General features: G+C 55.3%; 100 protein-coding genes, 5 tRNA genes and 1 other RNA gene (1 of these 106 running past the window's edge). 34 read left to right on the forward strand and 72 right to left on the reverse strand.

All coding sequences use genetic code 11. The features are described 5' to 3' along the window. The 3 genes from HMPREF1631_RS01965 to HMPREF1631_RS01975 form a co-directional block, all read right to left on the reverse strand. The coding region (locus HMPREF1631_RS01965) for a leucine-rich repeat protein (protein ID WP_034231807.1) at positions 1-8,017 on the reverse strand (8,017 nt) is incomplete at its 3' end. Positions 8,018-8,164: 147 nt separating this feature from the next. Next, positions 8,165-8,899 carry a zinc ribbon domain-containing protein gene (locus HMPREF1631_RS01970; RefSeq protein WP_034231809.1) on the reverse strand — a complete coding sequence of 245 codons (735 nt, stop codon included), beginning with the start codon at positions 8,897-8,899 and terminating at the stop codon, positions 8,165-8,167. 41 nt (positions 8,900-8,940) lie between these two features. Then, positions 8,941-9,738, reverse strand: coding sequence for a Nif3-like dinuclear metal center hexameric protein (locus HMPREF1631_RS01975; protein ID WP_034231812.1), 798 nt, complete (start codon positions 9,736-9,738; stop codon positions 8,941-8,943). A gap of 45 nt (positions 9,739-9,783) precedes the next feature. Between HMPREF1631_RS01975 and HMPREF1631_RS01980 the strand changes: the two genes are divergently transcribed. Together HMPREF1631_RS01980 and HMPREF1631_RS01985 are read left to right on the forward strand one after the other, a co-directional pair. Next, positions 9,784-10,203, forward strand: a complete 420-nt coding sequence (locus HMPREF1631_RS01980; protein WP_052046954.1) for a CrcB family protein — start codon at positions 9,784-9,786, stop codon at positions 10,201-10,203. Continuing rightward, a complete protein-coding gene (locus HMPREF1631_RS01985; RefSeq protein ID WP_052046955.1) occupies positions 10,190-10,564 on the forward strand; it encodes a CrcB family protein in 375 nt (124 codons plus the stop codon). Before HMPREF1631_RS01980 ends, HMPREF1631_RS01985 begins: the two co-directional genes overlap by 14 nt. A gap of 67 nt (positions 10,565-10,631) precedes the next feature. On the opposite strand, the gene HMPREF1631_RS01990 is transcribed toward HMPREF1631_RS01985, so the two are convergent. Both HMPREF1631_RS01990 and HMPREF1631_RS02000 read right to left on the reverse strand, forming a co-directional pair. Then, positions 10,632-10,704 (reverse strand) — tRNA-Val (locus HMPREF1631_RS01990). Between the two features lie 163 nt (positions 10,705-10,867). Further along, positions 10,868-11,254 carry a DUF3052 family protein gene (locus HMPREF1631_RS02000; protein WP_034232009.1) on the reverse strand — a complete coding sequence of 129 codons (387 nt, stop codon included), beginning with the start codon at positions 11,252-11,254 and terminating at the stop codon, positions 10,868-10,870. A 309-nt stretch (positions 11,255-11,563) separates the two neighbouring features. Here HMPREF1631_RS02000 and aceE point away from each other — a divergent pair, with 309 nt between their 5' ends. Then, complete coding sequence (gene aceE, locus HMPREF1631_RS02005; protein WP_034231817.1) at positions 11,564-14,287, forward strand: pyruvate dehydrogenase (acetyl-transferring), homodimeric type; 2,724 nt, start codon at positions 11,564-11,566, stop codon at positions 14,285-14,287. 116 nt (positions 14,288-14,403) lie between these two features. Here aceE and HMPREF1631_RS02010 read toward each other — a convergent pair whose 3' ends face one another. Together HMPREF1631_RS02010 and HMPREF1631_RS02015 are read right to left on the reverse strand one after the other, a co-directional pair. Next, on the reverse strand, positions 14,404-15,120 hold the full coding sequence (locus HMPREF1631_RS02010) for an HAD hydrolase-like protein (RefSeq protein WP_034231820.1): 717 nt from the start codon (positions 15,118-15,120) through the stop codon (positions 14,404-14,406). 57 nt (positions 15,121-15,177) lie between these two features. After that, positions 15,178-15,798 carry an L-threonylcarbamoyladenylate synthase gene (locus HMPREF1631_RS02015; protein ID WP_034231822.1) on the reverse strand — a complete coding sequence of 207 codons (621 nt, stop codon included), beginning with the start codon at positions 15,796-15,798 and terminating at the stop codon, positions 15,178-15,180. Between the two features lie 102 nt (positions 15,799-15,900). On the opposite strand from HMPREF1631_RS02015, the gene HMPREF1631_RS02020 reads away from it, so the two are divergent. Further along, entirely contained in the window at positions 15,901-16,260 is a 360-nt protein-coding gene (locus HMPREF1631_RS02020) for a hypothetical protein (protein ID WP_034231825.1), read from the forward strand. A gap of 71 nt (positions 16,261-16,331) precedes the next feature. Here the strand turns inward: HMPREF1631_RS02020 and HMPREF1631_RS02025 are convergent, their stop codons facing one another. After that, positions 16,332-16,838: a DUF3145 domain-containing protein gene (locus HMPREF1631_RS02025; protein ID WP_034231827.1), complete on the reverse strand. Its 507-nt coding sequence runs from the start codon at positions 16,836-16,838 to the stop codon at positions 16,332-16,334. A 127-nt stretch (positions 16,839-16,965) separates the two neighbouring features. Then, the gene (def, locus tag HMPREF1631_RS02030) at positions 16,966-17,457 is read right to left on the reverse strand and encodes a peptide deformylase (protein WP_034231830.1); all 492 of its coding nucleotides are present in this window, start codon (positions 17,455-17,457) and stop codon (positions 16,966-16,968) included. A 220-nt stretch (positions 17,458-17,677) separates the two neighbouring features. On the opposite strand from def, the gene HMPREF1631_RS02035 reads away from it, so the two are divergent. Genes HMPREF1631_RS02035 through HMPREF1631_RS02050 form a run of 4 tightly spaced genes read left to right on the forward strand, consistent with a single transcriptional unit; the run spans position 17,678 to position 22,296 of the window. Beyond that, a complete protein-coding gene (locus HMPREF1631_RS02035) occupies positions 17,678-19,315 on the forward strand; it encodes an L-lactate permease (protein ID WP_034231833.1) in 1,638 nt (545 codons plus the stop codon). A gap of 52 nt (positions 19,316-19,367) precedes the next feature. Then, complete coding sequence (locus HMPREF1631_RS02040) at positions 19,368-20,156, forward strand: (Fe-S)-binding protein (RefSeq protein ID WP_034232011.1); 789 nt, start codon at positions 19,368-19,370, stop codon at positions 20,154-20,156. Then, complete coding sequence (locus HMPREF1631_RS02045; protein ID WP_034231836.1) at positions 20,153-21,652, forward strand: LutB/LldF family L-lactate oxidation iron-sulfur protein; 1,500 nt, start codon at positions 20,153-20,155, stop codon at positions 21,650-21,652. The genes HMPREF1631_RS02040 and HMPREF1631_RS02045 overlap by 4 nt, the downstream gene beginning before the upstream one ends. Next, a complete protein-coding gene (locus tag HMPREF1631_RS02050; protein WP_034231839.1) occupies positions 21,649-22,296 on the forward strand; it encodes a lactate utilization protein C in 648 nt (215 codons plus the stop codon). Before HMPREF1631_RS02045 ends, HMPREF1631_RS02050 begins: the two co-directional genes overlap by 4 nt. A 238-nt stretch (positions 22,297-22,534) precedes the next feature. On the opposite strand, the gene HMPREF1631_RS06740 is transcribed toward HMPREF1631_RS02050, so the two are convergent. From HMPREF1631_RS06740 to HMPREF1631_RS02070, 3 genes are all read right to left on the reverse strand, one after another. Next, positions 22,535-22,999: a DUF3021 domain-containing protein gene (locus HMPREF1631_RS06740; protein ID WP_052046956.1), complete on the reverse strand. Its 465-nt coding sequence runs from the start codon at positions 22,997-22,999 to the stop codon at positions 22,535-22,537. A 45-nt stretch (positions 23,000-23,044) separates the two neighbouring features. Next, positions 23,045-23,542, reverse strand: coding sequence for a LytTR family DNA-binding domain-containing protein (locus tag HMPREF1631_RS06745; protein ID WP_052046957.1), 498 nt, complete (start codon positions 23,540-23,542; stop codon positions 23,045-23,047). A gap of 170 nt (positions 23,543-23,712) precedes the next feature. Next, entirely contained in the window at positions 23,713-24,153 is a 441-nt protein-coding gene (locus HMPREF1631_RS02070) for a membrane protein (RefSeq protein WP_034231845.1), read from the reverse strand. Between the two features lie 115 nt (positions 24,154-24,268). Here HMPREF1631_RS02070 and HMPREF1631_RS02075 point away from each other — a divergent pair, with 115 nt between their 5' ends. Both HMPREF1631_RS02075 and HMPREF1631_RS02080 read left to right on the forward strand, forming a co-directional pair. Then, positions 24,269-24,877 (forward strand): cation transporter, encoded by a 609-nt coding sequence (locus tag HMPREF1631_RS02075; protein WP_034231848.1) that lies wholly within the window; start codon positions 24,269-24,271, stop codon positions 24,875-24,877. Positions 24,878-25,074: 197 nt separating this feature from the next. Next, positions 25,075-25,150 (forward strand) — tRNA-Ala (locus tag HMPREF1631_RS02080). Between the two features lie 189 nt (positions 25,151-25,339). On the opposite strand, the gene HMPREF1631_RS02085 is transcribed toward HMPREF1631_RS02080, so the two are convergent. From HMPREF1631_RS02085 to nadD, 4 genes are all read right to left on the reverse strand, one after another. Beyond that, positions 25,340-25,987 carry a histidine phosphatase family protein gene (locus HMPREF1631_RS02085; protein ID WP_034231851.1) on the reverse strand — a complete coding sequence of 216 codons (648 nt, stop codon included), beginning with the start codon at positions 25,985-25,987 and terminating at the stop codon, positions 25,340-25,342. 6 nt (positions 25,988-25,993) lie between these two features. Continuing rightward, entirely contained in the window at positions 25,994-26,425 is a 432-nt protein-coding gene (rsfS, locus tag HMPREF1631_RS02090) for a ribosome silencing factor (RefSeq protein WP_052046958.1), read from the reverse strand. Between the two features lie 76 nt (positions 26,426-26,501). Further along, positions 26,502-27,365 (reverse strand): hypothetical protein, encoded by an 864-nt coding sequence (locus tag HMPREF1631_RS02095; protein ID WP_034231853.1) that lies wholly within the window; start codon positions 27,363-27,365, stop codon positions 26,502-26,504. 61 nt (positions 27,366-27,426) lie between these two features. Continuing rightward, positions 27,427-28,059: a nicotinate-nucleotide adenylyltransferase gene (gene nadD / locus HMPREF1631_RS02100; protein ID WP_052046978.1), complete on the reverse strand. Its 633-nt coding sequence runs from the start codon at positions 28,057-28,059 to the stop codon at positions 27,427-27,429. 173 nt (positions 28,060-28,232) lie between these two features. Between nadD and trxA the strand changes: the two genes are divergently transcribed. Then, complete coding sequence (gene trxA / locus HMPREF1631_RS02105) at positions 28,233-28,604, forward strand: thioredoxin (protein WP_084707324.1); 372 nt, start codon at positions 28,233-28,235, stop codon at positions 28,602-28,604. 155 nt (positions 28,605-28,759) lie between these two features. On the opposite strand, the gene HMPREF1631_RS02110 is transcribed toward trxA, so the two are convergent. The 5 genes from HMPREF1631_RS02110 to HMPREF1631_RS02130 all read right to left on the reverse strand — a co-directional run bounded on the left by HMPREF1631_RS02110 (position 28,760) and on the right by HMPREF1631_RS02130 (position 34,710). Continuing rightward, positions 28,760-29,731 carry a hypothetical protein gene (locus HMPREF1631_RS02110; RefSeq protein ID WP_034231856.1) on the reverse strand — a complete coding sequence of 324 codons (972 nt, stop codon included), beginning with the start codon at positions 29,729-29,731 and terminating at the stop codon, positions 28,760-28,762. Between the two features lie 81 nt (positions 29,732-29,812). Further along, positions 29,813-31,348 carry a GTPase ObgE gene (gene obgE / locus HMPREF1631_RS02115; RefSeq protein WP_034231858.1) on the reverse strand — a complete coding sequence of 512 codons (1,536 nt, stop codon included), beginning with the start codon at positions 31,346-31,348 and terminating at the stop codon, positions 29,813-29,815. A 92-nt stretch (positions 31,349-31,440) separates the two neighbouring features. Continuing rightward, on the reverse strand, positions 31,441-31,698 hold the full coding sequence (gene rpmA, locus HMPREF1631_RS02120; RefSeq protein ID WP_034231860.1) for a 50S ribosomal protein L27: 258 nt from the start codon (positions 31,696-31,698) through the stop codon (positions 31,441-31,443). A 62-nt stretch (positions 31,699-31,760) separates the two neighbouring features. Beyond that, the gene (gene rplU / locus HMPREF1631_RS02125; protein ID WP_034232025.1) at positions 31,761-32,066 is read right to left on the reverse strand and encodes a 50S ribosomal protein L21; all 306 of its coding nucleotides are present in this window, start codon (positions 32,064-32,066) and stop codon (positions 31,761-31,763) included. Between the two features lie 142 nt (positions 32,067-32,208). Further along, on the reverse strand, positions 32,209-34,710 hold the full coding sequence (locus HMPREF1631_RS02130; RefSeq protein WP_052046960.1) for an Rne/Rng family ribonuclease: 2,502 nt from the start codon (positions 34,708-34,710) through the stop codon (positions 32,209-32,211). Positions 34,711-35,280: 570 nt separating this feature from the next. Between HMPREF1631_RS02130 and HMPREF1631_RS02140 the strand changes: the two genes are divergently transcribed. The 5 genes from HMPREF1631_RS02140 to HMPREF1631_RS02160 all read left to right on the forward strand — a co-directional run bounded on the left by HMPREF1631_RS02140 (position 35,281) and on the right by HMPREF1631_RS02160 (position 43,235). After that, a complete protein-coding gene (locus HMPREF1631_RS02140) occupies positions 35,281-36,789 on the forward strand; it encodes a cytochrome ubiquinol oxidase subunit I (RefSeq protein ID WP_034231862.1) in 1,509 nt (502 codons plus the stop codon). A gap of 21 nt (positions 36,790-36,810) precedes the next feature. Then, entirely contained in the window at positions 36,811-37,944 is a 1,134-nt protein-coding gene (gene cydB, locus HMPREF1631_RS02145; protein WP_034231863.1) for a cytochrome d ubiquinol oxidase subunit II, read from the forward strand. A 214-nt stretch (positions 37,945-38,158) separates the two neighbouring features. Next, positions 38,159-39,853 carry a thiol reductant ABC exporter subunit CydD gene (gene cydD / locus HMPREF1631_RS02150; RefSeq protein ID WP_052046961.1) on the forward strand — a complete coding sequence of 565 codons (1,695 nt, stop codon included), beginning with the start codon at positions 38,159-38,161 and terminating at the stop codon, positions 39,851-39,853. Beyond that, a complete protein-coding gene (gene cydC, locus HMPREF1631_RS02155) occupies positions 39,834-41,588 on the forward strand; it encodes a thiol reductant ABC exporter subunit CydC (RefSeq protein WP_034231864.1) in 1,755 nt (584 codons plus the stop codon). Before cydD ends, cydC begins: the two co-directional genes overlap by 20 nt. A gap of 3 nt (positions 41,589-41,591) precedes the next feature. Then, positions 41,592-43,235, forward strand: coding sequence for a GAF domain-containing sensor histidine kinase (locus HMPREF1631_RS02160; RefSeq protein ID WP_034231866.1), 1,644 nt, complete (start codon positions 41,592-41,594; stop codon positions 43,233-43,235). 76 nt (positions 43,236-43,311) lie between these two features. Here the strand turns inward: HMPREF1631_RS02160 and HMPREF1631_RS02165 are convergent, their stop codons facing one another. From HMPREF1631_RS02165 to HMPREF1631_RS02200, 8 genes are read right to left on the reverse strand one after another with little or no spacing between them, the layout of a single operon-like run. Further along, positions 43,312-43,932, reverse strand: coding sequence for a response regulator transcription factor (locus HMPREF1631_RS02165; RefSeq protein WP_052046979.1), 621 nt, complete (start codon positions 43,930-43,932; stop codon positions 43,312-43,314). Positions 43,933-43,965: 33 nt separating this feature from the next. After that, entirely contained in the window at positions 43,966-44,838 is an 873-nt protein-coding gene (gene mutM / locus HMPREF1631_RS02170; RefSeq protein WP_034231871.1) for a bifunctional DNA-formamidopyrimidine glycosylase/DNA-(apurinic or apyrimidinic site) lyase, read from the reverse strand. Position 44,839: 1 nt separating this feature from the next. After that, positions 44,840-45,562: a ribonuclease III gene (gene rnc / locus HMPREF1631_RS02175; RefSeq protein WP_052046962.1), complete on the reverse strand. Its 723-nt coding sequence runs from the start codon at positions 45,560-45,562 to the stop codon at positions 44,840-44,842. Next, on the reverse strand, positions 45,559-46,131 hold the full coding sequence (locus HMPREF1631_RS02180; protein WP_232215396.1) for a DUF177 domain-containing protein: 573 nt from the start codon (positions 46,129-46,131) through the stop codon (positions 45,559-45,561). The genes rnc and HMPREF1631_RS02180 overlap by 4 nt, the downstream gene beginning before the upstream one ends. Positions 46,132-46,180: 49 nt before the next feature. Beyond that, positions 46,181-46,846: a hypothetical protein gene (locus HMPREF1631_RS06750; RefSeq protein WP_052046963.1), complete on the reverse strand. Its 666-nt coding sequence runs from the start codon at positions 46,844-46,846 to the stop codon at positions 46,181-46,183. Further along, entirely contained in the window at positions 46,839-47,321 is a 483-nt protein-coding gene (gene coaD, locus HMPREF1631_RS02190; RefSeq protein ID WP_034231874.1) for a pantetheine-phosphate adenylyltransferase, read from the reverse strand. The genes HMPREF1631_RS06750 and coaD overlap by 8 nt, the downstream gene beginning before the upstream one ends. Then, positions 47,318-47,908 (reverse strand): 16S rRNA (guanine(966)-N(2))-methyltransferase RsmD, encoded by a 591-nt coding sequence (gene rsmD / locus HMPREF1631_RS02195; protein ID WP_232215397.1) that lies wholly within the window; start codon positions 47,906-47,908, stop codon positions 47,318-47,320. The genes coaD and rsmD overlap by 4 nt, the downstream gene beginning before the upstream one ends. Further along, complete coding sequence (locus tag HMPREF1631_RS02200; protein ID WP_034231877.1) at positions 47,905-50,142, reverse strand: ATP-dependent DNA helicase RecG; 2,238 nt, start codon at positions 50,140-50,142, stop codon at positions 47,905-47,907. The genes rsmD and HMPREF1631_RS02200 overlap by 4 nt, the downstream gene beginning before the upstream one ends. A 190-nt stretch (positions 50,143-50,332) precedes the next feature. Here HMPREF1631_RS02200 and rpmB point away from each other — a divergent pair, with 190 nt between their 5' ends. Both rpmB and HMPREF1631_RS02210 read left to right on the forward strand, forming a co-directional pair. Continuing rightward, positions 50,333-50,524: a 50S ribosomal protein L28 gene (rpmB, locus tag HMPREF1631_RS06930; protein WP_084707328.1), complete on the forward strand. Its 192-nt coding sequence runs from the start codon at positions 50,333-50,335 to the stop codon at positions 50,522-50,524. A 260-nt stretch (positions 50,525-50,784) separates the two neighbouring features. After that, positions 50,785-52,248: an amino acid permease gene (locus tag HMPREF1631_RS02210; RefSeq protein WP_052046964.1), complete on the forward strand. Its 1,464-nt coding sequence runs from the start codon at positions 50,785-50,787 to the stop codon at positions 52,246-52,248. Between the two features lie 112 nt (positions 52,249-52,360). On the opposite strand, the gene HMPREF1631_RS02215 is transcribed toward HMPREF1631_RS02210, so the two are convergent. Then, positions 52,361-53,491 (reverse strand): D-alanine--D-alanine ligase family protein, encoded by a 1,131-nt coding sequence (locus tag HMPREF1631_RS02215; protein WP_034231884.1) that lies wholly within the window; start codon positions 53,489-53,491, stop codon positions 52,361-52,363. 62 nt (positions 53,492-53,553) lie between these two features. Further along, the gene (murA, locus tag HMPREF1631_RS02220) at positions 53,554-54,879 is read right to left on the reverse strand and encodes a UDP-N-acetylglucosamine 1-carboxyvinyltransferase (protein WP_034231887.1); all 1,326 of its coding nucleotides are present in this window, start codon (positions 54,877-54,879) and stop codon (positions 53,554-53,556) included. A gap of 152 nt (positions 54,880-55,031) precedes the next feature. Between murA and HMPREF1631_RS02225 the strand changes: the two genes are divergently transcribed. Together HMPREF1631_RS02225 and HMPREF1631_RS02230 are read left to right on the forward strand one after the other, a co-directional pair. Further along, positions 55,032-55,763, forward strand: a complete 732-nt coding sequence (locus HMPREF1631_RS02225) for an IclR family transcriptional regulator (protein ID WP_034231890.1) — start codon at positions 55,032-55,034, stop codon at positions 55,761-55,763. Positions 55,764-55,777: 14 nt separating this feature from the next. Beyond that, complete coding sequence (locus HMPREF1631_RS02230; protein WP_034232054.1) at positions 55,778-56,917, forward strand: glycosyltransferase family 4 protein; 1,140 nt, start codon at positions 55,778-55,780, stop codon at positions 56,915-56,917. Here HMPREF1631_RS02230 and HMPREF1631_RS02235 read toward each other — a convergent pair. From HMPREF1631_RS02235 to HMPREF1631_RS02270, 8 genes are all read right to left on the reverse strand, one after another. After that, positions 56,901-57,353, reverse strand: coding sequence for a very short patch repair endonuclease (locus HMPREF1631_RS02235; RefSeq protein ID WP_052046965.1), 453 nt, complete (start codon positions 57,351-57,353; stop codon positions 56,901-56,903). The two genes, HMPREF1631_RS02230 and HMPREF1631_RS02235, sit on opposite strands and share 17 nt — an antisense overlap. 103 nt (positions 57,354-57,456) lie before the next feature. Continuing rightward, positions 57,457-57,529, reverse strand: a tRNA-Glu gene (locus HMPREF1631_RS02240). 18 nt (positions 57,530-57,547) lie between these two features. Continuing rightward, positions 57,548-57,619 (reverse strand) — tRNA-Gln (locus HMPREF1631_RS02245). Positions 57,620-57,826: 207 nt separating this feature from the next. Then, a complete protein-coding gene (gene gltX, locus HMPREF1631_RS02250; protein WP_034231893.1) occupies positions 57,827-59,335 on the reverse strand; it encodes a glutamate--tRNA ligase in 1,509 nt (502 codons plus the stop codon). Positions 59,336-59,404: 69 nt separating this feature from the next. Continuing rightward, a complete protein-coding gene (locus HMPREF1631_RS02255) occupies positions 59,405-60,148 on the reverse strand; it encodes a fumarylacetoacetate hydrolase family protein (protein ID WP_034231896.1) in 744 nt (247 codons plus the stop codon). Between the two features lie 198 nt (positions 60,149-60,346). Then, positions 60,347-60,428, reverse strand: a tRNA-Leu gene (locus HMPREF1631_RS02260). Positions 60,429-60,580: 152 nt separating this feature from the next. Further along, positions 60,581-61,057 (reverse strand): peroxiredoxin, encoded by a 477-nt coding sequence (locus HMPREF1631_RS02265; protein WP_034231899.1) that lies wholly within the window; start codon positions 61,055-61,057, stop codon positions 60,581-60,583. A 21-nt stretch (positions 61,058-61,078) separates the two neighbouring features. After that, complete coding sequence (locus tag HMPREF1631_RS02270; RefSeq protein ID WP_034231902.1) at positions 61,079-61,402, reverse strand: hypothetical protein; 324 nt, start codon at positions 61,400-61,402, stop codon at positions 61,079-61,081. Positions 61,403-61,528: 126 nt separating this feature from the next. Between HMPREF1631_RS02270 and HMPREF1631_RS02275 the strand changes: the two genes are divergently transcribed. Further along, positions 61,529-62,071, forward strand: coding sequence for a DUF4916 domain-containing protein (locus HMPREF1631_RS02275; RefSeq protein WP_034231905.1), 543 nt, complete (start codon positions 61,529-61,531; stop codon positions 62,069-62,071). Here HMPREF1631_RS02275 and rdgB read toward each other — a convergent pair. From rdgB to clpS, 6 genes are read right to left on the reverse strand one after another with little or no spacing between them, the layout of a single operon-like run. After that, positions 62,055-62,684, reverse strand: coding sequence for an RdgB/HAM1 family non-canonical purine NTP pyrophosphatase (gene rdgB / locus HMPREF1631_RS02280; protein WP_034231907.1), 630 nt, complete (start codon positions 62,682-62,684; stop codon positions 62,055-62,057). The genes HMPREF1631_RS02275 and rdgB overlap by 17 nt on opposite strands. Further along, positions 62,681-63,439: a ribonuclease PH gene (gene rph / locus HMPREF1631_RS02285; RefSeq protein WP_034231910.1), complete on the reverse strand. Its 759-nt coding sequence runs from the start codon at positions 63,437-63,439 to the stop codon at positions 62,681-62,683. Before rph ends, rdgB begins: the two co-directional genes overlap by 4 nt. Before the next feature lie 19 nt (positions 63,440-63,458). Then, positions 63,459-64,256: an MBL fold metallo-hydrolase gene (locus tag HMPREF1631_RS02290; protein ID WP_034231912.1), complete on the reverse strand. Its 798-nt coding sequence runs from the start codon at positions 64,254-64,256 to the stop codon at positions 63,459-63,461. A gap of 37 nt (positions 64,257-64,293) precedes the next feature. Next, positions 64,294-65,100: a glutamate racemase gene (gene murI / locus HMPREF1631_RS02295; RefSeq protein WP_052046966.1), complete on the reverse strand. Its 807-nt coding sequence runs from the start codon at positions 65,098-65,100 to the stop codon at positions 64,294-64,296. Positions 65,101-65,110: 10 nt separating this feature from the next. Further along, positions 65,111-65,830 (reverse strand): DUF2017 family protein, encoded by a 720-nt coding sequence (locus HMPREF1631_RS06755; RefSeq protein ID WP_052046967.1) that lies wholly within the window; start codon positions 65,828-65,830, stop codon positions 65,111-65,113. A gap of 12 nt (positions 65,831-65,842) precedes the next feature. Next, positions 65,843-66,178, reverse strand: a complete 336-nt coding sequence (gene clpS, locus HMPREF1631_RS02305) for an ATP-dependent Clp protease adapter ClpS (RefSeq protein WP_052046968.1) — start codon at positions 66,176-66,178, stop codon at positions 65,843-65,845. A gap of 122 nt (positions 66,179-66,300) precedes the next feature. Between clpS and HMPREF1631_RS02310 the strand changes: the two genes are divergently transcribed. Next, on the forward strand, positions 66,301-67,665 hold the full coding sequence (locus HMPREF1631_RS02310; RefSeq protein WP_084707330.1) for a nicotinate phosphoribosyltransferase: 1,365 nt from the start codon (positions 66,301-66,303) through the stop codon (positions 67,663-67,665). Between the two features lie 87 nt (positions 67,666-67,752). On the opposite strand, the gene HMPREF1631_RS02315 is transcribed toward HMPREF1631_RS02310, so the two are convergent. From HMPREF1631_RS02315 to brnQ, 6 genes are all read right to left on the reverse strand, one after another. Beyond that, positions 67,753-68,079: a DUF3039 domain-containing protein gene (locus HMPREF1631_RS02315; RefSeq protein ID WP_034231917.1), complete on the reverse strand. Its 327-nt coding sequence runs from the start codon at positions 68,077-68,079 to the stop codon at positions 67,753-67,755. Positions 68,080-68,218: 139 nt separating this feature from the next. Next, entirely contained in the window at positions 68,219-68,500 is a 282-nt protein-coding gene (locus HMPREF1631_RS02320; RefSeq protein WP_034231920.1) for an HU family DNA-binding protein, read from the reverse strand. 250 nt (positions 68,501-68,750) lie between these two features. Beyond that, a complete protein-coding gene (locus tag HMPREF1631_RS02325; protein ID WP_232215398.1) occupies positions 68,751-70,331 on the reverse strand; it encodes an aspartate:alanine exchanger family transporter in 1,581 nt (526 codons plus the stop codon). 260 nt (positions 70,332-70,591) lie between these two features. Further along, positions 70,592-72,022: a sodium:alanine symporter family protein gene (locus HMPREF1631_RS02335; protein WP_034231926.1), complete on the reverse strand. Its 1,431-nt coding sequence runs from the start codon at positions 72,020-72,022 to the stop codon at positions 70,592-70,594. A gap of 126 nt (positions 72,023-72,148) precedes the next feature. After that, entirely contained in the window at positions 72,149-73,537 is a 1,389-nt protein-coding gene (locus HMPREF1631_RS02340; RefSeq protein WP_084707346.1) for an amino acid permease, read from the reverse strand. Positions 73,538-73,925: 388 nt separating this feature from the next. Beyond that, a complete protein-coding gene (brnQ, locus tag HMPREF1631_RS02345; RefSeq protein ID WP_034231929.1) occupies positions 73,926-75,227 on the reverse strand; it encodes a branched-chain amino acid transport system II carrier protein in 1,302 nt (433 codons plus the stop codon). 309 nt (positions 75,228-75,536) lie between these two features. On the opposite strand from brnQ, the gene fumC reads away from it, so the two are divergent. The 3 genes from fumC (at position 75,537) to HMPREF1631_RS02360 (ending at position 79,094) form a co-directional block, all read left to right on the forward strand. Next, a complete protein-coding gene (gene fumC / locus HMPREF1631_RS02350; protein WP_034231932.1) occupies positions 75,537-76,946 on the forward strand; it encodes a class II fumarate hydratase in 1,410 nt (469 codons plus the stop codon). 85 nt (positions 76,947-77,031) lie between these two features. Next, a complete protein-coding gene (locus tag HMPREF1631_RS02355; protein ID WP_232215399.1) occupies positions 77,032-77,562 on the forward strand; it encodes a phosphoribosyltransferase in 531 nt (176 codons plus the stop codon). 116 nt (positions 77,563-77,678) lie between these two features. Continuing rightward, complete coding sequence (locus HMPREF1631_RS02360) at positions 77,679-79,094, forward strand: NAD(P)/FAD-dependent oxidoreductase (protein ID WP_052046969.1); 1,416 nt, start codon at positions 77,679-77,681, stop codon at positions 79,092-79,094. Positions 79,095-79,213: 119 nt separating this feature from the next. On the opposite strand, the gene HMPREF1631_RS02365 is transcribed toward HMPREF1631_RS02360, so the two are convergent. The 6 genes from HMPREF1631_RS02365 to HMPREF1631_RS02390 all read right to left on the reverse strand — a co-directional run bounded on the left by HMPREF1631_RS02365 (position 79,214) and on the right by HMPREF1631_RS02390 (position 87,139). Beyond that, positions 79,214-82,357: a type I restriction endonuclease subunit R gene (locus HMPREF1631_RS02365; protein ID WP_034231935.1), complete on the reverse strand. Its 3,144-nt coding sequence runs from the start codon at positions 82,355-82,357 to the stop codon at positions 79,214-79,216. 12 nt (positions 82,358-82,369) lie between these two features. Continuing rightward, positions 82,370-83,557: a restriction endonuclease subunit S gene (locus HMPREF1631_RS02370; RefSeq protein ID WP_052046970.1), complete on the reverse strand. Its 1,188-nt coding sequence runs from the start codon at positions 83,555-83,557 to the stop codon at positions 82,370-82,372. Continuing rightward, positions 83,554-85,374 carry an N-6 DNA methylase gene (locus HMPREF1631_RS02375; RefSeq protein WP_034231938.1) on the reverse strand — a complete coding sequence of 607 codons (1,821 nt, stop codon included), beginning with the start codon at positions 85,372-85,374 and terminating at the stop codon, positions 83,554-83,556. Before HMPREF1631_RS02375 ends, HMPREF1631_RS02370 begins: the two co-directional genes overlap by 4 nt. Then, the gene (locus HMPREF1631_RS02380) at positions 85,367-85,585 is read right to left on the reverse strand and encodes a helix-turn-helix transcriptional regulator (protein ID WP_034231940.1); all 219 of its coding nucleotides are present in this window, start codon (positions 85,583-85,585) and stop codon (positions 85,367-85,369) included. Before HMPREF1631_RS02380 ends, HMPREF1631_RS02375 begins: the two co-directional genes overlap by 8 nt. A gap of 341 nt (positions 85,586-85,926) precedes the next feature. Continuing rightward, positions 85,927-86,286 carry a cupin domain-containing protein gene (locus HMPREF1631_RS02385; RefSeq protein WP_034231943.1) on the reverse strand — a complete coding sequence of 120 codons (360 nt, stop codon included), beginning with the start codon at positions 86,284-86,286 and terminating at the stop codon, positions 85,927-85,929. A 49-nt stretch (positions 86,287-86,335) separates the two neighbouring features. Next, positions 86,336-87,139 carry a class I SAM-dependent methyltransferase gene (locus HMPREF1631_RS02390; protein WP_034231946.1) on the reverse strand — a complete coding sequence of 268 codons (804 nt, stop codon included), beginning with the start codon at positions 87,137-87,139 and terminating at the stop codon, positions 86,336-86,338. Positions 87,140-87,493: 354 nt separating this feature from the next. Between HMPREF1631_RS02390 and HMPREF1631_RS02395 the strand changes: the two genes are divergently transcribed. The 4 genes from HMPREF1631_RS02395 to HMPREF1631_RS06760 all read left to right on the forward strand — a co-directional run bounded on the left by HMPREF1631_RS02395 (position 87,494) and on the right by HMPREF1631_RS06760 (position 93,227). Next, positions 87,494-88,861, forward strand: a complete 1,368-nt coding sequence (locus tag HMPREF1631_RS02395; RefSeq protein ID WP_034232083.1) for an ABC transporter permease — start codon at positions 87,494-87,496, stop codon at positions 88,859-88,861. Next, on the forward strand, positions 88,858-90,078 hold the full coding sequence (locus HMPREF1631_RS02400) for an ABC transporter permease (RefSeq protein ID WP_052046971.1): 1,221 nt from the start codon (positions 88,858-88,860) through the stop codon (positions 90,076-90,078). Before HMPREF1631_RS02395 ends, HMPREF1631_RS02400 begins: the two co-directional genes overlap by 4 nt. Before the next feature lie 23 nt (positions 90,079-90,101). Next, complete coding sequence (locus HMPREF1631_RS02405) at positions 90,102-90,731, forward strand: ABC transporter ATP-binding protein (RefSeq protein ID WP_034231948.1); 630 nt, start codon at positions 90,102-90,104, stop codon at positions 90,729-90,731. Positions 90,732-90,908: 177 nt separating this feature from the next. Beyond that, positions 90,909-93,227 (forward strand): leucine-rich repeat domain-containing protein, encoded by a 2,319-nt coding sequence (locus HMPREF1631_RS06760; RefSeq protein WP_052046972.1) that lies wholly within the window; start codon positions 90,909-90,911, stop codon positions 93,225-93,227. Between the two features lie 108 nt (positions 93,228-93,335). On the opposite strand, the gene HMPREF1631_RS02415 is transcribed toward HMPREF1631_RS06760, so the two are convergent. The 5 genes from HMPREF1631_RS02415 to HMPREF1631_RS02435 form a co-directional block, all read right to left on the reverse strand. Next, positions 93,336-94,043: an MgtC/SapB family protein gene (locus HMPREF1631_RS02415; protein WP_034231952.1), complete on the reverse strand. Its 708-nt coding sequence runs from the start codon at positions 94,041-94,043 to the stop codon at positions 93,336-93,338. Continuing rightward, on the reverse strand, positions 94,043-94,681 hold the full coding sequence (locus tag HMPREF1631_RS02420; RefSeq protein WP_034231955.1) for a hypothetical protein: 639 nt from the start codon (positions 94,679-94,681) through the stop codon (positions 94,043-94,045). Before HMPREF1631_RS02420 ends, HMPREF1631_RS02415 begins: the two co-directional genes overlap by 1 nt. Then, positions 94,674-95,789 (reverse strand): LacI family DNA-binding transcriptional regulator, encoded by a 1,116-nt coding sequence (locus HMPREF1631_RS02425; RefSeq protein WP_052046973.1) that lies wholly within the window; start codon positions 95,787-95,789, stop codon positions 94,674-94,676. Before HMPREF1631_RS02425 ends, HMPREF1631_RS02420 begins: the two co-directional genes overlap by 8 nt. Positions 95,790-95,837: 48 nt before the next feature. Continuing rightward, the gene (locus tag HMPREF1631_RS02430; protein WP_052046974.1) at positions 95,838-97,217 is read right to left on the reverse strand and encodes an MFS transporter; all 1,380 of its coding nucleotides are present in this window, start codon (positions 97,215-97,217) and stop codon (positions 95,838-95,840) included. Between the two features lie 226 nt (positions 97,218-97,443). Then, positions 97,444-98,121, reverse strand: a complete 678-nt coding sequence (locus HMPREF1631_RS02435) for a GNAT family N-acetyltransferase (protein ID WP_052046975.1) — start codon at positions 98,119-98,121, stop codon at positions 97,444-97,446. 146 nt (positions 98,122-98,267) lie between these two features. Between HMPREF1631_RS02435 and HMPREF1631_RS07155 the strand changes: the two genes are divergently transcribed. Continuing rightward, entirely contained in the window at positions 98,268-99,365 is a 1,098-nt protein-coding gene (locus tag HMPREF1631_RS07155; protein WP_034231961.1) for a hypothetical protein, read from the forward strand. A gap of 30 nt (positions 99,366-99,395) precedes the next feature. Here the strand turns inward: HMPREF1631_RS07155 and HMPREF1631_RS02445 are convergent, their stop codons facing one another. The 4 genes from HMPREF1631_RS02445 to HMPREF1631_RS06945 form a co-directional block, all read right to left on the reverse strand. After that, a complete protein-coding gene (locus HMPREF1631_RS02445) occupies positions 99,396-100,499 on the reverse strand; it encodes a nucleoside hydrolase (RefSeq protein WP_034231963.1) in 1,104 nt (367 codons plus the stop codon). Further along, the gene (locus tag HMPREF1631_RS02450) at positions 100,490-101,551 is read right to left on the reverse strand and encodes a LacI family DNA-binding transcriptional regulator (RefSeq protein ID WP_052046976.1); all 1,062 of its coding nucleotides are present in this window, start codon (positions 101,549-101,551) and stop codon (positions 100,490-100,492) included. Before HMPREF1631_RS02450 ends, HMPREF1631_RS02445 begins: the two co-directional genes overlap by 10 nt. A gap of 74 nt (positions 101,552-101,625) precedes the next feature. Next, positions 101,626-102,990 (reverse strand): MFS transporter, encoded by a 1,365-nt coding sequence (locus HMPREF1631_RS02455; protein ID WP_034231965.1) that lies wholly within the window; start codon positions 102,988-102,990, stop codon positions 101,626-101,628. Positions 102,991-103,161: 171 nt separating this feature from the next. After that, complete coding sequence (locus tag HMPREF1631_RS06945; RefSeq protein ID WP_084707340.1) at positions 103,162-105,615, reverse strand: Rib/alpha-like domain-containing protein; 2,454 nt, start codon at positions 105,613-105,615, stop codon at positions 103,162-103,164. 319 nt (positions 105,616-105,934) lie between these two features. Here HMPREF1631_RS06945 and HMPREF1631_RS02470 point away from each other — a divergent pair, with 319 nt between their 5' ends. Then, positions 105,935-107,329, forward strand: coding sequence for an amino acid permease (locus HMPREF1631_RS02470; protein WP_034231969.1), 1,395 nt, complete (start codon positions 105,935-105,937; stop codon positions 107,327-107,329). A gap of 139 nt (positions 107,330-107,468) precedes the next feature. Next, positions 107,469-107,842: a transfer-messenger RNA gene (ssrA, locus tag HMPREF1631_RS06950) on the forward strand. A gap of 278 nt (positions 107,843-108,120) precedes the next feature. Here ssrA and HMPREF1631_RS02475 read toward each other — a convergent pair. From HMPREF1631_RS02475 to HMPREF1631_RS07080, 6 genes are all read right to left on the reverse strand, one after another. After that, a complete protein-coding gene (locus HMPREF1631_RS02475; RefSeq protein ID WP_232215400.1) occupies positions 108,121-108,852 on the reverse strand; it encodes an AAA family ATPase in 732 nt (243 codons plus the stop codon). A gap of 263 nt (positions 108,853-109,115) precedes the next feature. Continuing rightward, a complete protein-coding gene (locus HMPREF1631_RS02480) occupies positions 109,116-110,060 on the reverse strand; it encodes a D-alanyl-D-alanine carboxypeptidase family protein (protein ID WP_232215401.1) in 945 nt (314 codons plus the stop codon). Positions 110,061-110,063: 3 nt separating this feature from the next. Beyond that, the gene (locus HMPREF1631_RS02485; protein ID WP_232215402.1) at positions 110,064-112,229 is read right to left on the reverse strand and encodes an FtsX-like permease family protein; all 2,166 of its coding nucleotides are present in this window, start codon (positions 112,227-112,229) and stop codon (positions 110,064-110,066) included. Positions 112,230-112,285: 56 nt separating this feature from the next. Next, complete coding sequence (locus HMPREF1631_RS02490) at positions 112,286-112,960, reverse strand: ABC transporter ATP-binding protein (protein ID WP_034231979.1); 675 nt, start codon at positions 112,958-112,960, stop codon at positions 112,286-112,288. Next, entirely contained in the window at positions 112,957-113,481 is a 525-nt protein-coding gene (locus tag HMPREF1631_RS02495; protein WP_034231982.1) for a PadR family transcriptional regulator, read from the reverse strand. The genes HMPREF1631_RS02490 and HMPREF1631_RS02495 overlap by 4 nt, the downstream gene beginning before the upstream one ends. A gap of 629 nt (positions 113,482-114,110) precedes the next feature. After that, on the reverse strand, positions 114,111-114,533 hold the full coding sequence (locus HMPREF1631_RS07080; RefSeq protein WP_052046977.1) for a hypothetical protein: 423 nt from the start codon (positions 114,531-114,533) through the stop codon (positions 114,111-114,113). 74 nt (positions 114,534-114,607) lie between these two features. Here HMPREF1631_RS07080 and HMPREF1631_RS02505 point away from each other — a divergent pair, with 74 nt between their 5' ends. Continuing rightward, on the forward strand, positions 114,608-115,060 hold the full coding sequence (locus tag HMPREF1631_RS02505) for a hypothetical protein (protein ID WP_034231988.1): 453 nt from the start codon (positions 114,608-114,610) through the stop codon (positions 115,058-115,060). Positions 115,061-115,187: 127 nt separating this feature from the next. Next, positions 115,188-115,343: the 5' portion of a VRR-NUC domain-containing protein gene (locus HMPREF1631_RS02510; protein WP_034231991.1), read on the forward strand. Its footprint extends 123 nt past the window's final position; 156 of the gene's 279 nt are visible here — the first part of the coding sequence; its start codon is at positions 115,188-115,190; its stop codon lies off the right edge, out of view.

Consider the following 115,343-nt stretch of genomic DNA (forward strand, 5'->3'; position numbering starts at 1 on the left):
GCCGGCCCAACACCGCATTGCCGCTCTCATCGGTAGTCAGCTCCTCCTGCACCGCACCCGCGGCATTGCGGATTTCGAAATGCGCCCCGGCGAGAGGAATGCCCACATCGTAGCTTTCCCCAACCGTTCTCCACATCCTGTAATCGGAATTTTCCTCCACTGCCCCGGCGGCGAAATCCTTCGTCACTCCTTTATACACAGGCTCGAATTTCACCACGTGCACCCGTGCCCGGTAATTATCCAAAGTCCACGTAAGAGACTGCGCGTTATACTTATCAACCGCAAAATTATAGAATTTCAGCGACTTTCCGTAACCCGACGGCGCCTTTATTTCGCGCGCCTGATATTCGCCTGCGGTGAGGTTGTCAAAAACAGCCGTACCGCCTTTCGTTTCCGCCACAGCCACGCGCACATAGGTATCCCCCTCTTTCCTAAACAGAGCGAAACTTGCACCGTCCGGCTTCGCATCCGGATCATCCGGATCCTTCTTCGTCACCGTCAGCTTCGAGGGCGAGCCCTTTTGCTCATCCGGCACAAACAGCCCGTCCTGAATCAAAAACGGCTTACCCTGCCCATCGCACAGATCTCCGTCGGTATTAATCATGAACCGGTAACTGCTGCCGTTGATCTCGTAGTTGTCGGGCGCTTTCGTCTCCCGCAGTTCATAGACGACGTTTCGCTGCAGATTCAAAAAACGCGTGCCGTAAGTGTAAGACCCGTTTTCCTGCATATAACCGGTTATATTCCCGGCGATTTTGTTTCCCTCGCGGAACAGGGAAAATTCGGCGCCGGAAAGCAGTTCGCCGTCGGCACTCTGCCACTGTCCGAAAGGTTTACGCCCTATATCCCCGCGCACACCGAGTTTATAAACGGGCACGTAGTAGTTGTCGTTGGCAATTTTGCCGTTCTTGCCCAAAACCACATGGTGGCCGTTGTACTTCACGGAAAACTCAATCGGATCTATCCGCAGCACGTGCCGCAGCGGGGTGTCCGTCTCCTCAAGGCGGTAGCTTCCCACCGGCACCCTGTAGAATTTCACCAGACCGTCCTCGTTGGATTTCACCGTCTGCACGGGCACATCGGCCCGCTGATCGTAACCATGCAGATCCTTGGTATAAATCGGCGTCAGCCTAAACTGCACGCCTTTCAGCGGTTTGCCCGCTGCATCCACCTTGGTAAATTCCACCGATCCCACACTCGGAATAACCGGCACGAAGCGGGGGAAGTCCACCATATCCCGCAGCTTAATCCGATACACACCCAAAACCGGATCCATATCGGCAAAATCTTTCTCCTCCAACCGGTAAACCGTGTTCGAAAGACCAAAGCCGGCCGGGGCACGCAACTCGCGGATCGTCCAGCCCACCGTGGCGCCGGCTACGAATTCAACCGTGCCGTCCGCGGCGGCGGAAGCGGTTTTGCGCAGCTTTCCGCTGCCGTCATACAGCCCGAACAGACCTCCCGAAAGAGGTTTTGTGCCCGTTTTGCCCACGCCCCGGGCAGTGGTAATACCCAGTTTCCTAAATGTAATCCGCGCGAACGGGGCAATAATTTTATTGCTCACCAAATTGGATTCAATTTTGTTTCCGTATTCGGCATCGTGCGCACGGCGTTTGTCGTTGTAGATAAAGCTGTTTACCGCTTCTTTGTACCAGTAGGCCTTATCCTGCACGTCCACTGCGGCCGGACCGGCCAGCATGGGCAGCGTTATCTGCGCTTTTGTGCGCGGAGGTACACTCGCGCCCGTAAATTTCACTGCCGTTACGTCTGCGCACCGTGCGGCAGTCCAATTCTGCCGTTCCAGATTATCGTTGGAAACACCGGGGTCGCAGCTGTAAAACGCGCTCCATCCCGCGGGCAGCACCGGTGCGCGGTTGGGGTCAACCCGGTTGGAAAACTGCGAAGTGCGTTCGCCGGAATACAAAGCGGTATCGCCCACCCGCGGCAGAATATCATAAATCACAGGGGAGTTTACCTGCAGCTCCGTGCCGTTGACCACACGCAGAGAATAGTCGAAAGGAGCTCCCGCGGGCGTGGAAATCTTCTCCCGCCAGGGACCGTTTTCCGTGCGGACTTTCTTTTCCACATACAGTTCTTTCGTAGTGGAAATACCCGAAACCACAGCGGCTTTCGACCACTTCCCCGGACCCACCGGAGGATCGGTCACCTGATTTCCGTATCGCGTGTGCGCCCCCGTTGCGTGCAGATACACATTGTTGCTGATTTTCTTCGTCGTGTCGTCGACCAGCGTGGAGAAGAACATCGAAATATCGGCAATATGCCGCACCGGTTCCTCGGTTTCCACCTCATCGGCACTGAATTTCACGGCTGTCTGACCCGTGCCGCCGTAATTGGGCAGAATATCGTAGCGTGCGCCGGGCAGCAGGGCAAAGGCTTCGGTAAGCCGGACGTCTTTCACGTCCACACCCTTGGGAACCAGATCTATCAGTTCGAAAGCGGAGGACGGATCGCTGTAGTCGTTTTCCACTTCGCTGCCCACGCTGTAGACGCGCTCGTTGCCGGAGAGAATATCCCGGGCGTCGTCCACGCGCTTAATCGCGGTAAATTTTCTTCCCGCCGGGCGAATGCGCACCGTACCCTGCGCATGCAAATCGGGCTGGCCCGTCACTTTCAGAACCGATCCGTTGTGCAGCACCTGCTTTTCTTCCGCAGCCGTTTCGTCATACAGAGGCTGCGCCGGATCCCTGATTTCGGTCTTAACCGTAAACTCGCAGCTGTCGCCTTTGGCAATGGTACTGATATTTTTTATCTCCAGAGTCAAATTGGGCTGCTTCGTTATTTCTTCGGGGAGCAAAACCTCATCTTTGCCTTCAATCCGCGTTACGTATTTCACCCGGCCGGCAGAATCAGAGAGAATCACATCGGCACCGATCAGATGGGTATCGGGCACAATCGAGGTGTATTTCAGCCGCGGATCCGGCTCTCCGTCGGTAAAATCGGGATTCCCCATCTTTGCTTTTCCCGCTCCGAGGGAAATCTTCCAGGGAATAACCGACTTTTTGTCGTTGTCGGTATCGTAAATCACATATGAGCCAATCGGCGGATAATAATGCGGTCCGGCCGCTTTTTTGGCGAAATACTGTTCTCCCGTCGGTATGGGCACCCTGTGGAACTGAAAAGAATCGGAGGAGGAAACGGCCACGTCCTTCTCTTCCTCGGTTTTGCCTTCCGGCACCAGATGCGCATTGGCCGCATTGGATATCGAAGCATCCGTTTTTGCCCCCGGGAAATGCAGTTTCAGCGTCGCCAGGGCATTGTCTTCGGCAAGCAGCCGGCGTGCGGCAGTGTACGTAAGTTTATTGTCCGGCCCCTGCGTCCAGCCCGGATTTTCTTCCGCAACGAACACCGCACGCGCCTTCGTGCCGTCGTGTTTCTCATACTCCGGCAGCTCATCCGTGATCGTATACCGGTCCATATTGCGGTAGAGATATTTCACCCCGAAATGGTAGATGGCATAGTTCATGCCTGTTTCGGAAACGTATGTTCCGCCCGGATCGCTGTCGAAATCACCCACATAACCGTAGACGTCTTTGCGCACTTTCTTCTCGAATGTGGGCAGATTGTAATATCCGCGCAAATTGACTGTTTTCGTTTTCAGCAGCGGATTGTCTCCGTCCAGCAAAACAGCGGACACGGGGAAGTTCTTCCCCGAAGGCGTGATCCGCGGTGCAAGCTTCCAGCGCAGATAGAACACGATTTTCGTGCCGGTGTTTATCGGCTTTAGTTTAATATGCAGCACACCCGGGGCGATTACCTGCTCTTTTTCGATAAAAGACGAACCGGAGCCGCGGACATAGCTTACGTAGCGCGGATCAAAATTTACGTTTATCGAGCCGTCGCCGAGACTCTGAGCGGAGTCAAAAGCCAGTTCCGTTTCCAGCTCGCTGTTTACCAAAGCGTCGGTAACCGTGCCGTTCAGAGTCAGTCTGCCTTTGTTCAGCTCGGCCGCGGAAAGCGGCGTATACACAAAAGTAACCTCGTGGGCGGCACCGTCTACGCGCACACGCTGTTTTGCCGGCATTCGGTACCCGGGAATCGCTGCGGGAGACGGAGACACAATTTTATTGTTCGGATCCAGGCCGTTGTCTTCGTTGTATTTCATCAGTTTACGCAGATCGTAAACCAATGTTTCGTCGGGACGGAGTTTTTTGCCGGCCGAATCCGTGTATCTGACGGTTATTGTGGCGTTCACCGGCCCCTCGATAATCTTCATGTATTCCGTGTCTTCCACACCCGCGGGACGCACACCCGACTTGGGGTGGATATATGCCGGCCGGCCCAAATAGAAAGCGTATTGCCTCTCCAGCATTTTCGCCACTGCCTCAACGTCCTCGTCGTCCTCTTCAAAGGCCAGGGAGATATTTTTCCTTACCCCCGGGTCAACACCGCTGTCCGCACCGAAAATATAGTCGAAGCCACTGTGCGGCTTTAATTTTCCCCACGAGAGCGGAAGTTTTTTAACCGGGCATCCCTCCAGGAAATAGTCGGTGAACAAAGAAGTGATTTTGCCCCAGCTGTCCGGGATATTTGTGATTTTGCTGCCGGAAAAAGGCTGCTGGGCCACGGTGGTTATTTTTCCCCAGTCGGAGGGAATCTCGGTGATTCTGTTGCTTCCAAAAACGAAAAGCGGCAGTTCCGTGATTTCACCCCAGTTGGACGGAATCTTTTCGATTTTGTTGTCGTAAAACGCCTCTTCCCCGAATTTTGCGACTTTTCCCCAGCTCGCGGGCAGCGCGGGAATCAGATTGCTCTCAAAGGCCGATTTCCCGATCTCCGTCACGCTTCCCCAGTCGCGGGCGAAATCGGCAATTTTATTGTCTTTAAACGCCTCTTCCTCGATCTTCGTGACTTTTCCCCAGCTTTGCGGGACGGAGGGAATTTTATTCCCGTAGAAGGTCTGTTTGCCGATTTCGGTGATTTCACCCCAGGAATCGGGGAATGTGGAAATTCGGTTGCTCTTAAACGCATACCAGCCGATATAGTTCACTTTTCCCCAGCTCGCGGGCAGCGCGGCAATATTGTTCTCCTCAAAAGCCCTCCACCCGATTTCGGTGATTTCACCCCAGTCGGAGGGAATTTTGGTGAGTTTGTATCCCACGAAAGCCTCACTGTCGATCTTGGTCACTTTCCCCCAGGAAAGAGGAAGCGAGGAAAGCCCAACACCGAAAAGTCCTTTCTGTATTTCGGTGATTTCACCCCAGGAATCGGGAATAGAGGTAACATTCGTTTCCCCAAACGCCTCCGAACCCAGATAATTAATTTTTCCCCACGTCTGCGGCACGGTATCCAACGGATTGTTCTTGAACGCGCCGCCTCTGACTGCGGTGATTTCACCCCAGGAATCGGGAATTTTTCTGATTTTGTTGCCCTCAAAAGTATAGGAGTCAATCTCCGTGATTTTCCCCCAGGCAGGAGGAAGAACCGCGATCTTGTTGCTCCCAAAAGCACTTCCGCCTATTGTGCCTACGTTTTCCCAGCTGCCGGGCAGATTTTCTATCTGATTGCCGTAGAAGGCACTGCTTTTTATCTCGGTGATCTTCTTCCAGGTATCGGGCAGTACCGAAATTTTATTGCCGGAGAATGCGCTTTCCCCGATTTCGGTGATTTCGCCCCAGCTGCCGGGGATCTCCCGCACTCTGTTATTACTGAAAACGTAGGAGGGCAATTCATCTATTTTCCCCCAGGACGGTGGAATTCTGCCGATTTTATTCCCCGAGAAGGCGGAGAGTCCCAGCTCCTTTACTTTTTCCCAGGACGGGGGAATCTCCTCAATCTCATTGTCCTGAAACACACCGTAACTCGAATTGCGGCGGGTTTCTTCCCCGGCTGCGGTGATTTCGCCCCAGCTTGGCGGTATTTTCCTGATCCTGTTATGGGCAAAAGCACCGTTTTGCAGATAGGAGATACGGCCCCAGGAATCGGGAATCGATGAAATCTTATTGTTGGCGAACGCATCCTCCGACACGCTCCCGACCTTTCCCCACGAAAGCGGCAGAGACCCAATCTCATTATGTTCAAACGAACCGCTGTCTATGCTGCTGATCTCTCCCCAGCTCGGGGGAAGAGAGCGCAGTTTATTGTTCGAAAAAGCATACGAACTTACATCCACCACTTTTCCCCAGCTCGCAGGGAGCGCAACAAGTTTGTTGCCGCTAAAAGCGTAGTAATCGATGTATCTGATTTCACCCCAGTCGGAGGGGATTTTGGTCAGACCCTTCCCATTGAAAGCGAAGCGGCCGATTCCGCTGACCCGTCTGCCGTATGTGTCCACGCTTGGCCAACAGGGAATCTCGGTTGCATGCGCATGGTTTCCCTGAGGATTGAAACCGGTGATTTTCCCATCATTATCGTAAGTGAAATCTTTTACTTTCCACCCGGTGCAGATCGGCATCTGCGGCCAATCCATTCCCACGAGTATTTTTCCCGGCGTAACGGCGGTGTTTCCCCGCTCATCCGTTGCCCGGTACCACACATCGTAAACCGTGTTTTGTTTCGGATCTTTGATTTCGTCGGGAAATACGGTAACGCTTATACTTTGGCCCTTTGTATCGTAGGCATACATTCCCTTAAGCAGTGCCGCACGGTCGATCTTTTCCCCTACCGCGAAACGCTTATTAAATTCACCGCTGATATAGGGAAGGACATTTTCCCGCCGATACCGAATTTTCAGTGCATACTTATCCCTGTCCGGCGTGAAATACAGTTTGTCTCCCCTCAGAGTTGCACCTGTGGCACCCTGCGCCGTGAAACCCGCAAAACGCGGCACGTCCATCGTGTTTTCGCTGTCTTTGTAATACACTCCGTTGGGATCGAAGAACTCGCTGTCCATCACGCGCGGCGAAACAATATCGACTCCGTTTTCGTCCACATAGCTGATCTGCAGGGAAACGGAATTGCGCACGTTTCCGAAGCCTGTGGAATACTTCGCGTTTTTCACCGCGGCGGGAGAAGAAGGATCAATTTTTATCCAGCGTTTGTTGTTGGCAAATACGTCCCTGCCAAAATTCCGCAGAGTGTCGGGAAAAGCGGCCTGCGAAAAGTGGTTCCCGCTGAAAACGGCGTCGCCCACCGTCACCAGTCCGCGGCGGAAAGAAAAATCCCCCAGATCGTTGTTCGCAAAACACGCGTCGCCCAAAACCGTAACCGTATCGGGCAGCAATACGCCGGTGAGCCTGTTGTCGCGAAAAGCGTTGGCAGGCACCTCGGTAAGACGCGCAGCGGTATCCGTGATCTGCCGTTCTTCCTTTATCTCAAGGGACGTCAGCTCATTGTCGGCAAACGCGCTTTCCCCCAGAGATTCAATGTTTTTCAGCACAAGAGCGCCGCGGAGCTTATTTTTCTGAAATGCGGATTTTCCTATTTTGTGCAGAGACGACAGATCAGGTGCCGTCAGAGCGTTGTCGTAAAATGCCCTGTCGCCGACCGCAGCCACGCTTGGGGGCAGCACCGCTTCGGTCAGTCCCAGAGATTTAAACGCCTCGTCGCCGACAGCGGTTATTCCCGAAGGCACTTCCAGTCGGTGATGGTCGCGAAAATAGTTTTTTCCCTCTTCCGTCAGACCCGTGACTACGGAGCCGGAAACCGTGAAAAGGGAATTCCCGGAAGAACGCACTGCGGAAAATGCCGCAGACGCGGCGGAAAACAGCGATGCGACCGAACTGCCCGTTTTGATCATTTCGCGCGACAGACGCACCGAGCGCATAAACACATCCCGTTTTTGCCCTGCGGAAAGAGCCGACTCCGAAGCTGCGTTCCGCCCCGGAATACGGTTCTGAAGTTTTCCGTGGGCGAATGCGAAACCGGGATGAAGCATTTTCGCACCGGCCAAAGTCTTCGCCCCGGCGGACAGACGGGAGAAAGAGGCACTGTCTGCTTTCCGCCCGGGTGCCTGCGCAATCCGGCTGCTCTGCCCGAGCGGATCGGCCGCGGCAGGTCCGAGGGGAAAACACAGAAGGAGAGACAGACAGAAACCGGTAAAACGGACAAAACGTTTCATTGAAACGAATACCTCTGACAATCAAAAAATCATTAAAGCAAGAGACATTCTAGTTAAAAAATCCCCCCCCCCGCAAAGATATGTGATATATAGTACTGCATTCACATATACTGCGAGGGGCGGGGCACGGAGGCGGCCCGGGAGACCCTATGCGTCCAGGGGAACCACAATGCACCCGTATTCTTCGCACAGATAAATCTCATCCGGATCAAGTGCGCGGATCCGTGCCACTTCGGAGGAAGGAAGTTCCACACCCCCGGTAGACTGCCCGTTGCGGTATAGACCGATTATCGCCGGAGCGCCTGCGGCGCGGGCATTTTCATAAGCGTCCCTCAAATCTTCGTCCAGCTGCGCGTATATCTGTTCCCGCCTGAGTTTTATTTCCTCCGCCTGCTGCCGGTTTTCCTCCAAAGCAAGACTCAGGTCCTTTTCCAGGGCGGATTTTGTTTCTTCCGCACGGCGGCGGAGCAGAGCCAGTTCTTTTTGTGCGCTCCCGTTTTCTTCCGCAGCTTCCATCGCTTCGAGCTGTTTCTCCTCCAACTGCGCAATCTGCCCCCGCAGGGTGTCGATCTCGTTTTGCAGCGCAAGCAGTTCGCGCGAATCCATCCCCACGCCTGCGCGCAGCCGTTCCTCTTTTTTTGCCGCCAGAGCCGACTTGGTCTCTGCCTGCGCACCTATCCGATCCGCGCAGGCGTTGTATTGCGCCGCTTCTTCAGCCAGCCGGAGACGGCGTTTCTCCAGTTTTGCCAAAGTTTCGTTTTCTCCGGCGACGGCGGCCAGCAGAGGATGCGTCTTTGCTTCCTGCCGCAGCTGCAGCAGACGCGCATCCAATTGCGCGACCGTGAGTAACTGCAGCTGCTGAGAATGTGGGGCGCGGGGCATAAATGCTCACTTTCACTCGGTTCCGTTTTATTGTTTCATATTCAGACCCGCTGCGTCCACGGATCAGTCACAATTGCGGAAACATAGGTCTGCACCTGCAGCGCGTCTTTTACCGCCCGCTCCATATTTTTCAAAACAGGCCACTCCGAGGCAAAATGCGTCACGGAAATCAGGGCGCATCCCCCGTTCCACAGATGGTCCGTTGCGCGGTGGTGGCGCAAATCGGCGGTGATATACACATCCGCCCCGGAGAGGGAAACCGCGTCCAAAAACGAATCCCCCGCGCCGGGAGAAAGGGCAACCGTGCGCACAATACGCCCGGGATCACCGCCGATCAGGATTCCCGGCTGCGTTTCGGGAAGCAGCGCTTTGAGCCGCCGCGCCAATTCCTCCACGCTCATCGTCACGGGCAGCTCACCGATTTTCCCGATCCCCAGCTGCGGATAATCCGGATTCGGACTCAGGGGACGCCGGTTTTCCAGCCGCAGCAGATCCGCCAAAGCCGTTGCACTCCCCCGTGCGGCGGCATCGGCATTGGTATGCGCGGAAAACAGGGCACAGTCCGCCTTAATCAGCCGCTGTATCCATCTGCCTTTCCCGGTCACCGCAGCCACGGACGATGTGCCGCGCAGATACAGCGGATGATGGGTAACGAGCATCTGCGCTCCCCGGGAAACCGCCTCCTCCACGGTTGCCTCACAGGGATCAACCGCAAAACCCACGCGCGTCACGGGCTGCGCGGGATCACCTGCCGTCAGGCCGACCCGATCCCAGGTTTCGGCAAGCCGCGGGGGAAATTCCCCGTCCAAAATCCGCATAATATCCGCCACTGTGTTCATGCTTCCAAGATTAGCAGGAAGTTTTGCCTAAGCTAGAATAGAAAAGTGATTCGAAAACTTTTTTGCGTATTTTTCGGCAGCGCCGCGGGCGTGCTCTGCCGTTATGCACTGACGCTGCTCTGCACGGGAATATCCGTCATATTTGCGGTTAATACCGCGGGCAGCTTTCTTCTCGGGTTTGCCTGCGCCCGTCTTGATTCCGCCCTCTCTTCCGGCAGACACGCACTGCCTGTATCCCGGCTGCAAAACTTCCGCCTTTTCTGCTGCACCGGATTTCTCGGCGGTTTTACCACCTATTCCACTTTTGTGCTGGACGCATACCGGCTTCATCTGCAGGCGGAAAATGCCCGGGCGCTCCTTTACGCCGCATTTTCCCTTGCCGCCGGGGTATTGGCCGCACTGTGCGGAATAGCCGCCGGCAGACGCGCCGCACGCCGGGGAAAGGAGTGCCATGCGCTTCACTGATCTTTTCCTGCTCGCGGCATTCGGCGGTCTGGGCGGCACGTTTCGGTATCTCATTGACTCCCATATGCCCAAAGACCGTTTTCCGCGGGGCACATTTACCGTTAATCTGCTGGGTTCGCTGCTGCTGGGCGTGTTCTTTGCGCTGTGTCTCCACGGATATCCGGCCCGGATTTTTCTGCTGTGCGGCACGGGATTCTGCGGCGCACTGACTACTTTTGGCACCGCGTCCCACGAAACGGTGTCGCTGTGGCAAAAAGGAAAAGAAAAAACCGCCCTGTTTTTTGCCTGCGGAATGTTTTGCGTCTGTTTTTTCGCTATGGTCTGCGCCGTTGCCGCTGTAAAAATGCTGTTGGGAAGCTGACGGTCGAAATACTCTCTGCCGCGCCGGGCGCGCACGCGCGCAGATACGGCAAAGCCGGCTTTCTCGGTGGACCCTACCGGACTCGAACCGATGACAACCTGGGTGTAAACCAGGTGCTCTACCAACTGAGCTAAGAGTCCGCTGTTCATCTTAGCGGTAATTTTGCCGATCTTCAAAACCGGCGAAAAAAACGTGATCCGAAACGCACTTCCCCCGCACCTGTATTTTATCGGATCGGATGCTCCGTGCCTTTGCGTATATGCGCGGACGCGCAATATCCGGCAGGCCCGGGCGGCAAACAGATCAGCGCCCGCGGGAAATGATATGGAAAGCGGTCCAGCCGTTTTTCAGACCCGCAGATGTGGTTACGGACTGCCCGGCAGTCTTTGCCGCTTCATCAACATCGCTGGCCGAAACGTGAAACTGCGACCCGGCGGCGGGTACCGACAGCCAGATATCCCCCGCACCGGAATCCAGGGCGGCGGCACAGTCCACAAGATAGTCGGTCAGATCGTCCACATCCCCGTCGTCGCTTCTCCACCAGGCGATCACCGCGTCGGCAACGCCGCGAAACTCCTCGTCCTCCAGCTCTTCCCCGATTAATGCTTCAACCCGATCCCGGAAATCGAAATCCACATCATCGTCGTAGCCAAACTCCTGGACCACGTCGCCCTTATTAAATCTGAACATTTCACCGGAGCGGGTACCGGACACAGTAAACCAACCGTCCTTTCAAGACGTACAATCGCCACATGGGTAGCAGTAATAAATTAATCATAAAATAATTATCTGCGTCAATCATCCGTTAACGGAAAATACGGAAAAAGTCTGCCCCGCCGGCGGCGATGTCCGGCCAAAGAAAAGGTGACGCCCGTCCCACGGAGAAACCCTGTTTCGGGTGGGACTTTTTTCCTAATTCATGTAAATTTGAAAGAGTAAGGATTTTCCGTTTCATGTTTTTGCCCGCGGGTAAAAACGCTTCAACGATGAGGAGTCGTCATGAATCAGGTTCCAATCAGACCGCTCATTAACGGTCTGTTAAGCCAAGTTCCGGACATCGACCGGGAGGAAACAGACGAATGGCTTGAATCCATCGACGGTCTGATCGATGCCCGGGGCGGGGAACGCGCCCGATATCTCCTGACCGCCATGGAGAGACACGCCCGCGAACACGGCGTGCGGCTGCCCGGGAACTTTGTCACTCCCTACGTCAACACAATCGGGATCGACGACGAACCGTACTATCCCGGCGACGAACATCTCGAACGCCAATTTCGGCGCTGGGTGCGCTGGAACGCTGCCGTGCAGGTCACGCGGGCACAGCGTCCGGGAGTGGCAGTCGGCGGACACATCTCTTCCTTTGCCGCGCAGGCGACTCTCTACGAAGTCGGTTACAACTGGTTCTTCCGCGGAAAAAACGCACCCGGCGGCGGAGACCAGATTTTTTTCCAGGGACATTCCTCCCCGGGCAACTATGCCCGCGCCTTCCTTGAAGGCCGGCTCACCGAAGCGGACATGGATTCATTCCGGCAGCAGGCCTCCAGGCGTTCCGGGGGACGCGGTCTGCCGTCCTATCCGCATCCCCGCCAGCTTCGGGACTTCTGGGAATTCCCGTCCGTCTCCCTCGGCCTGGGACCGATTTCCGCGATCTACCAGGCCTGGTTCAACCGCTATCTGCACGAGCGCGGTCTGAAAGACACAGGCGGGCAGCACGTATGGGCGTTTATGGGCGACGGGGAAATGGACGAAGTCGAATCGCGCGGGGCACTGCATATTGCGGCTGCGCAGAATCTGGACAATCTCACTTTCGTCGTAAACTGCAACCTGCAGCGTCTGGACGGCCCGGTACGCGGCAACGGACAGATAATCCAGGAGCTGGAGGCTTCCTTCAAAGGCGCCGGATGGAATGTAATAAAGGTAATCTGGGGACGCGAATGGGACGAGCTTCTGCTCGCCGACAAAGACCGTGCCCTGGTAAACATCATGGACAACACGCTCGACGGCGATTATCAGACGTTTAGGGCAAACGACGGAGCCTTTATCCGCGAGCACTTCTTCGGCCGCGATCCGCGGACAAAAGCAATGGTCGAAAACTGGTCCGACGAAAAAATTCTGTCTTTGAAACGCGGCGGGCACGACTACCGGAAAGTGTATGCCGCATACAAAGCGGCGACAGAGCACAAAGACCGCCCCACGGTGATTTTGGCGCATACCATCAAAGGCTACGTGCTGGGATCGAACTTCGCGGGCCGCAACTCCACACACCAGATGAAGAAACTCAACTCCGCGGATCTGAAACTTCTGCGCGACACACTGCACCTGGATATCGACGACTCGCAGCTCGAAGATCCCTACAGCGCGCCGTATTACAAACCCGATCCGCAGCACCCCGCAATGCAGTATGTGCTGCAGCGGCGCAGAGAACTCGGCGGATACCTGCCCGAACGCCGTGTACTCGAACAGGGAATTTCCCTCCCCGAGGAGAAACACTGGGAAGTGCTGAAAAAAGGATCGGGAAAACAGCAGGTGGCAACGACCATGGCCTTTGTCCGCCTGATAAAAGACCTGATCAGAGACAAAAATTTCGGGCACAGAATTGTGCCGATTATTCCCGACGAGGCACGTACATTCGGTTTGGACGCCCTCTTCCCCACCGCGAAAATCTTCAACGTCCACGGCCAGCACTACACCGCCGTCGACCGGGATCTGCTCCTTTCCTACAAGGAATCGGAAAAAGGACAGATTCTGCACACCGGTATCACCGAGGCCGGTTCGACAGCCGCTTTCACCGCGGTCGGGACTTCCTATGCCACACACGGCGTACCGATGGTTCCGATCTATATTTTCTACTCGATGTTCGGTTTCCAACGCACGGGCGATCAGTTCTGGGCAGCCGCCGACCAGCTCACACGGGGATTCATTATCGGGGCAACGGCAGGCAGAACGACGCTCACGGGCGAAGGGCTGCAGCATTTGGACGGGCAGTCACAGGTGATTGCATCCACCAATTCCGCCATGGTGCAGTATGATCCGGCATACGCCTACGAAATCAGGCATATTGTGCGTGACGGCATTCACCGGATGTACGGCGACGGCAGCGACGGCAGGGACAGGGACGTAATGTACTATCTCACCGTCTACAATGAGCCGATACACCAGCCCGCCGAGCCGGAAAATGTGGACACGGAGGGAATTCTCAAAGGAATATACCTCGTTGATCCGGCAGAGGGAGACGGACCGCGCGTACAGCTTCTCGCCTCGGGCGTGGGCGTTCCGTGGGCAAGACAGGCACGCGAAATGCTCCGCAGGGACTGGGGAGTTGCGGCGGGCGTCTGGTCCGTAACTTCCTGGTACGAACTGCGCAGAGACGGACTGGCCGCAGACGAACACAATTTCCTGCACCCGGAGGAAGAACCGCGGGAAGCGTATCTGACGGGCAAACTGCGCAACGCCGAAGGGCCGTTCATTGCCTCCTCCGACTGGGAAAAACAGGTGCCGGACGCGATCCGTCCCTGGATTCCGGGAGATTACTACGTACTGGGAGCAAACGGGTTCGGTTTCTCCGATACCCGCGCCGCGGCAAGACGCACCTTCAAAATCGATGCCGCTTCTATTGCCGTCCGCGCGCTGCAGGCACTGGCCGACAGATCCCAGATTGACCGTTCGGCAGTGAAACAGGCAATAGACAAATACGATCTGTTTAATCCCAACGCGGCAGAGTAGACACGCGGAAAACTTCGGATATACGGCATTATTCCCCTTTTTTCGCAGATTTTCGGATCTGCGAAAAAAGGGGAATGCCCTCTGTGCGCGGCAGAGGAAACGGCTCTTGTGTATGCTTACAGATCCGAACCGCCCAGCAGCAGCGCGGTCAGCTCCGCGGGGGAAGAAACCGTTTTCCACGCCTGCGCTTCCTCATGCGGATAGGTTCCTCCCCACGTAACCAAAATCGTGGGAATACCGTGGACTCCCGCGCCTTCGATATCGTGAATCCGGTCTCCGACCATCACCACATCGGTGCGCGTACGGTCTTTCCAGGTACGTTTCGGATCGCCGGCCGGGCAATCCGCGCCGCGGCTCAGATATCCCAATTCCGCCAGTTTATTCAGATCTTCTCCCACAACCAGGGATTTTTTCGATTTCCAGTCGTTGCCGCCGGCCCCGCCGAGCACGGCAAAAAGATGCGAAATTCCGTATGTGTCGCAGATCTGCCGCGCGAGATCCTGCCGTTTTGAGGTTGCCAAAGCAGCGGGAACCGAATGCTTGGAAAGTTCTTCCAATACGCCTTTTACTCCCGGGAAAATCGGAGCCTGCGTCATCACCTGCAGATAATCTTCCCGATATTCCCCAATAACCCGGGGAATATCCTTTTGCGCAACCCCCATCTGCGCAAAACTCCACGTCAGCGGGGGACCGATAAACGGCTTGAAATACTCAAGCGGTTCCTCGCGCCCCAGTACCCTGCGCGCGAGTTTCTGCATAATTTTTCTGATCAGGAGAGACGAATCCGAAACGGTTCCGTCCAGATCAAACAAAACAGCCTTATACTTACCCATTTTTCTCTTTTCCTGCTTTTTGCCGGCGCAATTTCACCTTACCCGGAAATACCGGCGCTATTCAAATAAATCATATCTGCCGGCTCCTCTGCGCAGCAGTTTCGGTTCGCCCTGCGACAGATCGACCACGGTTGTCGCCCCTGTTTCGCCCACGGGCCCTTCAACCACAATATCCACGGCATGCGAAAGTTTTTCGCAGACCTGCCACCCTTCGGTCTGCGGTTCTTCTTCGCCCGGAAGAATCAGCGACGAAGAAATCAGAGGCTCGCCCATTGCCTCCACCAGTGCCAGGGTAATGATATGATCCGGAATTCTCACCCCCACGGTCGCTTTTTTGGGGTTAAGCGTCATTCGGGGAACTTCTTTCGTGCCCCGGAGAATAAAAGTGTAGGGACCGGGGGTAAGGGATTTGATCAGCCTGAAATTGGCATTGTCGACGATTACGAGCTGTCCCAGCTGCGCAAAATTGCGGCAAAGCAGCGTAAAGTGGTGCCTGTCGCCCACCCGGCGTATTGTTCTGATCCGTTCCAGGCCCGATTTATTCGCCATCGCGCACACAAGCGCATATCCCGAGTCTGTGGGAATTGCGGCCACCGCACCCGACCTAAGCAGGCCGGTAACTTTTTCCACCAGACGCGGCTGCGGATTGCGCGGATGTATTTCCATGTATTTCGCCATTGTGCTCACCTCAGTTCCAGTGTAGTGCGCTCCCGCACGCGTTGTCTTGGACGGAGGACACTTTGCCGAAATGCGTGCGGCGGTTTCGGGTAGAATGAAGGTATGGAAGAGTTTTCCCGCACACAGTTTCCGCCGTCCGCCCTGGATTGTTTCCGCAGGGCGCTGCGCGAATATGCCCCCGAGATACCGGAGGGGGAAATTACCGCCGGGGCACGGTTTTCCGATCTCCGGCTTGATACCGTTACCCTGTGGGCTGCAGCCGCCGAATTTGAGCGCCTGGCAAAAACGGAAATTCCCGACAGCGCAATCTGCTCGGCGCATACCGTGGCGGATCTGCTGCGTTTCTTTCCGGGCGCACCGCGTGCCGATTCCTGCGGTGCGCAGCCGGCGTCTTCCACCCGGCAGCAGGAAACCGGGCTGAGTGAAGCAGCAAAAGATCTGGCGGATTTTTTCAACCGTTAATCATCGGGCCGCGCGCAGACCGGAGGCATTTTCCGTGTATATCCGTCCGCGTGCGAACGCAGGCGGAATAATTATCCCACGCGGTGCAGCCAGCGCACGGGAGCCCCCGCCCCGGCGTAACGGAATACTTCAAGTTCGTCGTCCCAGGCCTGCCCGAGGGCAATATCCAAAAGACGTTTCAGTTCGGCTGCGTCCCCGTTCGACTGCTCTATCGCAGCCCGGATTCGGTTCTCCGGCACAACCACATTTCCCACACAGTCGGTCTGCGCATAAAAAATCCCCAGGCCGGGCGTGCACGACCACCGCCCGCCGTCGGATACGGGAGTCGCCTCTTCGGTGATTTCAAAACGGAGATGTTCCCATCCGCCCAAAGCCGAAGCAAGCATCGCACCGGTGCCCGCTTCACCCGTCCACACCATTTCCCCGCGATTCATCTGCGGAACGGCAGGCTGCTTCGTCCAGTCAATATGAACGGGGTATCCGAGCACACTTGTAACCGCCCATTCAACGTGCGGCTGAACGGCCGGTGTAACCGAGTGTATAAAAATAACACCGCGGGTGGTATTTTGCTGTTTCACCTGAGACCTCCTGCTGTTGGGTGAAATTCCCCGTGACACCCACGCGAAGTCCGGCTATCTACAGCCTAGCCGATGGCAGGGGGGAATGTCACGTAACATTCTCCGTCACATTCCCCACGCTCTTTTGCTACATCCCCCGCTTACGGATTTCGCGAAGAGCCTTTTTCCGATTCTCGCGCGAAAGACGGTCCACGTAAATATGACCGTTGAGATGGTCCACCTCATGCTGGATCAGGCGGCCCCAAATCTCTTCTCCCTCAAGCACAACTTTATTGCCGTCAAGATCCGTTCCCTCGGCTTTCGCGTACCAGGCGCGTTCGCACGGATACCACAGATCCGGCACGGACAGGCATCCCTCTTCCCCGTCCTGATATTCTTCGGCGGATATATCCGTAATCACCGGATTCAGGATATATCCGCGCTTCCCCTCGATGTTCCAGGAAAACGCACGCCACGAACTGCCGATCTGGTTCGCCGCCAGACCCGCCCTTCCGGGCTCGTTCACCGTTTCCATCAGGTCGTCCACAAGACTGCGGATTCCGGGGGTAATTTCTGTAATTTCCCTGCACACAGTGCGTAAAACAGGATCTCCGATAACGCGGATATTACGATAAGTCATGCTTCCATTGTGCCATATTTTCTCTTTTTCCGCTCCTGCGCACTTCCGGGCCGCGCGGAAATAAACGGGAATAAATACGCAATTAAGAACTCACGTAAAAAAGGGAAAATAAACTAGCCGCCAAACAAAAAACAGATGTATTCTGTTTTCATCTAGGCATTTAGACCTATACAAATTTTCAGACTCAAAGACGTGTTTAATACGGATAAGGACGTACGAGATGGAAAATTTCCTCCCCACACCGGACGCGATCTGTCACTCCCCGGCACTTTCCGCGCTCGTGGGAATTCTTCCGCTGCTGACTTTTTTCGTTCTGCTGGGCGCATTTAAACTAAAAACACACCTGTGTGCCCTCGGCTCGCTGATTGCGGCGGCACTCATCGCAAAAATCGGCTTCGCAATGCCGGTGCCCCTGATCGGACTTTCCGCGGCCCAGGGCTTCGCTTTCGGTCTCGCCCCGATTCTCTACATCGTAGTTGCCGCCGTCTGGCTCTACAATCTGACCGTCGCTTCCAATAGGGCCGACGACGTGCGGACCGTCTTTTCCACCGTCGGAAAAGGGGATATGCGCATTCAGGGACTGCTGATCGGGTTTTCCTTCTGCGGTCTGCTCGAAGGTTTGGCCGGCTTCGGCGCCCCGGTGGCGATAGTCGCCGCCATGCTTGTTTCCCTCGGACTGAAACCTCTGAAAGCCGCGCTGGTCACAATGGTCGGCAACGCCATCAGCGTGGGTTTTGGCGCAATGGCGATTCCCGTTACCACCGCCGGGCGCCTGGGCGGAACGGACGGAGCCGCGGTAGCGTGGGCCGCTACGGGGATCACTCCCCTAATCGCGGCATTCATCCCGCTTCTGCTCCTCTTTATTATGGACGGAATGCGCGGCATAAAACAGCTGTGGGCGGTTGCCGTGGTCCAGGGCGCAGTCACCGCGGCCGGGCATCTGGCTGCCGGGCGCCTGATCTCCTACGAGCTGACGGCCGTCCTCGCCTCGCTTCTCGGGTTTGCCGTTGTTGCCGTGCTTCTCACCTTCTTCCGCCCCTCCACACCGGAAGAATTTTCTTCGGAAATGCGCGAACTTCCCTCCGCTTCGCGCATCACACTCGGCCTTATGCCCTATTGGCTGGTCGTCATCATCTTCGCGGTCGCGAAACTCTGGACTTTTGGCATAAACATCCCCAAAGCACTGTCCGCAACGGATATCACGATCCGCTGGCCGGGACTGTACGGGCATCTGCTTGCCGCGGACGGATCCGTTTCCGGCGCGCCCGTTTATACACTGCAGACGCTCTCCGGGCCCGGCACGATGATTGTGCTCACGGCCCTGATTGTATCTGCCGTATACGGCAGATACGGCCGCCCGGGGAAATTTGAGTTTTCTTTCGGACGCGGAATCAAAACACTGTTTTCCACCATCGCCGCACTGCGCCTGTCGCTGCTCACAATCGCACTGGTAATGTCGCTGGCATACGTAATGAATTTTTCCGGACAGACCCTGGCAATCGGCTCGGCACTGGCGGCAACCGGTGCGGCATTTGCTTTCCTCTCCCCGATTCTGGGGTGGCTGGGAACCGCCGTTACCGGCTCGGCAACCAGTGCCAACGCACTGTTTGCCAATCTTCAGGCAACTGCGGGCACGGGTGCGCATCTGGACCCGAATATCCTCCTCGCCGCCAACACGGTCGGGGGCGGTATCGGGAAAATTGTTTCCCCGCAAAATCTGGCGATTGCCTCCACCGCGATCAACGAACCGGGCTGCGAGCCTCAGCTGCTGCGCAAAGCCGCGCCCTGGTCGACCGGTCTGCTGCTTGTGCTGTGCGCGGTAATTTTCTCCGCCGCCCGGGGCCTGTCCGTATTTTAACCGGTTTTCCACACATTTCCCTGTGTGTTTTAGTCAAAGAAAGAAGATGTTAATGAAAGTTGCGTTATTTGCCACCTGCGTAGGCGATGCGATGTTTCCGCAGGCGCCTTCGGCTACCGTACATCTGTTGCGCAGACTCGGCATTCATGTTGATTTTCCGAGGTCGCAGGCGTGCTGCGGGCAGATGCACATCAACACGGGATACTATCCGGAGGCCATGCCGCTGATCAGAAACCACGTGGAAACTTTCCGCGGCGTTTTGGACGGGCAATGGGACGCCATCGTGGTTCCTTCCGGTTCCTGCACCGGGTCGATCCGCCATCAGCAGGAAATGGTTGCCGCGACCGAAGGCGAACCGGAACTGGCCCGGGAAGCAAAAGAAATTGCCGCCAAAACCTATGAGCTTTCCGAATTCCTGGTAAACGTACTGGGGCTGAGCGACGTCGGGGCATTTTTCCCGCACCGCGTCACCTATCACCCCACATGCCACTCCCTGCGCGTGGCAAAAGTCGGCGACGCGCCCTACCGTCTGCTGCAAAACGTGGAGGGAATAGATTTGGTGGAGCTGCCCGAAGAAAAATCCTGCTGCGGATTCGGCGGCACGTTCTCTTTGAAGAATCCGGAAACTTCCGCCTCCATGCTCACCGACAAAATGGCAAACATTATCTCCACGAGAGCGGAGGTACTCGTGGCAGGCGACTATTCATGTCTGATGCATATCGGAGGCGGTCTGGCCCGCAACCGCAGCGGAGTTCGCGTAATGCACCTGGCCGAAGTTCTCGCCCCCACAAAGGACGTGCCGTGGGTACCCGACGAAACAACGACGAAAGTGGGTGTATGATGACTTTTCTCGGAATGCCTTTCAGTTCAAAACGCCATGCACAGTGGGTAAACGGAGATCCTCTCCCCGACGACACCCTGCGCTGGGGAGCGAAATTCCCCACCGGGGCAAAAACAACCCTGCGCGACACCCAGCTGCGGCGAAACCTGCGTCATGCCACCGGCGCGATCCGCAACAAGCGCAATATCCGCGTATCGGAAATGCCCGACTGGGAAGACCTGCGCACAAGCGCTTCGCAAATCAAGCACTACACGATGAGCCACCTTCCGCAGCTGCTGCGGCAGATGGAAGAAAACGTGACCAAACACGGCGGAATCGTACACTGGGCAAAAGACAAAGCAGAGGCCAACGCGATTATTCTGCGTCTGCTGCAGGAAAAACAGGCACGCGAAGTCGTTAAGATCAAATCTATGGCAACCCAGGAAATCAATATGAACGAGGAGCTTGCCAAGCACGGGATCAAGGCCTGGGAAACCGATCTCGCGGAAATGATCGTGCAGCTCGGACACGATATGCCCTCACATATCGTAGTTCCGGCAATTCACCGCAACCGCGCCGAAATCCGCGAAATTTTTAAGCGCGAAATGGAAAATATCCCCGCCGATATTTCCACCGAACCGCGCGAACTGGCGGAAGCCGCCCGGCGCCATCTGCGCGAACTCTTCCTGAGCAGCAAAGTTGCGATCTCCGGATCCAATATGATGATCGCCGAAACCGGGACGGTGACGATCGTCGAATCCGAGGGAAACGGCCGGATGTGCCTCACGCTGCCGGAAACACTGATCTCCGTGGTCGGAATCGAAAAAATCGTTCCCAGCTTCCGCGACTACGAAGTGTTTCTCCAGCTTCTGCCCCGCTCGGCAACCGGCGAAAGAATGAATCCCTACACTTCGATGTGGACGGGTGTGCGCGAAGGGGACGGACCGAAGGAATTCCATCTGATTCTGCTCGACAACGGCAGATCCAAAGTGCTTGCCGACAGCGTGGGACGCCAGGCACTGCACTGCATCCGCTGCGGGGCGTGCATGAATGTGTGCCCGGTATACGAACACGTAGGCGGACACGCATACAATTCCATTTATCCGGGACCCATCGGAGCGGTTCTCACCCCCCAGCTGCTCGGTTCTTTCGACCATCACGATCCTGCGTCTTCCCTGCCGTATGCCTCCAGTCTGTGCGGAGCCTGCTTTGAGGCGTGTCCGGTGAAAATCGACATCCCCTCCGCGCTTGTGCACCTGCGGCACAAAGTGACGGAGAAAAACAGGGGCCCGGTCCCCTCCGGGTGGGATATTTCGATGAAAGCCTCCTCGGTGGTTATGGGCAGCGGAAAACTTTTCGGAGCCGCTGCACGCGCCGCAAAGCTCGGCCGTCCGCTGGGCGGAAAGGACCGGCGGATTACGATGCTGCCCTGGCCCGTCTCGGTCTGGACAAGAAACAAGGACGTGCCGGCACCGCCCGCCAAATCGTTCCGCGAGACGTTTGAGGAGGAGAAATGAGTTCACGCGATGAAATCCTGGAGAAAGTGGGCAGGGCCATTGCCGCTTCACAGCTTGCGCCCGCACCGCTTCCCAGCCGCAACTACCGCATGGAAGGTACGGATCTGCCCGGCAGTGAAGCTGTGATTGCGGACATGACGGAAAAACTGGAAGATTACACGGCCGTCGTTTCGCGCACCGACGAAAACGGTCTGGCCGATGAGATTGACAGTGCCCTGCAGGATGCAAAAACTGTTGTTGTTCCGCATGGCCTGGAGAAAACATGGACGCAGGCGGCAAAACGGAACGGAAGGAAAGTATATACGGATTCTCCCGATTCCCCGCTGACCTACCGCGAACTGGATGGGATAAAAGCCGTGGTGACGGGGGCACGCGTTGCCATTTCCCTTTCGGGTACGATCATTTTGGACGGAGAGGCGGATCAGGGACGGCGGGCAATCACGCTTATCCCGGACAAACACGTGATCGTGCTGCGGGCAAAGGATATTTACCCCAGTGTGCCGCAGGCGGTGGCAATTTTGGGTAAACATCCCACGCGTCCCCTCACATGGATCGCGGGTCCTTCCGCCACATCGGATATTGAGCTTGTACGCGTGGACGGGGTGCACGGACCGCGCAGACTGCACGTGATTATCGTGGGCTGACGCGCGCGAAACGCAGCGGGGCACGGCAGATATTTGCGGTATCTGCCGTGCCCCGTTTTCCTCCCGTTTGCATTTTTACATCTGTCTGTGCCCGGATTTCCCCACGTCGCCGCCCACGCGCGTCACGGGCGCCCGATACACTGATTGTCTGCCCGCCGGCGTTCCTCCGCACGCCGTTATTTTTCCGCGGAAGACGATCCGTCTGCGCAGCGGCAGAGCGAACGGCCGGCCGCGAAAGCTACCTCCCTGTCTGCGCTGCGGAAATTCTTTGGTTGATCTGTTTTATTTTCTTCTTTTCCCAAAGGTAAATAATGACCCATATCAGCATATAAACCAGCACAAACACACCAAAAAACCCGGCTGCTTCGTTTACGTGCGCATACCAGTGCAGATATCCTCCCACCACCAGCGCGCCGGCAGCAACACACAGTAAATGAAGTGCCGACCTGAACCACAGACTGCGCTCCGGCCTATGGTATACCCGCCCTGCCAGCGCACTCAGAGCACCGTAGAGCAGATACAGAATCCGCTCCACGGCCACGGCCGCGTTTTCGTTGTGAAACTGGTCCAGAAATCCCGGTACGCCCGGGTAGTGCCTAAGTCCCCCAAAAATCGAGGAATATACCGTTTCGCAGGCGATACCGATAAACAGTCCGATTAATGCGCCGCGTATAATGTCTCCGATAAATTTACAACGTTTCATTTTCTTCTCCCAATTTTCCTTCGCCGCACCGGCGCGTTTTCCGTTTTACAGCCCGACAGCCTTTTTAAACGCTTTCAGGCACCGGCGCGACACGTAGAATTTGTGTCCGTTCTTCAAAAACACGGTGACTGTTCCCGAAATCGAAAGATCCAATTTTTCCACAGCTCTCAAATTGACCAGTTCGGACTGGGAGATCCGAATAAAATTCCCGTCCGGATCCGGTAATTTTTCCAGCTCGCACAGACGCAGCCGAATTTTCCACTCCCCACCCCGGGCAAAGGCATACACGGCTTTTTCCCGCGTAAAAAATGCCTGCACTTCCCGGGGAGCGAGAATCACAGCGTCCGTCCCCCTGCTTCCGACAATCCGTGTCTTTCCATGCCCGGAAAGATTCCGCTCCGTCTCCGATTCGCAATACCGTATCTGAAAGTCTTCCCCGGCGGCAAAATCCATGATCCTGCGGATTTCATCGGTCATTTCAGGTGCGGTGACAGTGATCAGAGATTCGTCGTACTCCGGACTTATCACAACGGTTAATTTCATCTTTTCCTCTCGGTTTTCCGTTACGCAACAATACTGCCCGGTGCAGACGGGCAAAGCGAGCGCATTCGGTTATCGGGTAGAGTTTGGGCGACAGGCGGCACAATACGGAAACAATGCGTGCGGGCAGATAGAGCAATCCGCCCGCACGCAATTTAAAAAACAGATGCCGCCTACCGGCCGCCGCGCGGAGAGCGGGCAAATCTGCAGAGGAAAAACAATCCCGCGCAAAACAGTGCCGCTCCCAGACCCGTATAAAAGAATGCAACGAATGCTTCCGGCAGCACATTAAATACACGCAGGAGAATACCGGAGCTCATCATAATTCCCATCATCAGATAGGAACGTGCGTCAAAAAAATGCCAGAAAGGCCGCGCAGGATGCGCAAATCCGACTATCCGCCGCACATTTTTCCCAGCGGTTTTCAAAAACATCGCCCCAAACGCAATAAACACCACCAAAGGCAGCACACACGCCCACGGCGCGGACAGGCCGCTGTGCGGATAGCTGCTTAGACCAATCCATGCCACATTTCCCCCGGCAATGATCCAGACCAGACCCGCCACAGCCGTCAGCCGGAAAGTGGAAATACGAAAATGGGGACAGTCTTTCATGGCACTCCTTTGCAAGTAGAATATATGTTTCATTGTATCATTTGTCTGTGTGTGTTTTCGCATAGTCCGGTTTTCGGCAGAGACGTTTTTCCCGGCGTGTATTACACTGTTTCCTATGGTTAATATCAGACGTGCTGTTTTAATGGTTGCCCTGCTGAATTTGGCTTATGCGGCCGTGGAAATGGCGATGGCGCTCGCAATCGGCTCCGTTTCCCTGTTCGCGGACTGCGTTGATTTTCTCGAAGATACCGCGATCAATGCTTTGGTGTTTTTCTCTCTGACGCGTACGGACAGAATAAAGCAAAAAGCCGGATTCGTGCTTTCTTTCATTATTCTCGTGCCCGCCGCGGCGGCTTTTGCCACGGCTGTTTACAAAGCGGTCTGCCGCGAAGCACCGGAGCCGTTCACACTCACGGGAACGGCGGCGGGCGCAATGGCAGTAAATCTGGTCTGTGCCCTGCTTCTGATCAGGCTCCGGCGGCAAAGTACGGCAGAGGGCGGCTCGCTGATACGCGGAGCGTGGCTGGCGGCAAGAAACGATGTATTTGCAGACATACTGATTATGGCTGCCGGCTGTGCCACGTTCTTCCGTCCCGTTGCGTGGTGGGACATTACGGCGGGAATAATCATCGCGGTTATTAATTTCCACGCTTTCAAAGAGGTCTTTACTGCGGCCAAACATGAGGGAGACCCTCTGGAACTGCTTGAAGAGGAGGACGGGTAACAGCACCGGGCGCGGGTTTTTCCGTGTTTCGTTTTTCGCGGCGCAAAGCCGCAGAAGGAAAACAGATCAGCAGACGGATTGCCGGCGGCAAAGCAGGCAGCGGACAGCAAAAAGAGGGGCAGTGAGCGGAGTCACCGAAAAATAATTCATTTAATTTGGAGATTTCACACTTTACTAGTAACATAAGAGAGTCGTTTGGGGCATTGGCGCAGTTGGTAGCGCGCTTCCATGGCATGGAAGAGGTCAGGGGTTCGAATCCCCTATGCTCCACCAATTCCCGCGCCGGGCGCGGGTTTTCCTTTATTTTAGGCTGTTTTGCCTTTGATGATTTTACTTCGCTTTTCCGCGCGCGTGCACGCCGGCGGCGGATTTTGCCAAAATCGGCTTCGAAGCGGCTGCCGCCGTTTTTACCGCATTGCGCAAAAAGTCCGATTTAAATTCTGCGGCAAACAGATGCCGTATTTACCGCCACAGATTGGCCGGCAGCCCGGTTTCCCCCTCGATCCAACCGTTGTAGGTAACTACGCGCCAAGGCGGATTTGCCTTCGGACGCGGAATAAGACGCGCCCAATGACAGTTGTCCTGCCCCTGAAAACCCGTCCACTGCTGCGGATCCATTTCCAGCAGACACATAATACCGTTTACGATTGAGCCGCCGTGGGCCACAAACATCAGCACATCGTCCTGCCCGCTTTCACGGACCGCATCCAATACGGCTTCTTTTACACGCATACCGCATGCCAAACGCGTTTCCACATTCACGCCTTCGGGCTGTTTTCCTTCCCTCCACGCGCAAAATTCGGCAGGCCATCTGTCTTTGATTTCTTTTGCCGTCAGTTTTTCCCAATCCCCGTAGGAGCGTTCCCGCAGCCGCGGATCAACCGTGACCTCCAAATGAAGCAGCCCGGCAAGCACCTCCGCTGTCTGCTTTGCCCGCAGCAGATCGGAACAGTAAATCTTTGTGATCTGTTTTTTCGCCAGTTCCGGAGCGATCTCACGCGCCTGCGCCAGCCCCTCCCCGTTCAGCGGACAGTCGGTTGACCCCTGTATTCTGCCCCGGATATTCAGATCGGTCTGTCCGTGTCTCCAAAACAGCAGCTCTTTTGCCACAGCAGCTCACTCCCCCAAATCGGAAAAATCAAAATACCGGCTCAGTGAAGACTCTTCCTCCGCCGGCGCACACTTAATGTCGTCGGGAAGATCCAGCACCGGGCAGTCTCCCCAAAGCTTTTCCAAAGCATAGTATTCGCGGTCTTCGTCCTGCTGCACATGCACCATAATATCGCCGAAATCGAGCAGCACCCAGTGCGCTTCGCCTTCCAGGCCTTCGCGGCGCAGACGCGGCATCCCGTGTTTCTCAACCGCTTCCTCAACGGCATCCACGATCGCGCGCACCTGCCGTTCGGAAGAACCGGAAATCACCACAAACACATCCGTCAGCACCAGACGCTGCGAGACGTCAATCGCGACCAGCGACGTGCATTTCAGCTCTGCCGCCGCACGTGCGGCAACTATCGCCATTTCTTTTGCTTCTTCTGTGGCAGCCACATTTTCCTCTCAATAGTTCCGCAATTTATGTTTTACGCCCGGCATTCCGTTTCGCAGACCGCCGGGCGGACCGTCTTTACAGCAGACGCACGCCGGATACCGCGGCCGGCAGCGTCGGATCCCCCGCACTGAAAAATGCCGCGTTAATCCAGGATCCCAACAGATATCCGATAATCGCACCAACCACAATCAGCACGAGAAACAGCAGCCATGAATGTTTCTGCCCGTAATCGGCACGTACTTCCACTTCCGAAACACCGGCGCATTCCCCTGCGCTCTTTTCTTCTTCCGCGTTTTCTTCCGCACCCTGCCGGGGCGCAGCCTCTTCCTGCCCGCCGGACGCATCTGCGTCAGCGTCAGGCGCGGCAGCCGGCTCATTATCCGACACCGTATCTCCCTGCATTCTCTGCAGCAGCCTGCTGCGCAGGGAGTTGTCTTCCTGCTCCCGACCGGGACGCACGTCCGATTCTCCGTGCGCGGCATTACCGCCGGTGTATTCCCCTGTGCCGGGCTCCGGCTCCTGTGCGGCGTTGGTGTGTGAATCGGGTACCGGAGTGCTCTGCGCCCGGTCGGTTTCCCGCCCGGCCGGTTTTGCCTTCTGCTGCGAAACGGAAGACCCCTCTTCAGACCCGCTCCGGCCGTCCTCGGAAAAACGGTCGAACACAGATACCCGCGAAGGAGTGCGCAAAGACGGTTCCGAGTGGGTCTGCCCGGCGGAAGTTTCCTGCACGGAAGGGAGATTTTCTTCCTCTTTTGTCGCCATGTCCAGCTTTTCCAGCTGCTCGCGTTCCCTGCGCTCCGCTTCGCGCATTTCTTTGCGCGAAGGACGGCGCAGACGCAGCTCCTGTGTTTCGGACAAAGACGGCGCGTCATTCGGACGGGTCTGCAGTTTTCCCATCTCGCGCAGCTGTCTGCGTGTCAGGCGCGGAGTTTCGCTCATTATTTTCCCCTTCCGGTATACCCGGTAAACATCTTATCTCAATTCACCGCATTTGCGCTTCTCAGTCGACCACAAGCGAGGTGGTCCTAACTTCGCACTCCCGATAAAGACTGTATTTGGAAATGTACTGCACAACACCGTCCGGGGCGAGATACCAAATCGGACGCTCCGCCGCCGCGCGGCGCCGGATATCGGTTGAGGAAATAGCCATTGCCGGCACATCGATCACCGTCACTCCCTCAGAGGGCAGTCCCTGCGTGTTCAGTTCGTGCCCGGGACGGTTCACTCCCACAAAATGCGCCATCGCCCACAGCTCGCGCTGGTCTTTCCACTTCAGAATCTGGGGCAGCACGTCCGCTCCCGTAATAAAATACAGTTCCGCATGGGGATAGACTTTCTGCAGATCACGCAGCGTGTCGATGGTATACGTAACTCCCCCGCGGTCGATATCCGCCCGGGAAACGGAAAAATGCGGATTGCTCGCCGTGGCAATCACCGTCATCAGATAACGGTGTTCGGGAAAAGTGACCTTTCGGTTCTGCTTGAAAGGCTGGAGCCCGGTGGGCACAAACACCACTTCGTCCAGGTCGAAATACGCCTGCACCTCGGAGGCGGCCACCAAATGCCCGTTGTGAATCGGATCAAAAGTACCGCCCATAATCCCGATCCGCTGCGGTTTGTTCTTTTCCGACACACCCATGTTTCCCTGCCAATTTTGTATTCCGACTCCACATCTGTGTGGATAGTGCCATTTTAACCCCATTTCGGGTTTTGGCGCCGGAAACAGCCTCCCCCTCCGATCCGGGCCGCTCTTGCCGATTTCGTTGTCAGCGCAGAATACGGAGCAAAATAGAACTATTTTGAATTATGCGTCATGATGGAGATAACCGTAGAACGCATACTGCAAAAGGATGGAGAAACATGGCTACGATCGAAATAACTGCCGATAATTTTTCACAGACCGTTGAAAAAGGGCTCGTTTTTCTGGATTTCTGGGCGTCGTGGTGCGGACCGTGCAGACGCTTCGGACCCGTATTTGAAGACGCGTCAAACCGCTACCCGCACATCAAATTCGGAAAAGTAAGCACCGAAACCCAGCCGGAGATCGCACAGCGGCACAATATCATGTCTATTCCGACGGTGGTAGTTTACCGCAACGGAAAACAGGTCATGACGCAGATCGGCGCAATGGACAAAACCGACCTGGACCGTCTCATTGCCCAGGCACAGGAAGTATAACAGAAGAAACGCGCAGGCACGGCAGCGGGAAACACGCAGCCGCGCAATGACGCATAATAAACGCAACGGCGAAGCGGGAACGGTTTCCCTCTTCGCCGTCTGTTTTACGCGGCCAACCTGTTCTGCCGCGCATCATTTCGCGGCTGCCGGCCGGTTCAGATCTGGTTGCGGTCCATTCTCGTGCGCGTCTTAATCAGCGGGATCACGCCCCGCAAAATAGAAGCCAAATCCGTGGGCATGGAAGCCGGAATGAAATAAATACCGTCCGCCGCGCCGTATTTAATCCATTTCTCCACACCGTCCGCCACATCATAGACAGTTCCGATGGAAAAAGGAATCGCGTTAAACAGCGGTTCGTGCGTGATATCGGCAATGAGGGCCGCCCGTTCCCGCGCCGCCTGCATGGTAGCCGAAACCACTATTCCCAGCTCCACATACACCATAATTTTTGTGTCCTGCGCATGGGCACTGGCACTCAGCTCAAAACGCAGCGCGCGCATCCGCTGCGGATCTTTGACCTTCAGACGCACGGAGTCAAACACACGGGTCACCACTTCGCGGTTCCCCTCCATGTACTCCACGTCGTCGACGATCCCCATCAGACGAATCCCATGCTTATGGGCCACATCGGCGAATTTTTCCAGAAACGCAAAGTCCGTGTCCGAAGTCAGACGCACGGCAGCCGTGCGTATTCCGCCCAGCCGGGGCAAAAAGGCGGGAAGCGCCCCTATTCCCGCGCTGTCAAAGGGAAGTTCGATGCAGATGCCGCCCGTGTCGAGCACATTCGACAGTTTTTCCGCGGCACGCAGACCGTCGAGGGAAGCCACCCTCTCCATGTGTGCGGGATCGAGGTGAAAATTACGGTCCAAAGAGACAAAATCCACATCTCCGCTTAAAGCGGCCTTCACTGCCGCAGACAAACGCGGATAATTCAGTTCCGAAACAGTTGTCTCCGGCCCGTACTCACCGGGTATTTCCAACGGCTGCAGACCCAGAGCCGACAGATCGAAACCGACGAGCACCTCGGCATAGGTATCGGGCGGACCAAGAGGCGAATCCAAGGCAAGCGGAGTTGAATCCCAAAGCGCCCGCTTTGAAGTTGCAACTTCTATCACAGTATTTCCCATTCCCCTTCGCAAACATAGCTGTAAGATACAGTTTAGTTCATTTCCGCAAAAAGGTGAAAGCCGCAGGCGCCCCCGCACGGCTTAACGATCGCGTTCCCCATCCGGCGTAACCCATTTGCCCTGTTCGCGCTCCGCGCGCAATTCCTCGCGCGCTGCCTGTTTGGCGTCCATCCGCTCATGGTAAAACGCCTTTTTCTCTTTTCTCGTGGAGCGCCGGTTTTCTTCCAGACGCAAATCCGTGCCCCTGGGTCCCTGCACCTGCGCGACGGCGCTCACCGTCGGCTCCCAGTCGAAAATCATCCCGCCTTCCTCCGGGCCGATCACAACCATTTCACCGGCCTGCGCACCTGCGCGGTAAAGCTCCTTTTCGATTCCCAGGGAATTAAGCCTGTCCGAAAGATAACCCACGGCCTCGTCGTTGGAAAAATCTGTCTGGCGCACCAAACGTTCCACTTTTGTTCCGCGAATCTGAAAGAAACGCTGTTCCCCGCGGCGGCAGAGACGAACCGTAAAACCGCATCCGCTTTTGTTTCCCAGCGGACGGATCACCGTACGCGGCTGCCGGTCGGACAGTTCTTTTTCAGATTCGCGCACGGCGGTTACGATTTGCCCCAGACCGTAGCCCAGAGCCTTCAGCCCCTCACGGGAAACGGCGGAAACGGAAAAGACCGGCAGCGAACGTTTCTTAAGCGCATCACGGATGGAATCGGCAATTTCACGCGCCTGCGGCAGATCAATTTTGTTCAGCACAACAACCCGCGGCCGTGCGGGAAGCGGAATCTGCCCGGCAATCGGAGGCACACGCGAAGCGTAGGAAGCAAGCTCGGATTCAATCAGATCCAGATCGGAAAGCGGATCCCGGCTAGGATCCGAAGCCGCGCAGTCAAGCACGTGGACGATCGTTGCGCAGCGTTCTATATGCCGCAGAAATTCCAGTCCCAGGCCTTTTCCCTCGGCCGCCCCCGGGATCAGTCCCGGCACGTCCGCCAGCGTATAACGGTATTCGCCGAACTGTGCGACGCCCAAATTCGGCACAAGCGTGGTAAAAGGATAATCCGCAATTTTCGGCCGCGCCGCACTCATTGCCGCAATCAGCGACGATTTTCCCGCAGAGGGGAATCCCACAAGGGCAACATCGGCAACCGATTTCAGCTCCAGAATCAGATCGCGTTTTTCCCCCTCGTCGCCCAACAGGGCAAAACCGGGAGCGCGGCGTTTGGGGGAAGCCAGAGCGGCATTGCCCAATCCGCCAAATCCGCCTTCGGCAGCGACATACTGCGCGCCCAAGCCGACCAGGTCCGCAAGAATATTTCCATCCGCGTCTTTTACCACCGTACCGTTGGGCACGCTCACAATTAAGTCCGCGCCGCGTTTTCCGTGCCGCAGGCCTCCTTCGCCCTGTCCGCCGTTTTCCGCTTTCAGGTGCGGACTGTGGTGCAGATGCAAAAGCGTGGTCTCCCTGCCGTCCACACGCAGGATAATATCCCCTCCGTGCCCTCCGTTTGCACCGTCGGGACCGCCGAGAGGCTTGAATTTTTCACGGTGTACCGACGCCACACCGTTTCCGCCTTTTCCGGCTTCCAAATGCAGTGTCACGCGGTCCACAAATTTCACCATGGGTCAGTTCCTTCCGGATAATAAGGGCAACAAAAACAGGGGCGGAGAGATGCCCTCCGCCCCGAAGTTTGCCAAACGTCTGTCAATAACTTTTATGCGTCTGCCAAAACAACATTGACGACTTTGCGGTCACGGCGAACACCGAATTCCACGGTGCCCTCGGCGAGCGCAAACAAGGTGTCGTCTTTTCCGCGGCCGACATTGGCACCCGGATGGAAATGGGTACCGCGCTGACGCACGATGATTTCACCTGCATTGACAAACTGACCGCCAAAACGCTTCACACCCAGCCGCTGCGCATTGGAATCGCGGCCGTTGCTGGTGGAGCTGGCGCCCTTCTTATGTGCCATGTTTCCTGACCTGCTCTCTTAACTATTTAAGCTTGTTGAACGGATAACCCAAAGGGGACGAATCACTTAATGCCGGTGACCTTAAGACGGGTCAGCTTCTGCCGGTGACCCTGACGCTTGCGGTAACCGGTCTTATTCTTGTACTTAACGATAGAAATCTTCGGACCCTTCTCGTCACCCACAATTTCGGCAGTCACCTTAGCGGAAATACCATCGGCGGCAGTGGTGATCTTCTCACCGTCGACAAGCATAATCGGCTCCAGCTCAACCTTGTCTCCGGCCTTGCCTTCAATTCTGTCCACAACGAGAATGCCTCCAACAGACGCCTTTTCCTGACGCCCGCCTGCTTTCACAATCGCGTAAACCACGTTCTGCTCATCTCTGTCGATACGGCTGCATACGCAGATGCGCATGCACTGAAAATTATAGGCACATTTCACGTGCCGACACACCACCTTACTTCACGCGGGGCAGTGTAAACAAGTTCGGGAAAGGCGATAATCGCCACATTCACCGTTCGGTCTGCGATGCGGGCTGCGCGACGGGGAAAGAAATAATTTCAAACCCCTCCGCCGTTTTCGGAGTGATCGTTCCCGTGGAAGACACCCGGCGGCGTTTCGGCGCGGACTTGGCGCCCCCGCCCGGAGTCTCTTTCTCCGCGGTTTCCTCCCCCGGAGCCGGGGCAGGAGGTGCGGTTTTTGCCGCTTTTGCCCGCGATGTACCTGCGGCGTCTTTCCGTTTCCGGGCGCGCGCGGCCGACTTCGGCTTTTTCTCCCGCGCATTTTCGCCATGTCCGTCTTTTTCCTCCGCCGGGCGGTCTTGCGCGGCGGGTTCCCCGTTTTCTTCGTGGTGTTTCCCGGCCGCGGCAGCGATATTCGCCAAAGCCTCTTTCACCTTTGCCTGCTTCGGATCCGCGGCGGGTTCGGCATGCCGTGTCTTCTTCGGCTGTTCTTCCTTCTCCACCGGATCTTCATGGGAAATATATCCGCGCCCGGCGCACGCTTCGCAGGTTGTGGAAAAAGCCTCCACAAGTCCCTGGCCCACGCGCTTGCGCGTCATCTGCACCAGACCCAGCGAACTGACCTCGGCAACCTGATGCCGCGTACGGTCGCGCCCCAGACACTCAATCAGACGCCGCAGCACAAGATCGCGGTTCGCTTCCAATACCATGTCGATAAAGTCGATTACGACGATTCCCCCGATATCGCGCAGACGCAGCTGGCGCACAATTTCCTCGGCGGCTTCCAGATTGTTGCGCGTAACGGTTTCCTCCAGCGTGCCTCCCGTGCCGGTGAACTTTCCCGTGTTTACGTCAATCACGGTCATGGCTTCCGTCCGGTCGATCACCAGCGATCCGCCCGAAGGCAGATACACCATTCTGTCGAAGGCTTTCTGCAGCTGCTCATCAACCCGGTAATGGGCGAAAATATCCTTATCCTCTTCCCACTTTTCCATTCTGTCGGCCAGTTCGGGAGACAGATCCTCCACATAGCGGGAAATGGTTTCCCAGGCGTTTTCCCCGGAAATGCGCAGCTTGTTGAAGTCCTCGTTGAACACGTCGCGCACTACCCGCACGGCCAGTTCGGGTTCTCCTTTGAGCAGCGAAGGCGCATTTTTCGAACTCTTCGACTTCGCCTCAATGTCTTTCCATGAGGCAATCAGGCGTCCGACGTCGTTGCGCAGCTGTTCGTCGGTTGCCCCTTCGGCGGCGGTACGTACGATCACCCCGTGGCACGAAGGCACAATCTCTTTCAGCAGCCGTTTCAGGCGGATCCGCTCGGCTTCGGGAAGTTTGCGGGAAATACCCGTCATCGCACCGTTGGGCACGAGCACCAGATGGCGTCCCGCGAGAGTGATCTGACCCGTCAGACGGGCCCCCTTGTGCCCGATCGGATCCTTGGTTACCTGCACCAATACCGGATCCCCGGACTTAAGTGCGTTTTCGATCCTGCGCGGTCTGCCTTCCAGACCGACCGCATCCCAATTGACTTCCCCGGCATAGAGAACCGCGTTGCGTCCTCTGCCGATGTCTACGAATGCGGCTTCCATCGAAGGCAGCACGTTCTGCACCCTGCCCAGATACACGTTGCCGACCATTGAAGTCTGTGTGTGCCTGGCCACATAATGTTCGACGAGCACACCGTCTTCGGTGACGGCGATCTGGTTCAGACCGTCACGCTCGCGAATCAGCATTTCGCGGTAAACGGATTCCCGGCGGGCCAAAAACTCCGCTTCCGAAATAGAATGGCGCCGGCGGCCGACTTCCCGTCCCTCTTTGCGTCTCTGCCGCTTGGCGGCCAGGCGTGTCGAACCCTTGGGTGCGCTGACTTCGTCTGCGGGGGCAGACGCGCGGCGCCTCCTGCGGCGAACCGTAGGCACTTCTTCGGCCGAATCCTCATTCTCTTCCGCGCCGCTTTCCCCGGCCTGCGGCACCGCATCTTTCCCGGTTTTTCTTCTGCGCCGCAGACGTTTCTTTTCCCCGGGCTGCCGATCCTGCGGAATTTCGTTTTCGTCTCCGTTTTCGGCTGTATCTGCCGAATGCCGCACGGACGCCGCCTTTGTCTCTTCGCTGCTTCTTCCGCCCCTTGTGCCGCGGCGCGATCTGCGCGGCGCCTCTTTTTCCTTTTCCGCGGATTCGCCGTCGACGGCGGCTTCATCCCCGTCCTGCCCCGCAGATGAACCGTGCCCGGCTGCGGCTGCCAGAGCCGCCATGTCCGGCTCCCTGAAAAGAGGTGCCGTAACCGCCGGCAGCTGCACGGAAGGCAGCGTTTTAACGGTCTGCCGGGGCGTTTCTTCCGCAGAGAAAACGAGATCCGCAATCGCCGCTTTGGGCACGGACACGCGGACGGATTTCTTTTCCGCACTGCGGCGGCGCGGATCGTTTTTCAGCTCGGTCAGCGAATCGGCAACGGCCTTTTCCGCGCTGCTTCTTCTTTCCGTCCCCGATTTTCGGGCACGCCCGCGCTGCCCGCCCAATTCTCCGCTCTGCGGAGAAGACTGCTGATCAGTCATGGATATACTCCCCCGGCGGCACAAAGTGCATCGAATCTTATGCGCCGCCGTATTTAAGTCGGTGCAATCTCGGATTGCAAAAGTCTTCTTCAGCGTTTCGGCACGGCAGCACGAGAACCGGCGCACAGACAACCGAAACGGAACCGAATTGATGCAATTCGGTCTTTCGCACATAATTATACACATTTTCCGCCCCGTAACTGACCGGAGAAACAAAATAACGGGATTCACACGGGAATAAGTGCGGAAACACACATTTGGCCGGCAGCTGCGCGCCGTCGCGGAAAATAAAATAAGAAAAACAAATGTTGCGTTATTCTTTTGCGACACCACGCTTCGAAACCGCCCGGAAGCATAGGTTCTATAGAGACGCAAAAACGAGTTTAAAATAAAGCGAAAAACACCCAAAAATAAGTGGAATTCCCACAGATTTCTCTTCATTATTGAATATGAGAACACCGGGATGGGACTTTGGTTTTACCCCGGCGCTCGGCGTACCGCGCCGGAAGTGTTCGCGCATCCGAAACGGCCCGCCGGCCGATATTCATTTTTTGCACGAAAGGAAAGCACGTGGAAGTCCTAGACCTTGCACGGTGGCAGTTCGGTATCACCACGGTTTACCATTTTATTTTGGTGCCGCTGACAATCGGACTTTCACCCCTTGTTGCACTGATGCAGACCAAATGGCTCCGCAGCGGAGACGAACGCTGGCTGCGGCTGTCGGAATTTTTCGGAAAAATTTTAGTTATTAACTTCGCCCTCGGCGTTGCCACGGGTATTGTGCAGGAATTCCAGTTCGGCATGAACTGGTCCCAGTATTCGCTTTACGTGGGCGATATCTTCGGCGCACCGCTCGCATTCGAAGCTCTGCTCGCCTTCTTCCTGGAATCCACATTCCTCGGAATCTGGATTTTCGGCAGAGGCCGGGTAACCCCGAAGATCCACACCCTTTCAATCTGGCTGTTTGCTTTGGGAACCAACATCTCGGCGCTCTTCATTCTGGCCGCAAATTCCTTTATGCAAAATCCGAACGGAGCCGTGTACAATCCCGAAAAGCACCGTGCGGAACTGGACGGCGCACACGGATTCCTCTCCGTAATTTTCTCCAAAACATCGATGTATGCCTTCGCGCACACCATCACCGCCTCGCTGCTCGTGGCCGGCTCCCTGATTGCGGGAATCGCTCTGTGGTGGGTGGTACGCATGGTAAAGAAGGGAAACCGGGAAGAAGCCGAAACCTACTGGAAACCGGCGGCGCGTTTCGGTCTGGTAACCATGCTTGTCTCTTCGCTGCTGGTTATCACCACCGGGCATTTCATGGGGCAGCATATCTACCATGAGCAGCCCACAAAGATGATCGCCGCCATGGGTATCGCCCAGAGCGAAGAGTCCGCCCCGCTCGGACTGCTTCTCACCGGCACGGACCTGACCAAAGACTCCGTGGTCAAACTGCCGATTCCCGGCCTTGAATCTTTCATGGTCACAAACCATTTCTCGGGCCCGGAGTCGAAATTAACCGGGGCAAAGGAAATCAACGAACAGTGGCAGAAGTATTTCGCCGACGAATACGGTCCGCACCAAAATTACCTGCCCAACATCTTTGTATCGTTCTACTCCTTCAGAATCATGATGATTCTCGGATTTGCCTCTCTGGCGCTGTCGCTGCTCGGCCTGCGCGCACTGCGCAAAGACCGTCTCCCGGCTTCCGGAAAACTGGCAAAGCTGTTTGTGGCAACGATTCCGCTGCCCTTTATCGCTTCTACTTTCGGATGGATTCTTACCGAAATGGGACGTCAGCCGTGGGTGGTATACCCGAATTTCAACTCCCAGCCGATGGCCTCCACCGCCCCTTCGGATCTGATCCATCAGATGACGGATTTCGGTGTTTCCCAAAACGTGCTCTCGGTGGAAGTGCTCCTCTCGATGGTTCTTTTCACCGTGCTCTACGCCGTTCTCGGTGTCGTGTGGTTCGTGCTTGTCAAACGGTACGCGGTCGAGGGAATCAATCCGCAGCAGGCTCTCCGCACCGAAATGATTGATACCGCAAGCCCGAACGTAAAGCTCAGCTTTGCATACTGAGGAAAGAAAGGATAACAGACAATGGATCTTTCATTCTTGCAAATTCTTTGGTTCATCCTCATTACCGTACTGTGGATCGGATACGTCACCCTCGAAGGCTTCGGCTTCGGATCCGGGATGCTGCTGCGCATTTTGCCCAAAAACGCGAAAGAACGCCGTCTGATAATGAACACCATCGGACCGCACTGGGACGGAAACGAAGTCTTTCTCCTCACGGCCGGCGGCGCCACGTTTGCCGCTTTCCCGGGTTGGTACGCAACTATGTTCTCCGGAATGTATACGGCGCTTGTTGTGGTACTTCTGCTGCTGATTGTGCGAATTTGCGCAATTGAGTGGCGGGGAAAGATCAACTCCGAGAAATGGCGCAACACGTGGGACAATCTCCATTTCGGAGCTTCCTGGCTGGTTTCCATTCTCTGGGGTGTGGCTTTCGCCAATCTGGTACAGGGAATGCGGATCGAAGTAGGCGAATACCGCAACGGTACCTTCACCGCCGCCGATCCGTCTGCGGTGGACAGTGCTCTCGGTGCGGGCGCACACCACTTCCTCACCGGAGGATTCTTCTCCCTGCTGACTCCGTTCACGATTCTCGGCGGAGTGGTTGTCTGCTCTCTGTTCCTGACGCACGGAGCGCTCTGGCTGTCCCTGAAAACACAGGGAGATTTCCGCCGCCGCGCACTGGCTTTCGCATGGAAATCCGGTCTGGCCTCCACGGTATTCACCGCTGTCTGGGCGCTGTGGGCACAGTTTGCCTATGCCGTCGGAATTCAGTCGTGGATCCCGCTGCTGATCGCCGCGGTTCTGCTTGTCGTCACCGAACTGCTCGCGCTGAAAGGCAGCGGAAAGCCCGCTTTCTTCACCCATTTTGCGGCACTGGCGGCCGCGGTGGTGTTTATCTTCACCACATTCGGGGCAAACGCGCTGAAGTCCTCGGTCAATCCCGCCTACAACCTCACTCTCGCGCAGGCATCCGCCACGCAGCCGACGCATATTGTAATGCTGGTTCCCGTGGTACTGTTCGTGCCTGTTGTGCTGGGTTACACGGCATGGGCATACTGGGTATTTTCAAAGCGTCTGAGTGTGGACAATATCCCCGAGGAATCCGCCGGACTCGATCTGCACAGGATTCGCTCATTCGAAACCGCTAAGGCGTAAGTTCCCGCAGTGTATTGCCGGGCATGGGCTGCTCCCCGAAACCGTTGCGCGCGACCGGTTTCGGGGAGCAGCATTTTCAAAAACGCATTTTCCTTTTTCCGCGCTCTTTTCGGAACTTTTCATTAACTGTTCCAAATTAAAACCGGTTAAATTTTCCCACTTCGGAAAAGCCACTGTAGACTGAAATTAACCCTATCGGAGGAGGCTTTGCTTCGTGAAACCGTTCGATCCCAGGCTGCTTAAATACGCTGCGCAGACACGTAAATATATTGCATTTCTGGTCGCTGTGGGTTTTCTTGCCACTCTTCTTGTGGCAGTGCAGACGTTTCTGATTTCCGACGCACTGTCATCCGTTTTTTACCACCGCGCGGCACCGCAGACAACCGCGCGGGCTGCAATCGGCGTGGGAGCCGTATTCCTTCTGCGCGCCTGCCTCCACTATCTGCAAAACTCCGTCGCACACCGATCTGCGCTGCGGGTGATTGGCGCGCTGCGGGAAAAAGTGCTCACCCATGCCGCTGCTCTCGGGGAACGGTGGCTTGCGGAAGGAAATACCGCCGCCGCAGTTACGCTCGTTACCCGCGGTCTGGATGATCTGGAAGCCTACTTCGTATCGTTTCTTCCCCAGCTGTTTCTCTGTGCCACCGCCATGCCGATGCTGCTGCTGATTATTTTTTGGCTCGATTGGATTTCCGCGCTCACAGTCATTTTCTGCATCCCCCTGGTGCCGCTGTTTATGATCCTGATCGGAAAAATGACGGCAAACTACTCCCAACAGCGGCTCGCCGCCATGCAGCAGCTGGGATCGCAGCTGCTCGACCTGCTGGCGGGGCTGACCACGCTGAAAGCCGTGGGACGGGAAATGGGTCCGGAAAAGAAAGTCCGCGAGCTGGGAAACGCTTTCACCGAAAAAACCATGCAGACTCTTTACGTCGCTTTTCTCTCCGGTGCCGCCCTCGAATTTATTACCACGCTCTCCACGGCGATTATTGCCGTGGAAGTCGGATTCAGAATGGTTGCGGGGCAAATGCTGCTCTTTGAAGGTTTGGCGGTCATTATGCTTACCCCGGAAGTGTTTAAACCCCTGCGCGAAGTAGGCACACAGTTTCATGCCTCCGCCGACGGAGTCGCCGCCGCCGAAAAAACTTTCGGGATATTGGAAATTCCCCTTACGCCGCATTCCGGAAAGAAGCCTCTGCCCGACCCGGACACTGCCGTGATCCGTTTCCGCGATCTGTGCGTCTATGCCCCGCACCGCACCACCGTTGCGCCCGCACACCTGAATGCGGAAATCCTTCCCCGCCGAGTAACAGTACTGAAAGGCAAATCCGGAGCGGGAAAATCCACTGCCGTCAGCGTACTCCTCGGACTGCTGAATCCCGATTCCGGAACGGTGACTGTCGGCGGAATTCCCCTGTCTGAGCTGGATCTGCATTCGTGGTGGGAACAAATTGCCTGGGTACCGCAGCGTCCCGCCCTGGTTGCGGGCACGGTTGCCGAAAACATCGGCGTTTCCGACCCCGAAAAACTCGCCCGCGCCGCACACCTGACGGGTTTTGATGCCGTACTCGACACTCTTCCGGCAGGATGGGAAACACCGCTCGGACAGGGCGGAGTCGGCCTGTCCGTCGGTCAGCGCCAACGCCTGGCCCTCACCCGGGCGCTCGTTTCCGGGAAAAAAATTATTATCCTTGACGAGCCTTCGGCACATCTGGATTCCGTCAGCGAAGAATATATTCTCAACACCGTTTCCCTGCTCAAATCCCGCGGACACACGGTGATCGTAATCGCCCACCGCAAAGCAGTGGAAAAACGGGCCGACAGTATAATCACGGTCTGCTCGGCAACACGCACAGAGCAGAGTGACAAAGGATCAAAGGAGCCCGGAAATGCCCTTCTTCCTTTCTGAAAATGAAAGAAAATACCTGGTCAGAGCGCTGAAACTGTTGCAAATCAGAAAAAGGCGTTTTCTCCTTGCCGTTTTGTTCGGCACCTGCGCACTCGGTTCGGGGATCGGTTTGGGCGCCGTTTCCGCCTGGCTTATTGCCCGCGCCGCACAGCTTCCCTCCGTTTTGGAACTGACCGTTGCCACTACCGCCGTGCGTGCCTTCGGTGTGGGAAAGCCCATTTTCCGTTACCTGGAACGGATTTTCTCGCACAGGGTTGCGTTAGCGGGAATGGGGACAATCCGCACACACGTCTATGAGTACCTTTCCCATGCGCCCATCGGCGCCGTGGCGGGCATCAAACGCGGCGACCTGCTGGCCCGCACCGGCTCCGACGTGGACGACCTGGGCGAAGTGGTCGTAAAATCAATGCTTCCCGCGGCTGTTGCCGCAACGACTTCCCTGCTCTCGTTTTGCATCGTATTTTCCATCTCCCATACGGTGGGAGCCGTATTCGCCCTGTGCCTGCTCGGCGCGGGTATTTTCGCTCCCCTGTCTGCCGCCCGCGGGGCAAAAATATCGGAGGCCGAACGTGTGCGTGCCCGCAGCAGACTGAACGTTATTGCCCTGACAATGCTGGAGCATACTTCGGAACTGAAAGTAGCCGGAAAATTTTCCGTTCTGCAAAAAGAACTGGCACAGACCGAATCGCAAATCCGCGCCGAACGCAACAAATCCGCGCGGGCAAACGCCCTGGCGGCGGCGATAGACGTAATCGCACTCGGAATCACCGTCGTATCTGCCATCGTGCTCGGAAGCATGGAAGTTATGAACGGGCAGCTCTCCGAAGTCGCTCTGGTGGTGTGCACCCTCACCCCGCTTGCCGCCTTTGAAAGCACGCAGAGACTTTCTCCTGCCGCCATCGGTCTGGTTCGCTCGGCAAATGCCGCGGAACGCATTATCCGGCTGCTCGATGCGGCAAAGAACGAAAGCCCCCGCGCGGCGGAACAGACCTTTTCCCTTTCCGCCCCGCCGGTTCTGAAGGCAGAAAATCTGACCGTGGGCTGGGGCGGAAAAGATGTGGCCGGACCGATCGATCTTGAGCTGCGTGCGGGAAAGGCAATTGCGGTTGTGGGTGCTTCCGGCATCGGAAAAACAACGCTGCTCTTTACGCTGGCGGGAATGCTCGAACCCCACGCGGGCAGCGTCACTCTCAACGGCGTCCCCACGGCACGGATTCCCCGAAAAGACATTTCCCGCAGCCTCGTGCTCACCGCGGAAGACGCACATATTTTCGAGACCTCCGTTTTGGAAAATCTCCGTGTGGCGCGGGGAAACCTCACGGCGGCGGAAGCCGGGGAACTGCTGGCCGACGCCGGTCTGAAGAAGTGGCTGGAACAGCTGCCCGAAGGCGTGCAGACGCTGATCGGATCCGACGCCGCCACCGTCTCCGGAGGGGAACGGCGGCGTCTGCTGCTCGCCCGGTCTCTGGCGGCAAATGCTCCGTTCCTCCTTTTGGACGAGCCGGGGGAACATCTGGATCCCGCGGCGGCAGACGCTCTGATCACAGACTTTCTGCAGCTGCGCCGAAAAAACCGCGGCGTGATTCTTGTCACCCATCGTCTGCGGCCTTTGGACGCGGCGGATGAAGTGATATTTCTGGCCGGATCCCCCGCCAAAATCAGGGCACGCGGCACACACCGGGAGCTGTCGGATACCGTTTCGGACTACCGCCGGGCATTGGAACAGGAAGAATAAATCATGAAATCCGAATCATCCCTTCTGGACGTAATCACAAAGTCATTCGAGCTTACAGGGACACTGGAACGTTCCACGGCACTGCAGTATTTCGTGGACTCGGCCTGTGAGCTTACCGGCGCGAAATACGCCGCCCTGGGCGTTTTGGACACGCACGGCGACACCATCGAATTCTATTTTTCCGGACTCAGCGAAGAAACAGGAAAAATGATCGGTTCCCCGCCGAAAGGACACGGCGTTTTTCTTGACATTCCGCGCGACGGGGCACTGATTGTCAACGATTTGGGGCAAAATCCCAAATACGGCGGTTTCCCCGAGGGACATCCTACGATGAAGAACTTCCTGGGCGTCATCGTTCCCGTCAACGAGCAGGTTTGGGGCAGACTGTATCTGACGGACAAACCCACCGATTTTGACGGATCGGACGCGAAAAACATGAGACTGCTCGCCCGCGCGGCCTCCATCGCCGTACAGAATTCACACGAGTATGCCACCTCGCAAAACCGTGCCAGGTGGCTCAACGCCTCCCAGAATATCGTTTCTTCCCTGCTGGAAGGCTCGGACGAGGAGGAGGCACTGCAGGTTATCACCGACCAGATGCTGCAGGCCTCACGGGCGGAAATCGCCTTAATGGTTCTGCCTTCCATCAACGACACATGGGTCTGCGAAATCAGCGCGGGCAAAGGCTCGGCAAAATTCCTGGGAATCCGGTTTCCCGAAAACGGACGCGCCCGCACCGTGATCCGCGAACAGGCCGGAATGGTTATCGATTCGATGCAGCGTCTTTCCACGATTCGCCTGACACAGCTGCGGCAGTTCGGTCCCGCACTGTATGCTCCCCTGATTTCGCAGGGAATCGGCAGAGGCGTGATTATTCTCTTCCGTTATCCGGGAGCTGCGGAATTCGATCTGCACGATCTGGCAATGGCGGAAAACGCGGCGCAGCAGGCGGCAATAGCCCTGGAACTGGCAGAGGCACGCCACGCAAAAGAACTTGCCGCGGAGCTCGACGAGAAAGCAAGAATCTCACGCGATCTGCATGACCTGGCAATTCAGCAGCTGTTTGCGTCGGGAATGCACATCACGGCAATTCGCGAAGATCCAAAGCAGACACTGAGCGATTCGGCAAAGAAAGCCCTGGACGAGGCAATTTGGGCGATCGACGAATCGGTTGGGCAGATCAGAAAAATAGTCCAGTCTCTGCGCGAGGATTCTTCGCCCGCCGCGGTTGTGGACCGTCTGCAACAGGAAGCCACGCTCGCCCTGCAGTCGCTCGGCTTTGCCCCATCGCTTCTGATCACCTGGAACACAGAGCCCGTCACGGAGGATTTTGATTTCACGCTGATTGACGACGCGATCGGCAGCGATATCGCCGACGACGTAGTTGCGGTGGTACGCGAAGGACTGAGCAACGCATCGCGTCACGCACACGCCTCTTCCGTTTTGGTTGAGGTATCCGCTTCCCCGGATAAAATCACGATCCGCGTGAAAGACGACGGCTCCGGGATCACGCATACCTCTTCGCGGCGCAGCGGGCTTTCCAATCTGGCTGCCCGTGCGCGCAGACACCACGGCACTTTCAGTATTCACAACAGACAGGACGTACCGAGCGGCACCGAAATGGTATGGAGCGCACCTCTGCGCTGAAATGCGCCGTACGGCGCATTCGGATAATTTCGCTCCCGCGCAAGTGCGCTACGCCCCGCAAATTTCGGTTAAAGGCTCAGTGCCTGTTTCTCCACCCGGAAGCTCTCTGCCCCGCTACCCAGGCAGTAACCTGGGTCCGGCGCTGCATGCCCATTTTTGCCAGCAGCGACGTAATATGATTTTTCACGGTTTTTTCGGCAACACCCAGTTTATCGCCAATTTCGCGGTTGGACATTCCGTCTCCGATCAGCTCCAGCACTTTTCGTTCCGAAGGCGTCAGATCGGCAGTCGGATCGTCATGGTCGGCACGCCGCCGGGTTACCGTGCGTTCATCCAAAAGCACCCTTCCGGCAGCCACGGCCTTAATGACTTCCGTTATTTCGGCACCGCGCACCGTTTTCAGCAGATACGCTTTTGCGCCTGCCGCCAGGGATTCGGCCAGGGCTTCGTCGTCGTCGAAAGAAGTGAGCACCACGCAGCTGGTTTGCGGGGAGCGTTCCTTTACCTGTTCGATAATGTCGATTCCCGTGCCGTCGGGAAGCCGCAGATCCACCAGGGCCACATCGGGATTCATCAGTTCACAGCGCCGTACCGCCTCGGAAACCGATCCGGCTTCGGCAATCACCTTCAGACCCTCCGCGCGTTCCACCACCTCGCTGATTCCGCGGCGCACAACCTCGTGATCGTCAATAATCATCACATTGATGTTTTTTCTCTCTTCCACGGCTCTTCATCTCCCGTCTTTTTCTTTCCGACGTGACTGACACTGCGGGCAGTATGTTGAGGATCTGCCCATAAACGGTTCTTTCACTAGAAGTGTGCCACATCTTAAACACGGTTGCCCACTCCTGCCGTAGGCATTTAACGACCGTGCAAAATATCCCGCCCTGCCGGAGACGTTCACATACAGTTTGTCGAAAGACGTGCCGCCGCAGTCAATAGAGCGTTTCATAATCTCGCGCGCGGCGGCAAAAAGCAGATGCAGAGCGGAAAGCGAAAGCGTATCCGCTCTTCGTCCGCCGTTGATCCGTGCAGCCCACAGAGCCTCGTCGGCATATATATTCCCGATCCCCGAAACGAAATCCTGTGCCAGCAAAAGAGATTTGACGGCTCTGCGCCGTTTTTTCGCCTCCGCGGCAAGCCGGTCCAAATTCACTGCGGGATCCAATAAATCCCGTGCCGTTTTGCGCACCGACACCGGCAGGCAGAGGCTGTCGCTGCCGCACCCGGCGGGGAACCCGTCTGCCGCAGGGGCAACGCAGTCCAAATGCAGATAGCCGAACGTGCGCTGGTCCACAAAACTGACGGCCGTTCCGTCGCTGAGGGTAAGTCTTGCCCGCAGATGCGGAGAATCCACTTTTCCGATCCGAAACTGACCCGACATTCTCAGATGGGCCACCAACGCGCTGCCGGGAAAGAGAAACCAAAGATATTTTCCCCGACGCACCAGCGCTTCAATCCGCAGATTAAGGATGCCGTCCAGCCCCTCGGGATTAAAACGCGCCACGCGCGGATGAAACAGCCTTACTGCGGCAATCCTTTTCCCCTTCACGTACGGTTCAAGACCGCGGCGGATAGTCTCCGCTTCCGGCAGCTCGGGCATATTACCGCCCGTCCGTCCATTCACCGTCCAAAGAAACGCCGTTCTCCAGATGACGGTAGGCATTTTCGCACGCGGCAAGTTTTGCCGTTTTCTGCGACGAGGCTTCGCCTTTCCCCCATTCTTTTCCCGCCAGAATCACCGTTGCGTAATAGCGGCGCGCATGGTCCGGCCCTTCTCCCGTGATCCGGTAACTCACCGTACCCTCGATCCCTTTCCGCCGCGCAAGCTGCTCAAAAGAGGTACGCCAGTCATTTGCCGGTCCTGCCAGCACCGCACTGCGGATCAGCGGAGCAAGGTGGCGTTCCACGATTTTGCGTGTTGTCTCCATTCCGTGGGTCAGATAGGTTGCCGCAATCAGGGCTTCCACGCCGTCAGACAGAATAGAGGGTTTCCGGCGGTCACCGTTTTTTTCCGAACCGTTACCGAGTTTCAGGAAATCGCCCAGACGAATTTTTTCGGCCACCTGCGCCAAAGCATGTTCCGAAACACTGGCCGCCTTAAACTTCGTCATCAGCCCTTCGTCACAGTGCGGATAATCCGTGAAAATCCGCTCCACTGCGATCAGGCCCAAAATGGAATCGCCGAAAAATTCCAGGCGTTCGTTGGATCCCGTATCGTGTTCAAAAGCCCATGAACGGTGTGTGAGAGCCAAATCCAGAAGATCCGGATCGATCCGGCATCCCCAGGCCGCAAAAAGCTGTTCAAAATCGTGGGACTGCGTCATTGATCCCCTTCACTTTCCCGTTCTGCCTGCATCTGCAAAAACAGCCCGTCCAAAGCGGCAAAACGCGAATCCGGCAGGGTGTGGCTGTGATCGGCGGGCAAATCTTTCCACAGCTGTCCGCACCCGGAACACATTCCCCGGCAATCCGGCTCGCATACGGGAGTGAAAGGCATTGCCGATATAAGCGCGTCGCGCACAAGCGGTTCCAAATCCAGTGTGTCTTCCGAAATTACGGGAAAATCAGCCGCCTGCGTATCTCCCTGCGCCGTCAGCTCCCGCACGCGCTCGGGGAAAAATACCAATTCCGCCATATTTTCATTCATCTGCGCGGAAAAATCCCGCAGACAGCGCGAACAGCGGCCCCGTGCCGTTGCCCGCACCGTGCCGGAAACAAGAATTCCCTCCTGTGCGGAAGTCAGATTCAGATCCAAATGCACCTCACTGCCTGCGGGAATGGTATACAGCTCCACCCCGAAGCTCTCCGGCAGCCGCACATTGCGCACACAGCTGCGTCCTACTTCCCCGCGTTCCGGCAGATCCTGCACCTGAAGGACAAACGGATTGCACATTTTCATTTCTATTCCCTATCGCAAAACGTACCTGCGGACCGCAGATAAATCACAGTTCGGAGTCGTCGGCGGCAAACTCCGCAGTCTGTATATCGTCTGCATCCGCCGCGGAACTGTTTCCCGCCAATGCGTCGGCCGCATCCATGCGCTTCTTCTGCTCTTCGTCGCGGCGCCGGGCAAGCACCTGCCGGCCGGCGTCGATCTGCTGCCGCAGAGAATCCAGAGCCCGGGTTACATTATCCAATTCTCCGTACAGAGCGTTGATCTGCTCCGAAAGCGCATCCAACGCCGAATCCGAATACCTGTCCGCGCCGCGGGAAATACGGTTGGCTTTCTCCTTTGCCTCGTCCAGGATCTGTGTTGCCCGGGACTTTGCCGCCACAACAACCGATTCCCGCTCCGTCAGACGCCCGGCATCCTGCTTCGCTTTTGCCAAAATCTGTTCCGCTTCCGCGCTTGCCCTTTCGCGCACATTCCGTGCCCTAAACCGGGCGTCGTCCGAAACCTTCGCCGCGTCCTGCAGCACTTCGTCGGCACGCACAATCTGCAGCGGCATAATCTCGGCCGCCGTTTTCAGCATTTCCAGCATTTCCGATTTATTCACCAGAATCGAAGCGGAAAGCGGCATCGGTTTTGCGTTTTCAACCATTGCCGTCATCTCGTCGAGCAACTCCAAGATAGATTCAGCCTGCTCCGGCAGAGCGTTCTCATCCATTGTTTTTCACTTTCTCTTCCAGTAGCCGTGCTACGTTTACCGGTACCAAATCACGGATCGGTCCCCCGTGCAGGGCAACATCCTTCACAAAAGACGAAGCCACGTGCATGAGCGTGGAACTGCCCATAACAAAAATCGTCTCCACACCGCTGAGGTGGCGGTTCAAAAGCGCCATCGCCTGCTCCGCATCATAATCGGCAGGCCCGCGCAGACCTTTCACGATTGCATCCGCCCGGATGCTTTTCGCATACTCCGCCACCAAACCGTCAATTAATTCCACCCTGATATTGGGCAGAAAAGCAAGTGCCTCCCGTGCGGAAGCCAGCCGCTCGTCATCGGTGAACAGATACTTTTTCTTGGCATTGTGCGCCACCAAAACCACCACTTCGTCAAACATTTTACTGGTTCGCTCGATGACGTCCAAATGGCCGAAGGTAATCGGATCGTAAGAACCGGGGCAGATCGCAATGCTCATGTCTCCATTGTATTCCCGCTGCCGCAAAATTTCGCAGTCCACACTCCGGTATCCCCCCATTTTCGCCAATCGCAGGCACGCAGAAAAACGGGCCAGACCGGTTTGGGGTCGGTTGCCCGACGCTCCGCGACCACCAGCGAATCCGAAAGCAGGCAGGGGCGCAAAGCCTGTAAAATGTCGGTCAGGCACGCCTGCGGCAGATCATAAGGCGGATCAAGAAACACAAGATCGTAAGGGCGCGCAGGGTCGGCGGCACAGCCGGCAAGAAACGAAGATACTTTTTGCCCGACCACCTCGCACTGCGGGCCAAATCCCAGTTTTTCCGCATTTTCCGCAATTATTTTCACGGCGGAAGGAGCGCACTCCACGCATACTGCCCCCGCAGCCCCGCGCGAGAGAGCTTCCAGGGCGAGCGCCCCGCATCCGGAAAACAGATCCAAAACACGGCAGTCCGCAATATATCCCAGATGTTCAAGACGGGAAAACAGCGCTTCGCGCACTCTGCCCGAAGTCGGCCGCGTACCGGATTTCGGCACCCGCAGACTCCGCCCTTTTGCGCTGCCTGCCACAATACGCGTCATCATCATCCTTTCTCCAGATATCCGATGTCGGAAACGGATTCCAGTTCCCGCACCGCCCGGCGCAGTGCCGGATTGCCGGCCTCCGCGGCGGACATACCCTCGGCCCCGCGGCGGGCTGCCAAAATAATATCGGCATCTTCGGCCACATCCAAAAAACGCAGCGCGGAATGCCGGCCCGACTGTTCGGTTCCCAGCACGTTACCCACCCGGCGCAGTTTCAGATCCTCCGCCGCCAGCAAAAAACCGTCCGATATGCGGGCAAAACACTCCAAACGCTTTGCGGCCTGCGTCTGCGGGGCGGCATCGTGGACCGCCAGACACAGTGCTTCGCGGCTGCCTCTTCCGATTCTGCCCCGCAGCTGGTGAAGCTGCGCCAGGCCGAAACGCTCGGCATCCAAAACAATCATCACCGTTGCCTCGGGAACGTCCACCCCCACCTCAATCACGGTCGTTGTGACCAGCAGCGGGGTAACACCGGAAGCAAAATCGTCCATGGCCTTTGTTTTCTGCGCGGAATCCATTTTTCCGTGCAGAATACCGATCCCCGTATCCGCAAACAGCGGCATTTTCGCAAGCATGGAAAACGCGCTCTCCACGGAAAACGGTTCCCGCGGCGGCACGGGAGCGGCCAAAGACGGCGGGAAAAGCTCCTCCGGCGGGCAATCCCCTTCCGAAGCGAAAGCGCTCTGCTCCTCTTCTTCCCCCGCGCCAATCCGCGGACAGACCACAAATACACGTCCGCCGGCGGCAATCTCCTCTGCCGCGCGCTGCCACATCCTCTCTCTCCAGCGTCTGTTGCGCAGCGGGACCAAAACCGTCTGAATCGGTTTTCTTCCTTTCGGCGCTTCTTTGATCACAGACACGTTCAGGTCCCCAAAGGCCGTCATTGCAACCGTGCGGGGAATCGGAGTGGCCGTCATTACCAGCAGATGCGCGCCGCCGGCGAGTCCGGCGCGCTGGTCGACACCGAAACGGTGCTGTTCGTCTATCACCGTCAGCCCGGGGAAAGGCAGACGGATATTGTCCTGCAGCAGCGCATGTGTGCCGACAATAAGACGGGAAGTGCCGCTTTCTATCCGGCGCAGCACGGATTTTTTCTCTTTTTCGGGCATTGAGCCGGTCAGAAGATCAATGCGCAGCTCTTCCCCTGCTTCGCAGATTACGCCCGGCCGGCGCTCTCCGAGCATTTTCCCGATTGCCTCAAAATGCTGCCGTGCCAAAACTTCCGTAGGGGCAAGCAGTACCGCCTGCCGGCCTGCGTCCGCCGCCCGGAGCATGGCATATAGGGCAACGGCCGTCTTCCCCGTGCCCACATCACCCTGCAGCAGCCGGCGCATGGGCCTTTCCTGCGCCAAATCCGCACTGATCTGCGCGATTACCTGTTTTTGGTCTGCGGTAAGCCGAAAAGGAAGACGGCTTTGAAAACGGGAACACAGACCGTTTTCCCGCGGCGGACAGGCGGGGGCGCGCCGGCGGTCGGCCTGCGCACGGCGGTCGGCCAAAAACGTCTGCAGCACAAACGCCTCTTCGTATTTCATGCGCTTCAGTGCCGCCGCCCACGCCTCATCCGTAGGGGGCTGATGAAGATCGTGAATCGCCTGCGCCCTGCCGGGCAGGGAAAAACGCCCGATATAGCTCTGCGGCAGTATCTCCGCCATGGTCTGTTCCGTAACCCGGGGCAGGATCAGCGCCAGCGCCTGTTTTATTCTCCACGGGGGCACTTTCGCCGCCGAATGGTAGATGGGAATCGGTGCGGCAACGGTCTGTCTGTCCACGTCCCCGGGGGAATCGGGAATTTCGTATTCCGGATGGGTCAGCTGCAAAGATCCCCTGTATATGCCGACCGTGCCGCAAAACAGAGCCTGCCGGCCGGGGGAAAGACGCTGCAGATGGTATCTCAGCGGACGCTGCGTGCGGGCAAAAAACGTCAGCTCCAACTCATGTTCGCCGTCGGAAACCGTCACGTTCAAAACAAATCCCGCGCGGGTGTTCATCGGACGGATCCGGGCGGAAAGCACGCGGGCCAGCACTGTTACCGATTCTCCTTCGCGCACCCGGGCAATCGGCATCAGTTCCCCTCTGTGCGCGAGACGAAACGGAATATGGCCCAGCAGATCCCCCACCGTGTGCAAATCCAGTTTGGCCAGCGCCTCGGCGCTGCGCGTTCCCAAAACCCGGGCAAGGGGGGAAGCGAAAAAATCCCTGCCTTCCGAGACAAGCGCATTTACTTTTTTCTCCATATTATCGCCCAGACGTTACAGATATACTTTCACAAGCATAGCAGTTAATATCCCCCGAAAATTAAAGTGCCTAATACCACTTTCCGTTTTCCGCGGCGAAACTTGGCATATTGCCCGATTATTCGATAGTATTTTTAAGTTGTAATTTTAATTGGGATTTTACCCAACTACTTAAACAAAGGAGATAACCGTGGCCTCTGTATGTGACGTCTGCGGCAAGGGCCCAGGCTTCGGCAAGAGCGTCTCGCACTCCCATGTGCGTACGAGCCGTCGTTGGAACCCAAACATTCAGCGTGTACGCGCACTCGTAAAAGGCGCGCCAAAGCGTCTCAATGTCTGCACATCCTGCCTGAAAGCCGGCAAGGTGACGCGCAACATCTGAAACAGCCGTTGTTTTTTGGGGAAATCCTTTCCGCAACCGTCTGCGGGAAGGATTTTTCATATCCGCTCCCGCCCGTCTTTTTCCCCCTCCGCGCAGGTCCCGTTCACACTGCGTATGCGCATCTTCGCCCTCCCGCCCTTCCGCAGGGCGCATATATGTCCGGGATATGAAACATTTTTTTCTCTTTTCCCTGCGAAGTACAATAATCGGGACTGTAATGTCTGCAAACATTAACGCAAAAGCAATCAGAAAGTAACAAAATGCACGAAGAAACACAGCATACATCGCTAAAACGGAGGCTGACAGGCGCACAGATCTCAATGATCGCCCTTTCGGGGGCATTGGGCACGGGCCTGTTTCTCGGCTCGGGATCAACGATTGCTTTTGCCGGCCCTGCCACGGTTATCTCCTATGCCCTGGCAGGGGTTATCGCCTTATCCGTGGTGTGGGCGCTGGCGGAAATGGTGTCCGTATACCCCGTGCCCGGCGGACACGGCGCAATTGCCGCCGTTTTTCTCGGTAAAATGGGCGGCTACGTCACACGCTGGAATTTCGTTGTCACCTATCTGTTCGCCGTGGGTGCCGAAGTGGTGGCAACCGCCACATATCTCCAGCATTGGTTCGTAAATCTTCCCCTTGCCGTCGGCACGGTTTTGTGTTCGGCTTTCATCATTACCCTTAACCTTGCCACCGTAAGGCTCTACGGCATATCCGAATACTGGTTCTCAATGGTAAAGGTAATTGCGATCGCCGTCTTCATTCTGCTCGGGTTTTCCGTAATTTTATGGGGATGGCCGGCAGACCACGGTTCTTTGGGGCTGACCAACTTCACCTCCCACGGGGGATTCATGCCCAAAGGCGTGACGGGGATACTCCTGGCAACCTGCATGGCGGTATTTTCTTTCGGGGGGATTGAAAACGTATCTCTTGCGGCTGCCGAATCGCAGCACCCGCAGCGCGATATTCCGCGGGCGGCGGGAACCATGATCTGGCGTCTGCTGATTTTCTACGTGTTCGCCGTATCGATCGTGATTGGTCTGCAGCCCTGGACGCAGACGGTAAAAGATGCCGGAAACGCGGAGGCTTCCCCGTTCGTGAAAGTTCTGGATGATATCGGGATCGCGGGAGCCGGACACGTGATGAACGGAATTCTGATTATTGCCGCGCTCTCCGCCGCGAACGGATGTTTATACGCCGCTTCGCGGGCCATTCATTCTCTGGCTCTGGACGGCATGGCTCCCAAATTCGCTTCCCGAACCTCGCATCAGGGATCACCGCACGGTGCCGTGGCGTTGGCAACCGTCTGTTTTGTCACTGCCTCCGCACTGGCAATCTGGTCTCCCAACAACGCATTCATGGTCCTTTACGGCTGCGCGACCGTGGGAATTCTGCTCACATGGATTCTGGTAATGCTCACGCATATGAGATTCCGGGCAAAGGAAAAGGCTCAAAACAGCCCCCGTCCTCCCGCTTATCTGTGGGGCGCACCCGTGGTAAACATTGCCGTAATTATCGCCACAGTCGCGATTTTCTGCGGTCTGCGCGGACTGATGCCCGTAAGCTGGACGGCAGGAATTCCCTATATGATTCTGCTCTTCGGCTCTTTCCCCATTTTAAACAAGGTACGCAGTCTGCCGTACCCGTCTTCCGTGGCGGAAATTCTGCGTCTTGAAAAATTAAGATCGCAGACGGACCGCACAGCCGAGAAAGAAAAGAGCAAATAAACAATAATAGGCAAACGTCTCTTCTCCCGTCTGTCTCATACGGGAGAAGAGACGTTTTTGCTGCGGAAAACACCGGCTTTCCGCACTGTCGCCTGTGCCCTGCGGCCTTCGCTCAGTGCAGACCGGTTCCCCGCTCCAAGGCGAGTTCAATCAGCCGGTCAATCAGCTGCGGATAGGAAATACCCGTTTTCTCCCACATCGTCGGATACATGGAGAAAGGCGTGAATCCGGGCATCGTATTAATCTCGTTTACCAGTACAGACCCGTCCTCCGTCACAAAGAAATCAACGCGCGTCAGCCCCTCACAGCCGACCGCGTCAAAAGCACGGACAGCCATCCGGCGTATCTTTTGCGCCGTTTCGGAGGGAATTTGGGCCGGAATCTGCATCTGCAGCGAATCCGTGGCAATGTATTTATGCCGGAAATCGTAGAAACCGTCTGCTTCCGCGTCTCCCATAACCGCTCTTCCGGGAACGGAGGCACGGGCCGGGGAATGCAGTCCGCCGCCCAAAACCGCGCATTCCACTTCCATACCGGAAATTCCCTGCTCCACGATCACCTTCGGATCATATTCCTGCGCCGTCTCAATTGCGCGGACCAGCCCTTCGGACGTCTCCACACGCGTGATTCCGAGAGAAGAGCCCGCCCGGGCCGGCTTCACATAGAGCGGAAACTTTAGCCGGCGGATTTTTTCAAGCACATCTTCCCGGTTCAGCAGCCAGTCCTTCGCCGTTACCGCAGTATACGGACCGGTCGGAATGCCCGCCGCACAGAGCACTGTTTTCATGTATTCTTTATCCATGCCCGCCGCAGAGGCAAAAACCCCGCAGCCCACATAAGGAACGTTTGCCATCTCAAACAGTCCCTGGATCGTCCCGTCCTCCCCGAAAGGACCGTGCAGAAGCGGAAAAGCCACATCAACGGGCCCCAGATCCGTTACCCGCATTTGCGCGCCCTGCCCCGTTATCTGCAGCAGACTCTGCCTGCCGCTGCCCGGGGCGAACACAATCCGCGTTTCGCTCTGCGCGACATGGGTAGAGGCCTTATTCAGCTGCAGCAGCCGCGGATCGGTGACTCCCGGCACCCAATCACCCCGTTCGGTGATCGCAATCGAAAGCACCTCATACTTTTCGGGATCCAAAGCAGCCATCACCGCTCCGGCCGTTGCGCAGGAAATCGGATGTTCCCCGGAAGTACCGCCGTAAATCAGCGCCACGCGAATTTTGCCGTTCTGTTGTTTCATTTTCGTAAACCTTTACTGTGCCGGAGGGTATTCGCCAAAGCCGGGCGGTACCGTCCGATTGTTTAATCCGTAATTTTTTCCACATCGGCACCCAATGCCGAAAGTTTGTGCATGAAATGTTCGTAACCGCGGTTGATAATATCTATTCCGCGCACCGTAGATTCCCCTTCGGCCGCCAAAGCAGCAATCAGATGCGAAAAACCGCCGCGCAGGTCGGGAACTTCGATATCTGCCGCATGCAAAGGCGTCGGCCCCTGAATAACGGCGGAATGGAAGAAATTTTCCCGTCCGAAACGGCACTTTTTCGACCCCAGACATTCGCTGTATACCTGAATATGGGCACCCATCTGGTTTAATGCCTCGGTAAAGCCAAAACGGTTTTCATACACGGTTTCGTGCACAACAGACACGCCTTCCGCCTGCGTTAAGGCAACTACCATCGGCTGCTGCCAGTCGGTCATAAATCCCGGGTGTACATCGGTTTCAATCGGGATCGAACGCAGAGCGCCCCCGGGATGCCAGAATCGAATCGCGTCGTCACAGACCTCAAACTGCCCTCCCACTTTGCGGTATATGTTCAGGAAATTCATCATATCCGCCTGCCGTGCGCCCCGGACGGTGATGTCTCCGCGGGTGGCCAATGCGGCACATGCCCATGATCCGGCCTCGATTCTGTCGGGCAGGGCCGTATGCCGGTAGCCGTGGAGTTCGGACACGCCTTCGATATGAATCGTACGGTCCGTGTCTACGGTGATCAGGGCACCCATTTTCTGCAATACCGCAATCAGATCAATAATCTCCGGTTCCACTGCCGCACCGGAAAGCTCCGTCACCCCGCGGGCCAGCACAGCCGCCAGCAGGGTCTGTTCCGTGGCACCCACGGAAGGATAGGGAAGATGTACTTTCCGGGCCCGCAGACCGCGCGGGGCCGTCAGATGCAGCCCGGTGTCCTGCGCATTGCGGACTGCCCCGAAATCCTCGAGTACCGAAAGATGAAAATCAACCGGCCGGCTGCCGATATGACATCCTCCCAGATCCGGGATAAAGGCCTCTCCCAATGCGTGCAGAAGCGGCCCGCAGAACAAAATCGGGATCCGGGAAGAACCCGCAACCGTATTCACCCGGTTCGGATCGGGAAGACGCAAAGTGCCCGGAGTGATTGAAAGTACGCCGGCATCCTGATCGTAATCCACCTGCGCTCCGTGCGCACGCAGCAGCTGTGCGGTCACGTCCACGTCCCGCAGCAGCGGCACATTGCGCAGCACCGACGTTTCCGCCGTAAGCAGCGCCGCGACCATCGCCTTGGGCACGAAATTCTTTGCCCCGCGCACCAAAATCTCTCCCCGGAGAGGCTTTCCCCCACGGACTTTCAGTTTCGTTTCCGCCATCGCTCCCCTTTTATTCCTCTTATTTACGCCTGCGAAAAATAACCTTCTCCCAGAATACTCCGCCTTCTTTATTTTCGGGCCATATCGCGCGGCGGCGTTAACAATCACACCATAGAGTTGCGTCTCATTACCCGGTATGCCAATATCGTTTTATGAAAGCAAACGATTCAGGCAGCGGCGTAGGTGTTTTGGACAAAGCGGCCCATGTGCTGTGCGCACTCGAAGCGGGTCCGCTCACTCTTGCCCAGCTCGTCGCGGCAACGCAGCTCGCCCGGCCTACCGCACACAGACTGGCCGTCGCTCTTGAGTATCACCGGCTGGTTGCCCGGGATATTCAGGGCAGATTTATTTTGGGACCGCGGATCTCCGAACTTTCCGCAGCGGCAGGCGAAGACCGTCTGCTGGCGGCGGCAGATCCCGTACTTGTTGCGCTGCGCGACCATACGGGCGAATCGGCACAGCTCTACCGGCGTCAGGGGGATCAGCGTATCTGCGTGGCTGCGGCGGAGCGTTCGATGGGACTGCGGGATTCCATCCCCGTGGGAGCCGCGCTGCCGATGTTTGCCGGCAGTGCCGCACAGGTTCTTTTGGCATGGGAAGAACCGGAACGCCTGCATCACGGTCTGCACGGGGCAAAATTCACCGCAACCGTGCTTTCCGCCGTGCGCAGACGCGGCTGGGCACAGTCTGTCGGAGAACGGGAAGCCGGCGTTGCCTCTATTTCCGCACCCGTCCGCGGCCCGTCCGGACACGTTATTGCCGCAGTGACGATTTCCGGTCCGATCGAACGCATGGGAAAGCAGCCCGGACGGCAGCACGCGGCAGCACTCGTGGCAGCCGCAAACCGTTTAACCGAAGTCTTGCGGCGCACCGAAGGACTGTGAAATTAAGGCAGAAAATGCAGCGTACACTCTTGGTCACCAATGATTTTCCGCCGCGCGCAGGAGGCATTCAGACTTTTCTCGAAGGCTTTGCCAAAGAGCTGGATCCGCAAAAACTCGTTGTCTACACTTCGCTTCCCTCCCGTACGTGCGGCGGGCAGACGGCGGAGGAATACGATTCGCGCGTGCCGTATGCCGTTGTGCGCGACACCTGCGCGACACTCCTTCCCACACCGCGTGTCCGCCGAAAAATGCAGGATCTTATCCGCAGCGAAAAGATAGTTAACGTCTGGTTCGGTGCGGCTGCGCCCCTGGGACTGCTTGCCTCCGCCGCCCGGGAAGCCGGGGCGAAACGGATTGTCGCCACCACCCACGGCCACGAAATCGGCTGGTCGATGCTTCCCGGGGCACGGCAGATGCTGAAAAAGATATTCCGCGACGCCGATACGGTTACCTATCTGACCCGCGCCACTTTGGAGCGGCTGCGCCCGTTCCTGGGCGAAACACAGACCGTACAGCTGCACGGAGCCATCAGCCCCGAAGATTTTGCTTTTCACGAACGTGCCCGCATGTCACTGCGCAGACGTTACGGCATCGCAGAGCACGACGTGGCGGTTTCATGCATATCGCGTCTCGTGAAACGCAAGGGGCAGGATATGCTGATCGAAATCTGGCCCCGGATTACGGCCCGTTTCCCCGGCACAAAACTGGTGATCGTGGGAAAAGGCCCGAATGCTTCCCGGCTGCACGCTTTAAGAGACAAAAGCAGCGCGGCCGCAGATATTATTTTTACCGGTGAAGTCCCCTACCGCGAACTGGCGGCACACTACTGTCTGGGAGACGTATTCGCAATGCCCTGCCGCACGCGGGGCAAAGGCCTGGACATCGAAGGTCTGGGGATTGTCTATCTGGAGGCTTACGCAGCCGGTCTTCCCGTTTTGGCAGGCGATTCGGGAGGTGCGCCGGAAGCCGTGCAAAACGGCAGAACGGGAATTGTGGTCAACGGACACAGGCCGGAGGCAGTCACCGCCGGCCTGCTGTATCTGCTGGAAAACAGGCAGCGGGCACGGCAAATGGGGGCAGCCGGTCTGGAATGGGTAAAAGACGCCTGGACATGGCACCGGTCGGCGCAGCCGCTGATCAATCTGCTTTCCTAAAAGAAGGATTTTCCTCCGCTTTTTCGGTTTTTTCCGCCAGGATTCTTTCTATCTCGTCTGCGCACTGCGACAGATTTTTCCGAATATCCCTGCCCCAGTATCTGAGCACCGTCCAGCCGGATTTTTCCAGCGTCTCGTTTACCTGCCTGTCGCGTGCCATATTTCTTTCAATTTTGGCGATCCAAAATTCACGGTTCGACCGGATGTCTTTTTTTCTGTTTTCCCAGTCGTAGCCGTGCCAGAACTCACCGTCGCAAAAAACCGACACCTTTTTCCCGATAAATGCGATATCCGGTTTCCCGAATACCGTTTTGCAGTTTTTCCGGTAACGCAGCCCCCGCGCCCACAGTTCCTTACGGAGCATGATCTCAATTTCGGAATCGACAGATCTGATCTGCCGCATATTATGCGATATCTGTTCTTTTGTTTTGCGCATCAGACTTTCCCGTTACGGCACATACCTTCTCCGTATAAGGGCTACAGAGGATATCCGGCCGGCTGCCGGAGGAAAACAAAACTGCCGACACCGGCAGGAAGAGTACCCCGTACCGGATTTGAACCGGTGTTACCGCCGTGAGAGGGCGATGTCCTGGGCCGCTAGACGAACGGGGCGGAAGTGCTCTCGCACCGCTGGGATACCAGGACTCGAACCTAGACTAAATGAACCAGAATCACTCGTGCTGCCAATTACACCATATCCCAATGTTCGCTGCTCCCACAGGAGCAACGATTAATAATAATAGTGCAAACACAGGCAGGAGGCAAATCAAAATCAGTGACGGTCTTCACGCCTTCTGCCGCGCAGGGCCCGTCTGCGGCGCACCGGAAAGAAATGCCCTATTACGCCCTGTGGGCCGCACGGAGAATTCCGCACAGCCCACAGAGAAATTCGCGCCGCAGACGCAGCGGTTAAAATATTTCGCGCAAACGCCGCAGACGGGCCAGAGCCTCGGTCTTTCCCAGGATCGCGATTGAATCGATCACCGGCAGGGAAACATTCGTTCCCGTCATTGCCACAAACAGCGGAGCATAGGCAAAACGCGGCTTTATTCCCATTTCGTCGACTACCGCCGCACTGAAGCATTCTTTCACGTGCTCTGCCGTGAAATTGGCGGCGTCGATTTCCCCGAACACGGAAATTGTACGGTCCAGCACATCGGGCGTGGTATCTTTCAGTTTTGCGACTGCCTTTTCCTCGTATTCTATTTCGGAGGAATCCGCAAAAAGGAATTTCATCAGCTGCGGAGCCTCCCCCAGCAGCCTGATTCGGGTCTGCACCAAAGGCACCGCGGCATCCAGAATCCGCTGCACGTCGGGTGTGCATTCTTCGTACGTTCCCGCCTGTACCAATCCTTCGCGCTGCAGGAACGGGATAATCCGGTTCCGCAGATCGGAAGTTTCCAGCATTCGGATATGCTCCGCATTGATTGCCACACACTTTTTGTCGTCGAAACGGGCGGGGTTCGGATTCACATCGGCAATGTCAAAAGCCCGGGCGAGTTCCTCACGGCTGAAAATATCCCGGTCGGGCGCAATGGACCAGCCCAAAAGGGCAAGGTAGTTAAGCAGCCCTTCGGGAATCATTCCCCTGTCTCTGTGCAGCAGCAGATTCGATTCCGGATCCCGCTTCGAGAGTTTTTTGTTTCCTTCGCCCATCACATACGGCAGGTGTCCGAACACCGGTATCCGGGAGGCAATGCCCAACTCCATCAGTGCCCGGTAGAGCACGATCTGACGCGGAGTGGAAGAAAGAAGATCTTCCCCGCGCAGCACCGTATTAATGCCCATCATCGCGTCGTCCACGGGATTTGTCAGAGTGTAAAGCGGTTCCCCGTTGGCGCGCACAATCACGTAATCGGGCACGGTACCCGCTTTAAAAGTGATTTCCCCGCGCACCAGATCGGTAAAGGTTATGTCTTCGTCGGGCATCCGAATCCGCAGTACGGGCTTACGGCCCCGGGCCAAATATTCCTCTTTCCGGGCATCCGTAAGATCGCGGTCAAAACCGTCGTATCCGAGCTTTGGATCTTCCCCTCTGGCCCTGTGCCTTTCTTCTATTTCTTCGGGAGTGGAGAACGACTCGTATGCGTAACCGCCCGCAAGCAGCTTCTGCGCCACATCGGCATAAATATCCATCCGCTCCGACTGGCGGTAGGGACCGTTGGGGCCGCCGACTTCCGCTCCCTCATCCCAATCCAGACCCAGCCACCGCAGGGAATCGATGATCTGGTTGTAGGATTCTCGCGAATCCCGGGCAGAATCGGTATCTTCAATCCTAAATACGAACGTCCCTCCGGTATGACGGGCATACGCCCAGTTAAACAGACAGGTACGCACCATTCCCACGTGCGGGGTGCCGGTCGGCGAAGGGGCAAATCTGACGCGGACTTCGTTCTCCGCATTATGTGCACTGTTCATAATTTCTGCAGCCTATGTGTCGGCTATCCTTTCTGAATTGTTAAATCCGAAAATTTTACAAAATCCGTTCTACCTGTCCGCAACCACAGGATTGCGCAATACGCCCAGCGGCGCAAAATCCACCGCAAGATCCGTGCCCGCACTGACGGGCACAGGGGCGTGCAGCGCGCAGACCGTTACCAAATCCGCCGGGAGCAGCGTCGCCACCGTACTCGCGGCAGAAACCGCCTGCTGTACGCGGGAAAAACCGTACCTGCAAATCTGTGTGTCTACCTCGCCGTCCACAGCCAAAGTGATTTCGTATTCGCCCGGTTCGAGCTCCGTTTCCAAAGCCGGACCCGAGGCGCAGGAGGTGTCGAAGCCGAAGGCACGGTAGGGATCGCGGCCCGCGTATTCGACGGCGGTAATCAGATTCACAAGCGTATAACCATAGACTGCCTGCGCAACCATATCTGCGGGAATTTCCTTGCAGGGACGGGAAATAATTGCCGCCAGCATCGGCCGGCAGGTAAATTCGCTTCCCCAGGAAGGAAGAATCAAAGGCGTATCGGGACCCGTAACCGAAGTATTGGGTTTCAGATACATCGAATTCTCCCCTGCCCCGCACGGCGCATCGCCGCTGTCGAAGACGACTACTTTTGAGCGCGGAAGAACAGGAGATACGGGGCGCACATCCGCGGCGGAAAATACCTGCCCGGTGTAGGCAACGCCCTGATAAAGCGGATCGCCCGCAAGTACACGGTAATTTCCCGACCCGGGATCAATCTGCGCAAATCTCGGCCCGGATTCGAGGGAAATCCTTGCAATTTTCATTTATTCTCCGCCCAATGTCTACTGTTCGCAGTCTCGGTTTCCATTCTATCGGGTAAACAGGCGCCGCTTAAATTTATTTTGCGGATAATCTTGCAAAACACACAAAACAGCTTTCTTTCGCCGTGACAGGCACAAAACACACCCGCACAAAGGCCGGTTCCCAAAATCCGTTTTTTGGAAACCGGCCCCGCTGTGCCGTGCGCGAGGGGGGACTTGAACCCCCACGCCCGAAGGCACCGGAACCTAAATCCGGCGCGTCTGCCAATTTCGCCACCCGCGCATATATTCCCTGCCGCCGCAGGGCAAAGCATCAGGCACACGCCGCGGTTTTCAGCGAATCCCGACTGCGCACAAGCATATAAGGGAGAATGTCGGGATGGCAAATTCCATGTGCTGCCGCAGGCTCCGCCCACTGCCGCACTTTCGAAAAAGTCAGACCAGCCCCAGTTCTTTGCACAGTCTTTGCACATGGCCCGTGGCCCGGACGTTGTATTTCGCCAAAACGATGCGGCAGTCGCGGTCCACAACAAATGTGGAACGAATCACTCCCTGCACAATTCTGCCGTAGTTTTTCTTTTCACCGTAAGCACCCCACCGGCGCATGACGTCCCTGTCGGGATCGGAAGCGAGCACAAAATTCAGCTCTTTCTTTTCCGCGAATTTATCCAAAGAAGCAATTTTATCCGGAGAAATACCGATCACCGTGTAGCCTGCGGCGCGCAAAACACTTTCCGAATCGCGAAAATCACAGGCTTCTTTCGTGCACCCGGGAGTCATTGCCCGCGGATAAAAATAGACAACCACGCCCTTTTCCGCTTTTGCCGCGCTTTCCCTCAGATTTACGGTTCCCCCGCCCGCGGTGGGCAGCGTAAAATCGGGAGCGGTCATTCCTTCTTCCTGCCGTACCATTGTTTTTCCTTTCTCGCTTTTTCAGTTTCCGTCGCGTTCAAAACAGTCAATAAATATCCGCAGCGACACCGACAGAATAAAAAGAACAAAGCCGAAAATCATCGGCGCAGCTCCCCACGGCGTGGGCCAGAGCAGACCCGAAGCGAGACTTCCGCCCGCAAGCGGGTACAGACTGTTTTTGCACCAACCGTAAACTGCGCTTCCCAGACAGACCAGTCCTATCAGGCCCACACCGAAAACAGCCGGGCGCAGCCCGAGCCCCCACAGCGTCCAAAGCCCGCAGGCGGCCATCAGGAAGGCAAACAGAAGATTGACGCACCGCGTCGCAACCAGATATTTCCTCATTCTTTAACTGTGCCACATTTCGGTTTCTTCCGGCGGATTTGGCGCGGGGTTCGGCAGATTGTTCACCATTTGCCGAAAACACCGGCCAATAATGTATCCGCATCCCAAAACCGGCACAATCGAAATATGGATGCGCTAAACACTTTTGACGGCAGCGGGCCGGAAGGCTGGCTTTCGCCGGAGGAACTTGAATTTGTACGCCACAAAGTACCGATTCTGTATGTGGACGTAGTTCCCGTCCGTCTCGACGAACGCGGCAGAACCGAAGCCGTGGGGCTGGTGCTGTGCATGAACGGAGGCAGTCTGCACCGTTCGCTGGTCAGCGGCAGAGTGCTGTTTCACGAAACGGTCAGAGACGCCATTGCACGCCATATCGGCAAGGAACTGGGGCAGATGGCTTTACCCCGGTTTCCCCCGGGAATTGTTCCCTTCACTGTCGGGGAATACTTTCCCACCCCGGGGGAAGGACTCTTTGATCCGCGTCAGCACGCCGTTTCCCTGGGATATATCATTCCGATGTCGGGAGACTGCACGCCAAACTCGGATGCGGTCGGATTTTCCTGGTTCACTCCCGAAGAAGCCGGCGCACCCGATTTGCAGGCGGAAATGAGCGAGGGACAGGCCGTAATTTTACGCCGTGCGCTTGCCTGTCTCAGCTGCGGCCGCTGAGCCGGGGCAGTTTCTCCGTCAGGATCCGTGCCATCCGGCGAAACGCCTGCGCCCTGTGGGAGATTCTGTTTTTTTCCTCCGCACTCAGTTCCGCCAGCGTGTGCCGGCAGCCCTCGGGCTGAAAAATCGGATCATATCCGAATCCGCCTGTTCCCGCGGGCGCGCTGCGCAGCGTACCGAAGAGTTTTCCCACGCACGATACGCTCTCCCGCCCGGGAAAGGCAAGCACAGCCGTGCACATAAAATGTGCCCCGCGCAGCGGCGGTTTCACGTCGGCAAGCTGCGCCAGGAGCAAAGCGAGATTGGCCGCATCATCCCCGTGAACGCCGCACCATCTGGCGGAAAAAATACCGGGCGCACCTCCCAGAATATCCACGCACAGACCCGAATCGTCCGCAAGGGCGGGCACGCCCAGCGCATCGCTCAGCGCACGGGCTTTAATCAGTGCGTTTTGCGCGAAATCCGCGCCGTCTTCCACCGGTTCGGGAACCCGGAAGTCCGCCGCGCACCGCAGGGCAGACGAATCAAAATTCGGTATCCGCGCAGCCAGAATATCGCGTATTTCATCCAGTTTATGCCTGTTGTGTGTGGCAATTACGAGCCCGGGATTCATCGTACGCCTTCCGCGGCAGGGGCAGACAGTGCCTCTTTCTGCATCCGGGCCAGAGTGGCGTTTCCCTTCCGCGCCAGGGAAAGCAGTATATCCAGTTCCGCGCGGTCGAAAGTGGCGTGTTCGGCGGTTCCCTGAATTTCCACGAATTTTCCGCCGCCCGTCATCACCACATTCATATCCGTCTGCGCCCGCACATCTTCCTCGTAAGGAAGATCAAGACAGGGCACGCCCTCGATAATTCCCACGGAAACCGCGCTGACGGAATCGCAGAGCACGGGTGTGTTTTTCTGTGCGGCGATATATCCCCTGCCGATTCCCAGGTTCACGGCATCGGCCAAGGCCACATACGCTCCCGTTATCGCCGCCGTGCGGGTACCTCCGTCAGCCTGCAGCACGTCGCAGTCCAGCACAATTGTGTTTTCCCCCAGAGCGGCCATATCAGTCACCGCCCGCAGCGAGCGCCCCAGGAGACGCGATATTTCCTGCGTCCGCCCGGAGAGTTTTCCCTTCACGGATTCACGCTGAGAGCGGGTATCGGTTGCGCGGGGAAGCATTGCGTATTCGCCCGTCACCCAGCCCAACCCGGAGTCTTTGCGCCACCGCGGCACACCCGGGGTAAAGGAGGCAACACAGAGCACTTTGGTTTTGCCGAATTCAACGAGGACCGAGCCTTCGCCCTGCTCCAGGAAATTGCGGGTAATCTTTATTTTGCGCAGTTCATCGGTTGCGCGGCCGTCTTTTCGCGTAAAAGTCATATTTACACAATAGCGCGAATCAGATCGGATACACATCTGCGGGGGAAGCCAAAGAGACCGGACCGGAAAAATTCTTCCGCGCGTCGCGCAGCGTCCGCTCCCGGTCTGTCCAGGGCTGAAGATGCGTCAGGCAAACCTGCTTCACTCTTCCCGCAGCTGCCAGACTTCCCGCCCGCAGACCCGTCAGATGCACGCCGCGCACCGTATCGCGCCCGTCTTCGAAGGCGGCCTCGCTAAGCAGAAAATCGGCATCCAGGGCGGCATTCACCACAGAGTCGCAGTAATCCGTATCGCCGGTATAGGCAAATACGCAGGTGCGCGCCGAATCCGCGGCAGAGGGACCCTCAATGCGGACACAGAGAGCCGGCACCGTATGGAAAGCGGCAAAAAATTCCAGCCGGAAAGGCCCCACACGGCGTACATCACCGGGCTTTACAGCCGTGAAGCAAAATTCCCCGGCGTATGTTTCCTCCGCGGGATCATCGGCAAGTTTCCGCGTCCTATCCGCGCCGTCCCCGGGTGAAAATACGGGGATACGGCTGAGTTTTCCATACGGATACCACCGGCGGTAAACCTGCATTCCGACAAGATCCGCGCAGTGGTCCGCGTGCAGATGGGAAAGCACGATGGCATCCAGATCTTTCGGATCGAGATAATTGAGCAGTCCGCCCATCACCCCGGGGCCGAAATCCAGCGCGAGGGAAAAAGTGCGCCGGAAACCTGCCGGATCCTCCCCCTCTGCCTGAAGCAGATATCCGGAAGCGGGGCCGTTTCTGCCCGACATGGACCCCGAACAGCCGATAACCGTGAGCTTCATATCTTTCCCTCCACTGTCTGCGTGCAAAACCGAAAAGCTAATCCGTGCGGATCGGGTTCACGGTTCCGATCATCGGACCGATAAACCGATGCGCGTTGCGTTCAAATTCCTTCGCATTGCCTGTGGTAAAAAATTCCCTGCGCGGCGAAACAGTATCGGAATCGGCGGTTAAGCCGTGCGAAATCAGTTCCCGATACACATCTATCGCAGTTTCCTCCGAAGAGGAAACAAGATTTACGCTGCTGCCCATCACATACGAAATCACGCCCTTGAGCAGCGGATAATGTGTACATCCCAAAACAAGGGTGTCGATTTCGGCTTTTTTGAGCGGCATTAGGTATTCCCCGGCAGCCTGCAGCAGCTCGGGGCCGCTGTCTATGCCGGCTTCCACAAATTCCACAAAACGCGGGCACGCCCGCACGGTCAGCTCCAAATCCGGGGCGGCGGCAAAAGAGTCTTCATACGCCCGCGAATTCACCGTCGCCTGTGTGGCAATCACGCCCACTTTCCGGTTTTTTGTGCTGGCCACAGCCCGGCGCACGGCAGGCTGAATCACTTCGATAACGGGAATATCAGCATATCTTTCGCGCGCGTCGCGCAGCACCGCGGCCGAAGCCGTATTGCAGGCAATCACCAGAATTTTCACGCCGGCCTCAACCAGCCGGTCCATCACCGCAATTGCCAGCGAACGGACGGTGGCCAGCGGCAGCGGGCCGTACGGGGAATGTGCGGTATCTCCGATATACATTATCGGCTCATACGGAAGCTGATCGATAATCGCGCGGGCAACCGTAAGACCTCCCAGACCGGAGTCGAAAATCCCTATCGGTGCATTATTGTTCATACTTCCCACTTTATCCGCGCAGACGCTTGTTTATCACTGCCGTAACAAGTGACTCCTGCCACCAGGAAAGCATTCCGTACAGCACCACGAGCATATCCTCCGATGTTTCGATCTCCGGCAGATCCTCGCGCCCCACGGGAGAATGGGAAGTAAACAGGGACGAACGCGTATAGACGGACTCGCTTGTTTCTTCATCGTATACGCCCAGTCTTGAGGCAAGAACGAGACGTATATCATTGAGTGCGGCAAGCCAGGCGGGCGCGTCTTCGTTACTCACAAAAATTTTTTCGGGTGCGGGACTTTCGCCGCCGCTTTCTTCCGCGGACGGATTCAGACCCTCGTAGAATGTGAGCAGATGCGCCACTTTTTCCGCCACGATTGAGTCTTCGCTCAGTTCCCGCAGTTCCCCCGCCAAAATCGGATCTTCGCTCATATCGGGCAGCAGACGGGTCAGGGCATCGTCGGGAATACAGTCCCCGGGCGCGTCCGGATCGTTTTCCGCTTCTCCGTCTTCGCACAGCACGCGTTCTTCCACGCCCACGAATTCTTCTTCCAGCGCGGCAAAATAATCCCCGTCGCCGCTTTCTTCCCGGTCTCTGCGCGCAATCTCATATTCAATGTCCGAGCCGAGCATATAGACGACGTCGCGGGCCAGACCGGCCACCAGCTCCCGTTCGTCCCCGGCAATACCGCCGACAAACCCCCCGCGGGCAATACGAAAACCTATCATGAACAAATCACCCTAGCGCTGCCGGTCCGATTCCGCGGCCCGGGGCTCAATCGTTGCCCACAAACCGTAGCAGTGCATTGCCTGGGCGTGCTTTTCCATCTGTTCGCGCCCGCCGCTTGCCACAACCGCCCGCCCGTTATTGTGCACCTGCAGCATTTTTTCGCGCGCCACACGCGTGTCCATGCCAAAATAGGATTCGAAGATCCACTGCACATATGCCATCAGGTTGATTGGGTCGTTATGCACAACCGTCTGCCAGACAGGCGCGTGCGTGCAGGGAACCGAATGCTGTGCCGCAGCCGGATCCACATGTTTTACCGGACAGGAGTTATCGTCTGTTCCGCACATTTCGCCTCCCCTTCGGTGTTCTTCCTCTGCCTGTACCAATACTACGATTTTACGCCGAATTATTTTAGTTAAATAGTTCTCTTTCGTGAGATGCCTATCTTTGCCGCGGTATCGTTGTACGTATGAACACTATCAGACATTCAACTGCTTTAATGACCGACATGTACGAACTGACGATGATCGAATCGGCTCTTCATTCAGGATATGCCCGGCGCAGATCCGTATTTGAACTTTTTGCCCGCTCGCTTCCGGGCCGGCGCCGCTACGGCGTGGTAGCGGGGACGGCACGCGCGCTGCGGGCCGTGGAAGATTTCCGTTTCGGACGCGAAGAAATCGACTACCTGCGCGCCGCCCACACGGTGGGGGAAGAGACGCTGCGGTGGCTGGAAAATTTCCGTTTTTCGGGCGATATCTGGGGATACCCGGAAGGCGAATGTTATTTCCCGAATTCTCCCCTTCTTACCGTCAGCGGCACGTTTGCCGAATGTGTGGTTCTGGAAACCATTTTGCTCTCAATTCTCAATTACGATTCGGCGGTGGCCACAGCCGCCTCGCGGATCACGATTGCCGCACACGAACGCCCCTGCCTTGATATGGGTGCGCGGCGGATCCACGAAGAGGCGGCGGTTGCCGCGGCCCGCGCCTGCGTGATCGGCGGATTCGCGGGCACATCAAATCTGGAGGCGTGCCGGCGCTACGGTATCCGGGCAATCGGCACGGCGGCACATTCTTTCACTCTGCTTCACGAGAGCGAACCGGAGGCATTTGCCGCCCAGATCAAAACCATGGGCACGGGAACCACGCTGCTGGTAGACACCTACGACGTGCGCAAAGGCGTGGAAAACGCCGTCCGGGCGGCGAAGGAGGCAGGCGGCAGCCTCGGCGCGGTCCGTCTTGATTCCGGCGATTTGGTGGCACAGGCCTTTCAGGTCCGCGAACAGCTGGACAGCCTGGGGGCAACGGAGACGAAAATTACCGTCACTTCGGATTTGGACGAGTATTCGATCGCGGCCTTAAACGCCGCCCCGGTCGACTCTTACGGCGTGGGTACCCGCGTTGTGACGGGTTCGGGGCAGCCGACCGCCCAGATGGTATACAAACTGGTTTCACGGGAAGACTCGGCGGGAATTATGCGCGAAGTGGCCAAAAAATCGGTATCGAAGGCCACCCACGGCGGACTGAAGGTTGCCGGGCGGACGTACGGTGAAAACGGAAAAGCGGCAGAGGAACTGATTGTGGCCGCACCGAACCGCGAAGCGGGCCTTGCATATCTGAAAGCCCGCAATGCGCGTCCGCTGCAGGTCGAATTGGTCGCCGGAGGGAAAATCAATCCCGAATACACCGCTCCCGAATCTCTTTCCCGTGCTGCCCGGCTGCACAGAGATTCACGCGCGGCACTGCCCTACCCGGCATGGAGGCTCTCGGAGGGAGACCCGGCCATCCCCACTGTTTTGAAAGACATCTGCGAAGAGAGCGGCGGAGAATAATTCCCCGCCCCGACATATACAAAAAGTGTGCGGGCGTCTCCCGCACACTTTTTGTTTTTCCGTTCCGTATATCCCATTTTCCGCAGGTCAGTCTGCGGGTCTGTTCGGGCCGAAAGGCCAGGTGTCCGATCCGCCCATATTCCGGTAAATTTCCCTGCACGTGGGGCAGATCGGGAATCTGTCGGGATTGCGCGTAGGTGTCCATACTTTGCCGCACAGCGCCACCACGGGCCCGCCTTCGACAACCGATTCGGTAATCCGTTCTTTACGCACATAATGGGCAAAACGCTCGCTGTCGCCCGGTGCTTTTTCCTCTTCGGTGCGCTCCAAAACATCAATCTGCCCGCCCTGCAGCGGTTCGCCGCCGGCAGAACCGGCGGGATCATCCGATACCCACACTTCAGAAATACTCATAGCGTCAGACTACCACAACGGGCACGCCGTTTTTTATTCCGTCCGCCGGCAAAGATCCGCAGCGCCGGCGAAACGGCACAGACGCGGGGAAACAAATAGAGAGCCCCGAAAGGGAGCTCTCTATCCGTATGCGAAGCTCTTACTTAGCCACAGCCTTCTTCAGAGTGGAACCGGCAGAAATTTTCACGCCGAAGCCGGCGGGAATCTCAATTTCTTCACCGGTGCGCGGATTGCGTCCCTTGCGCGCGGCACGTTCGGTACGTTCCACAGACATCAGTCCCGTAATCTTCACGGCTTCGCCCCGGGTCAGGGATTCTACGAGCACGGACTGCAAAGCGGCAACGGCCTTGTCTGCGTCTGTCTTGGTAATACCGGCCACATCGGCAATCTTTGCAATAAGTTCGGTACGGTTGAGGGCCATTTGTTTCCTCTCAAAATAAATCGGATATGTATTCGGGTTCCTGAGAACCACTAAAGACGAATTTAGCGGAAAATCAACAAAAAAGGTAGTCTTGGCGCGTGTTGCGCAATATACCACGTTTTTCGGTGCGCACGGTTCACATCTGTCACAGTTTTTGCAAAATTCCGGACAGAAATCTGTGTTTTACCTGCGCAGACTCTTCGGCGCACCGAAAATTTTGTCTCTGCCGGGGCACAGAAAAACAATTTGGTCAGCCGGCAAACAAAACCACGATCAAAGTCGCAACAATAATTTTTACAATGATCCCCAGAGCAAACACGGCGGCATACCCCTGCTCGATACGTTCGTCGTTTTCGCGCCCCATCGCAAAAGCAAGAATCGCCGGCTGGCCGAGCATCCCGGCCATAATCCCCGCCGTCCGCTGGGCGGATACTCCGAGCAGTGCCCCTGCCGCAATTGTCAGCCCGAGCACGCCGAAAGCCACGGCCACAGCCACCGCGCCCGCTTTCAGACCGATTCCGGTAAATGCCGTTTTCATGAAATCCGGCCCGGAGGAAATTCCCACCGCAGCCAGAAACAGAATCAGTCCCAGCTGACGGATGGTCTGATTGGCGGCCTGCGGCATCTGCCACAGGAAGGGGCCCGTTTTTTGCAGCGCACCCAAAATCATTCCCACAACCAGCGGCCCGGCAGCGGCTCCCAGACTGAAAGTGGCGCCCGCGCCCAGAGAAATTTTTACCAGACCGAGCAGCAGCCCCAACGCCATCCCCACGCCCATTGAGATTGCGTCGATCTGCGAAATTTTCTGCTCCGAATTTCCCAGGAAATTCTCGATTCTGTTATATTCCGCCCGGGGATAGGCAACCATCAGGCGGTCACCGATTTCGATTGTGGAATCGTCGGTTGCCAGCAGTTCCAAATCCCCGCGGTGAATCCGCGTCACCACCGCGCCGAACTTTCCCGTCATATTCAGCGCGGCCACGGTCTGCCCCGCCAGAGTTTTGCTCGATACCACAAACTGCCGAAAATCCACGTGTGCCCGGTCGTCGGCCAAATGACGGGAAACCTTTTCGCCGATAAAGTTAATGGCCGCTTTTACGTCCCCACGCATTCCGACCACCACAACCTGGTCTCCGGCCAGCAGTTCTTCCCCCGGCACAAAGACACGCGTATTGCCGTTGCGCTTCAGATAGGAAATGCGGAAATTCTGCTCTTTCCACCCCGGAACATCGCGCACAAACATATTTTTGGCAACTTTTGCCGTCCCCGCATAAAGCGAACGCCCCGCAAGGGAAGGAACGTCGTTTGCACCTTTCCACGAGCGCGAGACTATCGCGGAAACAAGCAAAATTGCCGCAATTACACCCACCGGATATCCAAGGGAATACCCCACGCCGGGACCTCCGGAGCCGCGGGCCGCATCCGTGGCCGCCGCCAACGCGGGCGTCGTGGTCAAAGATCCGGCATAGACACCGGCCGTCAGATCGGCTTTCAGGCCCAAAATCTTTCCGACTCCGAGAGAAACCGCGCCGACCGCAAACAGAATCAGAACCACCGCGCCCATCATTCCCGCCTGCCGGCGCAGATCACGGAAGAACGTCTGCCCGGCCGAAAGCCCGACCGTATACACAAACAGCGCCAGTCCGAGAGACTGAATCAGGGCCAGATGTCCGCCCATCTCGGGAACGGCGTTGCCGATCACCAGGCCGACGAACAGCGCGCCGGCCGCTCCCAGGCGAATCGGACCAAAGGGAATCATTCCCAGCATGGTTCCCAGGGCAACCACCAAAAAGACCGTCAAAAGCGGCGTGGACGTGAGCAGATTAATCACTGAAAGCCTTTCGTGTCACAGTAATGAATCCCCGCTTCGCATCGCGCATCCGCGCCGAAAGCGCAAAACAGAGACCAAAACGGGTTATCCGTATTTCCAGCCTAACGGCAGAGAAAAAAATTAAGAAACCAAAGCCGGACTTTTGGCGAAATTACGCGAAGTTCACACGAAACGGGCAGTGCGCGAAAGAAGACCTTTCGCGCACTGCCCGGTAAAATGGGGGTATTTCCCCCGAAATACCCCCATTTATGCGGCCTGCGTCAGTGTGCCCGGCCGGCTGTTTCTTTGGTCCAGATGGTTTCTTTGATCTCCCGCGCAAGATATCTGTTGTCTACCGAGACAAATGCCGTCTGCCCTTTCCCGTTCTCATAGTCTTTCAGCACTCCGAATGCCCAGGATCCAAGGAGCATAATTGCCACCAGGTTGATAACGGCCATGAAGAACATCGACGTATCGGCCAGTACCCACACGAAGTTCAGTTTCGCCACGGCTCCCACAAAAGCCGAGGCGACCACGGCCAGCTGCACCGCGCGGGTGCCCGCTGCCGATTTCGGGAAGAGATAATCCATGTTTACTTCGGCATAAGCGTAATTTCCGATCAGCGTGGAGAAGCAGAACACCAGGATCAGTACGGTCATCACCGGCTGCACCCACGTGCCCAGAGAGGCAACGGCGGACTGCGTAGTCAGCGTGGCTCCCTCGATTTCCTGCCCGGGTTGGTAAATGCCCGAGACCAGAACAATAAATGCCGTTGCGGAGCAGACCAGAATCGTATCCACGAATACGCCCATCGACTGGATCAGACCCTGACGTGCGGGGTGAATCGTGGTAGCCGTGGAAGCGGCGTTCGGTGCCGAGCCCATTCCCGCTTCGTTCGAATACAGTCCGCGTTTTACACCGTTCATTACGGCGGCCATAATCCCGCCCGCCGTACCGGCAAAGGCCTCGTTCAGCCCGAATGCCGACTGCACAATTTCCCTGAATACGAATCCGATTTTGTCGTAATTAAGAACAATGATCAGCACCGCCAGCGCCAGATAGCACAGCGCCATAACCGGAACCATGATCTCCGTTACCTTCGCTACTTTTCTGATCCCGCCAAACACCACCAAAGCGGTCAGCACGGCAACAACCGCACCGGAGAGCCAGGGTTGGACTCCGTAGGATCCGTGCAGCGTGTCGGCAATCGTATTGGCCTGTACGAACTCAAAGGCCACACCGTAAGTAAAAAGTAAAGCTACGGCAAACGCGGCACCCCAGCGCCACGATTTAAGACCCTTCCAGATATAGAATGCCGGTCCGCCGCGGAATGTGCCGTCGTGCCAGGGCATTTTAAACAGCTGCGCCAAAGTCGCCTCGATGAAAGCGGTAGACATTCCCAGCAGCGCCACCAGCCACATCCAGAATACCGCTCCCGGTCCGCCCAGCGTGATTGCAATCGCAACACCCGCGATGTTTCCCGTGCCCACACGTGCCGCCAATCCCATGGCAAATGCCTGAAATGAGGAAATCTGGCCTTTTTCCGCCGCCCGGGAAACGGAAACTTCCTTCAGCATCTTTTTAAACAGACGGAACTGCATTCCCCTGGAGCGGAAAGTAAAATAAAATCCGGCAATCAGTAACAACGGAATCAAAACAAACTGGTAGATATATCCGTTAAAACTATCCAGACCTGCTGTAATTGCCTCCATATCAGACTCCTATCCCCAAATAATCAGAGTAACCAAACATTCCTAAAAGTAAAGAAACATTAAAAGAACGGTCACGCTATATTATAATAGCGTGACCGTTGCGAAAAGTCATCTTTAATATGCGCTTTATTCGCCCGATTGCTTCAAATCGGCTGTTAACAATGTCACTCCGTGAGATTTGGTGACCGCTTTATGGCCCACCCACAGCACCAGGAACAGCGGAATGCCGATATAGCTGGAAAGCAGCCCGAGGAAATCGCCGTTTCCGATCAATGCCTCATAGTTCTGCCCGAAAATCACAATCACGCACATTATCAGAGCGATAATCGGGCCAAACGGATAGAATTTATCGGCATAGGGCAAATCCTTCACATCGTTGCCCTGCGCCAAATACGCGCGGCGGAATTTCAGATGACACCAGGCAATGCAGACCCAGGTGATGAATCCCGCCAGACCCGAGGCATTGACCAGCCACGTATAGGCAACGCCGTTGCCCAAAAGCGAGAGGAAGAAACCGAGGGCCCCCACGGCGGTAGTGGCAAGCAGGGCCGGCATCGGGATCCCACGGCGCGTGGTACGGGCAAACATTCTCGGCGCGTGGCCGCGCGTCGCCAGAGCATACAGCATACGCGTCGATACATACAGACCCGAATTGCCCGCCGAGAGAACGGAGGTGAGAATCACCGTATTCATAATCGAGGCCGCCGCCGCAATACCCGCACGGTCAAAAACGAGCGTGAAAGGACTGAGCGTAATATCCCCGTTCGGATTCAGCAGCGCCGAATCCGTGTAGGGCACCAGAAAGCCCACAACGGCAATTGCCCCGATATAGAAGATAAGAATCCGCCAGAACACGGAACGGGTGGCACGGGGAACGGCCGTGCGCGGATCTTCCGCCTCACCTGCCGCAATACCCAGCATTTCCGTTCCCTGGAAGGAGAATCCCGCAATCATAAACACTGCCAGAATCCCGGTTCCCCCGTTCACGAACGGAGCATCCCCTTTTACCCAGTTTTGGAATCCGGGAGACGTGCCTCCCATAATTCCGACGATCATCAGCAGACCCAGGGCAAGGAAGACCAAAACTGTCACAACTTTGATTCCCGCAAACCAAAATTCCCCTTCGCCGAAAGAACGCACGGAGAATGCGTTAATCAGAAAAAGAATTGCCAGGAAGGATAATGACCAAATCCATCCCGGCACGTTCGGAAACCAAAACTGCATCACAATAGCCGCGGCAACCAGCTCCGCGGCAACGGTAATCGCCCAGTTGTACCAATAATTCCATCCTGTTGCGAAACCGAAAGAAGGACTGACGAAACGCGTGCCGTATTCCTCAAAGGAACCCGAGACCGGCAAAAACGTGGCCATCTCCCCCAGAGACTGCATTAAAAAGTAAACCATAAAGCCGATGAGGACATACGCCAGCAGCGCGCCGCCGGGGCCCGCCTGCGAAATAGTCGCTCCCGAAGCAACGAACAGGCCGGTGCCGATCGCTCCCCCGATTGCAATCATGTTGAGGTGGCGCGAACGCAGCGAACGCTTCAGGCCGCCTCCCTGATGGTCGCCGGTCGGCTTAATGCCGCTCCCCTGATGGTCGCTGTTCAGACGTACGTCTTGGTTTTCGGTCACGATACACCTCCAGATTAAAATCGTAGGAACATAAACTGTCTTAGGCCGCCTTCGGCAGCCGCTGCCAGTTTAATACAATCTATATCTTGTCAAAATAATGTTCACATACCGGATTTATCTCGGGAAACTGTGACTGTCACAATACTTTTAATACGAATATATGTATATATTTTCACATAACAAATGCGGCGGCACTTTCCGAAGAAAGTGCCGCCGCACAGACTGGAAGCCGCGAAACGTGCCTCGCCCGTTTCGGTGCCGGCAAAAGATATCAGTAAGCGTATTCAGCCACCACGGTATCGGCTTTGACGACGAATGCGTCGGCCAGATATCCGACCACAAACATCACCAGAGACGGTACCACCCAGGGCATCATTTCCGCACCGAGGGGGAGCATCGACAGATAGTTATTCACCGGAGCAAACACCGCCGCACCTGTGGAGACCAGAGCCACGGGCACCGAGATGACTGCCGCGGTCCACGCCGGAAGACGGTATGCCCAGAAGAACCGCGTCGGAACAACCGCATCCAGCAGCGCCGCGAGGATCAAAACGATCGTAACCGGGTAAAGCAGCTGGTTCAGCGGCGCCACAACCTGCAGGATCCGCTCCAGGCCAAGATTCGACAGCGGCAGGGCCACGATCAGATGGATTGCCAGCCACAGTCTGCGGTCTACACTAGGAACGAGCTTATTGAAGTAATCGGTGGAGGCGCTGAGCAGACCGACGCTGGTGGTGAAGCAGGCCAGCACGGCAATAAGACCAAACACAACCTGACCGCCGCGGCCAAATACCGCAGTTGCTATTCCGGCTATCACGGCGGCACCGTTGCTTCCGCTGCCAACCTGACCGACCTGAACCAGGCCCAGATACACCAGCGCCAGCAGCAGACCTGCGATCACACCCGCCATAGCGGTTGCCTTCATGTTCTGCTTTCCGTGGAATCCGCGCTGTGCCAGAGACATCGTGATCACGGTACCAAAGACGAGGGCGGCAATTGCGTCCATCGTGAAGTATCCTTCAACCACACCGGCGGCAAACGCATTGCCCGCATAGGCACCGGTCGCCGTATGCCCCTGAGGATCAAGGGTAAAGGAGCCGACGATCAGCATTACCAGCAGCACCAGCAGCACGGGGGTCAGCCAGCCGCCCACAACCTCGATCAGACGCGAGGGACGAAGCACCACGGCCGCAGCCGCCGCAAAGAATATGATTGTGTAGGTGATCAAAGCCGTTGAGCTCGGTCCCGTGAGCGGGGCAACCGCCATTTCAAAGCTGACTGCCGCGATTCGCGGAATTGCGTAGAGCATACCCGTGGAAAGGAAAATAAGAAGGGTAAGCGTCCATCCCAGACCCGAGCCGATTCGGTTCGCAAACAGTTTCTCGCCTTTACGCTGCGTTGCCATTGCCACCATTCCCGCAACGGGAAGCAGCACCCCTGTGGCCAAAAATCCCAAAATGGCAACCCACGCGGAGCCGCCGGCATTTACACCGAGCATTGCCGGGAGAATCAGGTTGCCTGCGCCAAAAAACATTGCAAACAACGCAAACCCGGTTACCAGTATTCCCTTCATTCTCTTTCCTTTCACTTGACGGCAGGTTTCCTTCATAAAATTTTTACGTCAGAGACGCCGCAACCGTTCTTCGCATCTCACCTTTTGGTACGATAGTGCCACGAAGAAAGGTAGATAAATTCAAGCATGAAATCCGAAAGGCCCTGCAATGTTTCCAAATTGTGAGACGGCGGAAAGGCCGGCGGCGGGTGAAAACGGGCTTTCGTTTTTTTCGGTTCCGGACGTTTTTCCCGGTCCGTTTGGGCTTCTGCGCGGTAGAATCGGAGAGTAGGTATTCATTTCCGCACTATTTCATTTGGAGGAGTTAGCGTGGCAGAAAGCACTCGTATTGAATCTGACTCTATGGGCAACGTCGAGGTTGCCTCCGACCGTTACTGGGGCGCGCAGACAGAACGCTCCCTGCACAATTTCGATATCGGCCGTCCCACCTTTGTCTGGAACCGTCCGATGATTCGCGCTCTGGGAATTCTGAAGAAATCCGCGGCACTGGCAAACGCCGAATTGGGCGAACTGCCGGGCGGCATTGCCGATCTGATCGCAAAAGCGGCAGACGAGGTTATTGCCGGCAAACTGGACGGGCATTTCCCGCTCGTCGTATTCCAAACGGGCTCCGGCACCCAGTCAAATATGAACGCCAACGAGGTTATTTCAAACCGTGCGATTGAACTGGCGGGAGGAACGCCGGGCACAAAAACCCCGGTTCACCCGAACGACCACGTAAACCGCGGGCAGTCGTCAAACGACACCTTCCCCACCGCCATGCATATTGCGGTGGTGAGCGAACTGGCGAATATGTATCCGCGCGTGGAGCAGCTGCGCAACACACTGGCGAAGAAGGCCGCCGAATTCGACGGCGTAATCATGGTGGGCAGGACGCATCTGCAGGATGCCACCCCGATCCGTCTCGGACAGGTAATTTCCGGCTGGGTTGCGCAAATCGACTTTGCCCTTGAGGCAATACGTTACGCCGACTCCCGGGCAAGAGAGCTGGCAATCGGCGGCACGGCCGTGGGAACGGGACTGAATGCGCATCCCAAATTCGGCAAACTGTGCGCGGAAAAAATTTCTACGGAAACGGGCATGGAATTTAAGCAGGCAGACAATCTGTTTGCGGCTCTCGGCGCGCACGACGCACTCGTTCTGGTTTCCGGCGCGCTGCGCGTTCTTGCCGACGCACTGATGAAGATTGCCAACGATGTGCGCTGGTATGCCTCCGGCCCGCGCAACGGTATCGGGGAGCTGCTTATCCCGGAGAACGAGCCCGGTTCCTCAATCATGCCGGGGAAGGTGAACCCGACGCAGTGCGAGGCAATGACGATGGTTGCCACCAAGGTATTTGGCAACGACGCCACCGTGGGTTTTGCCGGTTCCCAGGGCAACTTCCAGCTGAACGTGTTTAAACCGGTTATGGCATGGTGCGTGCTGGAGTCCATCAAACTGCTGGGCGACACCTGCGTGTCCTTCGATACGCACTGCGCCTACGGAATTGCCCCCAATTACGAGAAGATCAAAGCCAACCTGGAAACAAACCTGATGCAGGTGACGGCACTGAACAGGCATATCGGATACGACAAAGCTTCCAAGATTGCCAAGAACGCGCACCGGAAGGGGATTTCCCTGCGCGAATCGGCTTTGGAGCTGGGATATGTGACCGACGAAGAATTTGCGGCATGGGTTGTTCCCGCCGACATGACGCATCCCAGTGCGGCAGAAGAATAATCCGGTAAACCGGCAGACACCGCGGGCGGGGATATCCCCGCCCGCGTTTTACTTTTTCCCGCGGCACTATACTATGCTTGACTTTATGAACAGCCGTGAACGCGAAGTACTGACATGGCAGGATTTCGGCATCGCAACCCGATCCCTGGCCCAAATGATCTACGATTCCGGCTGGATGCCGGATTTGGTTCTGGCAGTTGCCAGAGGAGGTCTGCTGCCGGGCGGCAGTATCGCCTATGCTTTGGGCGTAAAGGCCGTCGGCGCGGTAAACGTCGAATTTTATACCGATATTGCCCAAACGCTCAGCTCCCCCGTCCTGATTCCGCCCCTAATGGATATGGCCTGCCTCGCGGGGAAAAAAGTGCTCGTGGCGGACGACGTGGCGGATTCCGGAAAAACACTGAAACTTGTGACGGATCTGATAAGCACGCCGGGCAGGGCACATTCCGGGCAGCGGAATTCCCTTCATGCGGCCGAAGTCAGATGTGCCACGATTTACCGCAAAAGCCGCTCCGTGATCACACCGGATTACGTGTGGAGAAAAACGGACAAATGGATTAACTTCCCCTGGAGCACTCTTCCCCCGGTTGGCAGTCCGTCAAAAACGGGCGCCTAATCCCCTGCCGGATGTGGTTTTGCTTAAAATTTTAAATAACTTGATTCGCTCTATTTATCTCCCCCGGCTATTTTGGTAACATCAATGTTGCGTAAATAAGAGGGAGAAAGGGCGAGATGGCCGGGACACACGTAGTAATCGTCGGATCGGGATTTGCGGGCCTGAAAGCCGCACAGGAACTACGCAAAACGAAAGCGGACATAACACTGATCGCAAAGACGGGGCACCACCTGTTCCAACCCCTGCTGTATCAGGTGGCCACGGGAATTCTGTCCGAAGGGGAAATCGCACCGAGCACCAGGGAAATCCTAAAACGGCAGAAAAACGTGGAAGTCCAGCTCGGCCTGGTGGAAGATATCGACGTCGCCGGGCGCAGGGTTCTTTGGCGCAACCACAACACAAATTACGAAACGCCGTACGATATTTTAATTCTCGCCGCGGGCGCCGGACAGTCATACTTCGGAAACGACCGGTTTGCCGTCTTCGCTCCCGGCATGAAAACGATTGACGACGCACTTGAGCTGCGCGCCAGAATTTTTAACGCGTTTGAAAAAGCGGAAAACGAAACGGATCCGGAAGAAAAGCAGAAACTGCTCACTTTTGCCGTTGTGGGAGCAGGCCCGACAGGCGTGGAAATGGCCGGCCAGATCCGCGAGCTGGCAACACATACGCTGCGGCACGAATTCAGAAAAATAGATCCGTGCCGGGCCCGCGTGATCCTCATCGACGGCGCCCCCTACCCGCTTCCGGCGTTCGGGGAAAAACTGGGGCAAAAAACGCGCAGGGAACTGGAAAAACTGGGCGTGGAAACAATAATGGACGCTTTCGTAACCGACCTGGACAAAGACCATCTGACACTGAAGAAAAAAGACGGCACCGTAACTCGGATAGCCTCCTGCTGCAAAGTCTGGGCAGCGGGCGTGCAGGCAAGCGAACTGGGGAAAATTATCGCCGCACAGACAGGCGCGCAGCTGGACCGCGCGGGAAGAGTGATCGTGGGGGAAGATCTTACCGTGAAAGACCATCCCGAAATTTTCGTGCTCGGCGACATGATGAGTGTGCCGGGCGTGCCGGGCGTGGCCCAGGGCGCAATCCAGTCCGCCAAATTTGCGGCACGGATAATAAAAGCCCGAATGGCAGGCAAATCCGCGCGTGAAGGGCAGAAAGAAAAATTCAGGTACCGCGACAAAGGCTCAATGGCCACCATTGCCCGGTTTAAGGCCGTGGTAAAAATAGGAAAACTGAAGTTTACCGGCTTCCCCGCCTGGGCGGCGTGGTGTTTCCTGCATCTGCTGTATATAGTCGGATTCAAAAACCAGATAGGCACCCTCGTGAGCTGGTTTATCTCCTTTGTCAGCAGCGCGCGTTCCGAACGAACCACCACAAACCAGCAGCTCGTGGGCAGACTGGCTCTTGAACAGCTCGGGGCACATTCCTCCGGAAAACTGGTCGGCGGGGAGCTGGAAGCGGAAAAACCCGTTTCGCCGGGCGCAGGGAAAACGGAAAGCGAAACCAAAAAGAACGGGAAATAGGGGTGTTCCTTAAGGGATTAAAAGGAAAACCGACCATGCAAGAATAGAGATACTCTGTGTGGCCGTTTTCTTATACTCAAGTACCGAAATGGTGTGTGAGGTTGGTTATAATATTTCAGTTAAGCAACTTCTCTATATCGAGTGTAAGCATATTCATAAATTTGCTGACGGCACATAGAGATACTAACCTCATCGTAACATCCCGGCAATTCTTCCCAAAGAGTATCGCGGATAAGATTATCAATAGCTGCTTTTGTTTCTTGCTTATCTGCCCAATGGTCAAATTCAGAAATTTTATTTTTTATTTTCTGCAGAAGTGTTACTGCAACTTCCTTTAACTTCTTGATGTCCGCTTTGCTCAGATTGTCACGGAACAACATATCATAAAGAGAAAGCTCTTCATCACTTGTAAATCCTTCACGGACATAGCGTTGTTCTTCATGACTCATTTGATTAGCCAAATCCATCAAATCCATGAAAGTCTTCTCAATAGTGGCTCTGTCCTGCTCACTATTATAATCATCGATAATTTGCTGATAGCGTTCGTAGTAGTTAATACGATCAGGATTAGCAAAAAGCATATTGTCAAGTTTTTGCCGTATTGCTTCCTCTAAATCCCTTAGAAGTAGATTTCTTTTCTTAACCTTTTCAAATTCTCTGCGAAGGAGGTCAAAGTTAATTGCACTGATATCAAATCTGCGTGGTTCTTCACACGTTGTAGTAGGTGCATGCTGAATCTCAACATACGAACTTATAATTCCATTGATTTCAATCATAAGGTCAGTGGTATTGATGTGTTTACGTTTTTTCTGTAACTCAGCATAGATAGCGGCAATAGCTTCATACTGCTTACGCGTATGACCATTGATATCATCTCTGTCGGTATATTTGATTAGACGATTCAATTCAGATGCATATGTAGTATATGTTCTCTTATCTTCAATCGAACCGCATACTGCATTCGCTGCCTCCTGAAGATACGATAATTTCTTAAAGTCATAAGCATTGATGAGCGTTTCCAAATTAAAATCGTGCTTACTTAAGAATTCATCTGCTTTATCAATAATTTCGATAATACGGGCAATAAGTTCGTCCTTATCTACTGTAGGATCTGAACCACTATTTCCGCCTGCATTAGCAGTATAATCTGCAAGAGCTTTTCTTAAAGCTTTTACGATTCCAATATAATCTATAATTAAGCCATTGCTTTTACCTTCGCTTACACGATTGGCACGTGCTATGGTCTGCATAAGTGTATGAGCCTTTAATGGCTTATCGAGATATAGGCATGAAAGGCACTTAACATCAAAGCCGGTAAGCCACATTGCACATACAAATACGACGCGCAGCGGATTTTTGGCATCCTTAAATTCTTTATCTAACTCACGTTTTTCCATCTTAGTACGGTGAGTCTTTATGTCTAAATTCCACTTTTTGAATGTTTGGATTTCGTTCTGTTCCTGACTGATTACAACAGCCATCTCAGTTTCTTCCATCCATTTGATTTTTCTTTCAAGTTCAAAAATCTCTTGTTGACTAGCATCTTTCAAACTTGCTTTTAAGGTTTTGATTTCTGCTTTCCAATATTGTTGAACATAATTATACATACGAACACAGGTAACTTTGTTTAAGCAAACGAACATGGCTTTTCCGCTTGTCCACAAATCAGAGTAGTGATGCACAAAGTCACGCGCAATAGATTTCAATCTGGGTTCGGCTATGAGCAAGTGTATCTCTTTTGCAAACTCAGTTTCTAGCTTATCCTGTTGGTCAACATCAAGGTCAGCATTTTCAATAGCATCAAGAATTTGATTTGTGATTTCAGGATTGTGTAAATCAACAATCTTTTCTCCACGATTCTCATAGTAAAGTGGTACAGTAGCACCATCTTCAACGGCTCTTTTAAAGTCATAGACTGATACATAACCACCAAAAGTACGAGCAGTTATATTATCACTTGAAAGTAATGGCGTACCTGTAAATCCAATACGTGCAGCAGTAGGAAGCAATTTCATCATATTATCAGCAAAGATACCATACTGGCTGCGATGTGCTTCATCCGACATAATAATGATATCGTGATCAGGATAGATAGGCTTTTCATTCGGTTTATTAAACTTCTGTATCAAAGTGAAGATAAAGCTTGGATTTCCATGTAGTTTTTTAACAAGGTCATCTCCACTTGTAGCTATAAATTGAGACGCCTTTATATCTTTACCAAGAAGTCCACAATTCTCAAAGGTATCACTAATCTGCGTATTAAGTTCATCACGGTCTGTAAGAATAACGAAGGTTGGTGTTCCTTCCATTTTTCTTCGTATCTTTTTTGCAAAGAGTACCATTGAATAGCTCTTACCTGAACCCTGTGTATGCCAGAACACGCCAAGCTTACCATTATTAAGCTTTCTTTCGGCATAAGCTTTCATAGCTTCGTTCACACCAAGATATTGATGGTTACGAGCAAGTATCTTTGCAGTGTGACCATTAGAATGGTCATATAGGATAAAATTCTCAAATAAATCAAGGAAGTTTTCTTTCTTACAGATACCACGAAGCATCGTTTCAAGAGCAACACTTCCTTGGTCTTGTTCGGCAAGACGCTTCCATTCATGGAAGAATTCAAACTTACTGCCAAGTGTACCAACCTTAGCCTCTGTTCCATTTGAAAACATAATGAATGCATTGTAGTAGAACAAGTGTGGAATGGTGTCCTGATAATCGGTGTAGTTATCGTCATAGGCATTTTGAACATCCACAGTATTCTTCTTAAGTTCTACAAAGAGAAGTGGAATACCATTTACAAAGCCTACAATGTCAGTTCTTCTGCGATATAAATCTCCATGAATCTTAAGTTCTTTTATTGCAAGAAAATAGTTGTTATCAGGATTTTTAAAATCAATCACTGCAGCCTTTTTTGTTTCAGTCTGCCCATTTGGCTTTTTAACAGTAACCGGAATACCATCACGAATTAAAAAATATTTTTCTTCGTTTACCTGGAGCAGTGAAGAAGTAGACAATCTCTTTTCTAAAACCTGCTGCGCCTCAATAATCTGATTTTCATTGATCCAGGGATTAAACTTTTTAAGTGCCTCTTTAAAATAACGAACAAGCAGAATATCTTTATAGCTTTCTCGACCGAAAGTGCCATTTTTACCTAGGACTTCTGTATTATGGGCAAATCGAACATCCCAGCCTAGTTCATCACGCAGTAAGTTACCTGCACTTTCCTGCACAAGGATATTCTCCGAATAATCATAACTCATTTGGCACCTTCTTCACACTTCGATTTCTCCACTCATTAATTTAGGTAATAAGCGGTCACGGGCCTGAGTAGATACAAGTATTCCTTTTGATAGTGCTAATATATTATTAAAAATAGGTTTGCAAAATCCATTGTATCTCTTAACCAAATCTTCTGTAGGATACAGAACATGAATGTTGCTAAATTTAGTTTTGTTTACATTTGTCATTGTTGCACCATTACTACCCACACCATCAAGCAATGTTTTAATTCTTTTCATTGATTCATAAAAGAAATAAAGATCATTATCATTATATAAAACCACAGAATTAATCTGTTGATTGGTTTGGCAAGGTTCAACTGCTATATTTACTAAACCTACTGTTGCAATGCATGACACTATAACTGAATTTACAGGTAAGTATTTATTCCTCTGAGCATCTGCTCCTGCTTTAGTTAAAGTCTTTTCTGTTACTAAAGGAAAAACTTTCCCATGCATATCTGGAATTGTAACAAATGGAATACTACCACAATAATATTCAGTTTTTGATGTAGACGGTGTTTTTCCCGTTATAACCTCACCAAATTCATCAACTCGTTTATATGTCCATCCCTCAGGCACACCATCGACAATCTTCACATCTTCATATCCTGGAAAATGCAAATCAACAAACCATTCCTTGTAAAGTCTCTGAGCTGCTTCTTCGAGAAGTTTGATTTGCTTTTGGTTGTTTTCAATCAAATCATCATAAGTTGATAAATTTTCAACTACAATATTTTGTTGTTCCAAATCTAATTTTGGTATTTCAATCTCCTCGATTGCATCTTTATTAAGCTCTATTTGATTTGTGGATCCCTTTCCTAAAGATTCTATATATTTTTCTAAAGAAGATAGCCAATAATAAAGAAACTTTGAATTATAATTTTCACATCTTAATATTGTTACGTGAGAATCCACATACGTATAAGAAGCATCTTTATCCACGTAAGCAACTCTACCCAATGTTCCTGTTCCTGTAGAGTTAATTAATATATCTCCTTGCTTAACTTTTTTTTCTTCATTATATTTTTTGTGAATATCTGTATACTTAATATACTCATAATTAACTTTTCCATCCCTTATACATTTTTGATTAACGACAGCGTAGCCATTCTCGACTACATATTTGGGAGTGATTCCTCTCCTTATATAAGTAGAAATATCGCCAATTTTCATCTTCATAACCCCATCTCCTTCAAATTCTGTGAGATGGTGTCCATCAAGTCGTTTGATTCTGCTTGTAGAGTAAGAAGTTCTTTGTGGATTTCGGTCATACGTTCTTCAAAGTCTACGCCATCATCTTTAACGGGTGCCACGCCGACATAGGCTCCGGGAGTCAGCGACCAGTCCTTTTCTTCGATCTCAGAAAGGGATGCTATTTTACAAAGACCAGGAACATCGGCATAGACGCCTTCACCGAATTTTTCATATAGCCAGTTTGCTTCCTTCGCTATTGTGAGCATATCGGTAAGTTCTGCGAGCTTTATATCATAAGCTTCCTGGGTCTTTTTCTTTTCACGATTTTCAGCCGCTTCGACTGCTTTCTTTGCTTCTAAGCGGAGCGCTTTTGCCTTCTCTGATAATTCATGTACCTGCTCTACAAAAGCTTTATCACTACCTAGGGCAGAACGATATTCATTAAGAAGGGCAGAGTATTTATCAATCTCTCCACGATAAAGCCATACAATGGCATTCATATTTTTAAGTTGCCATTCAGACCATTCGTTAAGCGTGCGGTCAACGACTGTATAATAATTTCTGGCATCGATGAAAAGAACCTTGTCCTTGATAGAATCAGCTTTTCTCTTATCAAAGAACCAAAGAGAACAAGGCAATGATTTGGTATAGAAAAAGTTATTACCCACACTAATCATGGCGTCTACATGACCTGTTTTAACAAGTTTTTCTCGGATAATTTTATCTTTGCCTTGACTATCGGTAGCAGATGAAGCCATAACAAAACCTGCACGGCCTGTTTCGTTAAGGTAACTATAGAAGTACGAAATCCAAAGATAATTAGCGTTTCCAACTTCTTTGTTTTTATTAATGCTTGGCATACCAAAAGGCAAGCGCTTTGCACTTTCACATGATTCTGCTTTTACCTTATCTACATTAAAAGGTGGATTTGCCATTACATAATCGCAACAACTATCAAGGTTGTGCGCATCGTGATAAAAGCTATTTGCTTCGTCACCGGATTTAATAACACCTGTAAGTCCATGAACTGCCATATTCATAAGACAAAGCTGAGCGTTATATTCAACCTTCTCCTGGCCATAAAAAGTCATGGTGCTGTTAGCATTCATGCCTGCAGCATTTACAAAATCCCCAGACTGAATGAACATACCACCAGAACCACAAGCAGGATCTAATAAGACTCCACTTTTAGGCTCGATAATATTAACAATCATCTTTACAAGAGACTTAGGCGTAAAGAAAACACCATCATCTGATGCGATATTCTTTGCAAATTTATTTAAAAAGTATTCATAGATTCTTCCGATAATGTCTCCGCCGACTTCATCAAGTGCAGAATTATTAAATATACGAAGAAGCTCTGATAAAATCTCGTCCGAGAAGTCGGTATAGCTTTTAGGAAGCACGCCAACTAACTGTTCGCTCTGATCTTCGATGAGCTGCATCGTATTGTTAACCACTTCTCCTAAACTATTCATGCTGTGACCGTCTTTGTTAACAAGTCCAGCAGAAGAAATATCTTCGGGAAGATTTAACAAATAATCATACTGTGCTTCTTTAGGAAGATATAACGCACTCTTAGCTGCAAAGTCACTTGCTTCAACAGGCATAACTCGACCACCACGAGATGGGCGTCCTTTTAAGATTTCTGCTTCAACCATCTTGTATCTGCTATAGGCGTAGCGTAGGAAAATAAGTCCAAGCACAGGCATACAATATTGATTTGATGTTAGCTTGGAACCTGCACGTAATACATCAGCAGATTCCCATAATTCTGATTCAAGTTTTCTTAAATTAATCATTTGATTTTTCCTCCGCTGTAAATTCCAAAATATCGTTGGGCGTGCAGTGTAGTGCTCTACAGATACTTTCAACTTTTTCCAGTGATATATATTGCCCGGTGCGTAGTTTCGTAATAATGTTGGCGGAAATATTGCTCATTCTCATTAAGTCCCGATTGGAAATATCTTCTTCAATCATGCGGTGTAAGAGTTTTTTATAACTAACAGCCATAATTCCCTCCTTATTTTAATAATTAAATATTGTCACGATTCTGTGAGTATATCAACGATATAAAGAACCAATAGCACCGGAATATGGCAGATTAAAAGTCTCCTTTGCCATTCATTCAAGGCAAATGCCAATGAATGCTTAGGAGATTTTTATTGTCAAAAATTTTTCTAAAACCGTCAGATTACACCCTCCGCCATGGCTACCACGCAGAAGGCCAAAAACTTTTAAGACAGGTTAAAAAGTCGGCTTTTTCTTTTGCCTGTGATTTAGAAGGGATAAGCCTTCCGGAAAAGGAGGATCAAATATGGATCCGGAGAAACTGCCAAAAGCACTAAAGAAAGTCAGTGCTTTTTGCACCTTCCGGCCGGAGGAAGCATATACAGCACCATTTTTGTGGGAACCGTGGCTTTTACGGCATGCGCCAGACGGGTTTCGAAATGTACCAGTCCTCCGGGGCGCAGAGTAACCGTTTCACCGTTTGCGCTCACTTCCAACGCGCCTTCCAGCACCTGCACCAAAACGGGCATCGCCGCCGTATGCTCCGACAGCTCTTCGCCCGCGGCAAAAGAAAAGAGCACCACATTCACGCCTTCCGCCCTGAGCAGCGTCTTCGACACCGTGGAGTGCGCCATGTATTCTATTTCCCCGCCCAGGGAGTCGATAAACGTCAGTTTCGGTTCCGCTGCGCGTTCGTTTTCCATTGTTTCTCCTTATAAATCCGATATTCGTGCCGTTAAAACCGCCGCCGGTTTACTCCTGCGGTTTGCGGGCCACAATCGCGATTCCCTCCAGGGAGCGGCGGTAGCGGCGAAACAGTGCCCGCATCTGCAAAACGCGGGCACGCAGTTCCCTGTCGCGCAGTAGATTGCGCATTATTTTCAGCACGCCCAAAATTCCCTCGTCCGCGATATTGCGTTTTACCGAGAGAAGCGCCATCGGCGCAGCGGCATGCCAATCCACGATAAATCCCGCGTTTTCCAATAAGGCACCCCATTCCCGGGCAGTGAGCGGACGGGCGTTTACCCGAATCGTTTCCGCCAGCTGCCGGCGCAGGTCTGCGGCAAATTCCGGATCTATTTCCTCCGGCGTCAGCGCCAGCTCATGCAGCGCATAGCATCCGCCGGGTTTCAAAAGCCGATAGGCTTCGGAAACAATCTGTTCCTTCGTTTTTTCGCCCTGCATAGTCAGCATGGCCTCCCCGACAACGACATCTGCACACGCATCGGGCAGACCGGATTCCTGCGCTTTTGCCCGTATCACTTTTCCGCGGCACGCAGCCACGATGCTTTCCACGCGCTTCGCCGCGGCCGGATCCTGTTCCACCGCGGTATACGTGCCGACACCGGAAGATACGATCAGTTTCGCCGTGCGTCCCAGACCGGGAGCGAATTCCACCACGCTTTTGCCCTGTATGTGTGCCGCATGCAGCATCCGCACAGTCAGGCGCAGTCCGCCCGGGCGGAGCACCCGTTTTCCCGCACGTGCCAAAATCCAGTGACCCGCGGCCTGACGCGCGCTGCGCTCTGCCTGCGGCAAAGAAAAATCAGAATCCATAGCCATACTTTAACATAGGGGACACTAAATTTGGAATACTTATATTTTACTTTTCGGGCGCCGGGAAACAGAAATTCCGAAAACACACCGATTATTTTTACTCTCAAAGCTATAAATTTAAGCTGACCGAGAAGTGAAAACCCGGCAGATATCCGCCTCTCCCCCGGCCGCCGAAAAACACAATGCCGCCAAAATATGCCGATTCATCAGACGATTTGCGAAATCGGGAGCCGTGTTCCTCTCTGTATTTTTACGCCGGAGAGGGAAACTGCCGTGCATAAATATGTTTGCCGCGCTTTTTTGCCGCCTGTATATTGTTCCCAACAGCCCACATCGGTCAGAAAGGACATTTCATTGACGTTTCTCGGCAGAGCATGGCGTTACATTTTTCGTAAACGCATCAAAACATTAATTATTTTTGCCATCCTCACCGCAATGCTCACGGCTCTGATCACGACGGGAGCCGTGACACGCTCGGCAGGCAAAGTGGGAGAGGAAGTTGTGCAGCGCACGGGAGCGGGATTCGTTTTGCAAAACAACCCCCAAACAAATCCCGGAACCGCACGCGGCGCGGGCACGGTCAGGGGAGCCGACATCAAAAAAATCGCCCGCCTCAAAGAAATAAAAAATTACGTGGCGCGGCAAAACGTCACCGCCGATCTCGTAAACGCGAAAGTACAGCGTCTTGCGCAGCAGGAATACGACGCGAAAAAGGAAGCACAGTTTGGCAATGCCGCCAACGTCTGGGGAGTAAACGAAAGCGCGCTGGACAACAATTTCCGCAGCGGAGCCCTAAAACTGGCCGCCGGGCGCCATCTGAAGCCAACCGACAGACACAAAGCCCTCATTCACGAAGACCTGGCGAAAGCAAACGGGCTGAAACCGGGAAGCAAAATAACGCTGAAGGCCAACCCCTACGATGCCGACAACCAAAAGAAATCAACCGCGCAGACGCAAGCCGAAATTGTGGGGCTGATTTCGGGGAAGAATCCCCGGCCCGCAGCGCAGCGCAGCGAACTGTTTGCCAATATCATCTACACCGATCTGCACACAACCCGCGAACTGTATGCAATGACTCCGCAGGACGAAATCTATCAGGACGCCAACTTCTTCGTAAAGAAAGCCGACACGCTTGAAGACGTCGCCAAAAAGGCGTGGGCACTGGACATCGACCGGAACGGATACATGCTGGCCCGCAGCACCCAATACCTGGCGGGAATAACCGGCGCGGCCGAATCGATACAGAGCACAATGAAGGCAACGAAGATCGCCGTATCCGTCCTGGCGGCGGCAATTCTGTCTCTGGTCCTCTTCCTCTGGCTCAGCGAGCGCAGAAAAGAAACCGGTGTGCTGCTCTCGGTCGGCGTGAAAAAGATCGGAATTTTAACGCAGTATTTCACCGAGTTGGTGATGATCGCAATACCCGCATTCATCCTGTCGCGGTTTTGCGCAAACGCTCTTGCACAAAAAGTGGGCAATTCCGTTCTCGGCTCCGCAAATGCCTCGATACGGCAGGGATTTGGCGGCAGACAGCAGGCGGGAGCGGATATTGAATCGTCAATGGCCGTGCAGACGCTGCGCAGTCTCCACGTTCATCCGGGCAGTGCGGACCTGATAAGCGCAGGCCTTCTCGCCCTCGGAATAATCGCGCTGTGCATTGCGCTTTCCTCCCTCCCCATGCTGCGCAAACCTCCCCGGGAACTGTTGGTGAATATCGGATGAACGGTATATCATCGGCAAAACTGGCGTGGTATGCCACGATCCGCCGCCCGGTAAAAAGCTCAATACTCCTGGCAATCATGGCAATTATCACCACCGCTCTGGTGTCTCAGGCGGGAATCAGAACCGCGATGTCGCAGCTGCGCGGGGCAATCGACGCAAATGTGGGCGCCGGATTCACCGCTGCCGCCAAAGACGGACCGTTGGCTCCCGCCGACGCCGAACGTCTCGCCCGGCTGCCCGGAATCAGACAGCACGCCTACGAAGCCGAAACGCTTGCGTCCCTGCGCGGGGCAAAACCCGTAAAAACATCCGGGGCAGTGCAGACGGACGGGGAATTCGCAGGCAGCGTGACTGCGGCAGGCACCACGGATTCCGCTTTGGATCCTTCTTTCCTGGGCCGGCTGTACCGTCTGGAAGAGGGGAAGCATCTGCGGGGAAAAGTCCGGGGCGCATTGGTCCACCGCAAATTCGCAGACCTGAACGGACTGAAACCGGGCAGCACGCTCACCGTGGAATACGAAGGCAGATCGGTTAATGTTGCGATAAAAGGAATTTTCGGCGGAACGGCCGAAAATCCGAGCGGACTTCCCGCAGGTGCTTCCGAAAACAGAATTTTTATGAACCTTTCGGCGCACCGGGAACTGACGGGGAAAAAAGATCTGAGCGCGGCCCGCTATTTCACCGAATCCGGTTCGCGTCTTGCCGAAACGATAAACCGGGCCCGCGCCGCCGCGCCCAATTTGGAACTTGCGGACAACTCCGCGCAGTTTTCCGGCGTTATGAATGCGATTTCCGGCGTGGAAAAAATGCTCTCGGTTTTAATCGTCGGATTTTGCGCGATCAGCGTGGGCGTGCTCGGACTTGTGTTCGTGTTTTGGGCCCGCGGCCGGATTCACGAAATCGGCATTCTGCTTTCGCTGGGTAAATCAAAAACGGATATTTTGCTGCAGCTGGCACTGGAAACCGTTTTTCTGGGCGTTGCGGCCGGTGCCGTCGGCCTTGTATGCGGCACTTTCCTCAGCGGATTTCTCGCCGAGGCGCTCACGGCAGGATCGGCGGATCCCGTGCTGCGCGCACTGCATATCCCGGCAGGCGGGATCTGCGATACGGCTGCCGCGCTGTGCGGAAGTTTCCTCCTCATTTTCGGTGCGCTGGCATGTGCGCTGATGCCGATTTTGCGCAAACCGCCCAAAGCAATCCTTTCCTCCCTCACTTAAATCCATTCACAGTTAGGAAAAATATGTCTATATTAGAGCTTGACCACATCAGCTACACTTACCGAAAAACACACACCAAAGTGCTTTCCGATATCTGCACCGGGTTTGAATCCGGAAAATTTTATGCCATCGTCGGCACGTCCGGAGCGGGAAAATCAACTCTGCTCACGCTCCTGGCAGGACTCGACACGCCGACGCAGGGCACGGTAAAGTTCCGCGGAGAAGACATCCGGGCAAAAGGATACGCCAAGCACAGGCGCGAACATATTTCGCTCGTCTTTCAGAATTACAACCTGATTGACTACCTCAGCCCGCTGGAAAATCTGCGTCTCGTGAACCGGAAAGCAAAAGTGCGGGATCTGGAAGAATTGGGAATAGACGCGCAGCAGGCGCGCCGAAATGTGCTCCGGCTTTCCGGAGGGCAGCAGCAGCGCGTGGCAATCGGGCGGGCACTGGCCTCCCGCGCCCCGATTATCCTTGCCGACGAACCTACGGGAAATCTGGACGAAAAAACGGCGGAGGAAGTGACCGAAATTCTGCGCACGGCAGCGCGCGGCGGAAAATGCGTCATCGCCGTCACGCACTCAAAACAGCTGGCCGAAGCGGCGGATATAACTTTGCGCCTGAAAGGGCGGCGCCTGACGAAACAGTGACGCCGGCTTAACACCCGTCGCCCCCGCCCCCATTTCCCGCAGGCACGGCTCCCGGACAGGCCGTGTCTGCGGAAATTTCCGTTTCCCCTGCAGACACCCCGGCGGCACAAAGCAAAAATAGGGTACCCTAAGTTTGTGGAAATAATCCACGCTCAAACAGTAACAACGGAGATCCGCATGAGAATTAAAAAATTACGCTGTGCACGCTTAACCGCGGGCGGGGCATTTTTAACCGCTTTCGCCACGATGTTCTCCGTATCTGCCTTCGCTCTGGCAGATACTTCGGAAACAGGTGCTTCCCCCTCCCCCGCGCCCTCGCAGACAGGCACGCCTTCTTCCGCACAGGAGGAAATAAACGTGCCCGACCCGATTTTGCGCAAAGCACTTATCGACCAGCTGAAGCACCAGGGCATCGATATGAGCGACGGTAAAATCACCAAAGAACGGATGGAAAAAATCCCGGGCCTGAATTACGGGCTGAATTTCACGCAGTCGCGTTCGGGCGGAATTAAAAATCTGGAGGGTCTGCAGTATGCGGTAAACATTAAATATCTGAATCTGCGGGGAAACGAGACCGTCGACCTTACTCCGCTGAGCAAACTGACGCATCTGGAGAAACTGGATCTGCAGGATATTTTCAGCAGGCAGAAAAGCGAGGAACTGAAAGACATTACGCCCCTTGCCTCTCTGACCAACCTCAAAGAACTCAATCTTAAAAGCAACAGCATCGAAAACATTTCTCCGCTGAAGAACCTAACCCACCTGGAGAAACTGTCGCTGTTTGGCAACAGGAAAATTTCCGACATCTCCGCATTGGCAAAACTGACCAAACTTCGGGATCTGGATCTGGGGCGGACCAGGCAGATCAGCGACATCGGCGCACTTTCCGGATTAACCGCGCTGAAGAACCTGAAGCTTTCGGGAAATAAAATCACCTCTGCCGAGCCGCTGAAGAACCTGACCGCGCTGGAAACACTCTTTCTGGACGGAAACCGAATCAGCGACATCACGCCGCTGAAGAACCTGACCGCGCTGAAAACTCTTGCCATGGGCGGCAATAAAGTCGGCGATATTGCGGCATTGGGCGGAATGACAAAGCTGACCGAGCTGTTCTTAAACGAAAACAGAATTTCCGATCTCACGGCGCTCAAGGGGCTGCGCAGTCTGGACGAATTGGATCTGAGCAACAATTCCTTCACGGATCTTGCCCCCGTCTCCTCCCTCACTTCCCTTACCTCGATAAAGCTTACGAAAGCTGAGGGCGTGAAAGATTTTTCCCCGCTGTCCAAACTCGTAAATCTGACCGAGCTGAGCGCCGTACGCTGCGGGATTAAAGATATATCCTTCCTCTCTCCGCTGAAAAACCTCACCGAAATAAATCTTCAGTACAATGAGATCGAAGACGCCGCAATACTGGCAAAATTAACTTCGCTGCGCGAAATCAAGCTCGGCGCAAACCGTATCGCGGATGCCTCCGTTGTCTCGAAAATAACCAAAACCGCAGCCTGGGACATCGGCAACCAGCACACGCAAACCGTCGGCTACGCGAATTGCATCAAAAATCCGGTTATGGACGAAAATGCCGCACCGATGGAGATAAAGAAAAACGACAGGGCGGAAAACAGCGGCGAATATCTGTGCTTCAAAAATTACGCTGCGCTGAACGACGGCACGGAATTTAATCTCCGCTGGGGAAAGAGCATGCTGTTTAACGGCACCGTGAAAACAAAGATCAGCAAAGACGAACGTTTTACCGTCAATTCGCCGCAGCCAAAGCCGCAGCCGGGATACGTGCGGCTGACCTTCGCAAACGCTACCGACAAGACCCCGCTTCTTCCCGCGGCCGTGACCATAGATGTCAAATCCGATGTGAAATGGTCGGACGCTAAGCTGCGCGCCCTGATTCCGGGAGCATTCCTCAAAGATCTGAAGGCCGAGAAAGTCGTTTCCGACCGCGCAGTGCCCGGCGACGGGCAGGTATCGGAGGGCACGTTTAATCTGGTTACAGCCCCCGAAACAACGCCGGTTCCTCCCACTCCTCCGGTTCCTCCCACACCTCCGGCTCCGCATCCTGCTGTGACAGACGGGGGCCCGGCATCCAACCCGCCGGCAGCTTCCGGAGTGAAGATGAGACTCGAATCCGGGAAAAACGGCCGAATCGAAGCGGGAAGGAACCTCGTATTTACTCTCACCGGTCTTCAGCCGCAGGAGAAAGTAACGGTTACAATACATTCAAAGACGGTTACCCTGCCGCAGATGAAGGCAAACGCCGCCGGCACACTGACCGTAACATGGAAGATTCCCGCCAATTTCGCCCCGGGCAGACACACAGTCACCGCCGCCTGCGAAAAATCGGGAACGTTTACAAAAACATTTACGGTTCTCTCCCCCGAGAAGCTGGCGCGTACGGGTGCGGCCGCATCGCTTCTGCCTCTCCTGGCACTGTTCACGCTCGGCGCGGGAACGGTTTTGACGCGCCGCGGCAAAGAAAAATAAAAACCAAAAACAGCGGGAATAATTTTCCCGCCGAATAAAAATATGTGGGTGGGGCCCGGCCCCACCCGCATATCGGTTTTACGGATATTTTCCGTGAAACCGCCGTTTTTAATCCATCCCCTCTTCCAGCTCCTGAACGCTGTACACGCTGTGAATATCGGATACCGCGGCCACCAGACCCGTCGTCTCCCGCCGAATCCCGGAACTGATTCCGATATGCGCAGTAACAACACCGTCTGCCTCGCCTGCCTGGGAACTTATTTTGGTTACGTTCCACCCGCCGCCGGTTATCTCCGCCAGCACAGCACGCAGCACGCCTTCGCCCTGAAGGTAAGACACACGCAGAATTGTTTCATGCCCCGCGCGCAGACGGCGCGAAAATCTGGCAATCGGGGAAAATACCCAGATAATGGCAAAATGGCAGCACGTTCCCGCCACGGCGAGCCACCACATTCCCGCACCGCAGGCCATGCCGATAGCCGATGTTTCCCAAACCGTTGCCGCGGTGGTCAGTCCGCGGATTGCTCCGTGACGGGTAAGAATAATGCCCGCGCCCAGAAATCCGATGCCCGAAACCACCTGCGCCGCCACCCGTGAAGGGTCCAGACGCACCGTGCCTTCCGCAAGCACATCCATAAATCCGTGTTTTGAAATGAGCATCATCAGCGCGGCAGTCATGCCCACAATGGCCTGCGTGCGCAGCCCTGCGCTTTTTCCCCGCGCCTGACGCTCCAAACCGATAAGCGCGGAAAGCGCCAGCGCCATCAACAGCAGGAAAACCTGATTAAAATCCGAAGACGTATTCAGCAAATTCATTAAAGATAAAACTCCGCAATCGTGTCGAACAGATATATTCCCTCTTCCGGGCGCTGATATACGGTAACCAGCGCCACGTGGTCAATTTTCATTGCATAAAACGGAGCGAAACTTCCCCTGTGTTTCCGCTCCTCTTTGTTCTGTGCCGCAACCCGTTCTTTCAGCGCATCCGAGGGAGCCTGCGCCACACCGTAGGCAAGCGTTAAATGTGCGCGCGGGACGGGAGGAAAATGGCCCGCGTGCCCGCCAAACACGGAAACCGCGCAGGAACGCACGCCCCGGGTGTACTCCCTCCATTTGTCAGTCGGCTCACTGTAGCACAGAAGAGAATCGTCGGTCACTTCGGGCAGCCCGAAAAGCAGATCGGGCGCCTGCCAGCCGGTAAAGTATCTGCGCAGCTCCTGCCCGAAGAGCGGAATTTTACTGCGTATCTGCTCATCGTCGGCAAAAAAAGGAAGTCTCTGCACGGTGGCGTGCAGCGAATTTTTCGGCTGCTGCGCACAGATTTCCGATTCCCGCGCAATTTGCAGATAAGGTTCGCTCAGCACGGAAAAACCGTCGTCGGGCAGAAGATAAAGATGCAGCTGCCCGGAAGGGTTTGTCCAATTTTCCTGTGCCTTGGAAAAAAAATTATCCATTTCTCTTTCTTTCGTTTTTCGGCAGGTCGCGCCCGACACCTGCCGCTGAATCCAAACTTTCCGCCAGGGGCGTTGCCCAGGCGGCAATCACACGCCGATCGTCCGTTCCCGCATGCGCACAGCCGCAGGAACGTCCCACAACCAGATCAAATCCGCAGACGGTACCTTCCGTCTGCGCCGCCGGGCGCGCTTTATCCAAAATTTCGAAGGTACGCCGCGTCATTTCCTCCCAGGGCTGGCGGACGGAAGTCAGCGACGGTGTTGTGAACCCGGAGTCGGAAGATCCGTTCAGTGCCGCCACGGCAAGATCTTCCGGCACGCGAATCCCCAAATCGGCGCAGGCGGCAAGCACGCCCAGAGCCTGCCGCTCATTGCCGGTGACGAGCGCACGCGGCATACGCCCTTTCCGCGACTTTTCCAGCACCCATTCATATCCGCAGATCCGCGAATATGCACCCCAGGAGATGCCGGCCGAAGACTGCGGCTTTCCCGTTGCCCTGCACCACCCCCGCGCCCGCACAAAGGAATTTTTCATTCCCGGAGGGCCGGTAAGCAGGGCAATATCCTCATATCCGTGGCGTTTCAGATGGGAAGTAAGCGCATATACCGCGCGGGTTTCGTCGATTCTTACCGAGGGACATCTGGAATCCGAATCCGCATAGGTAAACACAACCACGGGGGTATTGGTGTCGGTGAAAATATCCAGGGCCAGATTTTCCACCGTTCCCATGTATATTACGCCGTCCACCTGATGTGAGATCAGGGAACGCAGGAGCAGGCGCTCCTCATGCGGATTATCGGCAGAGTCGCCGAGCATAATCGTTTCGCCGCGCATAAAAGCCCGGGCATGGAAAGCATGGGCAATCTCGGCAATAAAAGGATTGGTGATATTGGGCAGCACCAACCCGTATATGCCGCTTTTCCCCGAGGCGAGCACCCGCGCGGCGCGGTTGGGGTTATATCCCAGCTTTTCAATTGCCGCCAGAACTCTTTTCCGTGTTTCCGCGGCGACGGGCCGCGGGCCGTTGTTTACCGTATAGGTTACGACGGCCACGGACGTGCCCGCCTCGCGTGCCACATCTTCTCTCGTAGGCCTTTTAATGCCCATGCTTTCTCTCCCGATTTTCCGTTTTCCCCCTATTCTACGGGTTGCAGACTATTTATGCGTTTTCCACCCGCTGTTTGCCAGGGCCTCCAGTTCCTCGAGCGTTTTGCCTTTGGTCTCCGGAGCCAGGAAGTAGGATACAACGAGACCGAACACCGCCACGCCCGCAAAAAGCCACGTCGCCCGGGACATTCCCCAGTTTTCAACCATTGCGGGAAATACGCCGACTCCCAAAATGGCGCCTATCCGGCTGACCGAGCCGGCAAATCCGGTGCCCGAGGCACGCAGACGCGTCGGGAACAGTTCGTTGGGATAAACCATATCCAACACGCCCGGTCCCAAATTGGCGAGCAGAATCGCAAACGCAAGCAGCACGATAAGAACGCCCACAGACGGATCCGTAATCAGTGCCAAGGCTCCCAAAACCACGATCATGCCCACGAAACACCAGAGCATCTGCGGGCGCCGGCCCACTTTTTCCACCGTGTACATTCCGATTGCCGCTCCTGCCACTCCCAGCAGTGCGATGATGGAAGAACCGATATAGGCCAAAATTGTATTGCCCTTGGTAAACGGTTCCAAAATTGAGGGAGTGTACATCTGGATTCCGTAGAAGGATACGGCAAATGCGAACCAGAATACCGAGCAGAAGATTGTGGAACGGATCATGGTCGGGCTGAACAGCTCCCACCACGTGCCGTAAAGACGCGATTTGCGCGCTTCGGAATCTTCGCGTACCTGCTGCGGCTCGGTCGGGGCAAAGTATTCTCCCCGAATTGCGGTAATTGCGGCCATCACTTCGTTTGCTTCCGCGATTCTTCCGTGCTGACGCAGCCAGCGCGGGGATTCGGGCACCTTATGCCGCAGAATCAGGGTTATTGCCGCCAAAACGGCTCCCAGTCCGAGCATCCAGCGCCATGCGGATTCGCCTATCGGATACATCAGGATTCCGGTGAAGTAGGCAAAAAATGCTCCCAGCTGCCAGAACAGAGACATCAAAATAATAAACCTGCCGCGTTTCTGCGGTGCGGTGAACTCTGCCGTGATCGACGAGGAAATCGGATAGTCTCCGCCGATAAACAGCCCCAGCAAAAACCGGGAAGCAATCAGCTGCCACGCATTTTGCGTAAGTGCGGCAAGAAGGGCGAAAATGACGAACCCGGAGAGGTCGATCATATACATTTTGCGTCTGCCGAGCGCATCTGCAAGTTTCCCGCCGAAAAGCATTCCCAGAAACATTCCCACAATTGCGGAGGAAGCAACTATTCCCTCCATTGCCCCCGAAATTTCCCACTGTTTTTTCAGACCGGGAAGCGCCACCGCAATTACGGACACATCAAAACCGTCAAGAAACATCCCGGCGCCGGAGAGCACGGCTACCTGCCGCTGAAATCCAAAGCCCTCACGGGGCCGTTTAATCTTTTCCACCATGTATTTCTCCTCGTTGAGCGTTTGGCTACGCGCATTGTCTACGCGCATAGATTAATGGTAGTAGCGGGGAAAAAAGTAGTCAAGACCTCATTTTTACAAAGAATCTTTTGCAAAATGCGCAAAACCGGCGCGGATATACGAACCGGCGCGCAATTTTGTGCCTGCTTTACGGCACACCCGGCAGGTATGCACGAACGCCGGAAAGCAAAGACCGGGTGAAAACTTCCTAAATTAATTTAGCCTGCCCGGCGGCGCGCAGCATTTCCTCAATATCTTTCCGATAATGCCCGCCGGCGTCACGTTCCTCAAACGAATCCTCCAAATATGCGTGCAGAAAATCGCGCAGACGGGCGCACGTTTCCGCACCGAAATTTTCCCCGGCACGGACTGCAGGCTCTGCAAAAGCGCGTCCGCCGAAAAGCAGCAGCCACATATCTTTCACGGGAGAAAGATTTTTCCCCGGCACAGGCATCGCATAAGGAATCCCGATCCTTCTCGCCCCGTGACGGCGGTAAAAACGCCACCGCGCCTCCGAATCTCCGTAACGCGGATGGGACACGCCGGAGGAAGGGGAATGAATCTCCCCCAAAATCAGATCCGGATTATATGCCTGCTCCCAATTCCGCACTGCCTCATCAAGCAGCTTTCCGCCAACGCCCCGGCCGCGCATTTTTCCGTCTACCGCAAGCCAGGAAATCAGAACCGTTTCCGGTGTGCCGCGCCACCCCACAAGTGCACCGCGGGGAGCACCGTCTTCCCAGGCGGCGACGCCCACATAGCGTCCGGCGGAAAAATCGCCGAGCAGCGCATCACGCGTCCCCCTTTCCTCCTCGGGGAAATTTTCAAGAAGCAGATCGGTAACCGCTTCATAGTCGGGTTCGGCCAAAACACGCATAGTAACCATGTTCCCAGCCTAACACGGCAGAACAATTCTTTTCCCGTCCGGAAAGCCAAACGTTTTGAATATAACTTATAGACAAAATACGCTATCCGTATATAATCTTGTTAGGCATACCTAACTGCCGCTTTCCGCTTCGAAAGGGATGAAATATGGGAAAATGTAAGAAATTTGCAACGGCTCTTTCCATGGGAGCTCTTATTCTGCCTTTCGGCGCAGGATACGCGGCGGCAGAGGAAAAACCGCTGGACTGCACAGACGGTACGATGTGTCCCGGTTTGGGAATTTTCAACATCCAAGCCGGGTATTCATCCTCGCAGCCTGCGCCTACGGGCAAAGTGTGGGGAAAGGTGACTGCGGAAACGGTGGGAGAAAACACCAAAACCGTGGAGGCGGGCACGCAGGAAACAGAATTCACCTACCGCGTGCGGGCAACAGCGCAAAAGACCGCGCCCACACATTTCAGTATCTCCCTTACCACAACCGGCCTGTTCGAAAGAGGATACCGTATCTATCTTACCGACGAACATAAAAGCAAAATTAAAGACAGCGACTGCACGCTGAACCCGAAAAAGATTCCCGCCCAAGGAAAAGCCACAGCCACCTGCCCGCTGCTGAAAAACGCAAAGTATTTCGAAATATGGCACGAGGATCCGGGAATGTTGGATATGATGGGACGCTACGTCATCAATACCGATGATATTCCGAAGGCGGGCACGGGCGCGGCAGCCGACAGGGATCTGAAGATAAAATACAGCGGATCATCGGATGCGCCCGCTTCTTCCCTTCTTTCCGCAACAGTGAACGCAGGCACGTGGGAAGGCACGTTTACGTATAAAGTGAAGCCGGGCGCGGCGGGCAAAACCGTGAAATCCGCGCCAAAAATAACCGTGGAAAGCACCAACTCCGAAACTGCCGGCGAAGTTACGGGTGTACCGGAAGTTTCGGTAACCACGAAGGATGCGCCCGCACCTGCACCTGCACCTGCACCGGCACCCGCTCCGGCACCTGCTCCGGCACCTGCTCCGGCACCTGCGCCCGCTCCGACACCCAAGCCGGAACCCGGCCCCGCACAGTCACCCGAGTCCCATTCCGGGCCGGAAAAAATAATTCCAGATCAGGCTGCGGCAACACAGCAGATTTCACAGAAAGAACGGCTGCCGCGCACGGGCGGTGCGGCAGCAGCAGTCGCGGCAGCCGCCGCAATGTGCATTTTCGCAGGTGCCCGCCTGAAGAAACGCCGGAATTAAAAATAGAATCGGCAGCAGATAAACAGTAGTTCACACAGATGTTTTGGGTGTGCCGGAAAAAGCCGGCACACCCAAAACCGTCTGTGCCCAAAGTTCGGTCAGGCCTTCATTGTCCACGGCGTCCGCACACACGATGTCGTAAGTTTTTTCCTCCCGCTTCACGGCGTTTTCCCGCCCGGGGATCTCTGCGCCGCTCCGGGAGGGAACGCTTTGGGCGCAAAGCAGTTTTCCGGCGGGAGAGTGCGCAAGCGACACGCTTTTGCGTGTATGGTGAACCAGACCCGGTGAAATTAAATCCGCAACCACAACCATGTCGTGCAGCCACATTCCGTCTACCGGACGCGTACGGCTGCTGTATGTCAGCCACGGACGAAGCCAAACATCAATCTCCCGGGCACGCCGGGCAGCCTCTGCGCTTTTCCGCTCCGCACGGGCAACAATCCGCTGCCAGCACTCGGCACTCAGACACGTAGTGCGCGTTACGTCCAGCGGAACAACGGTTAAATCTATCCCCGAATCAAATACGGCGGCAGCAGCTGCGGGATCAACGGCAAAGTTCGTATCAACCAGCTCACCGTAGCCCAGGCATCCGCCCATCAGTCTGATTTCCCGAATATGACCGGCAACACGCGGCTCATAGCGCAGCATGGCGGCAATGTTGGTCAGCGGTCCGAGACAGACAACCGTCACCCGGCCGCCCGCACAATGGCGAAACACGTCATCGGCCAGACGGGCGGCGGCCCGGGCAGGATCAGAATCGGCACCGGATGCGCCGTCGGCTGCCGGCGGATGCGTTTCACGCAAAGAACGGTCCGCGCCCTGCCACAGACCCGCCATATCCGGATCGAGACGCGGGCGGTCCAGCTTTTCCCGCCAGATCCGGCGCTGCTTCTCCCCCGTCAGAGGAACGTCGCACCCCGAAATTATCGGCGTGCGCACACCCATTATCTGTGCTATTCTGCGCGCCGCGGCATTGCCCTCCAAAGCGCTCACGTTTCCGAAAACCGTCCATACCGACTTCACTTCCAGATTCGGCGCCGACCATGCCAAAGCCAAAGCCAGGGCATCGTCCACATTCGCTCCGGGAATTCCGTTTCCGGGATCACAGTCTATAATCAAGGGTATCAACGGCATTCATCCCTCAGCTCCGCGCAGGATTCACGGGCGGAAAAATAGGCGTTGGGAATAATCGGGGAACAGTCTTTCTGCTCAAATACCGCATCGGCAATGCTGTGTGCCAGTCCGTCCAGATCCACATGCATCCCGGACAGAGCGGGGGTCGTATAAGGCGCATAGTTGGTTGTATGCAGTGCCACCACACTGATATCGGCCGGAATACGCAAACCGAGCCTGTTGAAACGTGCCAGAATTCCCACGGCCTGCATCTCATTGGAAGCCACAATCCCGTCGCATCCCAAATCCACGAATTTATCCGCCGCGTTCCATCCTCCCTCGTGCGTGTAGGGTGCGCTGATGTACAGCGGAGAAGACTCGGGCGTATCTCCTTCCCGCCCGGCGAAAACGGATTCGTCCAACCCTGATTTTTCCCTGAGCGCTTCATACCAGCCGCGCGCTCTCTCCGCGGAGTTGATTCTGCCCTGCGGACCTCCCAGATGTCCGATTCTGCGACAGCCGCGCCTGATGAGCTCTTCGGTGAGCCCGGCAGTGCCTGTGCGCTCGTTTTCCAGCACACTTATCCGTCTGCCCTCATGCCCGGCGCCGCCGATCGGCTCACAGGCATTCAAAAATACGACCGGGCCGCGCATATCCCGCACCAGATCCGCAGGCGGAGGCTGATCCACGGAATACCAGACCAAACCCGCCACCTGACGGCTGAGCATCATCTCCGCAATCTGCTTTTCCCGCCACGGATCGTCGTGTGAATCGGCCACAAAAAGCGAATATCCGCGCGTAAAAAATTCGTCTTCCAGGCACTGCACCATTCCCGAAAGAAAGGGATTTCCCAGGTCGGAAACAACCACGCCCAGAGTTGAGGTTTTGCCCGTAAGCAGTGCGCGCGCCAGCGTGTTCGGCCGGTATCCTGTTTTACGTATCGCATCCAAAACACGTTTGCGCGTCTCTTTGGCAACGGGACGCGGGCCGCCGTTAACCACATAGCTGACGACGGCGGTGGACGTTCCCGCCACCCGGGCAACGTCACTCTGTGTTGCGTGTTTTATTAACATCGTTCAATATATTACGTTGAAAGTGGTGGGTAAGCCTAAACGGGAGGAGCACTTACCCACCACTTTAATGGACATTAGATGGCATCTTCAATTAGCGTGAGATCACGTCCGCGGGTTTCGGGGGCAAAGAATGTTGCCACAAACCCGATACCTGCCGTAACCACAAAATAAATTGCCAGAGGCACCCAAGATCCTGTAGCGGCAAGCAGTGCCGATGCTACCATCGGGGCGGTACCGCCCGAAAGAATCGAACCGAGCTCTTTTGCAATTGCCATCGTAGAATAACGATGCCCAACTCCAAACAGTTCGACTCCGTATGCCGCCTGTACGCCAAAGATCCCCAGGGATCCGATACACATACCGACAACAATCACTGCTCCCACGATTAACGCATTTCGCGTCTCCAGCAGCGCGAATGCGGGAAACCCGTACAAAACCAGTAATCCGCAGAAAACGCGGTAAGTAATACGCCGTCCGAAACGGTCGGAAAGCCATCCGGAGAACGGGATTACGGCAAATCCCAGAACGGAGGCAATCAGTACCGCTGTCGTGGGCACTGATTTATTCATGCTCAGCGCATTCACGACGTAGCCGACCAAAAATCCCTGAGCCATGTAGGACGGTCCGTTCTCCCCGATCCTCAGACCCAGCATAATCAGAAACGCTTTCCGCCCCGAACCGGAAACTGCGGGAGAATTCTCCGCGGTCTGCAGTTTGGAAAGTTCCTGCGCTTTTTTCTCCCGGTAAATTCTAAATACGGGGCTTTCATCCATTGTCCGGCGCAGCAGCAGTGCCAGGGCCGCCACAAGCACGGAACAGAGGAAAGGAATCCGCCAGCCCCAGGCAACTACGTCTTCCCGCGGCAGCATCAAAACCAGCAGCCATACGGTGGAGGCCAGCAGAGTACCGCTGTTGGAACCGACTCCGATCAGGGAGGACACCAGGCCGCGGTGACGCGTCGGAGCATATTCGGCGAGCATCACCGCACCGCCGGAAAGCTCGGCTCCCGCGCCGAACCCCTGGCATATACGCAGGAATGCAAGCAGAAGAGGTGCGCCGATACCAATGGTGGCGTAGCCGGGAATCAGACCGATGGCGGAAGTGGAGATTCCCATCAGCGCCACCGTAAACACGAGAACCTTTTTTCTCCCGATTTTGTCGCCGATCCGTCCCAGCACAAAAGCCCCCACGGGACGGGCAAGGAAACCGACCGCATAGGTTACGAACGAAGAAAGCAGGGCAATAATTTTCGACTGACCCGGGAAGAACACATCACTGAAAACCAGACCCGCGGCCAAACCGTACAGCGCAAAATCCACGTATTCCATGGTTGTTCCCAACCAGATGGAGACGATCGCCGACCAAAACGATTTTTTTCCGTGTCTGCTTTCAAAGTGCTGATCCGCGACCTGATCGCGATGGCGCAGGTGCTGTGCCATTAAAACCTCCAACGTATGTTTTGCGGCTTCCACTTTGAAACCCCTGCTAAAATTCTATACGTATAGATACGTATTGCGCAAAGAATACATTCGGGATTTTTTCAAAGACGTTTCAGCGGGAAAATATCGGATGCGGCGAAATAAAAGCTCAGTTAAAGCCGGTTTCCGCCGTTATTTTCTCCGTCGCGCAATATGCGTGATAAACCCCACACTTACCACTGCCGCTATTGCCAAAAGCGCCAATACCGGCGACGTGCCCGTCCGGGGCATTTCCTCCGCACGCACAGCCGGCTTCTCCCCCTGTTTTACGGACTTTGCAAAACCGGATCCCCTCTGCGGCAGACGGGAAACATCTGTATGCTGCCTGCCGGCGGGAGAAACGGGCACGGAATCCGAAACGGGCGGAACGGGATTCGGTGCGGGAGACGGATTCGGCGTCGGAGACGGCAGTTTTCCTTCCGGAAGAGCGGGCACAGACGGAGCATTGTCCGGAACGGAGTGCACCGCCGCCACTTCCACGGGAATATCTACAATCCGCGATTCTCCCTGCGCAAATGTAACTCTTACGCGACCCGTAAACTTCCCCGTCCGCGCAGAAGACACGTTTTGCACAACTTCCACACGCGCACCCGCAGGCAGGCCTTTCACATTGTCCGTCAGATCAATCCGGCCAAAATGCCGCACGGTTTCGGGAATAATGTTTTCCCGGGGAATTACGGGAATCGGACGCACTGCCGCTCCCGGCAAGGACTGCGGTTTCTTTTTCACCGTAATCGGCACATCCACATATTCGCTGCTTCCGTCCGGAAGCCTCACTTTCAGCCGCCCGGTATAGGAACCGGCTTTTTGCAAATTAACGGCGGAATAATCGGTGGCGTCCAAAACCGCCGTCCCGGAGGGAAGCAGATTTCTTTCGGCAAGCAGACCGGTCAGATCCGGGCGATCCCCCTCAAAAATCTCCGCCGGGCGCGCGTGCAGCTTTTTCTCTTTCACGTGTACCGGAATGTTCACCAGGCGCGTGCCCTGCAGAAAAATAACTTTCACCTGCCCGACAAAATCGCCGGGATGCAGAGACGACACATTCTTTACGACTTCCACGCGCGAACTTCCGGGCAGACCGGTCACATTGTCCGTCAGATCAATCCGGCCAAAGCGTTCCGCAATTTCCGCAACGAGACCCGTCTCGGGCACCGAGATAATCTCCGCCATCTTCTGCCGCACATTTATATCTACCGGAACAACCGATACACTCCGGTCCGGATACGTCACCCTCAGCCGGCCGGTATGCCTGCCCGGCCTGCCAAAATCAATCGTTTTATAATCCGTTATATCCTCATATTTTGTGCCGGAGGGCAGCTCCTGCCTGTTTTGCACGTTATCGGTCAGATCCGAAGTACCGTTCAGATCCGTTTCCTCGGGTGCAATTCTCAGTTTCGCCCGATAAACGTCGCTATCAGTGACCGAAGCCACTTTCTGCTCCATCACATTCGGCTGCAGATACCCCACACCGTCGATATTTGCCCGCTTCCCCACGGTGAATCCGGCGATATTGTTTATCTGTTTTTCAAAGTAGGAACGCGAACTGTGCCCCCGCTGCGTCTGTCCGACGTCTGTTGCCCCGGCCATATTACCGATCAGATGAATCGTGGAGTCATTCGACACCTTGTAATGTATGGAACGCTTCTGCTGCGTGAGCCGGTCTCCCCGATCCGAAATCTCCCATAGTTTTCGGTTAAAGGCATTGCCCTTAATCCGCGGCGCGTTAAACGTATATCCGCGTTTTACCCACGTATATCCCTTTTCGTCGGCCTCCGCCATCGCGCACTGCGTCAGATATCCGCCCAAAGAATGACCCGTGATATACACATTCGTAAAACCGGAGGCATTCATTTCCCGCAGCGTTTCGTTCATGCTCTGAATCTGATCGATTGTATGCCCCAGACTCAGGTAAAAATCATCGATTACATCCGTCGCACCCTGCGTGCCGCGCACCGCGAGAACCTGCACTTTGCCGTCGGGAAGGTAGGGCACATCGCTTTTCGTTTCAAACACGGCGGCATCGAATCCCGTGTCTTTATGGATAAAACGCTTTACTTTCCAAAAAAGCGAAAGCTCATTATGCATCAGTCTGTATTCCGCCCGGCCCTTAAACAGATCCGTAAGCTCTTCGCGGTTATTCAAAACTTTGGTGATATAAGCATCTTCCCGGTATACCAGCTCCATAAACAGCGCCATATCCCGGGCGCTGATATCCCACACCAGCGGATTGGCATCTTTGCCGTCGGGGATGCCGTCGCCGTCGGTATCCTCAAGCCGGGGATGGGTGTTGTATCCGTAATAGACTTTTCCGTCTTTCCGATACGTGTAAAGCTCATCGGCGTTCGTCAGCCCGTCATGGTCGTCGTCGGCCGCGGGATCGAGAGCCGGACGGCCGTACAGCAGATAATCAACCCTGCTCCCCTCGAGCCGAATATTGCCCGCCGCGATATCTTTCGCGCTTTGCGCGGTAAGCGGCGTGTGCGCCGGATCGGTCGGGCGCGTCTGCGCATACGTCAGGGAAGGAGAAAATACCGGCAGTATCGCAGCCGCACACACGGCTGCCGTAATTTTCAGTCCGCTGTTCATCTCTTTTCTTTCCCCGTTTCGTATCTCACATCCACACTTTCCGACTACGCTATTTTAGAATAGTTCTTTTCTTTTCTCAAAACCCCCGCTGCGCCTGTTAACCGCGCCGCCGCGCCAAAATACGGATACGGCGAAGCCCGGGCGGGGCGGGCGGGAGCAGGTATTTGCCATATGAGACCGCCGCCCGGAAAATACTAAATTGACATATTCTGATATTGATATTTCGTAAACGGTATTCATGCTATGTTGGTTTACGGCGTGCCGGAAGGCGGCCGACGTACGCAGTTAGGCAAATACGCCGTACGCAAAAGAGGAAACAATGGAAAAACGCACACACTTGGACCGCCGGCTGAGCAGCGGTCAGGTCGCAATGATCGGTCTTTCCGGTGCATTGGGAACCGGACTGTTTCTCGGATCGGGAACTACCATCGAACTTGCCGGACCGGCGACCGTGATCAGCTACGTTATTGCAGGATCGCTCGCTTTGGCCATCGTATGGGCATTGGCGGAAATGGTTTCCGTCCATCCCGTACCCGGCGGGCACGGAGCGGTTGCGGGGCAGTATCTGGGCACGTGCGGAGGATATATCGCGCGGTGGAATTTCGGAATTCAGTCTTTCGTTGCCGTAGGCGCGGAGGTGGTTGCCACCGCCACTTATCTGCAGCATTGGTTTCCGCATTTAAGCCTCGGACTGGGGACGGTCTTCTGTTCGCTGTTTGTGCTCGGACTGAATTTTGCCACCGTACGCCTCTACGGCAGCAGCGAATACTGGTTCTCGATGATTAAAGTCGTTGCCATCTGCGCATTTATCCTGCTCGGACTGTCGCTGATTTTCACCGGATGGCCCGGCTCCAATCCTCCGACCGGTTTTGCCAACCTCAGTGCGCACGGCGGATTCATGCCAAACGGAATCGGCGGAATTTTCCTCGCCGCGTGCATGGCGGTATTTTCTTTCGGCGGAATCGAAAACGCTTCTGCCGGCGCGGCGGAATCCGAACATCCGGAACGCGATATCCCCCGGGCCGCACACACGATGATTTGGCGTCTCCTGATTTTCTACATCCTGGCAGTAGGCGTAATCGTCACCATGCAGCCATGGCAGGAAACGGCCGCCGGCGGAACCGTGGAAACTTCGCCGTTTGTAAAAGCCCTGGACCGGGCGGGCGTGGGAGCTGCCGGAAACATCATGAATTTCATTTTGATCGTGGCCGCGCTCTCGGCGGCAAACGGATGCCTGTACGCCTCCAGCCGCATGATACACTCCCTTGCGCTGGATTCAATGGCACCGAAAATAGCGGCCCGCACCTCTGCGCACGGTTCTCCGCGCGTAGCCGTCTGCATCGCCGGCATCGGAATGGTGTTCGCCAGTCTCCTGGCAATTTTCGCTGCGGACAGTGCTTTCCGCTATCTGATGGGATGCGTAATTTTGGCAATTCTCGTCACGTGGATTATCGTTCTGCTTACGCATCTGCGCTTCCGCAAAGTTCGTAAAATGCAGGGAAAACCCGATGCGCCTGCGCGCCTGTGGGGGGCACCGGCGGTAAACTTCCTCGGAATTTTGGCCTGTATCTGCGTTTTTGCCGTGCTGTGGCGGCAGATACCCGCCGCCTGGATTGCGGGCATCCCCTACCTGATACTGCTGTTTTGCTCTTATTTCCTCTGGCGTCGCTTCCACCCGGAATACCGGCCGGCAGCGCTGCCCGAAGGACACTGACATTCGGCAGACACACTTCCGGGGCGCGGAGCACACTGAGACATCTGCGCCCCGGGCTTGACGCAAAATCGCTGCCGCGCTAGTCTTAGATGAAGTTTCCCGAACACGGATTTCGGTTCGGGAGGTGAAAAATATATATGGGGATGATCGGTTTCGACGGTAGTGATTGCCGAAGGGAAGCGGGTAGAGGATGCAGAGTCATCTCTTTAACGACTCTCTGCAAAAAATAGTTGCTAACAAGCATCACAACGATTTTGCCCTCGCAGCCTAATTCGCGAGCTCCGAAATCCGTCATGCTAACGTTGCTTTCGCGTTAGATTTTTGGCGTCGTCTTTGAAAGCCACTGCGTTATATGCCTGCCGACAGCATATAACGGACACTGTGTCGGCTAGGTTCGTCGGCGACTTGTTTGCCTGAGCGCCGGAGCCAAAAACAACGAATCGCAAACTGCACCCGGAGAATACTTGGGTTCTGCGCTATCGGACCGGGGTTCGATTCCCCGCATCTCCACCATTAGGACGCTCATTTTGATACAAAGTGAGCGTCCTATTTTTATACTACTGGGCGCGGGGTATTAGCTTGCCAGTGCAAGTTTCTAGATTCCGCTCACTCACTTGCTTGCCTATACAGGAACCGCTAAAGTGGCGCGCTTAACGCTATCCCTAGCGGTCGGGCGCACGCTTGGTCTGAGGCGCTAAAAGGTCTCGCTGACGCTAAAAGGTTGGGGTAAAGGACAAATTGTGTGTTTTTTGGGCGGGTTTTTCGTTGGGATTACGGTTTAAGGTCTGGTTTTAAGTTTGGTATTTCATGCTTGAGGGCATGAGTAGACTTAAATGCCCGTTTTGTGGTGGAGCGTTAAAGCGTAATGGTAGGACTAGCTCTGGGCGGCAGCGTTGGCGAATATTTCCTTGAATCCGGCGCACCACATCCATGTCCCCAGTTTCCACAAAATGCGCCACCGCGTCGGGCATTCCCCCCCCCACCAGCAGATAACGATGCCACAAATCAATGAAGCGGTCGTAGATAAAATCCGGAACCGGGCGCAAGTCATCCAGACACTGTTGCAAAACATCAAAGAATTCAGCGGACACACCGCACGCCTGGCAGAACTCCTGAAAATCCAGGGGATACATCTTCAGCTCTGTCACATAACCAATAGGCAAAGAGGGAATAGCGCGCAAACGTGTCCCCAACAGCGACCCGGAAAGAATAAAGCGATAGTCGTATTTTTGCACCAGGAATTTAATAAAGCTGACCACAGAGGGACATTCCTGGACTTCATCAAAAATCACCACTGTCTGCCCCGGCACCAGTTCCACGTCACTAGCCAGCGAGACACGCAACATTAAGTCTGCGGCATTAGTGGCTTGGTTGAAAGAATCTCGCGCATCGGGCTGTTCCAGCAGGTCAAAAGCCACTACTCGCGAGAAATTATCCCGCGCAAAGGTGTTTGTCAGGAAAGACTTTCCCACCTGACGGGAACCAGTCACCAGCAGGGCTTTGCCGCCATCATCCGCAGCCACTCATGAAAAGCCGCTAAAACCCGCCTGAACAGCCACACACCACCCACCTAACACTTTTCAAGATTTCAATACGGCATTATTTTACACTTTTCAGGATTCCAAACCTGGCAATATCGACACTTTTCAGATTTCAGCATGACTCCGGTGTCGGCACCGTGGCGGGAAACGCCAGATTCTTTGGGTTTGCGCGGAAAATTCCTCGCAAAACACAGTTTTTTCACTCATTTCTGCCAGCAAACCATGGATCCGAATGAAGGACAGAGTTACTGGCCGATTTTGCTAATCAAATTGTTCAGATCGTCATAGCGGCTGGCCTCGCTGGTGGATCCCAGGCTGACAATCAGGTAATCGTGGCCACTCTTGGCACACAGGATGGCAAGATTGTGGATTTTCCCCAAAGACCCGGTTTTGAGGCCGGCGACTTCCGGGATGTAATAGATGCTTTCCGGGTTGAGCATTTGGTTGGTGTTCACCATCATGAGGTGCTGGCCTGATAGCGGGGCGATTGCATAGCGCTGCGACTTGACGATGTCGCGAATCCACTGGCGTGAAAGGAGTTTTTCGCTTACTGCCGCGATCTCACTTGGCGTACTCACCGCCCTGGGGTCATAGCCACTGGGGTCATTAATCCGGGTATGCGACCAGCCCTGTTTTTTCAGGTATTCAGCCAAATCAGTCATAAACAGGTCAATCCGCTGGTCTGTCCCGGCGGTTCCCGGATGCGTTTTCCCGCCGCAAAACTCCGCCACGGCATAAGCCGCGTCATTGCCGGAAGGTACCAGCATCGCAGCTAGCAGATCTTGCAGCCGGTAGGTTCCGGGAACAATCCCCGCGAGCGAGGATCCCGGTTTCGCTTTCGTCAGGGCTTCGCGGCTGACGGACACTTCATCGTTCGGGTCGGCGACAGCCAGAGCATATTCCGCCACAAACAGCTTTGCCAGGCTGGCCGGCGTGATTTCAGTGTTTTCCCCGGCCGCCGCGATTCGCTGCTGCGAGGCCTCGTCGATAACAACATAGCCTTTCCCGGTATAAGGCGTACCGTCAATCCCCACGGTTGTCGGTTTGGGGTATATCCAGACCCGGATTACGCCCCGCCCCGCTGGCGTAGCGACCACCCAGGCAAAAATGGCAATCACAACCACCGCGAACACTGCGGTCATCTTTTTGCGTCTGCCCTTCATCAAAACACCTTCTTTTGTTCTATTCACGTTCTATTCACTGCGATTGTTGACCGGTTCGCTGCTGCGACGCAGGGCTGGCACCAACAGGAGCATGGCCAAACCAGCCAGAATCAGCGCCACCAACAACGCCAGGAAAATAGCGGGAGTGAAGCTCGCTTCGAGCCTGAGCGAAAAGATGTGCATCATCACCCATCCCAGGCCGAAACCCAGACTGGCAGAAAGCAGCGCGATTGCTCCCAGCGGCGCGATGGCCTCCACCAGCATCATGCGGGCTAGTTGGCTTACTTTCATCCCGCAAAGCCGCAGTGTCAACAGGGAGCGATGCCGCTCCAGCAGTCCCGCATAGGTGGAAACCAGCATCGAAATCACCGCAATCAGCAGCGTCAGCCCCATGCCGATCCACACCAGTGTTGTCATAAGACTGATGAGCCCCACGTCCGTGGTGACGTTCACTTCTGTCGCCACGTTCATGAGTGGCATGGAGAATTCCGGCATAAAGTCCGTGGTGGCCAGTAGGGTACGCAGGCGTTCCAGGGCACGTGAGTCGCGTAGGGTGGCCAGCACAGTGTAGGCATCATGCCTGGTTTCGGGCACGTAGTAGCGTTTCACCAACGTGTCAAAATCCGCGCGGTTTTTCGCGGGGATGAGCCGAGAGGCCTCGCCGGCACGTGCCCATAAGTTGACGCCCAGTAACCCGGATTTGCAAGGCGTAGCAACGTAGGCGCTCGCAGTCGTACACGGCACCAGACTCCAGGTTCCCCCTACGAAAGGCACGGCTTGGGCTTGAGCCACGTAGGATTGGGCTTGCAGTTGCGCGGCCAGGTGGACGGCTGCGGATTGGTCTGGAATCTCGGATATGGCTACCGCGCCTTGTTTCAGCGGGGTGTGTTCGTGAGCGATGGCATCCAAGACCTTTCCGGTTTGGGAGGTGGCGGTCAGGAAGAACGTGCCCGCGAACAAGGCCAGAATCACGCCGGAAACCGAACGTGAAATCTGGCGGGAATGGACTGCCACATAGCGCGTACTAATCAGTTCCGGCGCCCGCCGGCAATGTTTTGCAACCACCCAAGCCAACAGCTGGATTACCAGCGGACTTACCAAAATCAGAGCAATCATCATTAAAACCACATCAGCCAGCAGCCAATAGGCGTCAAGGCGTGTCCCCCGGTTCGGTTTCACGCTGACCACCAGATAGATAGCCAGGCCGATAGCCACCGCCATCACCAGTATGCGCACCACACCGGTTTTTCGGGTCACGATTTTTCTGGTTACACGCTGGTGGCGCACCACCCCCAGGGGCGTGGCCACTACCCCGCGCATCCCCTGCGAAGTAGCCAGAACCGTGATGATGATAGTCGCCACAAAAACCAGCGCACACTGCCAAGGCGCGACCGTCAAGTCAGACAGCCACAGGCGCCTGCCAGCCAGCGAAACAGCTCCCAGCCACGGCCGGATTGCGCTAAACACGCCCAAGCCAAGCAGAAAGCCCAGTACCGCCCCCAACAGGGCTTCGGCCACAAGAATCTGGAGAATCTGGTGGCGCGTAGCACCCACCAGGCGCAAAGCCGCATAGCGCTGTTCCCGCTGGACGCTGCCCAGGGCGGCAGAAATTGCAATCAGCAGCAAAACCGGGAACAGCAACACCACCAGGCCAATCGACAAGACGGCCTGGTTCACTGCGCTGTTTCCGGCCGGCGGCTGCGGGGTGTCAAAGTCTGCCACGTGCACGGCGGTTTTATCCCCAGCGAGATTCTTGCCGATAAACACCAGCAAGTCATCCGGGCCACTGGTCAACTGATACGGTAGCAATCCTTTGTTGACGTGCCCGAAGCGGGTGGTAATCGCCGCTTCCGGGTGCGTGGCCACCAGGCTTTGCACGCCCAGCGACATCAGGTATTCCCCCGGTTGAGGCCACTTTACCCCGAACAAATCGGGCGCGTGCTGGGTTGCTGAAGTGTCCACATAGGCCGCGTGGATTTGTTTACCGTCCACAACGAAGAAGGGGTTGTCAACCAGGCTAATCAACACTGCATCTGTGGCACCAGCTTTGGCATCATTAGTCGCTTGGGATTTGTCCGCGTTGTCGATTGCTCCCTGCCAACGCGTTGCAGTCGTGGAGCCAAAAGCACCCCAAAACGCGGCGAACACCAGTATCAGGCACACACAAAATCCCACTGCCGCACTGACCAAAGCCAAGCGACTCTTGGACTGACGCAACGAACGGCAAGTGAGTATCCAGGCGAGGTACACGGCTATACCTCCACCAAGCCGTCACGCACGATTATTTCACGGTCGGCATAGGCTGCAACGGTAGGTTCATGAGTCACCAGTACCACTGTCAACCCCCGCACGCGCACCAAATCCACCAGCAAGGTCATCACCGTCTCAGAATTCAGGGAATCCAAGGATCCGGTGGGTTCATCGGCGAACAGCACTGCGGGGCGCGGTGCCAAGGCGCGGGCGATAGCGATTCGCTGGGCTTGCCCGCCAGAAAGCTCGCCGGGAAGTGAATCCGCGTGATCTTCCAGGCCTACAGTCGCCAACCATTCGTGAGCCTGGGCATACGCGGTTTTCTTCGCGACCCCATTCAAAAGCAGTGGCACTGCGATGTTATCCACCGCTGTCAGCTCGGGAACCAGTTGGGAAAACTGGAATACGAAACCGAAATCCGTGCGGCGCAACACCGTGCGCTGCGCATCGCTCAAGCTGGTGAACTCACGGCCATTGTAGGACACCGAGCCCGAATCTGGCAGTTCGATTCCCGCCAAGGCGTGTAACAAGGTGGACTTGCCGGAGCCCGAAGGCCCCATAATTGCCAAGATTTCACCGCGCGTTACGTCCAGGGACACGCCACGCAGTGCCGGGGTAAGCCCGTAGGTTTTCTTTAGCTCACGGGCGCAAAGTATCGGGGTTGTCGGCGGGTTCACAGTTGCTCCTTTAGCGCATCCAGACGCGAGGTCGTCAAGGAAATCCAACGCAAATCCGCGTCAATGTGAAAAATCGCCTGGTCTAACAGGAGTTTCTCGGCCAGACTGGCATGCTGTTTACGAGCCGTAAGCTCGCGCATCCGCTGCTGATGGGCTTGGCGCTGGGCTTTCAGATACAGAGCCGCATCCCCATTGATTAACAGGGCCACCACCGTCTTGAGATACAACTCGGATTGCAGGGTGGGGGAAGGAATCAGCGGCGTGCGCAACCATTCCACCAGTTCTTTTTCGCCACCCGCAGTGACGGCATAGCGAGTGCGTGTGGGTCCGGCTGGGGCTCCGCTGTCAGCGACTTCCATCACCTTGGCATCCCGCGCCAAACGCGCCAAGGTGGAATACACCTGTCCCGCCAGGATTGGCTTATCGCCAGCAAAATAGTGGTCGTATAGTTTTTTCAGTTCATAGCCGTAGTTCGGCTCGCGCGTCAACAGTCCCAACAAACCGTATTTCGTTTCCACCACGCCTCCTATACACTCAGTGACTAGCCGCAACTATTCACCAAGTGTATAGCTTTACGGCATCGGTTGCAACAGGCGGTTTCATGAGGCGCCAGCCAGGTTCGCGGGCGCTTCGCCTAAACCAGCCAGCCATAGCCATTTTCTAACGGCTACGCCGTCTTAGCGACATTTCTTCCTCCCAGGTATGGGATAAATATGGGATAGCTCTATTGTCAATGGCAGTTGCAATACCAACAAAAACAGCCCGCCACAAAGGGCGGACTGTGCTATATTGCCTATGCGTAGTTACGGGATTGCTGGTATTAATACAAAGGTGAGGGCTGTGGAGACTGAGAAAATATGCCTGTTTTCCCTTGTTATCAAGCTAAAGTAGGGATTCAGAGCTTGCTCGGCTGCATCTTCTGACAGCGTCGATTTGAGCCTCTGGACCTGAATCATGTAACTTTAGTGGCCCAGCTTGTCTAGGATTTTTTGGGCTTGTGGGGTGATGGGGTCGCTGGATTGGATTTCGTGGCCTTGGTAGAGGATGGTTTACTCCTGGATAGGTCGTAGGATTCGGACGAATTTTTTCGCTGTGATTCCGGTCTTTTGGTGCAAATACCGGGAAACAGCTAGGGCGGCCATGACCACAGTCAGATGCGCGTCGATAGCGTCGCGTTGCCGGTGGAATATCGGGCGGGCACGTAAATCGGTTTTGGATATGCGTCAAGGATTGCTCTACATGCCACATCGTGGTAGGAGGCGATGACTTCACCAGCGGGCATGAGCGTGGCGGGGAGGTTAGTGACATAGCCTTTCAAGCCTTCTAGCCGCTGGGCGCGCTCAAAAGCCTTAGAATCGAAACTACAGCCACTGCGGGTGGTTTTGATGAACCGGGGTTTACGCGCGGGTTTCACCCCGTCTATCGCGTCTAGGGCGCGGCGGCGCTGCGCCTCCAGAGTGATAGCGTCTCTTTTAACGCGTTTAGCGGAGTACCACCACAAGACTCGCCAAGACTTGCCCATCGCGGGATTCCACACCGGCTCGGCTTTAGTGAGTTTGCTGTTGACTTTCATGTTGGCGTGCCTAGGAGTCACGGTGTCGATAATCCTTGGTTTTGTACACGAACCATCTACCGCGAGTGGGAGCTATGGATACCGGCATCTGGCGCAGATTAATTGTGATTCCGTTCGAGCAAACCATCACCCCGAGCGTGGACATCAAAAATTATGCCGACCATCTATATGCCAAAGCTGGTGGAGCGGTGCTGGCGTGGATTATGGAAGGTGCTCGCTTGATCCACTCTGAGAACTACCACCTGACCCCACCTAAACAAGTCGTTGCCGCATCGGAGGCGTACCGGGCTGCTAACGACTGGTTCGCTCACTTCCTTGAGGACTGCTGCCAGGTAGGTCAAGGCCTATCAGAGCAGTCCAAGGATCTCTACGACGCGTACCGGTCTTGGGCAATAGGGCGGGGCGAGTATGTGCGCTCCACTAGCGATTTTTATGCTGCCGTCGATAAAGGCGGATACACACGCAGGCGAACAGCTCGGGCACGATTCGTAGACGGGCTCGCCTTGATCAGCGAATTCGACCTGTAACCGGCCAATAGTGACAGTCGTGTCAGTCGTTACTAGCCCTTTCTATAGGAAAATAAAAAATACAGTCCTATATAGGGTTTTAGGGACAGACCGACACGAGTGTCACAGATCTTATGAAAGACGTGACATGAAAGAAAAACACCTAGAAAACGAACTGAAGAAATCAGTTGCAGCCATCGGCGGGATCTGCCGGAAACTCGTCAGCCCCGGCGTCACTGGCGTCCCGGACCGGATCTGCCTAAAGAGCGGACGAGTTATTTTCGCTGAAGTAAAAGCACCAGGA

The organism is Arcanobacterium sp. S3PF19 (assembly GCF_000758825.1).
Lineage (GTDB): Bacteria > Actinomycetota > Actinomycetes > Actinomycetales > Actinomycetaceae > Arcanobacterium_A.

What these genes read in the sequence shown, in the direction of transcription:
- HMPREF1631_RS01970 (WP_034231809.1), bottom strand. Translation starts at nt 8,899, where the DNA reads ATGCCCCGCGCCCCACATTCTCAGCAGCTGCAGTTACTCACGGTCGCG.
- HMPREF1631_RS01975 (WP_034231812.1), bottom strand. Translation starts at nt 9,738, where the DNA reads ATGAACACAGTGGCGGATATTATGCGGATTTTGGACGGGGAATTTCCC.
- HMPREF1631_RS01985 (WP_052046955.1), top strand. Translation starts at nt 10,190, where the DNA reads ATGCGCTTCACTGATCTTTTCCTGCTCGCGGCATTCGGCGGTCTGGGC.
- HMPREF1631_RS02000 (WP_034232009.1), bottom strand. Translation starts at nt 11,254, where the DNA reads ATGTTCAGATTTAATAAGGGCGACGTGGTCCAGGAGTTTGGCTACGAC.
- aceE (WP_034231817.1), top strand. Translation starts at nt 11,564, where the DNA reads ATGAATCAGGTTCCAATCAGACCGCTCATTAACGGTCTGTTAAGCCAA.
- HMPREF1631_RS02010 (WP_034231820.1), bottom strand. Translation starts at nt 15,120, where the DNA reads ATGGGTAAGTATAAGGCTGTTTTGTTTGATCTGGACGGAACCGTTTCG.
- HMPREF1631_RS02015 (WP_034231822.1), bottom strand. Translation starts at nt 15,798, where the DNA reads ATGGCGAAATACATGGAAATACATCCGCGCAATCCGCAGCCGCGTCTG.
- HMPREF1631_RS02020 (WP_034231825.1), top strand. Translation starts at nt 15,901, where the DNA reads ATGGAAGAGTTTTCCCGCACACAGTTTCCGCCGTCCGCCCTGGATTGT.
- def (WP_034231830.1), bottom strand. Translation starts at nt 17,457, where the DNA reads ATGACTTATCGTAATATCCGCGTTATCGGAGATCCTGTTTTACGCACT.
- HMPREF1631_RS02035 (WP_034231833.1), top strand. Translation starts at nt 17,678, where the DNA reads ATGGAAAATTTCCTCCCCACACCGGACGCGATCTGTCACTCCCCGGCA.
- HMPREF1631_RS02040 (WP_034232011.1), top strand. Translation starts at nt 19,368, where the DNA reads ATGAAAGTTGCGTTATTTGCCACCTGCGTAGGCGATGCGATGTTTCCG.
- HMPREF1631_RS02045 (WP_034231836.1), top strand. Translation starts at nt 20,153, where the DNA reads ATGATGACTTTTCTCGGAATGCCTTTCAGTTCAAAACGCCATGCACAG.
- HMPREF1631_RS02050 (WP_034231839.1), top strand. Translation starts at nt 21,649, where the DNA reads ATGAGTTCACGCGATGAAATCCTGGAGAAAGTGGGCAGGGCCATTGCC.
- HMPREF1631_RS06740 (WP_052046956.1), bottom strand. Translation starts at nt 22,999, where the DNA reads ATGAAACGTTGTAAATTTATCGGAGACATTATACGCGGCGCATTAATC.
- HMPREF1631_RS06745 (WP_052046957.1), bottom strand. Translation starts at nt 23,542, where the DNA reads ATGAAATTAACCGTTGTGATAAGTCCGGAGTACGACGAATCTCTGATC.
- HMPREF1631_RS02070 (WP_034231845.1), bottom strand. Translation starts at nt 24,153, where the DNA reads ATGAAAGACTGTCCCCATTTTCGTATTTCCACTTTCCGGCTGACGGCT.
- HMPREF1631_RS02075 (WP_034231848.1), top strand. Translation starts at nt 24,269, where the DNA reads ATGGTTAATATCAGACGTGCTGTTTTAATGGTTGCCCTGCTGAATTTG.
- HMPREF1631_RS02095 (WP_034231853.1), bottom strand. Translation starts at nt 27,365, where the DNA reads ATGAGCGAAACTCCGCGCCTGACACGCAGACAGCTGCGCGAGATGGGA.
- trxA (WP_084707324.1), top strand. Translation starts at nt 28,233, where the DNA reads ATGCGTCATGATGGAGATAACCGTAGAACGCATACTGCAAAAGGATGG.
- HMPREF1631_RS02110 (WP_034231856.1), bottom strand. Translation starts at nt 29,731, where the DNA reads ATGGGAAATACTGTGATAGAAGTTGCAACTTCAAAGCGGGCGCTTTGG.
- obgE (WP_034231858.1), bottom strand. Translation starts at nt 31,348, where the DNA reads ATGGTGAAATTTGTGGACCGCGTGACACTGCATTTGGAAGCCGGAAAA.
- rpmA (WP_034231860.1), bottom strand. Translation starts at nt 31,698, where the DNA reads ATGGCACATAAGAAGGGCGCCAGCTCCACCAGCAACGGCCGCGATTCC.
- HMPREF1631_RS02130 (WP_052046960.1), bottom strand. Translation starts at nt 34,710, where the DNA reads ATGACTGATCAGCAGTCTTCTCCGCAGAGCGGAGAATTGGGCGGGCAG.
- cydB (WP_034231863.1), top strand. Translation starts at nt 36,811, where the DNA reads ATGGATCTTTCATTCTTGCAAATTCTTTGGTTCATCCTCATTACCGTA.
- cydC (WP_034231864.1), top strand. Translation starts at nt 39,834, where the DNA reads ATGCCCTTCTTCCTTTCTGAAAATGAAAGAAAATACCTGGTCAGAGCG.
- HMPREF1631_RS02160 (WP_034231866.1), top strand. Translation starts at nt 41,592, where the DNA reads ATGAAATCCGAATCATCCCTTCTGGACGTAATCACAAAGTCATTCGAG.
- HMPREF1631_RS02165 (WP_052046979.1), bottom strand. Translation starts at nt 43,932, where the DNA reads ATGATTATTGACGATCACGAGGTTGTGCGCCGCGGAATCAGCGAGGTG.
- mutM (WP_034231871.1), bottom strand. Translation starts at nt 44,838, where the DNA reads ATGCCCGAGCTGCCGGAAGCGGAGACTATCCGCCGCGGTCTTGAACCG.
- rnc (WP_052046962.1), bottom strand. Translation starts at nt 45,562, where the DNA reads ATGACGCAGTCCCACGATTTTGAACAGCTTTTTGCGGCCTGGGGATGC.
- HMPREF1631_RS02180 (WP_232215396.1), bottom strand. Translation starts at nt 46,131, where the DNA reads ATGTGCAATCCGTTTGTCCTTCAGGTGCAGGATCTGCCGGAACGCGGG.
- HMPREF1631_RS06750 (WP_052046963.1), bottom strand. Translation starts at nt 46,846, where the DNA reads ATGGATGAGAACGCTCTGCCGGAGCAGGCTGAATCTATCTTGGAGTTG.
- coaD (WP_034231874.1), bottom strand. Translation starts at nt 47,321, where the DNA reads ATGAGCATTGCGATCTGCCCCGGTTCTTACGATCCGATTACCTTCGGC.
- rsmD (WP_232215397.1), bottom strand. Translation starts at nt 47,908, where the DNA reads ATGATGATGACGCGTATTGTGGCAGGCAGCGCAAAAGGGCGGAGTCTG.
- HMPREF1631_RS02200 (WP_034231877.1), bottom strand. Translation starts at nt 50,142, where the DNA reads ATGGAGAAAAAAGTAAATGCGCTTGTCTCGGAAGGCAGGGATTTTTTC.
- HMPREF1631_RS02210 (WP_052046964.1), top strand. Translation starts at nt 50,785, where the DNA reads ATGCACGAAGAAACACAGCATACATCGCTAAAACGGAGGCTGACAGGC.
- HMPREF1631_RS02215 (WP_034231884.1), bottom strand. Translation starts at nt 53,491, where the DNA reads ATGAAACAACAGAACGGCAAAATTCGCGTGGCGCTGATTTACGGCGGT.
- murA (WP_034231887.1), bottom strand. Translation starts at nt 54,879, where the DNA reads ATGGCGGAAACGAAACTGAAAGTCCGTGGGGGAAAGCCTCTCCGGGGA.
- HMPREF1631_RS02225 (WP_034231890.1), top strand. Translation starts at nt 55,032, where the DNA reads ATGAAAGCAAACGATTCAGGCAGCGGCGTAGGTGTTTTGGACAAAGCG.
- HMPREF1631_RS02230 (WP_034232054.1), top strand. Translation starts at nt 55,778, where the DNA reads ATGCAGCGTACACTCTTGGTCACCAATGATTTTCCGCCGCGCGCAGGA.
- HMPREF1631_RS02235 (WP_052046965.1), bottom strand. Translation starts at nt 57,353, where the DNA reads ATGCGCAAAACAAAAGAACAGATATCGCATAATATGCGGCAGATCAGA.
- gltX (WP_034231893.1), bottom strand. Translation starts at nt 59,335, where the DNA reads ATGAACAGTGCACATAATGCGGAGAACGAAGTCCGCGTCAGATTTGCC.
- HMPREF1631_RS02255 (WP_034231896.1), bottom strand. Translation starts at nt 60,148, where the DNA reads ATGAAAATTGCAAGGATTTCCCTCGAATCCGGGCCGAGATTTGCGCAG.
- HMPREF1631_RS02265 (WP_034231899.1), bottom strand. Translation starts at nt 61,057, where the DNA reads ATGGTACGGCAGGAAGAAGGAATGACCGCTCCCGATTTTACGCTGCCC.
- HMPREF1631_RS02270 (WP_034231902.1), bottom strand. Translation starts at nt 61,402, where the DNA reads ATGAGGAAATATCTGGTTGCGACGCGGTGCGTCAATCTTCTGTTTGCC.
- HMPREF1631_RS02275 (WP_034231905.1), top strand. Translation starts at nt 61,529, where the DNA reads ATGGATGCGCTAAACACTTTTGACGGCAGCGGGCCGGAAGGCTGGCTT.
- rdgB (WP_034231907.1), bottom strand. Translation starts at nt 62,684, where the DNA reads ATGAATCCCGGGCTCGTAATTGCCACACACAACAGGCATAAACTGGAT.
- rph (WP_034231910.1), bottom strand. Translation starts at nt 63,439, where the DNA reads ATGACTTTTACGCGAAAAGACGGCCGCGCAACCGATGAACTGCGCAAA.
- HMPREF1631_RS02290 (WP_034231912.1), bottom strand. Translation starts at nt 64,256, where the DNA reads ATGAAGCTCACGGTTATCGGCTGTTCGGGGTCCATGTCGGGCAGAAAC.
- murI (WP_052046966.1), bottom strand. Translation starts at nt 65,100, where the DNA reads ATGAACAATAATGCACCGATAGGGATTTTCGACTCCGGTCTGGGAGGT.
- HMPREF1631_RS06755 (WP_052046967.1), bottom strand. Translation starts at nt 65,830, where the DNA reads ATGATAGGTTTTCGTATTGCCCGCGGGGGGTTTGTCGGCGGTATTGCC.
- clpS (WP_052046968.1), bottom strand. Translation starts at nt 66,178, where the DNA reads ATGTGCGGAACAGACGATAACTCCTGTCCGGTAAAACATGTGGATCCG.
- HMPREF1631_RS02310 (WP_084707330.1), top strand. Translation starts at nt 66,301, where the DNA reads ATGAACACTATCAGACATTCAACTGCTTTAATGACCGACATGTACGAA.
- HMPREF1631_RS02315 (WP_034231917.1), bottom strand. Translation starts at nt 68,079, where the DNA reads ATGAGTATTTCTGAAGTGTGGGTATCGGATGATCCCGCCGGTTCTGCC.
- HMPREF1631_RS02320 (WP_034231920.1), bottom strand. Translation starts at nt 68,500, where the DNA reads ATGGCCCTCAACCGTACCGAACTTATTGCAAAGATTGCCGATGTGGCC.
- HMPREF1631_RS02335 (WP_034231926.1), bottom strand. Translation starts at nt 72,022, where the DNA reads ATGGAGGCAATTACAGCAGGTCTGGATAGTTTTAACGGATATATCTAC.
- HMPREF1631_RS02340 (WP_084707346.1), bottom strand. Translation starts at nt 73,537, where the DNA reads ATGATTGCAATCGGGGGAGCGATCGGCACCGGCCTGTTCGTTGCTTCG.
- brnQ (WP_034231929.1), bottom strand. Translation starts at nt 75,227, where the DNA reads ATGAAGGGAATACTGGTAACCGGGTTTGCGTTGTTTGCAATGTTTTTT.
- HMPREF1631_RS02355 (WP_232215399.1), top strand. Translation starts at nt 77,032, where the DNA reads ATGAACAGCCGTGAACGCGAAGTACTGACATGGCAGGATTTCGGCATC.
- HMPREF1631_RS02360 (WP_052046969.1), top strand. Translation starts at nt 77,679, where the DNA reads ATGGCCGGGACACACGTAGTAATCGTCGGATCGGGATTTGCGGGCCTG.
- HMPREF1631_RS02365 (WP_034231935.1), bottom strand. Translation starts at nt 82,357, where the DNA reads ATGAGTTATGATTATTCGGAGAATATCCTTGTGCAGGAAAGTGCAGGT.
- HMPREF1631_RS02370 (WP_052046970.1), bottom strand. Translation starts at nt 83,557, where the DNA reads ATGAAGATGAAAATTGGCGATATTTCTACTTATATAAGGAGAGGAATC.
- HMPREF1631_RS02375 (WP_034231938.1), bottom strand. Translation starts at nt 85,374, where the DNA reads ATGATTAATTTAAGAAAACTTGAATCAGAATTATGGGAATCTGCTGAT.
- HMPREF1631_RS02380 (WP_034231940.1), bottom strand. Translation starts at nt 85,585, where the DNA reads ATGGCTGTTAGTTATAAAAAACTCTTACACCGCATGATTGAAGAAGAT.
- HMPREF1631_RS02385 (WP_034231943.1), bottom strand. Translation starts at nt 86,286, where the DNA reads ATGGAAAACGAACGCGCAGCGGAACCGAAACTGACGTTTATCGACTCC.
- HMPREF1631_RS02390 (WP_034231946.1), bottom strand. Translation starts at nt 87,139, where the DNA reads ATGGATTCTGATTTTTCTTTGCCGCAGGCAGAGCGCAGCGCGCGTCAG.
- HMPREF1631_RS02400 (WP_052046971.1), top strand. Translation starts at nt 88,858, where the DNA reads ATGAACGGTATATCATCGGCAAAACTGGCGTGGTATGCCACGATCCGC.
- HMPREF1631_RS02405 (WP_034231948.1), top strand. Translation starts at nt 90,102, where the DNA reads ATGTCTATATTAGAGCTTGACCACATCAGCTACACTTACCGAAAAACA.
- HMPREF1631_RS06760 (WP_052046972.1), top strand. Translation starts at nt 90,909, where the DNA reads ATGAGAATTAAAAAATTACGCTGTGCACGCTTAACCGCGGGCGGGGCA.
- HMPREF1631_RS02415 (WP_034231952.1), bottom strand. Translation starts at nt 94,043, where the DNA reads ATGAATTTGCTGAATACGTCTTCGGATTTTAATCAGGTTTTCCTGCTG.
- HMPREF1631_RS02420 (WP_034231955.1), bottom strand. Translation starts at nt 94,681, where the DNA reads ATGGATAATTTTTTTTCCAAGGCACAGGAAAATTGGACAAACCCTTCC.
- HMPREF1631_RS02425 (WP_052046973.1), bottom strand. Translation starts at nt 95,789, where the DNA reads ATGGGCATTAAAAGGCCTACGAGAGAAGATGTGGCACGCGAGGCGGGC.
- HMPREF1631_RS02430 (WP_052046974.1), bottom strand. Translation starts at nt 97,217, where the DNA reads ATGGTGGAAAAGATTAAACGGCCCCGTGAGGGCTTTGGATTTCAGCGG.
- HMPREF1631_RS02435 (WP_052046975.1), bottom strand. Translation starts at nt 98,121, where the DNA reads ATGGTTACTATGCGTGTTTTGGCCGAACCCGACTATGAAGCGGTTACC.
- HMPREF1631_RS07155 (WP_034231961.1), top strand. Translation starts at nt 98,268, where the DNA reads ATGGGAAAATGTAAGAAATTTGCAACGGCTCTTTCCATGGGAGCTCTT.
- HMPREF1631_RS02445 (WP_034231963.1), bottom strand. Translation starts at nt 100,499, where the DNA reads ATGCCGTTGATACCCTTGATTATAGACTGTGATCCCGGAAACGGAATT.
- HMPREF1631_RS02450 (WP_052046976.1), bottom strand. Translation starts at nt 101,551, where the DNA reads ATGTTAATAAAACACGCAACACAGAGTGACGTTGCCCGGGTGGCGGGA.
- HMPREF1631_RS02455 (WP_034231965.1), bottom strand. Translation starts at nt 102,990, where the DNA reads ATGGCACAGCACCTGCGCCATCGCGATCAGGTCGCGGATCAGCACTTT.
- HMPREF1631_RS06945 (WP_084707340.1), bottom strand. Translation starts at nt 105,615, where the DNA reads ATGAACAGCGGACTGAAAATTACGGCAGCCGTGTGTGCGGCTGCGATA.
- HMPREF1631_RS02470 (WP_034231969.1), top strand. Translation starts at nt 105,935, where the DNA reads ATGGAAAAACGCACACACTTGGACCGCCGGCTGAGCAGCGGTCAGGTC.
- HMPREF1631_RS07080 (WP_052046977.1), bottom strand. Translation starts at nt 114,533, where the DNA reads ATGAAAGTCAACAGCAAACTCACTAAAGCCGAGCCGGTGTGGAATCCC.
- HMPREF1631_RS02505 (WP_034231988.1), top strand. Translation starts at nt 114,608, where the DNA reads ATGGATACCGGCATCTGGCGCAGATTAATTGTGATTCCGTTCGAGCAA.